The following is a 115,033-nucleotide window of genomic DNA, read 5'->3' on the forward strand; positions in this document are numbered from 1 at the left end:
CTCGACACAATTAATGTAGTGGGACTTGGGGTGACTGGCAAGTCTTTTTTTATGCACTCATTAAATAAAGTGCAGGACTCTGCATTTTTTCGTTGCAAAGCTCTGCACTTTTATTTTGCAATAAACAGGTGTGGATATTCCAAAAAAAATGGTTTAGTTTTATGGCTGAGTTTTATTTTTTTCTTAAATAAATTTTTTTGTTCAAGTATCAAATATCACCATTTAAAATGTGCTGAAATAGATAGGAAATGCAGTCTAAAAAATCACTAAAAATCAAATTCGTCACCAATCCGCCACCAACAGCTAATTTTTTTCTATATCAATAATATCCCATAAAAAAGACCATAAAATCCTCGAATCATCAAGATTTATGGTCAATCTTCTTAGCGTCCCAGATTGGAATCGAACCAACGACCTACAGCTTAGGAGGCTGTCGCTCTATCCTACTGAGCTACTGGGACATAAAAATATTCTACAGAATATAATTATAGAATTAATTGGTATGAACGGTCAAGACATATGAATGCCAAATAAAAAATCCATCCCCCTGTTGGAAAATGGATTGGCATTAAAATGGAAAAGCCACAATTGCCGTAATACCCTAAGAAAGTTTAAAACCACCACTCCTCAAAGTGGGTGTTTGCAGAAACGTTCCTGTATGTCCTTCATGTCGCCATGGACGAAGACCTGCCATTCCAGTTTCAATGTTAAACTCCCTATTTCAGCTCAAAGGTTAAACTTTATTATGATTACGAACAATGTAGCTTGTATTTGTATACTACATGATTGAATCGAGGAAATCAAATGTAAAAATCATCCAAAATGTTGAACTTTGTCATTTGATTTTTCGGATAAAATGGGGTGTAGCTTCAAACCCCAATGAAACAGCAACCATTCATGTAGATACGAGGGAATAATGTCGAAAAATATTTCGAAAGGCTAGATTCTTGAATACATCCGCTCATCTTGCAAAATACTAGATAAAAAAGTAATGAGGAGATAGGAAATGAAACCCAACAACGAACAACTAACTTCAGCTGAAATGGGAAAGCTTTGGGCGGTTTATATGGGGAACACAATGGCTATTTGCGTGTTAACCTATTTTCAAAAACATTGTCAGGATCCTGACATCATGGAAATCTTAAAAAAAGCAAAAAGCATTAGTCAAAAAATTATCGAGGACATTACGAAGATATATTATAAAGAAAACTTCCCAATTCCCATTGGATTTGATATCAAAAAAGATGTAAACATGGAAGCCCCTAGGTTGTTCGCTGACGAATTTTATCTTCATTATCTAAAGTATACGGCGAAAGCAGGGCTAAGTCTTTACTCTACAGCGATCCCAATGATGATCCGACCAGACATAAGGGATGCGGTAATCAAATTCGATCTGGACACGGTCAATTTTTTAGTTGATTTAAATGAAACATTAGAAAAAAAGGGCTTTTTAACGAAACCACCGGTTATACCAATCCCGAAAGAAGTAACTTTTGTAGAAAAACAGAGCTATTTAGCTGGATTTTTTGGTGACGTTAGACCTCTCCATGCTTTAGAAATTGCACATCTTCAAGATAATCTTGAAAACAATGTAGCAAGTAAAGGACTATTGATGGGATTCAGCCAAGTGGCAGAGCGTAAAAAAGTGAAGGAATTTATGCTCCGTGGTAAAGAGATTACCATGGACCATATTAAAGATTGTTTGGCAAAACTTCATGAAGAAAATTTGCCAGGGCATCCCTTACTTGATGATTTAGTCGAGGCTTCGACGATTCCACCATTCTCAGATAAGCTAATGACATTCCATAAAATCGATATGTTCTCGATGAAGATTCGATCCTATGCGAATGCAATGTCACTAAACGGCAGAAGAGACCTTGGAATAATGTTTAGTAAATTCATTTTGGATATTGGGCGTTATGTTGAAGATGGCGCTAATATTATGATTGATGAGGGATGGTTTGAAAAACCGCCACATGCTGTTGACAGAAAAGCACTTGCGGATAATGAATAACAAAAAAGTCAGGCACAGGGCCTGACTTTTCCGTTTAAGGTAATGTAATTTCAAAAGGTTCGAACGTAATTGGTTTAGGGATTTTAGTAGCCTTAAATTTGACATCTTTAGTCTTTGTCGCTTCAAATTCCTGCGTGAAAAGATTCCCTTTAATTCGTTTCGCAAAAGGATTGTCTTGGAACGATAAATCCTTACCATCCTTTGATTCTAACCATGTTCGATTCATCGTTAAGTTATCGTCAAATGGGAACTCACTATGCAATTCAAAATATACAACGGTTTTATCATCAAGAAACTCAACATCCGTTACTGTTATTTTTCCTACCTCGCCTTGGTCGAGCGTTAATGGAAGTGTTTCATTTAATGAAACAGATACATCATCAACAGCTCCCATACCCATAGGAATCTTGTAAGGTAGAATCGTCAGCCTTTTCACTCCATCTTTAATTGGCGTATAAAGATAATCAAGGTTTGCAACCTCAACTCCGTCGATCTTATCGCCATGCCCACTGCTAGAAAGACTTCGTAGCACTCTACCCTGCTCATCGATCATAGCAAAATTTAAATCCAAATATGGGTCAATTTTTGTATTATTTGGATCCGATTTTATTTGAATCGCTAAATCTGTCCCTGCTGGACCGAGCTTTATAGTCTCAACAGTCACTTCTGCATCATAAATAACATTTGTTTTGTTAAGTTGAATAACTGTCACTTCATTTGATTGCTTCACCGGAAATTCAAATTCCCAATTCCCCGGTATTAGCCCAACAGCATCAATGATGACCTTCATATCAAACTCTTCCGGCAGATCTTCAGTCGGCTTAATATCCATGACTATTTCATATTTAGATGGGTTAATAAATTTTCCAGAGGTACCTGCACTAAAATTAATCTCTTGCCCATTTACCAAAATGGTCGGTCGCTCGAAATCTCCAATTGCAAAGAGGGACTCATGGGTCATGCCAAATGTTAGCCGAGTCCCATCATAAAAAATTTCATTCATGGTTAGTTTCACACCATTATCTTTTGCTTTCTGGTTAACGACTTGAGTAAGCCCACTTTTTCCTGCGATTTGCAGCCCTTCATCACTGGACTCATTGAAAAACGTTCCGACTAAAGGAATTTCAGACGCAACCTTGGCTAATGTCGGTGAAAAAGTAGCCGACCCTAAAAACAGGATAAAGGCTGCAGCAACTGATCCGATGGTTGTTAAGATTATTTTTTTGCGTCGTGGTTTCTGCTTATTGTTTTCATTTATTGTTTGTAGAATAATGCGATCAAGCTTCTCAACGGGCACATGAATCTTTTCGAGTTCTTTATTAAATTCAGGGTAATGTTTACTCATTCACAATGACCTCCTTTAATTGATCTCGCAATAGGGCAATCCCACGGTGTATATTTGTTTTCACAGTTCCTTCTGGACAATCAAGAAATTCAGCGATTTGCTTGATTGTGAAATCCCTGTAAAATCGTAAAACTAAAACGGTTTTATATTTTTCATCTAATCCTTTTATGGCGTTCAATAAGTCGGAATCGGCTTCCTTATCTGTGTACGAAGGAGCCTTGCTTTCAAGGAAATCTCGTTCCATAGGAATCACTCTTTTTTTCCTGCGAAGCTGATCAATCGCAGTATTAATTAAAATTCGAGTAATCCAAGTTGAAAAATATGTATCATTTTTTAAATCCTTAAGCGAGGTGAGGGCCTTATAAACTGTTTCCTGGAACACCTCAAGTGCATCATCCTCATTTTTCATATACAAATAGGCCATTTTATAAAGCTTCGTTTTTTCGGTATCAATTAATTCCTGAAATGCACGGTTATTTCCCTTTTTTGCCTTTGCAACCAGTTTACTGATATTCAAAACTCTTCCTCCTTTCATCTATTAGTTAGAGAATTGAGTCATACAAAACGTTTCAAATTTAAAAAGGATTTTAGTCGTTATTATCGAAATACATATAAATCTTATCATTTTCAAAAAAGGGCGGAAGATAAAAATGACAGAAACACATCTATTTTTGTTTGGGGGAGGACCTCCTTTTACTGATAAATTAGGGGAACAGTTTGCGAACCTTTCTGGAAATCAGACTGCTAAGATTGCGATTTTATATCTTGAGCGACCAGGCTGGCAAGAATATATGCCGAGCTACACGAAGGTTTTAGAAGAAAATGGAGTGCGTGATTTTTATTATTTTGCACTTTCGGAAAAACCAACTCATGACCAACTGGCTCAGCTTGAAACATGCAGCGGGATCATTATTGGCGGCGGGGTAACCGAGCTTTACCATACTTATATTGTCGATACTCCCGTAGGTGATATCATTCGAAAAATGTTTGATGAAGGCGTTCCTGTTGCTGGATTTTCAGCGGGAACTTTAGTCTCCTGTGAACATTGTGTTATCTCACCAGAAGATGCGCTGCAACAAGAACAGCTATATTTACTAGGCTTAGGCTTGTTAAAAAACTGTGTCATATCCGTCCACTTTTCAGAATGGAACGAAGAGAAGAACCTGATTGAGGCGGTTTCAAAAATGAATGTTCCTGGCTACGGAATCGATGAAAACTCTGGGATTTATTTTAAAAATGGACAGTTGGTCGAACACGAGGGAGGTGAGCCTCATCTCTATGATTAGACAAGCGGTGGGGGCAATTGTCTATAAGGATGATCAAATTCTCCTCGTTCAAAAAATAAAAATCGGTTCGGAAAAGATACCAGGTGAGTGGGATTTCATTAAGGGTGGAATTGAAGATAGTGATGAATCACCTCGACATGCGATGCTCCGTGAACTTAAAGAAGAAACCGGTTCAACTGATTTTTTAATTGCAAAGGAGTTTGAAGAGAAAATTTGTTTTGCTTTTCCGGAAAAAATGAAACTGAAAATTGGGTTTGAGCGCCAAGAGACAACGATGTTCTTGGTTGAATACACAGGTGTTTTAGAGAATTTGTCCCCGATGGATGAAGAAATCGCGGAACTTCAATTTCTAACGAAAAATGTGGTGTTGGACAAACTCACTCACGATGATACCCGAAGTTTTTTTATCAAATATCTGTCCTCACTTAGCACAAAATGACAGGATGGAAAAACGATTGGCAGATAGAATTGAGGTAAGGAGTGAGGGAGAATGAGTTGGCTAGAATCATTACAAAATGCAATTGATTTTATGGAGGACCATTTGCTTGAGGATGTGACAATCGAGGAAATCGCAGGGCATGCGAATGCATCACCGTTTCACTTTCAACGCACGTTTTCGATTTTAACAGACATCACAGTGGGCGATTACCTCCGTCGCCGCCGGTTAACACTTGCAGCTGAGGAATTAACAAAAACTGAAACAAAGATTATTGATCTAGCCTACAAATATGGCTACGACACTCCCGAGGCTTTTACAAAAGCTTTTCGGAAGCAGCATGGTGTAACGCCAAGCGACGTTCGAAAGGGGATTGGAAAGCTGCAATCTTATAGCCGCCTGGTCATCCAGGTGAGTTTGAAAGGAGCAGATCCAGTGAAGTATCGTATTGTTGAGAAGGAAGGATTTAAAGCAGTAGGTGTTAAGCGACATTTTTCATGTGTGAATGATGAACATCTCAGTAGGATTCCGAAGTTATGGGACGAAGTGAATACAGACGGTACCTGTGATGCCTTGATTCCACTGAATAACGGCGAAATAAATGGGATTTTGGGAGTCTGTGTGAGTGAGCCAAACGTCAGAGCAATCGATTATTGGGTTGCGGTGGAAAATGTAGATGGCGAATCAGGAAAGTTTGACGTATTAGACATTCCAGCATCAAAATGGGCTGTATTCGAGGTTCATGGCGCAATGCCAAACGCAATGCAGGATGCGTGGAAAAAAATCTACTCAGAATGGTTCCCATCAAGTGGCTATGAGTATGCCGGGACAGCTGAGTTCGAACTGTACCCAGCTGGAAACGCATATGAACCTAATTATTACTCGGAAATTTGGATACCGGTGAAGTAATGTGAGAGCCCCAAGGAGATTCCTTGGGGCTCTTGTTATTGGGCTATTTGAGATAGTGGCAGTAACTAAAAAGTTGATTCTAAAATTTGGGTAATGTATGTAAAAAAAATAGTCGTCAGGACAATTTTTGGCTGATAATCCAAAAATATAGCTAATAAATGCGATATATAGCTAATAAAAAAGATTTTCAGACAATAATTTGACTTTCTGGTTAGTAGCTGAAAGTTTAATCCAACCCACGAACATTACGATTAGACAGAAATTTTTGAAAAACATATAATAGAAACAGAAACTGAGGTGACTCTTATGAATCTACTTTATCAAGAATACGGCGATACGAGTGCGCCTCTAATGGTCTTTCTGCATGGTGGTGGGGTGAGTGGCTGGATGTGGGATAAACAGGTACAGTATTTTTCCCAATACCATTGCCTCGTTCCAGACTTACCTAGTCACGGGAAAAGCATTGAGATTCCTTTTTCAATCAAAGACAGTGCAGAAAGAGTTATATCTTTAATTGAAGAGAAATCAAATGGTAAGAAAGTAATCCTGATAGGATTTTCCCTAGGTGCTCAAATTATCGTTCAGCTTCTAAGTATGAAACCTGACTTAATTGATATTGCAATCATTAATAGTGCCCTAGTAAGACCGATGTATTATGCGAAAAAGTGGATTCGTCCGACTATCAAACTATCTGTTCCGCTCATTAAAAAAAGATGGTTTTCCAAACTCCAAGCAAAAACATTATATGTCGGTGACGATTATTTCGAAAGATACTATGAAGAAAGCTGCCAAATCACTGCCGACGCTCTAACAAGTGTCTTAGAGGAGAACATGTCGTTCACAATCCCAGCTGATTTTGAAAAAGCAACCACTAACATATTGGTAACTGTTGGTGATCAAGAAAAGTCTATTATGAAAAAATCAGCCAATGACATCGTAAAAGCAAACCAAAATACTAAAGGTGTCCTTATTCCAAACATGGGTCACGGGGTTTCGATGGCGATGCCGGACTTTTTCAATAAAATGATTGAAACATGGACCAATGAAGGTGAAGTACCTGTAGAATGTAAACCAATAAGCTGAGGAGGACCAAATGAATTTAACACATATCCGTCTGTTAGTAGATAACTATAAAGAATGTTTTATATTCTACCGAGACATACTAGGTTTTGAGGTTTCATGGGGAGACGAAAATTCCCGATATGCCGATTTTACCGGTATCGGTGGGGTAAAGCTTGGTCTTTTTGAAAGAAAACAACTGGTGGAAGCGATTGGTGCTGAATATGTACCATTAGTAGAGAATCAAGATAAAACAACATTGATTTTTAAAGTGGAAAGTGTTGAGGATACATATGAAAAAATGAAAGAGAAACTTGAGTTTATTACACAGCCGCATGAGCAAGTGGACTGGATGCTAAAGGTTGCACATTTCCGAGACCCAGCCGGCAACCTCATTGAAATCTACGAAAATCTTTAAATACAAGAAGGAGAGCTGACCATGCATTATGGCTGGGTTGTGGTTTGGATTACGTTTGTTGCAGTGTTAATTGCAGCGGGGATACGCTCCATAACAGGAGTTATTTTGATTCCGCTCGAACAGGAATTTGATTGGAGCCGTTCTTCCATTTCATTTGCATTTGCCATTAACCTTATACTATATGGTATATCAGGACCGTTCATTGCTGCAGGACTTGAGAGATTAGGTGTTCGCAAAATCATGTCCTATTCGATGGTCCTGTTAGTTATCGGGTTAATCACTAGCCTCCTTATGACACATATTTGGCAGCTTCATCTCATCTGGGGAGTCGTTATTGGCATCGGTTCGGGCGTGTTTTTATCCGTACTTTCCGCAAATATCGCAACGATTTGGTTTGAAGAAAAGCGTGGAATGGTGCTAGGCTTGCTTATGGCTGCAACCGCGGCGGGGCAAATGATCTTTCTACCGCTCCTATCATTTTTAACGGAGGAATATTCCTGGCGGGTGGGAATGACTGTGTTTATAGGACTTGGTCTCCTGATCACTCCGATCATTTTAATCTGGATGAAGGATCATCCGCGGGATAAAGGACTTCTTCCGTACGGTGCCACTAAGGAGGAGACAAAAACTGAAAATAAAAAGAACCCCATTCTATCAGCCTTTGAGGTGCTTTGGATTGGAGTGCGATCTGGCCCTTTTTGGTTATTATCGGGCAGTTTCTTCATCTGTGGCTTATCCACGGCAGGACTTTTAGGTACACATTTTATTCCAGCCTCAACCCATCATGGAATTCCCGAGGTACATGCAGCGAGTATATTCGCATTCATGGGTATCTTTAATATTATTGGAACGATGATCGCCGGGTGGCTATCTGATCGATTCGACAACAGGTGGCTGTTATTCTGGTTTTATGGACTTCGTGGTCTATCATTACTCGTGTTGCCTTACGCACTCCAGATGCAATCCTATGTAATGCTCATCGCATTTGCCGTATTCTACGGACTGGACTGGATTGCTACTGTGCCACCAACAGTAAGACTTGCAGCCGACTTTTTCGGGAAGGAAAATGGACCCATTGTATATGGATGGGTATTTGCAGCACACCAAATCGGATCAGGTGTTGCAGCGTATTTAGGTGGCTACTTCTATGATGTCTTCCATAGTTACACCATCACGTTTCTATCGGCAGGAGTCCTTTGCATTGTCGCAACATTATTCGTTATAATTATAAAAAAACAAGCTACCCTCATCGCTCAGAGTCCTCAGATGACAGTAGATAAATAAGGAGAGACTCTATGAAACTTTGTCTGCATTGTGAATCAGATATGCTAGTGAAAAAGAACTTTTTTATGTTCAAAATTCCAGCTGCTGTTTTATTGCTTTTAGTTCCATACGGATTCGTTATTTGTTGGCTACCATTTTTAATACCACCAAACTACGCATGTAAAAAATGCGGAAGAGAGTTTCGAAAAGTAAAAGAGGTAGACTGGCTTGAATACGAAAAAATGAAGCAGGAAAAAGAAGAAGGTAAATGACATGATGTATGTTGGGGTTGTCTTTGCTCTAGCACTCATACGTTGGGAACAAAATGAATTAAATCTTTAAACCTTTCTAGTAGAAGTAATTATTGTATGTATCTTCATTTTTCTTTTCAAGTTAATCGTCTTTTATTAATAGATGGTTTGGAATGAATCAATTGGGAATGTTGAATTAACAAGGTTTAAAGTTCAAGAAAATAGTAACAAAACAACGGAAGCCATCTACCCCCGTTGTTTTTTGTTTTCCGCAATCGATTGTTTAATCAAAGCCTTGCTGCACATAACAATCCCAGTCAAAAACGCTGCAAGGGTGTAACCAAAGGGCAAGTAAAAAAAGCAAATCAGGGTTGAGACAAACAACCAAATCAACCAAAAGAGTAGCTCTTTATTCATGAGAGGCGTTCACTTTTTCTGCATCGATAATGTGTTCACTTATCACTTTCGCAAGTGCCTCAACCGTATTTTTTAATTCCTTCATATCATTATCGACTCCACCGATTTCAATGAGAATGGAGTTCTCCGCTAGATCTTGATTATATACTCCATTTCCTTGATTCAGTCCCTTCGCAACCACACCCCGACTAATTCCAGGAAACTGCGATTCGATTGCCTTGTCTAGAGATTCAGCTAATGCATAACTTTGTTCAAAATGACTACTTGCTTTTCCGACAACAAAAAAGACTTTTGCATATGGTTTATTGTTGATTGAAACAGTTGTCACATCTTTTCGCATACTATCACGGTGTAGATCGATTAAAAAGTCAATATCAGAGTTACTTGCCATTGCCGATTGAACGATTCCTCGTGAGATTGCATAAGATTGGGTGGTATCCCAGCCTTTTTTCTTCAATTCCTGTCCAATATTCGTAGTATCAACAACAGAACCAATTCCGTATTTTTCTAGCTCCTTACCAAGTAGGTCGCCAACAAGTGTAATGTTTGTTTTAGAGTCCACCGCTTTATTCATATCAGGGTCGCCTGTAAGCCCAAGAAGCGGAAGGTAGGATTCATAACTATGTGAGTGATAAATAAGCACCTTTCTATCGGTTGCTAGATTGACTGGTGGTGTTTTCGGATCTTCCTTATTTAGTTCTTCCAATTCCTTCTGCGCCATTTCCCTTTCCTGCAGTAAATCATCTAAAGGAGGTGCTGATTCGTATGGAAGATTGGTATAATTTGTGCCATCCCTAGAAATCAGAATTTCGGTATGGTACATCGATAATCCAGGGAGTTCATTACCGAAAAAACTTCGTAAATCCCCATACTTAAATTGAAGGGTTGATTCTACCAACATTTTGGTGATAGATTCTGGTTCTTCACTTAAGGTTTGTCCGAAATAAGCATTCTCAAATCCAAGCAGTTTAACAAAAGCATCGGTCGGAAGAGTTCGAATGTTACTATCAAATTGACGAAAATTAATCCATTCTTTTTTAACAGAGGATATGCTTGAAGCAGCTACGAAACATATGAATACCGTTAAGATAAACATAAAGGCAATTCTTGAAATAAAAATTGGCCCATATTCAGTACTTTTCATGATATCCGTCCTTTATGTCTTTTGGACATATATATGAGGAAGAGGACCAAAATAGAATCTTTCAAATGAAAAAAGCATGGTGCACCCATGCTTTGTCTATGTATCTTATTTATCTTCTCTTAACAAATACTCATTTCCATCTTGATCATAGAAGGAGAACATCGTGCCGAACGGCAATCTCAGCATTTCCCCGACCTTTACGTCATTTTGCTTCATTTTTTCATAAGCTGCATCAATGTCAGTAGTGCTGAAAAGAACGGATGGATGTGAAACCTTTGATGGGTCATGCTGTTCCATAGCCGCCTTTGAATATAGAACCAATGTTGTGAACTCATCTTCACCACTAGGTCCAACCTCAATCCAGAAAAAGTCAGGCCCCATTGGTTGTTCCAACTTTAAAACAAAACCAAGTTTGTTGACCCAGAAGTCTTTAGCTTGTTCTTGGTCTTCGACATAAACCGTAATTTTTCCAATTTTATTAATCAATGTTATCACCCATTATCTTTAGATTGTAAAGATTTACTCTTTAATGTCCCTCACCGTTACCGAAATTACTACCCGTTACATCTGCCATATTTTCGATTGCAATTAATGCACTTGGGTCAATTTCATGTGCAATTTCCCTTAGTGTAGAGAGTTCAATCCGGCTGACGATTGTATAAATAATTTTTCTGGGTTCATTTGTGTAGGCCCCTTCACCATGAATAAAGGTAATTCCACGACCTAGAACCTTGTTCAATTCAGTAGCAAGCACATCAGGCGTGTCTGAAATAATCGTTACTGATTTTAATTCCTCGATACCTTCAACCACAATATCAATCATTTTAAACGCGATGTAATAAGTAATAATGGAGTACATGGCTGTTTCCCAACTGAATACGAGTAAGGCAGCAAGGATAAAAATAAACACATTCATGATCATAACCGTTTGTCCAACAGACACTGGGCGCTTCTTACTCACAATGATGGCCAAAATTTCAGTACCATCCAATGCCCCACCAGTCCGAATGACTAACCCGACACCTGTACCTAAAATAACCGCGCCAATCACTGTTGCTAAAAATAAATCATTTGTTACAGGTTCAAAATGATGTAAATACGCAGTAAATGCTGATAAAACTAAAACTCCAAATAACGTATGTAAAGTAAACTTTGTTCCCATTTTTCGATATCCAAGAAACAGGAACGGGATATTTAAAACAATCAGAAAGATACTCATCGGAACACCAAATATCTTTGATGCTATGATGGAAAGACCAATTACCCCACCATCCAAAATATTATTTGGTACTAAAAAAAGTTCCAACCCAAAGCCCGCGATAAGAGCCCCGATGGTAATCATAATAAGCTGTTTAATCTCTGTTAACACCCGTTTTTTCTTTGTTTTTACCACAAAAACCAAGCCTTTCAATTTCAAGATAGAATTTCCTTTTTAATATTACCATAAATCATAGGTTTGCTTACAATTTTAGAAGGAAATTACTACCTTTATGTGGAAAATAGTATAAAGATTAGTTGTGCAAGGGGTGGGGTATGGGAGATTACACTAGAGAAATTAGAAAATGAATTGGAAATAGACTTTTCATTTTGGTTGGTTCTACAATAATCGTAAAAGACCATGAAGATAAAATCCTTTTACAGCATCGGTCAGATACTCACGAATGGGGTTTGCCAGGTGGTGCAATGGATCCTGGAGAAAGCCTTGAGGAGACAGCGAAAAGAGAATTATTCGAAGAAACTGGACTAGTTGCCAAAAAATATAAACACATTGATACGTTATCTGGTAAGGAACTTTACTTTAAATATCCAAATGGTGATGAAGTCTATAATGTGATCGCGTTATTTATAGCAAGTGAAATAAGTGGTGAGTTAAAAGCAAACGATGGAGAAAGCTTAGACCTTCGATTCTTTTCAACAGAAGAAATTCCAAACAATTTGGATGAGAGGGCAAGGATCATTATAGAGAAGCATTTGAAACAAGGAGCAGAATAAATGAACCAAATTGACAACTTTGAGGAGTACGAGGATCCGTTTCTTTATGACAAAGAAAACGATTCTTTCCAAGACGACGTTAACTTTTTACAAAAATGGGCTACAAAAGTGAGCGGCCCAATCATTGATTTAGCGTGTGGAACAGGTCGAGCAACCATACCCCTGGCACAAGCGGGACACTCCCTTATTGGGGTAGATATACATAATGGCATGCTTACTCAAGCAAAAAGAAAAACAGAAACGACGACCCTAAACATCGAGTGGGTTGAACAGGATTGCACAAAGCTTCAATTAGGTGTAAAAAGTCCGTTCATTTATATGGTAGGAAACTCTTTTCAGCATTTTCTTACGAACGAAGCTCAAGACCAATTGCTTCAATCCGTGTATAACCACCTTGAAAAAGGGGGGATATTCATCTTCGGTACGAGGTTTCCAAGTCCAGATGAATTGCTTCAACCTTCTACTGAAGAGTATTGGCGAAGTTACAAGAATGAAAACGGAAAATTAGTAGATGTGTACACGATTAGTAACTATAACACGATTCAACAGGTTCAACACTACATAACCATTAGAAGACAAAGAGATGCCTGTGGCAAAATGATGGATGAAAAGAAAACCAATATCAAATTGCGATATGTATTCCCACAAGAAATGGATAGACTTCTAAAAGGAAACGGATTTGAGATAGTAGGAGTTTACAAGGATTGGAACGAAACACCGCTGACAGAAGACAGCCAGCAAATAATCTATGTATGTAGAAAGGCTTACGAGTAATAAATAGAAATATAGTGGGTTATTCAACAAGTTCTTTTTTGATTAGGTATCTTATTAAGCCCACTTCGATAGATTTTAAAACTATTTTTTGACACAACATTCCTCAATATTAGAAATTTTATAAGACCATCAAAAAGGAAGTGGCATAGTGGTCATTACGAAAAAGTTAGCACAAGCCTTAGAAACATCTGAAATTGAGGTGTTGAAATCAAGACTAACGGCGATCCAAGCAATCGAAGGAAATCCAATGGGCGTCGAAATTAAACAGTTTGGAAGGGCAACAGTCTTTTCAGTTAAGAACATTCCAGGGCCTTCTTTCAATACGGTAAAGGGGCTATCAGATGGAGATGAAAAATTCATAGAACCAATCCTACACTTTTACAAACAAAAGGACATTCCGGTTCGATTTGAACTTACACCCGGTCATGTTTCTTCAGAATTACTTACGCACCTGAGTAACAAAGGACTGTATCAACATGACTTTCATACAACTCTCTATTCAGAGCTTTATCCATTACCTGAGTCTGAAAACCTTTCCAAAGTCACAATCCGTGAATTAAAAAAGGATGAGTTCGCTTTGTATGCCGAAATGTATACAAAGGGTTTTGGGATGCCTTCATTCTTAAAAGATGGTGTCGCTCAAAATAATCAAGTTCTATACAACGATGAAAATTGGACTTTCTTTCTTGCATGCATTGAGGATGAACCTGCTGGAATTGGGGTTTTATTTTCAAAAAATGGCATTGGTACTCTCGCATCCGCGACGACCTTACCAGAATTTCGTAATCAAGGTATACAAACAGCACTAATTAAGCAGCGCATGCAAAAAGCGCTGGAACAGGATTGTAGGTTATTTGTGGGTCAGGCAAAATTTGGCTCAGTCAGCCAAAACAACATGGAACGAGCAGGCATGAGAATAGGGTATACAAAAGCAATTTGGAAAATGAACTAAAGGAGAGATAAAAATGGCAAGAGTTGTAGGTTTTGAAATTAGCAGTCAAGATCCTGAAAAAGCAGTTCAATTCTATTCAACCGTTTTTGGATGGGAAATGGGAGAGCCGAATTGGGGGTTTTGGCCCGTTAAAAGTACTGGTCCAGCAGAAATTCAAGGCGGAATAAGCAAAGGTCCCCATGATTATCCGCACGGCACCAGAATTCAGATTGAAGTTGATTCGATTGAAGATACAATCACAAAAGCTGTCGATAGTGGAGCGCTGATTGTTCGTGAAAAAATGGAATTTGATAAGTTTTATTTAGCGTATTTAGTCGATCCAACTGGAGTAGGTTTTGGTCTTGTTGAGAGAAAATAAAAAGAAAAGTTGGCGTGCAATTTTCAGAGAAAAGGCAGAGGCATTGAGGCTAAAGGAATACATCGTGAATCTGATTTTAGGAATCGGAATTCTTTTGGTCATACATTTTATTTATGAAGGGGATGTGTATTGGCAACCGGTTCTACCGGTAGTTATAGTCGCGACAATCGTACATTCTATTTTTCTCTTTTTTAAATGGAATTGGAAAATCTAATAGTTCATAATTAGAAAATGCCGCAATACATTAGAGCTTACTAGTGTATTGCGGCATTTTTAGTTTTTTTCAATCCTACTAAAATAGGGACCGCATAAACCTGTTTCGTGCGTAACGACGAAAGTCCACTGAAAATGTTTATCAACAACATAAACATCAACTTCGTCCCCTAAATCACTTGTGTTCATTTTTGCTGCATGTTCAACAAGAAGCGCATAATCCCAATGCTGGTAGAAAATATAGCATTCACTCTTTGGTTCATTGTTAAAAGCGTCTTCAGCAACTGCTCCATCAAAATACTCCTTTTTTTCGTAACTAAACAAATGCCACAAATAACCGTTGCTGGAATTTAAATGAATGGCTTTTTTTTCATACTCTTTAAGATGCCCAGCAAAATGGGATTCCCACTCGCTCCGTAAGTAGGAGCCCCATTTTGGAAGTTCCCGTACCTTCATATTTTTATTTCTTAATCTATTGAAAATGTCCATTAAACGTATCACTCCAATTATTAAGCCCCTCATGCTTATGCAACTTCCATAATAGGACTAGAAACATAATCTCCATGATAAGACCTACAGGAATCGTGAAAAATAAATACCCTGCCATAATGTTAGTAGAAAGATTCATTGCAAAGGTATGTGAAAGTGTGATGAGCAGCATGACTGTCATATAAATTTTAAATGTTTGCGCGCTTCGTCGGGCTAAAAAATCATCATTGGTTGCTTTGACAACCTCCATGATCAATTGAAAGACAAAGAAAACAAGTATCAATTTTAAAATTTCAAGTAAAGATGTATAGTAATCCAAAAGAGAAGTACCAACAGATGATCCAAATTCGTTTCCAGTCGCATTCTGCTGGATAAACACAGTCGGAATGCTGATAATAATTAGACCAATTAACAGCTTTTTAAGTTTGTTACCAATGCGGTTTTCAACCGGTACCGCAGCTATTCCTGAAAAAATAAGATAATATCCGATCGGTTCTGGTAAAATATCAACAACAAACAAATGAATTTCTAGTAAAATAAAAATATAACCCCAAAATATTCGCTTAAAATTCATTGGTCTCACCGCTCTCTTTTGTCTTGATGATTCGATTAATTGCCTCCTGGTCTAGATCGGGATAATCATTAATCGGAAGCTCCCTCACGAATTTTTCACCTGATTCTGTAGTTCCAAAAAGTTTGATACTAAATTGGAAATAGCTATCCCGTTCAGGGTTAAACTGCATCAAGAAACGAATCCATTCATTTTGTTTGAGATTAAGCGGGAGTAGGTCCTCATTTAGTAAAACACCAGGCAAGTCACTCCATTCCTTATCTCGTTCCTCCTCAAACCAAGTTGGTGGATTAGCACCAGTCATGAGTTTTTCAAGTTCACCCAATCTTTTTTGTTCAAGATCAACCTTTATCAGAATGTCATCAGATAATTCGTCCGCAAATGGAATCTCAACTTTCTCAATACTTATTGGCTGTAAAACAACCATTGATTCCTCTTCACGATGCTGGTTACTGCTCGAACCTATTCGGGTCTCTAACACATTTGGGTTCTCCATTCTTTTATGAAGAATGACCTTGCCGATATTCGCTTGTACAGTTTTACCATCCGAAAAATGAACCTCCATTTCTGAAAACGATAGTGGACCGTCACCCTCAAATTCAGATGGTATTGAAACATAAACTGATTTTAAATAATGGTGAATATATTCCTGTTCAAATTGAGGTGCTTGCGACTCCCACATAAAATCAACATTTGAATCAGCATAGGCTTCTACTCCATCAATTCGTACAAAATTGACATAGGATGGGTCCGATTTATTCGTTAAATAATAGAAAGCAAGTGCCGTCTCATCTTCTTCATTCATAGTGAGTTCATAAAAATGCTCCAAAAATATGGGTGCGTCCAACTGCTTGGTATGAAAATAAATATAATTTCCGATATAGCTAAGGATGATGACAAAAATACTCGCCCAGAATATTTTCTCCTTCAAATAAAAACCCCCAATTCTAAAAACCTCTAACTCTATTTTACCATCTGACAATGGAATATTTTTTACGAATTTCAAGTTTTTTGAAAATGTGAGATAATGGAATAAAAATACAGACCGTCTTATTTGATCTAGGGGGAAAAGGGGGAGTTGGGACATTGTTTTACGATAGTTTCAGTACTGTCATTTATATGTTGCTAATTTGGTGGGGCGTGTTTTTGGTTTTTCAACGGATCAATAACCGCTATCCAAAAAGCAATCCGTGGAAGAAGGATATTATTCTAACTTTCATACAATCTGTAGTCGTCACGCTTTTACTCCCAGTTATTGTGATGTTAGTTAGACAATTCTAGCCTAGCGTAGGAGTCATTTTCTTCGGAAAGCGACTCCTTTTTCATATTAATTCTAAATAAGTGCGATAACTTCGAAGCGAGAACGTCTAATGGTATAGAAGGCAAAATAAATTGGGGAGAAAATTTGGATATGAGAGAGAAAGAGATCATCTCAGATTGGTTCCATCAATATAGCGATGACATTTACAATTTCCTGTTGTATCGAGTAGGAAAAGCAGATGTGGATGATTTGGTCCAGGAGGTTTTTATAAGGGCGATGAAAGGTCTTCATGCTTTTAAAGGGAACTCAAATCCAAGAACCTGGCTTTACAGTATTGCCAGGAACATTGCAATTGATGAAATCAGAAGGAGAAATCGAATCAAATGGATAACGATGCTGTCTTTTGATTCCAGTCACGAACCCAGGACGGATCAATCACCAGAGCAGCTTCTTCAATTATCAGAAGAAAACAAAGCGATATTTGAGGCCATTCAATCCTTAAAATCTAGCTATCGTGATGTGATTGTATTAAGAGGAGTAAAGGGGTTTTCCGTTCAGGAAACGGCTGAAATATTACAATGGAGCGAAAACAAAACGCGGTCAACCTATCATCGAGCCAAAATGGCCCTGCAGCAACGGGTGGGAGGTGCTACACATGAATGATCATTTGGAAAATCAATTACGATCCATGCCAACAGCAACACTTGGGTTTGAAAACAAGAGAAGGATACATGATAGATTAATGAACTACGAGGAACATCCCGTACAAAAGACATGGAAAAAGATGAAATGGGCGTTACCCACAATTGGGAGTCTAGTAGTAGTTGCTATATTAGCCTTTTTCATTTCGACCTTGCCACAAAACCCATTCTCACAACAAGCTTTTTTAGCTGAAGAACAAATCGCGGAAATACAGGAACTTCAAGAGATTGAAAGAAAGATTAAACTTCCAACATATGCACCTTTTGATGTACATGAGGTTGAGTTTATGGAACAATACTTAGGACCTCAATCTATAGAAGATGGTGAACTTAAAAAATTAGAACCAGATAATCCAAAGTTTCATGTTCAAAATATTAGCTACCTATCATTTAATAAACCTTTTAAGAGTATACATCTAATACTTGCAGATAGCACAGTAGAGAGTGTAAATACAAAAGGATATGAAACCATTCAATTAAATAATGGCATTACTGCTTTTTATATGTTTAACGGAAATGCCCAAATGCTTTTTTGGATTGATGATGGCGTCAATTATACCCTAAATATATTTGTTGAAAATAAAGAAAAAACAAGCTTAAGAAAAGAACCGTTCGCAAAAGAAGAAATAATCAAAATCGCTGAGTCATTCAGAGTTTATAAAAAGTAAATCTGTTAAAAAGGGGGATGATTTTTTGTACTTACTTTTAATAGCCTTGTATGCCGTTGGTATTGGGGCGGTAGGCTGTGCAATCTATATGTTCATGGTGCAGAAAGACAAAAAGAAGGCATTTGTAATTGGAATCATCGGGCTTCTTATCATTATAGGTGCCATGGTATCGAATAAACTACGTCCGTCCTATGAAAAAGAAAGTTCTATTTTGGTTGAGGAAACAGCTGTTACAAATGAAAAAAATAATAAAGGACTATTCGCGTGCAACGTGAATGACCCATATACAATGTTCCAGTATTTTGACGAAAGTAAAGACGAAACTGAGAAATTTTGTTCGCAGTTTAAAGTGGGTGAAAGGTACGAGATAAAATACCGCTTTAAATCAGGGACATATACAATACTAGAGGTAAAATAACGGTCCAGTCAAAAGGCATTTGGTAAACTCCCAAATGCCTTGAAAATTTTACAACCTCCACGAAAACCATCTTCCATGTCCTTCGGTTTCACCAACGACATGTTTATACTCTTTTCCATTCAAATAATAATCCAGATGAAGGTCGCGGTCTTGAATATTATTATACAGATGAAAGATCTCGCGTTCAGCTCCAATACGTTGAACCTGATCAAGCAATTTCGTTCTCACATCCGAGGGCATTTGGTTAGCCACATGCGTGTGAAATACACATATTGCATACTCCTTTGGAATTTCTCCTGAAAGGTCCCGGAGCAATTCAACTCCATTTCCTTCAATCAACCGTAACTCATTTACCCTCACACATTCGGCTGCTTTTTCAAATAGTTCACGTCTTTCATGGTGTTCTGGCCAAATGAGAGCTTTCAGCCAAAGTGCATTGTCATCATCTCTTACATCAATTGGATGAAGATCGATGCCAATACGAGCAGCCACTGGAGGAATAAAATCCTGTAGATGTGGCGTTTTTGCTCCCTTAATCTTTGCTGAAATATGTAGCGCAGAATCCTTATTACCGTAAACTTTATTTGTTCCATAGGAGTAGCTGTAGTGATCCCATAACAGTTGCACCCCAGCACTCGTCCCAATTTCAATTAAAGCTAAGGGTTTCTTTACAATATCGTAAATAAATTGAAAGGTCGGAAAGAGATAGGAACAACGTCTAACCTCATTTGTTTGAACCAATTTTTCCTGCAAAAGCCGAATAATTTCATCAGAAAATTGAACACAAAACTCCTTAAAAGGTAAAAAGGACTCCTCCACTTTTCGAGGATTGGTTACAATGCTAGGATAAAACTCTTTAAGATGATGGTCTTTTCCTTTTAATAAAAGATAATGAACGGCACCAAATAAAAGATTGGATGAGGGCTGACCTTTCCTTGCATGAGTAGCTAACTCAAGAATGGCGTCATCCTCTGCAATTTTTAAGGAAAGAAATTCATATAATCTGCTTGAGCCCTTACATTCGGTGATGGCAAAGTTTCTAAATTTAATAGACTGCGTGTTTTTCATCTGTTTTCCTCCAAAATTTTTTATGAACTTGACCCTCAAACCAAGATAAGCCCAGCCGAATTATGTAGGGAAAGGTTTGGTGGGATACATGAACGAACATGCTATTAAGTTTAGTTATGATGAAATCGACCAACTCATTGAAGCGATGGATAAAGATGTATGGAAAGATATAAATTGGAAATTTGTAACTGAAGAAGAAATGGAATCTTTATTGAGTACCCCTTAGCTTAGAAGCCTAGGGGATTTTATTTTTTAAAAGGCTGATTCGCAAACTTTGGTGTTTTTGATATAGCCATTAATAAAGTATTATTGACACATAGGTGTTTCCTCTAGTGATTGGAGCGTATGGCACGAGATCCTTGAAAATGCAGGCATTTTCTTCGTGCGGTGTAGTTTCAAGGAAGCAGACTCAACGTCCTGCGGGAAATGCGAGCCAAGCGAGACCCCGCAGTGAGGCACGAGCGAGGAGGCTTGCGGATCGCCCGCGGAAAGCGAGTGCAAGAAGCGGAAATCACCCAAGTTTCATCAATATACTTTAAGTTAATTACAACAATCTTTTTAAAAAGAGCCTTTTAAAAAGATGCTGGTCCCCACTCCAATTCTTCACCCTCAATTAAATGGATCAGTTCATTTTCATCAAGGATAAAATACTTTCCATCCTCTATTCGGATATCTTCCTCTGAAAAGGTCAGGGTATGCTGCCTATCATTTGTGTAAATCATCATAATGAAATCAATACCTGGGGTTGCTGAATTTGATTTTTTCAATAACATTCCTGAAGGCAAGCTTAAAAATTTTTCTATAAGTTGTTGTTCCATTATGGTCGCTTGTTCCCGTGAAAGTTCCTGATTTTCATCATTTACAGCCCGCAAAATTTCAATTTTAGAAACTTCCTCCACATCTAGTATTTCATTTAATTCCTCACCAAAAGTCGTTTGTGTAAGTTTTTCGTCAATAAATAAGATTCCCCAAGTAAAAACGACACCGACAATCATTAGCAGTAAGGACAACCGATACTTCTTTCCCTCTACATACTTCCATTCCATGAAAGCTTGAAATCCCCAATGCAGGGTGATCACTGCAATTAAAAACCATTTTAAGATAGCTGTATCAGTATAATCGATCATAAAAATGCCGATAATAGCCGGGATCAAAATGATCAAACTACCTACTCGATATTTCACACTTCCATCTGACTCCATCACGTCATAACCCGGTTCTACTTTTTTTCCTATTAATCTATCAAGAACTCCAAGAAGGCTTAACAAAAGTGCCAATATGATAACCATTCAATTCAACTCTCCTCCTGATAAAAGCAGGTTCTTTAGTCCATTATATGAATGTATGGGTAAATATTCCAGAAAAAGTTAAGCGTAAATTTTGTACAAATCATCCTAACATGTCAAAATAATATGGAATAGAAAAGACTGTGAAGATCATGAATGAGGAGTGGACGACATGAGTTCCCTTTTTAAAAGAGACATAAACAATCATTGGTACGTAAAATACAACAATAATGGCTATCCACATGTACAACAAGGTTTTGTGTTGCCACCGAATCGGTTTGAGGAATTTGATCCGTTTTTAATTATGGCGGAGGATTGGTTTAAACGTGGGACATTTTCGGACCATCCACATCGTGGTTTCCAAACAATCACATATGTTATCGACGGTAGATTGGAACATATCGACAACCATGGCGGCCATTCGGTGTTAGAGGCTGGTGATGTTCAGTATATGAATGCGGGCAGTGGGGCTAGACATGCCGAGGAAGCTGTTGACAATGACATCGCACATACACTTCAGCTTTGGTTGAACTTGCCACAATCAATAAAAAACACGAAGACATCTTATCAAAATGTTTACCTAGAAGATGTTCCATGTGTTAAAGTCGAAGGTGGAGAATTGAAGGTATACTCTGGGGAAATCGCAGGTGTTAAAGGACCGATGAATAGTTTGGTGCCCATTACTATGACAGAGATTTCGCTAACAAAAGGAGCAACCTATAAACATATTTTACCTGAAAATCATAATGCCTTTGTTTACGTGCTTTCTGGTGAGGTAGAGCTTGGTGAAAGTAAGACAAGCTTGAAAAAAACAGGGGCAGCTACACTTACCTTCAACGAAAATGGTAAAAATGAAAGCGAATTTAACATACACGCAAACAGTCGCGCCAAAATCCTTGTTTACTCAGGTGTCCCATTAAGGGAAGAGATTGTGGCATATGGTCCATTTGTATTGAACTCAATGGAAGAAGTCCAACAAGCCTATCGCGACTTCCATGCAGGAAAATTTGGCCCGCCGGCAGAATAAAGGAGATTACCAATAATGGCGAATGAAGTAATAGTCTACACGACAAATGATTGTGTCGAATGTACGTTTGTAAAAAAGGTTCTTACTGAAAATGGGATTCCATTTGACGTTCGAAACATTGCAGAAAATGAAGTTTACCAAAAGGAAGTGGAACGCTACGGATTCCTAGGTGTACCTGTAACAGTCGTGGGCGATCGTGCTGTAAAAGGGTTCACTCCTGAACTGATTGAATTGTTGGAACCGTTGAAACAGGATTGAAATGGTAATAGTAGGGAAAACTATAAAGTAAATCACATCTCAAAGCTAAAAGGAATAAAATATTGAATCAAAATCAATAGGTGAACCAATGAAAAAAATTTTAAGCTGGGCAAAGAACTTAAAAAAACAAATATATGTCCTATACTTTGCATACAAGGATGCGCGAGTTCCTTGGTATGCAAAGCTTTTTACAGCCGGGGTCGTGGCCTATACATTCAGTCCCATCGACCTCATTCCAGATTTCATACCCATCCTTGGATACCTGGATGAAGTCATTCTTGTCCCAATTGGAATCATGTTTGCCATGAAAATGATCCCAAAGGCTGTTATTGTGGACTGTGAAATAAAAGCAGAAGAATTAATGAAAAATGGCAAGCCGAAAAATTGGGTTGCAGGTGCGCTAATTCTCCTACTCTGGGCACTCTTGTTCATATGGATTACCATAAAAGCATATCAATATTTTCAGTGAACCTGCATTTTTACTATAAATGCAGGTTTTGTTTTTTGAAAAAGGATAGAAAAGATTTATTGCTGATAAAACAAATATAAAGACGACCAAAGAGAATAATTGACGATGGGACATCTGCGAACTGCCAAAAAAGCGCTCCCACTTATCAAATTATTATGATTAATTTTACTCTTACCTGATGTTTATGCTGTTTTTACGTGGTATAATGATAAAAGTGAAGAATTAGAGTTTAATAAGTATGAGTTCTTCCTTTGAGCTTAATAAAAGAGGCAAGATGGATTGTCGGATTCCTGTGATCCTCTGGATGAACTTCTCACTTTTACTCAGCATTTAAATAGCCTATAATTATCATATAATATTGAATTATTAATCTAAAAAATTGTCATTCTATATGGCGAAGATTAAAATGAAAAAAGAAGTTGTCCGACAATGGCGTGTCTGATTTTGTGACCGCATTCATCTTTTTTGTCTAAATTTTATGAAGAAAAGGTTGATAAACATGAGCAACATAGAAACTAAAACAGATGTCATTTTAATTGGCGCTGGGATCATGAGTGCGACATTAGGAACACTCTTGAAGGAATTAGCGCCTGAATGGAACATTACCGTTTTTGAAAAGCTCGACAAACCAGGAGAGGAAAGCTCTCACGAAATGAATAATGCTGGGACAGGGCATGCTGCACTGTGCGAGCTCAACTACACCGTTGAAAAACCAGACGGAACATTAGATATTAAAAAGGCAATTAATGTGAATGAACAATTCCAAGTTTCCAAGCAATTTTGGGCATATCTTGTGAAGAACAATCTCATTCGCAACCCGCAAGATTTTATCATGCCACTACCACATATAAGTATGGTGCAAGGTGAAAAGGACGTCGCTTTTTTAAAGAAACGTTTTGAAGCGCTATCAAAAGTTTCGTTGTTTAAGGGAATGGAATATTCCGATGATCCTTCAACATTAATGGAATGGATACCACTTATTGTGAATGATCGCACATCCACTGAGCCAATCGCAGCTACTAAAGCAGACGCAGGAACGGATGTTAACTTCGGGAATTTAACTCGCATGTTATTTGACCATTTGAAAAATAAAGATGTAAAAATTAATTACAACCACAGTGTCAAAGATGTAAGACGTACAAGTGATGGCTTATGGGATTTAAAGGTGAAAAAACAAGGTACTGGTGCGGTTGAACACCATAAGGCAAAATTTGTCTTTATTGGAGGTGGAGGTGGAAGTCTTCATTTACTCCAAAAATCAGGCATCCCTGAAGGAAGACATATTGGTGGATTCCCAGTAAGCGGAATTTTCATGGTATGTAATAATCCTGACGTGATTGAAAAGCATCACGCAAAAGTATACGGAAAAGCAAAGGTCGGTGCGCCACCTATGTCTGTTCCGCATCTTGATACAAGATACATCAACAATGAGAAATCATTGCTGTTTGGACCATTTGCCGGCTTCTCTCCGAAATTCTTAAAAACAGGTTCAAACCTAGATTTAATCACATCTGTAAAACCTGATAATTTGTTAACGATGTTGGCTGCAGGTGTAAAAGAAATGGCATTAACTAAATACTTGATCCAGCAAGTCATGTTAACGAAGGAACAGCGTATGGAAGAATTACGTGAATTCATCCCGAACGCAAAGAGCGAAGATTGGGATTTAGTGGTGGCTGGTCAACGTGTTCAGGTAATCAAAGATACTGAAGCTGGCGGCAAAGGAACGCTCCAATTTGGTACTGAAGTCATAACTGCGGCTGACGGCTCAATTGCAGCTTTACTAGGTGCATCACCAGGTGCATCAACCGCTGTTCATGTTATGCTCGAAGTCATCAAAAAGTGCTTCCCAGAGCATATGTTAGAATGGGAGCCAAAAATCAAAGACATGATTCCTTCATTTGGGCTATCCCTCATGGAGCACCCAGAACTTCTTGAGAAGATCAACGCTTCAACAGGAGAAGCTCTAGGCTTAATCGAAAAAAAAGCAAAAGCAGAAAAGGAACTTGTCCTAAATTAATCATTAAAAAATAAGAACCTTCAATCTCGAATGAGATTGGAGGTTTTTTTCTGCAGATAATTAATTTCCTTATCCAGAGTTAATTTTTCCTTTTAATATAGATCTTCGGTGTGTGAAATTTTAAAATGTGTATAAGTTGTTCAGCCATGTAGGATGAGGATTGTTCAAAATCATTTTCAATCCATTCAAGAATCAATCCAATAATTCCGTGGATACGATAGGTACTAAAAAGCTTTATATCAATATCTGGGTCTACGTCCGTAACGAGGAATTCAAATTCGTTTCTAAAAATTTTATCCAACCTTTTTAATAACTTCTCATGAAAATTGTAGTTCGTTGTTGGACGTAACATCAGTTTATAGAAGTTTTTGTTTTCTAAAAAATGATCAAATAAGACGATTGAGTTTGGCTGAATTTTATTAAAATCTACAACTGATAAATCAAGATATGGTTTTCGATATGCGTCCGTCATTTCTTCAAACATCTCTTCGATAATTTCGTCTAATAGATCTTCCTTTGTTTCGTAGTGTGCATAAAAGGTACCTCGATTGAAATCTGCAGCCCTTACTATTTCTGTAATTGTAATCTCATGAAAGCTTTTTTCTTCCAGTAAAGATAATAATACTTGTCTAAACGTTTCTTTTGTTCTTTTTACACGTTTGTCTGGATATTGAATAGACATTTGAAAGCTCCTTCTTCCACTTTTAACGTACAAAACCAAGAAATCTGTTGGTTATCGTACACTTCTACTATTATTGCATATTGAAGCCCTTTCAGACATGTTTTAAGCTTAATGTATTGGAGATATCTTGAACTCAAGATAATTCCAATTCAATAGAAGGGAGAAGATAAATATGGCAAGATTAGAAGGTAAGGTAGCGATTGTAACAGGTGCAGGTTCAGGAATGGGTCGTGCGACTGCAAAATTATATGCAAAAGAAGGAGCTAAAGTTGTTTTAGTTGAATTTAACGAAGCTTCAATGAATGAGACACTTGAAGAAATTAAAGCCGCAGGGGGTACAGCGGTAGCAATTAAAACAGATGTTTCAAAAGAAGCCGATATCGATGCAATGATTCAAAAGGCTTTAGATGAATATGGAAAATTAGATATCCTAGCTAACATTGCTGGAATCTTTGATAACATGGCATCAGTAGAAAATACGACAAATGAATTGTTTGAACGTGTTATGGGTGTTAACTTAAACGGACAATTCTATGCAAGCCGTGCAGCAATCAAGGTTTTCAAAGAGCAAGAAACGGGTGGAACAATTGTAAACGTTGCATCCATTGCTGGTTACCTTGGAGCACGTGGTGGAGCAGCATATACTATGTCAAAACATGCTGTAATCGGTTTAACAAAAAATATTGCAGCATTTTATGGTCGTGAGAATGGTAAAATTCGTGCTAATGTCATTGCACCAGGATCAATTGCAACAGGAATGACAGCAAACTTAACAGGTTTAGATCCACTAGGTGCTGTAACATTCGGAGATCTAGGACCGTTTAATGGTGGACAAGCTGAAGATATTGCAGCTACAGCATTATTCCTTGGTTCAGATGAATCAAAATTCATCAATGGTGAAGTTGTAACTGTTGATGGAGCATGGACTGCTCGATAAAAAAGTAAGATCCGTTTGGACATTGATTTGTTTATTCTAATAAGAAACCGGACCCTCTATGAGTCCGGTTTTATAACCTTTATTCCAACTCAATCTTTAACGTACCCAAATCAATTTTTTCGTTGCCAATTTTATACGAAGGTTTCACCTGTATGAATTTTGGAGGATTTTTACTATCAATTTCAAATATTATTTTAGAATTTGAAACAGTATTTAAGGATAATTTTTCACCCTGATTAGAAAGAACTTCAAAATATAAGTTCTCACCTTCAATTCCAGCTGTTTTTACCTCTTCATAAGTTAAAATTGCGTTGGTTTTACCAATGTTAATATCATTGAAATGGATGCTATATTCTTTGTTTGAAGAGAACAGGGTTTGATTTAATTCAATTTCTCGAGATGGCAATTTATCGACAGTGAGGTTAAAAGACCACTCCCCTTGAACTCCGGCCATATGTGTAAATGTAATCGGGAGCGTTAACTCGTCGGGATTTTTCTCGTTTCGGTTTTCCAAAATCATGGCACCAACATACGCATTACCTTGCCTTGTTAATGTCCCCATAACACCACCCCAGGCGGATGTATCTTTCCCATCAAACATATTAAAGCTATAACCGGGCTCAGGTCCTGTTTCTCCTCCAAATGTATCGGATAAGTTTTCACCAGTTGCTTTAAAGGTAATTCCAACAAAGGATTCATCATAAAAAATCGAAGTAATACTCATTTTAACCCCATTATTTTCAACGGTTTCATTGATTTCCGAAATCAATTGCTCAGCTGCCAAATTCTGACCGATTGGCATTTGATAATTTTCGTAAATACCTCCTATAATCGGAACCTGCGCTAGAACCTGATTAACAGGTGAAAAAATAAATCCTGACACAAGGAGTACAGCAGCAGCCCCAGATGTAATAAAGGAAGTGCGTTTTAAAGGCTTTATGTATTTTCTGTTTCGGCGGAGTCTTTCCCCTCGTTCGATCCCTTTTTCAATTGCTGAATGCAGTTCTTGTGTTGGAATTTCCATCTCGTTAAATAAATCTTTTTCCATAATAATCAGCCCCTAACGTTTTTCTTAATTCAACCTTTGCTCGACGTAAATACGTTTTAATCGTAGATTGTGGTTTATCAAGAACTGTAGAAATCGTTCGAATCGGTAAATCATAATAATAGAAAAGTAGGATTGCATTTCGATAGTTCGTATTTAGCGACTCAAGTGCCTCTGATAAATCGATTGACAGATTCAACTCAGGTGCTTGAATCGATTCAATGAGATAATCTAACGCCTCATCCGGTAGCTGTACCACCTTCTTTTTCCGTGCAAGTTCTTTGTAGGCTGTGCGCATTAAGATTTTTACTAGCCAAGTACTGAAAAAAGCGGGTGATTTTAACTGGTGTATGGAAATATAGGCCTTATAGGTAGCTTCTTGTATGATATCCAGTGCATCTTCTTTATTCCGCATATGAAGATAGGCAATTTTATATAATTTTTCACTTTCAAATGTAATGAGTTGTTCAAATGCTAGTTTGTCACCATCAATGGCCAACTCAACTAATTTCGTGGAATCCGACATTAGCTAACCTCCTTTCAACTATTAGAGGCATGGAATGTAATAAAAGGTTTCAAAAAATTATCTGTTCCTAGTAATATAACATTTTGTCGAGAAATAAACTTTTCAATAACTGTCATTATGTGAAGGAAGAGCTCTTTAATTGTTGAATTTAATAGGATGGTAAAACATTTTCAACTAAAAAGGGGAACTCACATGAAGATTAAATTAGTTGATGTTACAGGGGATAATTTTTTTGATGTTATTAAGTTAAAGTCTGATGAAAATCAAGAAAAATACTTTCAAATCTATGAAAGATGGGTGGGATCAAATGCCTATTTTCTGGCAGTATGCCAAACATTCGGTTTTACCCCAAAAGCAATCTATGATGATAAAACACTAATTGGCTTTACTTCCCATGGATTTCAAAAAGAAACTGAGCGGTATGAATTAATAAGTATCATGTTAGGACATCAGTTTCAAGGGAAAGGGTATGGCACTCCTGTCTTACAAGCAATTATTGAGGATATGGTCAATACCTATCAATGCAATGAAATCTATTTATCTGTCATCTATAACAATGAACGTGCAATACGAATTTATGAAAAAGCTGGTTTTACTCCAACTGGAGAGGTGGAACAAGGCCATCATCCAGAGCCTATCTACTGTTTAAAAGTATAATAATAAAAATGGGGCTGTCCAATGAGCTGATTTCTTGGACACCCCTTTTTTTATAAATCAAATGCTTTCGAATATTGCACGACACCTTGGACGGTTTCCAGTGATCCTTCAGCTAATTCTAAAGCCATAAACACCTCATTTGGTACATCAAACGGAGCCTTTATATTCCACAGATTCGCTTGCTTGAAGCCAAATCGTGGATAATAATCTTTATGTCCTAGGACAATAACAGATTGATAACCAAGTTCTTTGGCCTTTTCAAGTGCAGCCCAGATCAATTGGCTTCCAATTCCTCGGTGCTGATATTCTGGTGTGATCGAAACAGGTGCAAGTGCCAAAGAATTAACTGAAAAGTCTCCATCTACGATCTGAATCTTTGAAAGGAGTACATGCCCTACAATCTCATCATCTTGCTTTACGGCAACCAATGAAAGCTCTGGTATAAAAGCTCCTGACTTTCGAATCCGGTTTACCAGAAACTGCTCCGTCTTATCACTGTATTCTTCATTTAAAAAAGCATTTCTAACAACATCCTCAGTTTCGTGATAATCCTCAGGTGTTTCTTGTCGTATTAAAATTTCCATTTATAGTCTCCTATTCAAGTTTATTTTTTTGCTTAGGATCTTTTTTAAAAGATTGTTGCTATTGGATAAAAGGATACTATTGATTGAAGCGAAAGGTGGCGACTCCTCGAAAATGCATTCGCATTTTCTTCGTGCGTGGGTTATTTCTAGGAAGAAATTCAAAGTCCTGCGGGAAAAGCGTGAGACTTGAGACCCCACAGGAGCGATTAGCGACGAGGAGGCTCATGCCACGCCCGCGGAAAGCGTCCACCTGCAGCGGAAATCATTTGTGTCCAAAAACTACAAAGTTTGCAAAAACGGCCTTTACTTATAAAGGGTACTTCATCAGTTCTGAAGAAATGTAACAATCAAAAACCACTAATCGTACTATTTTTATTTTAAAAAGCGGAGTAAAGTCGGTCAACAAATTTCCTATTACTCAGAAAAATATAAAGGGAATATGATTATTAAAGGTGAATAGAAAGATTATAGTTATATGTGGAAAGGATGATTTTTAAGGTGGAAGTTATTTCTGGATTAGTAGGAATCCTCATCGCTCTCGCCATAATAAATGATTTTGTAGGAATTCGAAAAGAGGTAAAGAAACTTAATGATACAAATGAAAGGATTGTGGAGTTGTTAGAAGAGATAAAGAAAGGGGCTGAAAGATAATGAATCAACATTTAAAACAACACTTACAAGAATTAGAGAAAATGCACATAAGCATTGATGTTCGGAAAAGTCGTGAAGAGTTAGATAGATTACTAGCAGATGCTTTTTTTGAGATTGGTAGTTCGGGTTATATGCTTGATAAAAATAAATGCCTTGAATCCGGGGTAGGATTAACGGAAATGTCCCTCCATAACTATGAAATTTATCCGCTGGCATCTGACGTTGTGTTAACTACTTATTTCATTGTGGATAAGATGAGGAACCGAAATACCCTGCGAAGCTCCATATGGAAACGTATAGATGGAAGATGGCAACTTTATTTCCATCAAGGGACAATCACGCCATTGAAGTTGAATGAAGTACTTAAAGGATAAGTTTAAAGATATAAGCTATCTTCGGAGGTGTATATGCTGCTCTTGGGGGAGTATTTTATCGTCATTCATAAAAAAACACCCGATCAATACGATTTGCTAAGTGCAGGCATCTGTATCATTGGGGTGTCGGTCATGTTATTTTGCAGCGGCAATAACGCAAGACGTTGACCTATGGGAGGATCAACGCCTTTTTTCTTTTGTTTTCCTTTTGCAATTTGTTCTTTTTCGAGAGAGTCTTAATGAAAAATAGACCTGCGATTAGTGCCAGAAAATTTAATGAATCGCCAAGATTGATATTGAAATTAATATTGTTATTAACTCTAATATAATTCCTGTTGTCGGACTTCGCTTGTGCATCTTTTTCATGGTTATCCAAAATGATCCCTCCAATTTTAAAGACTGGTTGTCCTAATCCATTATATGGTGGAGTAGGTTCCAATATGCACTTGTATAAAGTAGGAGGGGAAGAGATATTTGTAGGAATTTAATCAGAATCATGTAAAATGAATTTAACTAAAAGTATAGGAATCAGGGCGGTTATTTATGGACGTATTTATACTAAAAAAGCAGTTTAGAGGATATGAAAAAGGAACCCAATTTTACCTAATTGCAGAATCAGAGTTTATAGGGGTCAAGGAGTTTGTCATGAGAACGAAAGATTTAACAAAAAGTATTTCCCTTACTGAAAGTGAACTTCGTCACTATTTTTCGTTGATAAAAATTCCATAAGCTCCTTTTAAAAAAACAAGAACATATTGCGTTGAATATGTCCTTGTTTTTGTGTGGTGTTTTTTAGAAGAAGTACTTTTAATTAGCATCTAGGAAAGTAGCAAGCACCTATAATGATCAATAAAATAAACAACACAACCACTAATACAAAAGTATTGTGACAAGGTTGTGGACAAGCGTACCCATAACCATAACTAGGTTCAATGTATTCATAGGTTGGTGCCACATAAGTCGGCTGAGGTGCTACGTGAATTGGATGTGGTGCCGTGTAAACACTTTGTAATGCATTTACGTTAGAAATATTTAGATGATCCATCTTCATTCTCCTTTTCTTTATTGTGTAAATTCCCTACATTATACTCACCTAGTTTCAAATTGCCACGTTCAACTAAGAAAATGGGTAATTGTCCCGAAGCAATTGGGCACATATTGGAATGTTCTTTTTTAGAGAAAGGAAAGGTCGAAAATAATATAATATTTTGGGATTGTGGTGTGTTAAAATTAAAATGAAGAAAAATCAGTTTTTTCGCTAGTTTTAAAGTGCTGGTTAGTATGGGGGATTATTTTGTGAAGGAAGATAAAAAGGTTTCATACATAAGCATGTTTTTGGGTGGTATGGGAACCATTTTAGTGTTATTAGGAGCTATTCATCTATATGACAGCAGTGGGAATCAACCTGCGTTTTATCTTGTGTTTTTTGGCTTCCTATTCACCATTAATTACATCAATTATTTAGAATCAAAAGTAGGTGTAAGTAAAAAAGTAACGTGGAGTAGGGCGATCCTTTCTATATTGATTTTTTTAAGCATTTCATATTTCATGTACTATTAATCTCAATATTATTGATTAATCAACTAAGAAAAATAATAGATAGGTATATAAAGTCCACTGGGTATTGACTCAACTGTATGTAGTCGAGGTGCTGCTATGAAAGTGTATTGGTTAACAGTGATATTTTTCTATTGTATTTGGATTGTAGTTTCACACCTATTTCCAGATCCAAGCTGGTGGTCCATTTTTTCATCGGATCGCGCAACACATACTCCACTCATAGAGCAAACGTCTATCGTCAAAGTCACACTTAGCATCTTAATTTTTCTAGGATTAGCGCACCTACTACAACGTAAAATTCAAAAGTAAAGTGGGAGAACAGGATTATGATAAAGGTTAAAAAGAGATATATCCTTGGCGCGTTACTCATTCTTTTTCTAATACTTTCCTTAGTTAAAAACCCAACTCAACAGGACTATATTGATTATGCAAACTTTAGTGAAAAACAAGCAGAATCTTTCAATGAAAATGTGGACTTTGAAATAGAACTAATCAATTTCTATTTATTTTCAACTTATGCCCCAAAAGAGAAAACACTTGATCATTATGGCAATGTTCATCTTGGATTCATGGGACATTTTTTCCAAGTTTCTGAAGGACAATACGATTACCCGTGGTGGTTAGAGTTCTTTAATTAGGACTATGGGTAACAAATATGAATATACTTGCCCCTATAAAAGACAGAATAATTTGAAACTAATATTAGTTTGGAACGTATTATTTAGAAAAGGTCATTTCAAGGGGGGACTGCTTTGGCAGATGCCATTATGTTTTTTATTTTTATGATCCCTATATATGCAGTACTGATTTGGACTTATTTTTATCCTGAGGAAAGTATGTTACTGGGGCAAAGATGGATGTACAAAGAAGAACCGGAATTTACAGATGATGCGATCCGTTATACGAAATTTGGGGCGGTATCGGGTATTTTTCTTATGACGATGGTATTCGCACTCTATGTGATTGATCACTTCGTCATTCGACTTTTCATCATTTTAGGTTTCATTTCTTTTGTAATAATCGGTGGCTATAGACTGCTAAAAAAATATCTGGAATCCTAAAAGAATTGAATTGGAAATGAATGAAAAAATAAACATTTTTTGTAATAGATTTTTGTATAATGGATTTATGCACGATTGGGTAACCAGGTGCTTCCTTTTTTAGAACAAAGTGGAGGGGACATAGTAATGGAGAATGAGATTTTTGTGGATAAAGAAAAACAAGAAAAGCCGAAAGTGAAAATAGAGCGGAAAGAAGGGGAGCCGACTGCAGCCTTTAAAGGGGCTTCGTGGGGAGCGTTGTTGGTTGGTGTTTCTGCTTATCTCATCGGCTTGTTTAACGCAGCAATGGAACTAAATGAAAAAGGCTACTATTTTGCTATATTAATCTTCGGTCTTTATTCAGCTGTATCTTTGCAAAAAGCGGTAAGAGATAAAGAAGAGGGAATTCCTGTGACAAGTATCTATTATGGGATTAGCTGGGTTGCCTTGATTGTGTCCATTTCATTGATGGCGATTGGTTTATACAATGCAGGAAGTATTGTTTTAAGTGAAAAAGGATTTTACGGAATGGCATTTGTTCTAAGTGTATTTGCAGCTATTACCGTTCAAAAGAACATTCGGGATACACAAAAAGCTAGAGAAAGAGAGTAAAAGTAAAAAAGGGCCATCCAAGTCTAAAATGGATGGTCCTTTTGTGATTTGCGATGCCTCTGTTTCCATAACAGGAACGGGATTGAACTTAATAGGACGATTAGAATAATGGATAACAATGTAAGAAACACAGTTTCTGTCATAAGGATATCGAGATAGTCTGCAATATCCATTTCTTTGGCATAGACCTGATAAGGATTATTAACATTATAAACGATTGGCATTTTCTCCTTGTATTTATTATACGTGTGCCATGTCACGCCTTTAACAATAAAAATACTGTCCTGATTTTCGGGTTTATACATCATAGAGATGTAATAATCGTTTCTATTGTAAGTTGATGTTCTTCGATCAAACCCATGTTCCATAATAAGAGCAGTTGTTTCAGCATGATTTTTTCCAAAATATTTTTCATATACATTTTCAATCGCTGATTTTGTATCTGTCGAAAGAAAGAAAAGGAGTGTTCCAATCAAGCCACCAAATATCAAAAATGAGATAACAAAACCTGCAATTTTATCTAGGCATAAACGACTGGAAATGGTAGCGAACCAGTTCCATATTATTTTAATTTTGAAAAGCCAATACAACATATAGCCGATTGGATACAAACTAAAGACGGTTAACAAGATATAAAACCATTTAACTTCCTCTTTCAAAAGGGTCTCCGTGTAAAATTTTCCGTCTACTTTATAGCCGGGAATCGTATCTCCAACGTCCACCTTTTCAAATAATTCCTGACTGATTATAACCATCGCATCATTATGTTTTGTAGGAATACTGCTTTCAGGCAACGTTCCAATTTGAACGGAAAACCTTGGTCCTATCAACAAATCGTTCACGACGAATTTACGCCAAACCCTTTCTTCAACCTGATTTTGCTCTGCTTTTTCAAGAAAGACCTGATGCTCCTGAACGTTATCATAAATTGTATAAATGATAAATAAAAATGCTGCGAAGGCAAATACCTTCGGCCAATTTAGTACATTCATTCATAACTCCCTTAAATTTCCTTTTGTTTCAAGTATATGAAACTATTTTACTGAATAAAAAGGGTCTAAAGTCATAGTTCTTTTGTTCTGATTTGGCGACAGATTGAAATGAAATCATTAAGAATGGAAGTGTTGTGTTAGAATTGGTTCAAAATGGAATAAATAACGCAAATGTGGGGCTGACGAAGCAAAAAAGCACTGCATCTGGTTTTGAGGTGTGTGATGAGGAAAATATTAATCTTATTCTTGGTGATTGGATTATTAATATCATTTTTTGGGATCTTACCTTTTGTTTTTGATTATCCGTTTAGTGAAGATGCTAATTCGGGTCCAAGAAACTACTGGGAACTAATAGTAATGATTTCCTATGAGGGAAAAGGAAAATATTTAGTTGTCGGGGTTTTGTTACTCGTACTAACGATACCAGCTATTTTTAAACAGAAAGGGAAGGAGAGGTCCTCATGAGATGTGGAGCTAAATGCTTCCTTGTCGAAATAGAGGTAGGCGGGGAAACACAAGTTGAGTCAGTCAACGCAAGGACCCCAGCGGAGGCTCGGAAAAACATCCGGAAAAAACATGGAACAGAAACTCAAATTCTTGCAGTTAAAGAAGAGAAAAAGAAATTGTAATGATATTGATAAAGTTACCTGGAGGTAGATCATGGGGGAATTGATAGAAGGGTTCTTATTTTACATGGTAGTCTTAAGTCCAGCAGTCGTTGGAATACCATTACAAATTAGGGCTACCAAAAAGAGTCAAAGATTAGATAAGTTTTTTGCAATCAATTGTATGTTAGCATCCGGAGTCCAGATTATCGTCATTATCAGCTATGTGTATTATGTAGCTAACAAAGGCGGGCAGCAAGCTGAAGCGGTTGGGTGGCTATTAGTTGCCTATGTTCTGTTCTCCATCGTCATCATAGGTCTCAATACATTAATGGTGCTTGTTACTCACTTTATAACAAAGTGGATTCTGAAAATCAGAGCCAATAAGGTAACAAAGAAGATGTAGTTTACATAAACCTAAAGTTCAGCATTATGCAAAAACGCATAGGAATTGTTAAGAACAACGAAACAAAAAAGGCATTGCATTTGCAATGCCTTTAATATTGAATCCTTCACATAAATAAGTTAACTCTTTTTCGATTCATGTTTAATTTCTTCAATTCTCCACTTTTCAGTAGGATCATTTCTGCCCATACCTTTTATTAATACGAACTCGTAATCACCAATATCATTAACGGTGTTATAGGTTAATATGATCTTATCTTTTTCTGTTCTAACTTTTACAAGTTCAAGTACTGCATTTGGTATCCATTCAACCGACTTACTGTTAAATGCGAAAAGACATGGGCAAGTGAGAGAACTGTCTTGAGCCATTAAACCAAAACCGTTTTGTAAAGCAATAAACTCACTCGCTTCCTTAAAGGTTTTAGCTTCCTTATAAGATTCAACTAATTTTATCGCTTCAAGAAAATCCTGATAATGAACAGGTGTTTTTAATGCTTCAACTGCCTCTTCTAGTTTGACAATTTCTTCTGTTAATTGTTTGTTCCCTGTCTCTAAATCATTTGATGACCTAGAAAGACTCTCCACTTCCTTTTCTAGGGTATCTATCTGTTCTACTAATTTTTCATTATTATCTTGTAGTTCATGATAATCATCTTTTATCTCTTGTTCTCTCATAACAGCTAGAATTGTAATAGCTATCAATAAGACAAAACCAGCTAAGACAACATTTTTTCCTCTAAAATTTTTCAATCTAACCCCCCATTTCTTATCTATACAACTTATACGATTGGAAACCGATAAGGTGACAAGGTTTTTATAGATTCTGGAGTAAGTTAGCGCGAAGTGTCAAAAATCCAGGTGTAAAATATGGAAAAACATGCTAATTTAGAGAGAGATACTAGGTGAACTTAATTTAATTAAAAAGGAGAACACTTACTTTGAGCCAATACAAAAGAGACCAATACCCACTAAAAGGTAGAAAAGTACTGATTACTGGAGTTAGTCGTCGCCAAGGAATTGGATATGCGATTGCCAGTCAAGTAGCAGCATGGGGAGCATCTGTGATTATTCATCATTTTCAGCCTCATGATAAAGAACAATTCTGGGGAGCGGATGATTTAGATGAAGTAATCAAAGGGATTAAAGCTGAACTAATAGATGGTGCATTCCTTTATGATGTAAGCGGAGACTTTTTAAACCCTGAAGAACCACAAAGGGTGATGGATGAAATCAGGAGGACTTGTGGTCATCTGGATGCACTTGTTTGTAACCATGCAATGAGTGGAAGTGATGGTGCACTTGGTGAACTAACAGTTGAAATGTTGGATAAACATTGGGCAGTTAATGCACGATCATCTATTTTACTGGCACAATCTTTTGCGAAACAACATGATCCTACTTTAGGTAGAGGTAGAATCATTTTCATGAGCTCGGGTCAAAGGTTAGGGCCAATGCAAGGAGAAATTGCCTATGCTGCATCTAAGGGAGCGCTCGCTGACCTTACGTTAACAATATCAGATCAATTGGCTGATCAAAACATAACCGTCAATACCGTGAACCCGGGACCTGTAGATACGGGGTATATGACCAAGGAACTGTGGGAAAATCTGAAACCAATGTTTCCATTTGGGCGAATGGGACAACCTGAAGATCCAGCACGACTTATTGCCTGGTTATTAACAGAAGAAGCGTCGTGGATTACTGGGCAAATCATTAATACAGAAGGTGGATTTGGACGTTGGCGTCCGCATTCCTAAAATATAATCGTCTAATTAAAAAGTAGACTCATGGAACCACAGGAGGACCTTTTTATGAGAATACCATTAATATTTAACGGAGTCGCTGTAATTCTTTTATACATAACCTTATGGGTTCTTTATTATTTTGATTTTATAAATGCCTTTTGGTTAATTGGGGTCTTATTAGTCGAACTCCTTTTTCTTTTAATTTTGTTAATCCTTTTTCGAAATAAGAAATCCGATTCAATGATCATTCAAATCACAGTAGTTTTCTTAATATGTATTTTCGTTTTTGATTGGAAATTAGTAAACTATGAATCCCTTACCTATCGTGTCAGCTTAGAGGCGGATCCTATTGAAGTGGTTAACCAGTCTGGTATACATTTAATGGTTGTTAAATCATTTGATATTGATTACCTACAAGATGAGGAACTCATCGCTGAAATTTTTATAAATGAAAAGCAAGAAGTCATTAATTTGCAAAAAATCAATAATGAGAGTCGCTATAAAAGTAAAAATGTACAGCTTTTGAATTGGTTAATGAATAGGGATAATGATTTTTCAGTAATGAGGAAAAACGTACAAAAATATCTCTCAGGGGACACCGAAAGTATTGATCGTTTTTTAAAGCGGGATGATATTTCAGGTGATAGTGTCGGGTTAGGGTTGGCGATATCCGCAAAAATTGCAGAAGGAAAGTTAAAAAACAACAACACAATTGGTATAACAGGTGCACTGGATGCAACAGGAAATGTTTTACCGATTGGAATGGTTGAAGAGAAGATAAGGATTGCAGAGAATGAATCATATCCCTTTATCATTGTTCCTAGCGGAAATGCTAAAGAAGCTAGGGAAGTTAAACAATCCATGAATCTGAAAATCGAAATATTTGATGTGAACCATATTGACCAAGCATTCTCGCTTATAAAAAGGCTAAATACGGAAAGTAAAAACTAGAGCCTTCTTTATAGCACTTTGATAATGATTGTTTTAGGAATATTAAATAACGAATAAGCGTTTGTAGATTGGAGGTAATTATGGCATTCCTATTTTGGCCATTTATGATTGGTTCCCTTATTCTATCCATTTTTGCGATACGGTTAAAAAAGCCATCGTTGCTTGTGATTTCTTCCATTTTAATATTACCAATGGCACTATATCTAGCAGCCACACCACGGTTTGAAATCTGGGGGCTCATCTTTCCATTGTTTTATGTAGGAGCTGCAGTATCCCTTGCCAAAAGAATAAAATGGTTATCCATCTTGCTGATTGCACCAAATTTCATCTTAATTGGTTGGATCGGTTTTTCTGTAATGAATCAATAGTATGAAAGGAGTGTTATATTCATGGATATAAAGTTAGTCATTTTACAAACAGATCGAATCAATGAAATGAAGAAGTTCTATGTGGACCGTTTTGGATTTCCTTTACTAAAAGAGGACACAAAAAGTTTTCGCATTGCTGTCGGTTCCAGTGAGTTAGAATTTACATCGGAGAAAGTCAAAGGAAATCCCTATTACCACTTTGCATTTAATATTCCTTCGAACCAATTTCATGAAGCGAAGTTATGGGTAAAAGAAAGAGTCGAATTAAATGTCGAAGATGGAGAGGATGAAGCCTATTTTTCCTTCTTCTCCGCACATGCTTTATATTTCTATGACCCTGCTGGGAATATTGTCGAGTTTATTTCTAGAAATACTTCCGAAGAGAGAACAAAGCCATTCTCGATCGAAAATGTGTTAAATATTAGTGAAATCGGTCTAACTGTAGATGATACTGTAGGTGTTGGAAATAAGTTGATTGAGATCGGTATACATGAGCGAAACAACGAATCATTGAGCCAAACATCGCTTAATTTCATGGGAGAGAAAACTAAAGGAGTATTCATTATCCTTAATCAGCCAGGGAGAAGATGGATTTTCTCTGATAAGAAATCAACTGTCTATCCTATTAAAATTCGTACAGATGACGATAGTAGAATTACGGTTAATTCCGATAATCTAGTAGAAATATATAAGGGTTGATGGAAGATGAGTAAAAAAGGAAAGTTAATTTTTCGCATTTCTATTGCGTTAAATATTATCCTAATTGCTGTTGTTGCGTGGAATTATATGAAAATGAATTTCGTAATGGACCAGGTAGTTCTGACAGAGGTTCAAATTAACCTTGTAGAATTAGAAGGTTTAATCAAATATCAAATGGAAGACAATTGGTCTAACCCTAATGTAGTTACAGCTGAGTTAAGGGATATCTTGGATGGAATTTCGCTTGGCATAACAACAGGGGAACAATTGGGAACCATTTCAGAAAGGGATAAGGTCATTCTGACCAAATTATATCACCGACTATACCAATACCCTACAGATGAATTATATCGTCTCGCAACTGTTACCGAGATTGATCAAAAGAACTTTGAAGAATTGCGTGAAATCCTCCGAGATGCAGGATTTGGGTTGAATCTTCAGGTTGGGGTTGAGTTTGAATACTTTATCGAAAAAGCGGAAAAACTGGAGAAAAATATTGAAGTACCTTTAAATAACTAGGTATTAAGTAATGATGTAGAGAGGAGGATTGTTATGATTTATATTGCTCTGTTACGGGGGATTAATGTTGGTGGAAAAAATAAAATAGATATGAAGTTGCTTAAACAATCTTTTGAACGAGTCGGAATGAATGACGTGGTGACATATATCAATACAGGTAATATTATTTTTACACACAAAGGCAAATCAAAAATAGAACTTTCACGTCTTTTGGAGGAAGCGATACATCATGATTTTGGATTGCAAATTAAAGTAGTCGTTCGTAGTCTGGATGATGTCACAGGAATCATTCACGCAATACCTGACTCGTGGAAAAATGACAAAGATATGAAAAGTGATGTCATGTTTTTATGGGATGAAATTGATGATGAATCTGTCCTGGAGAATTTGCTCATCAAGCCAACCATTGACACGGTGATTTATGTCCCAGGTGCAATTCTATGGTCCGTTGACAAGAAAAATGTAACCAAAAGCGGAATGACAAAGATCATTGGAACTAAGATATACAAACAAATTACGGTAAGAAACGTCAATACAGCCCGCAAGATATATGAATTAATGCAGGCTAATAATGGGGAGTAATCGAAACGAAGAAGAGTTATTGAATGACAAAGAAACTGTATTTTTTACTACATAAAGGGAAATTTAATTGTAGCGTTTATTATTGTTAAAATTGAGGGATAAAATGAATTACATTTGGGAAGCTTTAGCAATCTTATTTACTGGTTTTTGCTTATTTCGGATTGCAGGTAAAAAAACTGTGGCTGAAATGACAGCATTGGAAACGATAACTATTTTGGCAATGGCCTCAACTATAGGTCACGCTATTTCAGAGAATGACTTAGTAAAAACAATCTTTGCCTTATGTGCCCTTGTAACTCTTCTAATGTTTATCCAGTTTTTAGCTATTAAATTTAATATCATTGAAAAGTTATTTATAGGGAAGCCAACCACGGTTATTCAGGATGGGATCATTATAACCAACAATCTTAAAAAGCTACGCATGACTAGTGAACAGCTGGAAGCAATGATACGGCAAAAAGGAATTTCTTCGGTCACCGATGTTAAAACTGCTTCGGTTGAGATTACTGGGCAACTTGGGTATGAATTAATCAAAAACGCTAAGCCAGTAACTCACGGAGAATTAGAGAAAATGTTAAACCAACTGCAATCGAATATACTCCAACAGATTTCTGGTCATGACCAGCCCATCCAGAACGACAAAAAAATAAATGATTAGTGTTATTTTTGTTATTTTTGTGCCATCATATCTGCCTGAAATCAGTTAACACTTTAAACGTAGTGAAAAAAACTCTTGACTATAGGAAAAAAATTTTGGTAAAGTTACAAACAGACCGGTTGGTATGGTGGGGGTGTGCTACGGGAATGGATACAAAAACGCGAATTATTGAGATCGCGACAAAGCTTTTCCAACAAAAAGGATATATAGGTGTAGGCTTAAGTGAAATTTTAAAAGCATGCAATATTTCAAAAGGGTCTTTATATCATCACTTTCCGAATGGAAAAGAAGAATTACTTATTGCTTGTCTGGAATCCTTGAATGAAGTGATTACACAGGATATAGAAAACATATTTAATCAGTACCCGAATACTAAAGAAGCTATAAATGCTATGATCAATCAATTAATCGTTCATTTTGAAACGGAAGGAACAATTGCTGGATATACGTTTAGCAGCATTGTTAGTGAAATGGCTTCACTTAGCGAACCAGTCCGTCATGCTTGTTCTCTTTTATATGCAAAAATGCAGAGTATCTATACAAACAAGTTAGAAGCGGATGGATTTTCGAAAGAATTAGCTGAATCACTTGCTCTTACCATGGTAGCCACTGTCGAGGGTGGAATGATGCTTTGTTTAACACAAAAATCAAGTTCTCCACTCAAAACAATTTCCCAAGTACTACAAAATTTATTACAGGCGTTTCATAAGTGAATAATATGGTTTTTGAAAAAACGGCTAATTCCCATTTTTCATGAGCAAAGCTCAGAAGAAGTGGGGATTGGCCTTTATTATGCAAAAAAACAGACCGAAATCGGTCAGGACAAAGAAAAAGGAGATTTTTATGAACACACAATTACAAGTCAAAAGTCCAAAAATAATGGCCTTCATTTTAATGTTTGGTACCTTTATAGGGTTATTTGGTGAAACAGCATTAAACATGGCATTAACAAATATTATGGGTGAGTTTTCAGTTAAACCTGCTATTGCCCAATGGCTGACAACAGGATATTTATTAGTATTAGCGATTTTAGTCCCAATTTCTGCCCTGTTGATGAAATGGTTCACTACAAGACAACTAGTTATCGGGGGACTAGTAATTTCATTATTAGGCGCAGTACTAGCTGCTCTCTCTCCTAATTTTGCAATACTATTAGCCGGTCGTATCGTGCAGGCAATTGGAACGGGTGTTTTAATACCGGTTATGACGAGTGTTCTTTTAATTATTTTCCCTGTTCATAAACGTGGAGTTGTAATGGGGATCATGGGACTTGTTATTACTTTAGGACCTGCTTTAGGTCCAACACTTTCAGGGGTTATTATTAGTACGTTAGGTTGGCCATATATTTTCTGGATTAGCTCTATTTTATATGTATTATTAACGTTTATTGCTGTGGTTAAAATTGAAAATGTTTCAGAAATTACGAAACCACAAATTGATTTTTCATCGGTTGCATTATCAACAATCGGTTTTGGCGGATTAATTTACGCATTGGCGTCGATGGCCGAAGCAGCAATGTCCTCGCCTATAGTTTGGGCACCTCTGCTAGTTGGAATAATCGCACTTGTATTATTTGGCGTGCGCCAAATGAAAATGGCACAGCCTATGGTTAATTTGCGTGTATTTAAGTACCCTATGTTTACGTTAGGAACAGCGACGATGTTCCTCGGTATTTTAATGATTTTGTCAGCCGGTATTCTTTTGCCCATGTATCTAAAGGATGCTTTATTGTATAGTGCAGCAGTAGCTGGTTTATTATTACTTCCTGGTAATGCAGTCAATGTGGTTATGTCCCCCATTGTTGGTACTTTATTTGACAAATTCGGGCCACGTGTTTTCGTCATTATAGGTTCTATTGTTATTCTGATTGCAAATTTCATGTTTGCCTCTGTCATAACGGCAACAACACCTGGTTGGCAAATCATTGTAGCGTTTATGTTATTCTTCTTTGGAATAACGATGGTCATGATGCCATCACAAACAAATGCCCTGAATCAATTGCCACGTGAATTATATGCTGATGGCTCAGCTGCCATGAATACGTTGAATCAAGTAGCTGGAGCAGCGGGTACAGCGATCGCCATTACGTTATTTACAGCTGGTCAAAACAGTTATATTGCTGATTTTTCAAGCGCAACAAAGCCAGAAACTTTAGCGGCTGGTGTAAAATATTCATTTTATTTTGTTACTGGAATTTCAGTTGTGACATTCATTTTATCTTTATTGGTAAAAAAGGGATCCAGTGTAAAGGAAAAATCAGCATCAACAATAAAATCAGCAGAACCTGTACAAAACTAGTTGCACAGGAAAGCATTTAAGTTCAGAAGGAGATAATGGCAAATGGGAAATCAGTATAAAAATATTCTAGTAGCTGTAGACGGTTCCAAAGAAGCAGAATACGCATTCCACAAATCAATCGATCTTGCAAAAAGTAATAAGGGTTCAAAACTAACCATTGTAAATGTAATCAATACTCATTCATACAAAGGTTTTGATCGTTCAATGCTTGATCGTGCCCAGCAGCTAGCGGATGAGTTAGTTAATGATTATAAGGCAGAAGCGCTAACAAAATGCCTCTCAGATGTGAAGGCAGTCATCGAATATGGCTCCCCAAAAACAATGATTACAAATGAAGTTGCAGACTTTATCGATGCGGATTTGATTATTTGTGGTGCTACAGGGATGAATGCCGTTGAACGTTTCATTACCGGGTCCGTATCTGGAGCTATCGTACGTTCGGCAAAATGTGATGTTTTAGTAACACGAAAACCAGAGCAACTGTAGGAGCAAATGAAAGGATAATTTACTCTTTTTATTCAAGAAACCATTCGTAAAGCTGTTTTCGAATGGTTTCCTTTTTAAGATATAAGAATATTATTCGTGATATTATTGATAATGTCACCTCTACTTATTACACCTATAACCCGACCAGCCCCATTGACTACGGGCAATTTTTTGAAACGATGCTTGGATAATAAACGCATGGTACTTTCAAAATCATCGTCAGGTGATACGAAGAGAAGATTTCTCTTGGTCATTATTTCTTTTACAGGTGTATCTAGCTTTTCCCGTACAACATCTTCCAATTCCCCATCCTCTATTAAATAAACAATTCCAGCAATCCCAATAGGTTTTGGAGTCAGATAGCGTAGTACATCCCCATCTGTTACGATTCCGACTAAATGTCCTTTGTCATCAACAACTGGCACACCGCCAATTCGATTTGTTTTAAGAATAAGTAACAATTCTTTGATAGTATTGGAAGGCTTTACGGTAAATACATTTGTAATCATGAAATCTCTTACCTTCATTGTCAATCGCTCCCTTTATTTTGTAACCGTATACATTTGGGTGTATTAATATTCTAGCACAATTTTTAATCAGCTTGTCATTTAGGAATTTGACAAATTTGTAAAAGGTTTTATCTATTTTCTTACCCAGTCTCTCGTGTTCACTTCAAACTCCGCATGGTCTCCAAGCGCATGTGGAACTTGAATGCTTATGACGACTGTATGATTAAGAAAGTAAGAAAAGATTCCATAAGGATTTTCATTTGGGTCTGGGTGATCAGCCTTATGAAAAGCCTTAATAAGATCTTGGTTATTAAACGTGTTCAAATATTCAATGATAGCATCTTGTTTTTCCTTATTTGGATCAGGTGGATTCTCCCAATCGATATATTTTGCCTTTTTTAATGTTTCAATAAAAGGTTCATCAATTACAAATAGATCAGGTAATCTAATTTTCTCTCCTTTTTTGAAATCAATATTGGTGGTGAACAGAAGATGGGTCGGATACATACCACCGTTATAATTACCAGTATATTGAACACTGAAAGTATCCGATTCTGGAAGTATGACCTCGTAATCCATTTTGAGTGGAGCATCCCCATCCTGATATTGGTTCAGAAAAAGAATGGCATCCTCTTTAATACGGTTATTGATGCGTTGTTCCAATTCTTCATTTTGCATGTTTACTAACTGTGGATAGTGAATCGTTAACTTTCCGTTCTGATATGATGTTGTATCAACTTCAAAAGGCTCAGCATTTTCTTCATCTGCCGCTTGTTGTGGTGGTTTATTGTCAACGTCATCTGTATGTTGCACTGGTGCAGTTTGTTGGCTTTGACATCCTGCTAAGATAATGGCTAAAGCAAAAGCAACGAGAATTTGCTTCATTTAACTCACTCCTTCTAAAAATTTATTGTTCCTTCTATTTTATTTCAACCAAGATTGGAAATGAAAATTAGTTGACCTATTAATACGTGGTTGATATCATTTAATTATTGTTAAGGTAAACTTTGTTTCTTATTAGAAAACTTTTTTGCATCTTACGATTACTATAGAAGGTGAAAACATGAATCTACAGACAGATGTTTGTATTGTGGGTGGAGGTCCGGCAGGTGCTTTGCTTGGCTATCTTTTAGCTGAGAAAGGAATATCTACAATCGTTGTTGAGCGCACTTCAGGAAACGAACGTGAATTTAGAGGTGAGCACATTAACGCAGAAACGGAAGCCATTTTAACAGAACATCATCTTTTCGATAAAATAGAGGCACTTGGATTATTAAAAATGAAAAAAGTTGAATATTATTATGGAAGAAATATTGTAAAATCAATCACTCCAACAGTCGAGGATCACGTTGGTATTCATATTCCGCAGCCACATTTTTTAACTGCAGTTTCTAAAGAAGCAACGCGGTTTCCAAATTATCAATTGCTTTTAAATACCAGTGTCACGGAGTTAGTTCAGGACGAAAAAGGAAACTATACAGGTGTGAAAGCAAAACAGAATGGACAAGAAATCAATATCTCAAGTTCAATCGTGGTAGGCACGGATGGCCGATATTCAACTGTTCGAAGACTTGCGGGTATTGCAGCATCGGAAGAAACACATGGTTATGATGTGCTATGGGCTAAAATTCCTGCACCTGCTGGTTGGGAGCCGTCAACCAAAATGGTTCTTGTCAATGGTCATCAACTTGCATTGTTCACGCAAACAGGTGGAATGATTCAAATCGGCTGGAACATTGAAGAAGGCACCTTTAATACTTTACGGAAGCAACCGCTAGAACCATTCTTGGAACCACTTTTAATAAGTTTTCCAGAATTAGAACCAATCGTTCGTGAGCATATCCAATCCTGGAAAAATTTTGTTTGTTTAAAAGTGTTCAGTTCAACAGCAGACACGTGGGTGAAAAATGGTCTTGTCATCCTAGGAGATGCCGCTCACACGATGACGCCAACGGCTGCGATCGGAATTAACTGTGCGATTAAAGATGCACACGTTTTGGCACCTATTCTCGAGCAAGCCTTACTCGATGGAGACTTTAGCGAATCACGATTAAAAGAATTCGAGATCGCAAGACGAGATGAAATTGAACAACAACAAGAAATGCAATTCCAAAAAGAAGAGTCATTCCAAACCAATTTTTTAGAAGTGGTTGGTCATTAAAAGTATGCAGATTAGCGCTGCATGCTTTTTTTGCGTGATGCAAAATGGCTAAAAATAGTATTTAGAAATTAAGAACAGTATTTTGAGATTAAAAACAGTATTTCAGAATTAAAAACAAGAAAGTGCGTTTTAACAAGTGGACGTTAAAGAAAAGAAAGGAATTTTCCTGTTTCTACCGAATTAAAACTATAGCTATCATTAAAACAGGGGGAACACAAATACAATGAATCTAGTCAAAATAAAGGGAGAAAAAGTAACCTTACGTCAAGTAGAAAAAGAAGATTTACCAACGCTTTGGGAGATGCGCTATGGTGACCTTAATCCAGAATGGAAAAAGTGGGATGCGCCCTATTTTAGCCATAAGTTCATTGATAAAGAAACGTATTTAAAAAAAGTCGAACACCAACTCACCATGCAACACCATCCACTAGATCAAATGATTATTGAAGCGGATGGTCAAATCATTGGGACGGTCATTTTTTACTGGGAAAGTGAGGCAACCAGATGGCTTGAAATGGGAATTGTCATCTATCTTCCTGAATATTGGGGCAATGGATACGGAACGGAGACAATAAAGTTATGGATTGATTATTTATTTGAAACAATCCCATACATCGAAAGGGTTGGGTACACGACATGGTCTGGAAATCATCGGATGATCAAGGTTGGCCAAAAGCTAGGAATGACACTCGAAGCACGGATGAGAAAATGCCGCTATTATAATGGCGTCTACTATGATTCGATTCGAATGGGGTTACTTAGGGAAGAATGGGAACAAATGAAATAATATGTTAGACCTGCATTTCAGGCGAAATGCAGGTTTTTTAGATGCTATTTGATTACTCCCTTTCCAGGTCCATTCTTGTTACTTTTAGGTCAGCTTGCTTAAAATGTGGAAGCTTCTCGATGTTTCGGTATGGCATATAGGGCGGAATATCCACATTATTCATGGATAACGGAACCTCAATTTGATCCCCAATATCAGCGCGATAGGGTGGCATCATTTTATTGGCCCTTGCCAATTGTTCAAGGGTATAGCCATTTTTAGATGCGATTTCCGGTAAAGATATCTGGTCCGTTATGGTTACTGTTTTTCGTAGTTTTTCAATCCGACAGGAGGATTGTTTAAATGTGGGTTGCCTTGACAAAGGGTCGGTATAATCAGCGGTTAATTCGTTGGCAGCTTGGTTATTCTCCCAGGTTCCATAATGAAAGGGAACGAATACTAAGCCTGGCTGGACTGTATCTACAATTCGGGTTGGAACCTGAATGGAACCACGAGGTGAGACAATTTTCACCATTTCTCCAGGAAGAAGCCCTAGCTTTTTGGCATCCACCATATTGATTTCTACATAACCCTGTGGCGCGATCATCTGTAGATAGGGGGAACGGGCTGTTTTTGTTCGGGTATGCCAGTGCCAAACAAGCCTACCAGTCGTTAACCAAAATGGATATTCAGCGCGTGGAACTTCCACGGGTGGTACATAGTAAGTTGGATACAATATCGCTCTTCCATTTGGATTCAGATCCTCATATTCTCTTTTCGTTCTCGGGCGCCCGGTAAATAAATCTTTCCCGTAGGACTGTGTGTAATCACTTGCGGTATGAAAAGTGAAATCCGAATATAGTCGTGGTGTTCCTATTGGATTCTCTTCATTGACAGGCCAGCGCAAGCCATTATATTTTTCAAGTTTCTCATAGGTTATTCCTGTCATGTCAGGTGGCCGACCTTTTGAAACCTTTTTCCATTCTTCAAAGCATTCCTCTGGGGTTGTATAGGTAATCAATGGGTTTCCATCCTTGTCTGTAAATCCCATTCGTTTCGAAAAATCAAGCAAGATCTCAAAATCAGAGCGAACCCCATTCGGTGGATCGACGGCTTTTCTCAACAGATTTATTCGTCGGTCTGCGTTCTCCATTGTTCCTTCGATTTCTCCCCACATGGCAGGAGGTAGGACGATGTCTGCAACCTCTGTTGTTTCAGTTAAAAAGGGGTCCTGGACAACAACAAATGTGTTTTCAAATGCTTTTCGGGCTTGATTCCGATTAGGTAAGGAAACCATTGGATTCGTGAAAATATTCCAAAATAAACCAATTTTTCTTTGTTCCATTAAATTAACAATTTCTTCAATCCCCTTTTCGGGACCAATTTCAAGCATTGACGGGTCTACATTCCACAGTCGTGCCATTTCATCGATATGTTTTGGGTTACTAGGATTCCGCTGGCCGGGGTATGTTCCCACTCCGCCAACGGTTCGATTAGCTGACGAACTTGGCTGACCTGCCATATGAAGTGGTCCACATCCAGGTTTTCCAATCAGGCCCCGAATGAGATGGAGGTTATTAACCGCAACACATGCGCTTGTTGCATCAGCACTTTGAAAAGCACCTTGAAGGGTCGTGGATACGAGTGTCGTCGTTTTACCAAGATGACTAGCTGCCAGTTTTATTTTTTCAACAGGGATTCCGGTAATTTGCGATGTTATTTCAGGAGTCCAAGGTTCAACAGCTTTCCTTAATTTTTCGTATCCAATGGTATGTTTAGAAATAAAGGACTGATCCACATGTCCATTTTTTATAATCAAATGAAGAATGCCATGCATAAGGGCAAGGTTGGTTCCTGGGGTTATATGAAGGAATAAATCTGCTTCTTTGGCGGTTAGCGTTTTTCGTGGGTCAGCTACAATTATATAAGGATTTCCCGTTCTATTTTTTCGTGCTATGATTCTTTCGAAAAAAACAGTCCCAGTTTCAGCAGGATTATGCCCAAGCATGAACACTGTATCCGCTAGATCGAGGTCATCGTATGAAGTGGGGACACCGTCAGAGCCAAACGATTCAATTAAGCACCATTCGATGGTTGCGGTGCAAAGACGGGTGTTTGCATCAAGCAAATGTGAACGTAAACCGGCACGTCCGATTTTTGCAATTGTATAATAGGTTTCAAGAGTGGATTGTCCAGTCGAATATATAGCGACTCCATTAGGGCCAATCGTTCGCAATGTTTCTTTTGCTTTTTCAACGAAGAGACCCATAGCTTCATCCCAAGAAGAAGTCACGAGCTTGCCAGACTTATTGCGAATGAGAGGAGATAATATTCGATCAGGGCTATTGTTTGCATACCACTGATTTTCCCCTTTCGGGTCAAGTCTTCCGCGGTTGACAGGATGATCTGAATTTCCCTTGATTCCAACAATTTTATTGTCTTTTGTTGCGATATAGCATCCGCAGCCAATCGAACAAATATTGCATGTACTATATACCCATTTTTCAACTTCACCTTGTGTGTACACATTCATATCGGTTCGACTTTCGAACCCTGCCATCATCATTCCCCCTTTGAAACGGTTATAGGCTCTGATCTGTATAATGGTGGAATTATATAACGTGATTCTAACTTACCGTAGATTTTTTGAATCGTCGGAACAGCCTTTTCTAATTGGTCATGCAGGCTTTTAGCTAGTATTTCTTTCTTGTTTAAGACATCAGCTGGTGCAGTGTTCATCCACCTTGAAGCCCGTATCCATGCCCGATAGGTGGGATCAAACGTTTCATTGCTTCTATATAAAATAGAAATCACTTCACGAAAATCCATTTTTTGAAGAGAAGATTGTTGTAAGAGGTACATTGCTTCCCAAAGCTTTACCTGTTGCTCATGGAATAAAGGGGCTAGAATCATTTCGAGAGGGTTTTGATTAACGGGAAAATCCTTAAGCAATTCCTGAATTAGCTGATAGCTCTTATAAAAGTGGTTATAAAGCTCTGAATGCACATCATCCTCTCCTTTCTATTCATGTCAATCTATGCAGGAAGGGCTGGATTTATGTGCTGGTTAGATACATTATATCTACCCGGGACTATGTAACTATCCTTACCCACGAAAAATTTCCAATTCTAATTGACACCCTTTATATGGCATTGTAATATTGTATATGAACATATGCTCATATACTTTATTTGGGAGTGTGGATTAGTATGTATGATGTCGTGGTTATCGGGGCTGGTCAAGCGGGTTTAGCCATGGGCTTTTATTTAAAAAAGACAAATCAATCTTTTCTCCTTTTAGATAAGGCAAAGGAAATCGGTGAAGTGTGGCGAAACCGGTATGATTCGCTGACTCTTTTTACACCAAGAACTTATAGTGAACTTCCCTACTTTCAGATGCAAGGCCCAAGACATGGTTATCCAACAAAGGACGAGGTTGCCGATTATTTAACACAATACGCGTCCCACCATTCTTTACCCATCCAGCTAGATACAACGATAACTAAAGTAACGAGGGCAGATACTGGTTTTGTAATCGAAACGACAAACAGCGTGATTCATACTAAAAATGTGGTAGTCGCAACAGGTCCGTTTCAGGAACCTCTCCTTCCAAGTTTTGCAGCTTCCATACCGGATACAGTGTTTCAGGTTCATTCCTCGCAATATAAAAATCCATACCAACTCCAAAATGGACCTGTATTAGTAGTGGGTGGAGGGAATTCTGGGGCGCAAATTGCAGTTGAGCTAGCGAAGGAGCGGGATGTGTACCTATCGGTTAGTCAAAAACTTACTTTTATCCCTCAGGACCTAGCTGGCAGGAGCATTTTTTGGTGGTTTGATAAATTTGGTATACTCAAAGCAAATGTAACATCGAAATTAGGACAAATAATAAAAAATCGCCCGGACCCGATTTTTGGATTTGAATTACGAAAGGCTATACAATCTCAAAAGATCATCATGAAGCCAAGAACGACGGACGTAAAAGAAGATACATTCGTTTTCCAAGATAACAGCGATTTAAAGGTCGCTAATGTTGTATGGGCAACAGGATTTAGTGCAAATTATCAATGGCTCCAAATCCCAGAAGCATTAAAACAAAATGGTCAACCTCTACATAAAAGGGGTATCACGAATATAGAGGGTCTTTATTTTTTAGGTCTACCTTGGCAATCCCGAAGAGGCTCAGCCTTGCTGCAAGGAGTTGCAGATGATGCAGAATATATCGTGCAGCATATCCGGGATGCCAAGCATATTTAAGAAAGAAGGTTGTAAAAAGTGGAACAAAAGGATCATTCTTTTTTATCGCAAACAACAATTGACGAAGCATCACGGATTTTTAAAGCACTCGCGGATCCAACACGAATCAAGATTCTGTACTTATTATCTCAAGAGGAATGCTCAGTCAACCATATCGCAGAGGTTCTCGAAATGTCACAATCAGCTGTATCCCATCAGCTTAGCCTGCTACGAAATCTACGCTTGGTGACATACCGACGCGAAGGTAACACATTCCTTTATACATATGATGATGAACATGTCATTACCTTGCTACACCAGGTTATTCATCATATTGAACACGAATAGGAGGGAGAATGATGGGACATCACCACCATCATCACGGACACGACCATCATGGTCACCATCATCACCATCATTTTGATGATGTGAGAGAAGGAAATAAAAAAGGTTTACTCATTGCGTTGATTATTACTACGGGTATTATGCTGCTCGAATTTTTCGGAGGATTATTTACAAATAGTTTAGCCCTATTATCTGACTCAGGTCATATGCTAAGTGACGCAAGTTCTCTATTTTTAAGTTTAGTAGCGTTTTGGTTTGCAACTAGACCTGCCTCACCGAAAAAAACCTACGGATTTTACCGATTTGAAATATTGGCGGCGCTTTTTAATGCAGTTACGTTGTTTGTCATTGCAGGCTTTATCGTATATGAAGCATTTCAGCGCTTTTTTGATCCACCCACAGTTGCAAGCGGGACCATGATGATTATTGCTGGAATTGGCCTATTAGCCAATTTACTGAGTGCTTGGTCATTGATAAGTAAAGGCGATGTGAAAAATAACGTCAACCTACGCAGCGCGTACTTACATGTTTTAGGAGATGCTCTAGGATCGGTTGGGGCAATTATCGCCGGCGTGCTGATGCTACTCTTTGAATGGTATATTGCGGACCCCATCATATCAGTTGTAGTAGCTCTCCTTATTTTAAAAAGTGCCTGGGGTGTTTTAACCACTTCCATTCATATCCTTATGGAAGGCACACCGATTACGATTGACCAAAAAGAAGTCAAAGCAACACTCGAGGAAATTGACGGAGTGATTGATGTACATGACCTCCATATTTGGACAATTACATCTGGCATGGATTCACTCACTTGTCATATTTTAATCAAGGATGACCATGATAGTCAGGACATTTTACAACAAGCAATTGATAAAATACGTGATAAATTCAATATTGAACACACCACGATTCAGATCGAAAAGTCAGCAATTGAGCATGTAGAAATGAAGGTTTAACACTTACGGGGCTACGCTTGTTTAGCCCCTTCATACATAGGAGGAATTTATGGGTCAGAATCTGCATACCTATATGAAATCTCTAGCAGATCAATGCTATTTTAATGGGGCTGTCCTTGTGGCGAAAAAAGGTGAAATCTTGCTATCCGAGGGTTATGGATCTGCAAGTTTTCAATATAAGGTGCCCACAGCCTCAAAAACAAAATATAGAATCGGTTCGCTTTCGAAGGCATTCACGGCAGCGGCTATTTTAAAGCTTGTAGAAAATGGGCAACTAACAGTAACCGATACAATTGATCAATTTTTTCCGGATATGGAGTTTGGTAATCAAATAACGGTTCACCAATTATTATCCCATACCTCAGGAATCCCTGATTTTACTTCATCACCCGACTATTGGACTAAGTCAATGAGGCTTCCTTCCACACTTGAACAAGTGTTAGACTCCATCAAAGGTGTACCACATGAGTTCGGGCCGGGGGAGAAAATGGAATATTGTAATACCGGATATCTAGTACTAACGGCACTTATTGAAAGGATTTCGGGAAAATCCTATTCGGATTTTTTAGCTGAAACGATATTTCAGCCTATTGGCATGATGGATACAGGTGTAGATGACGGGAGAACGATTATTCCACATTTGGCAACAGGTCACACGCTTAATCAAACGATCATACATACAGAATTTATAGACATGTCATTTCCTCTCGGAGCATACGGTTTATATTCTACAGTTGAGGATTTATTCAAATGGGGACAGGCATTGCGGAATGGAAACTTTTTAAACAAGGAACTCGTCGACCAAATGTTTACACCTAACCTTGATGGATATGGTTATGGTTGGTTTATACTAGAGGAACCTGAAAAGGTAGCATGTCATTCCGGGGATATTAACGGCTTTGTAAGTGATTTTTATTTGTACGTAGAAAAAGATGTAACCATCATCGTATTATCAAATCTAAATATGACACCAGTCGAAAAAATAAGTCAGGATCTTTCAAAAATGGTATTTGGCAAGGAGGTAGAACCCATTGAAATCCTTCCGAAACTAAAACAGGAGATCGACAGTAAGCCGCTAATAGGCGAGTATGAAAATAAACATACAATGCTAACGATTCAACAAAACAATGGAAACTCTTTACTTTTAACGGTTCCTAAAAAATATGGGGTTCCGTATACGTATCCTATTAATCTTGTAAAAGTAGAACATGACCGAATTAGTTTTCAGGCTGAATTTTTATATGAAACATTAACATTTGAATTGGGCGATGACGGTATAAGTTTGCATTATATAGACAGTTATGGGCGTGAACAAGCGTTTGTAAAAAAATGAGCATGACTTTTTTAAATGTGATTTTCTATAGTAAAATGGAAGTATCAATGGTTCTATATTAGGAGTTGGAAACATGAGAGTTCTCGTAATAGAAGATAATGAAAGTGTTTGTTCCATGATTGAAATGTTTTTTTCAAAGGAAGGCATTGAAGGAGAGTTTGTCCATGATGGCCTAAAGGGCTATAACCGCTTTAAAGAGGAAAACTGGGATTTACTCATTGTAGACTGGATGCTGCCAGGCATGGATGGGGTAACCATCTGCCGAAAAATTCGTGAGGAGAAAATCTCCATTCCGATTATCATGCTCACAGCGAAGGACAGTGAATCTGATCAAGTATTGGGACTTGAGATGGGGGCGGATGATTACGTCACAAAGCCATTTAGCCCACTTGCCTTGATGGCACGGATTAAGGCGGTCACAAGACGCTACAATAGTAAGCCATCAGAAGAAATGGAAACAGGAACACTTCGAACCGAACATTTTCAAATCAACAAGAATACAAGAGAAGTCATTCTTAATGGGACGCCAATCACGAATTTAACCCCTAAGGAATTTGATTTATTATATTATTTTGCACAGCATCCGAAGCAGGTGTTTTCAAGGGAACAGTTATTGGATCGTGTATGGGGTTATCAATTTTATGGAGATGAGCGCACGGTTGATGTACATATAAAGCGGCTCCGTAAAAAACTAGGTACAGCCAACCAACCCTTTTTCCATACCGTTTGGGGTGTAGGCTACAAATTCGATGAGTCCATTGAGGGAGAAAAATGAAATTTCGGTATATGTTTCAGCAGCTTGTAAGTCACATAAGCGTGATTGTGGTTGCATTTGTTATTTTAAGTATTGTGTTCGCACATTACGTTGGGAATCTTGTCTTTGAAGAAAAAGTTCAAGAATTGACGACATATGGGGAGAATATCATTACCGATATTAGTCGTACCTCGAATGTCGACGGATTAATTCGTCAATATTCAAACATGTTAGGTGAGAGAAATATATTATTTACGGTGTTTGATGAAAATGGTGTAAGCCTAAGTACTGTCGGTGGATTTGTACCACAAGTCGAGTTGAAAAAGAAGGAATGGGACAAGGTCCGAAGCGGGCATATCGTATCCGTCAAACAGGATTATAAGCGTTTTGAGCAGGAAGTAACGTTTATTGTCATGCCATATATGGTTGGTCAAACCTTTGTCGGTGGTGTCCTTCTAGCGTCACCCATCAGTGGAACACAAGAAATGATTCATGATATTAACCAATATTTGTTTTACACGATGTTTTTGGCACTAGCAGTTGCTATTTTAATGAGTTGGCTTTTGTCGACGATTCATGTAAAGCGCATCAAACGCTTAAGGAAAGCAACCTCGATGATTTCGGATGGTGATTATTCAGTGGAATTGCCTTCATCTGATTTTGATGAAATAGGTGAGCTATCAAAGGATTTTAACAAAATGGCGCAACGTTTGCAGAAATCGATGGAGGAAATCGAAAGCCTTGAGAGCAGGAGACGGAAATTCATGGCCGATGTCTCTCATGAAATGAGGACACCTCTCACAACGATTAGTGGTGTAATTGAAGGATTAAAAAACGATCTGATTCCTGAAGAAGAAAAGGAAAAGGGAGTTCAATTAGTAAGTCAGGAAACAAAGCGCCTTATCCGTCTGGTGAATGAAAACTTGGACTATGAAAAAATTCGCTCCAATCAAGTAACGCTTCACAAGGAAACGATTGAATTAGTCGAAGTGCTAGAAGTTGTAAAAGATACACTTGAGCCACAGGCAGATGAGAAAAATGATCAAATTATCGTTGAGGTTCCTGAAGGTTTGATGATAACAGCCGATTACGATCGCTTGATTCAGATTTTAATTAATATTATAAAAAACAGTATTCAGTTTACAGAAAACGGCACTATTTGGATTCGAGGAAGAGCAGGAGAGCACGAAACGGTCATCGAAATCGATGATACTGGAGTGGGAATTGATTCGTCAGAAATCGAGAACATCTGGCATCGTTTTTACAAAGCTGATGTTTCACGAACCGGAACGCCATTCGGTCAATTCGGTCTAGGACTTTCGATTGTGAAACAGCTCGTCCAACTTCATAATGGGAAAATTGAAGTGTCTAGTGAAATAGGAAAAGGAACTAAGTTTGTCATTCGAATACCATCAGAGTAAATCCATCATTTTTTTGATGGATTTTCTTCAATTTTTTCCATGTCTTTTCAAGGTTTGTTAATATTTTGTTCATAATTTTTGTCTATGATAAATACATGGAGTTAGTTAAGGAGGAATTCATAATGGAAAACGATAAACGTTTTGATGAATTTAATCATACAGAAGATCAACCAAACAACTTAGAGAATAGTGAAAATCGTATGGAAGAGAATCAATCTGAACAACCAGAGATGAAAGTAGATCCTGTAGCAGAGCAAGAGTCTTCTGTTCCGGTCGAAGCAGAAACGGTTCAACAATCGGCGGTTACTGAAGAAACAACACTTCGCTCATCAAAGCCAAAAGAAAAAAAGTCAAATGGAAAAATGAAAGGCTTTCTATCCATGGTATCTGCTGGTGTCCTTGGTTCGGCATTAACGCTGGGTGTCGCACCACATATTGACGGGTTACAAGGGTATTTCAATTCAGGTGATTCTGCGACCGAGCCACAATCTGAAGTAATAGAAGCTTCTGGACCTGTAAAAATTCAACCAACGGCAGTCAATGATTCAACGTCATCTGTTGCGGATATGGTTGAGGATGCATCAAAAGGGATCGTTGGAATTACAAGCATGCAAGCTCAACAAAACCCGTTTGGCAGAAGTAACTCACAAAGTGTTCCAAGTGGAACAGGTTCCGGAGTTATTTTCCAAAAGGATGGCGATAAAGCCTATATTGTGACGAATAACCACGTTATCGAAAATGCAAATGAAGTGGAAATCTCCCTTTATAATGGTGAAAAAACAATGGCTAAGTTGATTGGAACAGATCCATTAACCGATTTAGCTGTTTTAGAAATAGATTCTAAGAATGTAGAGGCGGTTCTACAATTTGGTGATTCTGAATCTCTACGCCCTGGTGACCAAGTATTTGCAATTGGAAACCCACTTGGACTTGATTTGTCAAGAACGGTTACTTCAGGGATTGTAAGTGCGAAGGACCGTAGCATTTCAGTTGATACCTCTGCAGGTAGCTGGGAATTAAACGTTATTCAGACAGATGCTGCGATTAACCCTGGTAACAGTGGTGGTGCACTTTTAAATACACAAGGGCAAGTTATTGGAATTAACAGCTTAAAGATTGCGAATAGTGGTGTGGAAGGATTAGGATTTGCCATCCCTAGTAATGATGTCGTACCGATTATTAACAGTTTAATTGAAAGTGGTAAAATTGAGCGTCCATTTATCGGTATTGGATTGGCGGATCTCGCGGAAATACCAAGAATGTACTATGCCGACCTACCTGAAGATATAAAGGAAGGAGTTATCGTAACAAGTGTTGCACAGAACTCTGCTGCTGAGAAGGCTGGGTTAAAAATGACCGACGTGATTGTGAAAATCAATGATACTGAGGTTAAGAGTTCAATGGAACTTCGAAAATACTTATATTCAAAAGTTAAAATTGGTGATGAAATTGAATTAAGCTTTTACCGCGGCGGTAAACTTGAAACAGCAAAACTAACCTTAACAAGTAATAATACTGGAATTGAATAACGCATAGCGGTGAAGGGAAATAAAAAATGGGGAAAACAAAACTTGCCTGGGTCGTTGGGTCAATACTATGTATTGCACTCATAGCGATCATTGGATTCACATATGTAAAAAAGGATGTAGTTGCAAGTGTAAATGGCGTAGAAATTGAGCGCAATGAACTGCATACATCATTAGAAAAATTTCACGGTTCACAGGTTTTAGAAACATTGATCACAAATAAAATAATTGAACTAGAAGCAGAGAAAGAAAACATAACGGTCTCTGATAAAGAGTTAGATGAGGAGTTACAGGCATTAATTGACTCCTATGGAGGAGAGGAAACCTTTACGAGTGCCATTGAAGCGAGTGGAGTAACCCGTAAATAGGTCGAGGACGATATCAAACAGTTTATCCAAACGAAAAAACTACTCGAACCAAGAATTGAGATTACTGATGACGAGGTAAAAACTTATTTTGAAGAAAACAAGGATTCCTTTGCTCAGCCTGAGCAGGTTCAAGCAAGTCATATCTTAGTTGATGATGAAGGCACTGCAAATGAAGTTGCTACAAAGCTTGCAGATGGTGCAGATTTTGCTGAATTAGCGAAAGAGTATTCAAAGGATACGGCTAATGCAGGGGCTGGTGGAGAGCTTGGCTATTTCGGAAAAGGTGAAATGGTTGCTGATTTTGAAAATGCTGCATTCTCGTTGGGGATCGATGAAATTAGTGACCCAGTAAAAACAGAATACGGATACCATATCATCAAAGTGACCGATAAAAAAGAAGCGAAAGAAGCTACCTTTGAAGAAAACAAAGACTCCATTTACAAAGTCCTGTTTGATCAAAAAATCTCAGAAGAATACAGTGCTTGGTTGACTGAAAAAACAGAGGAATACAAGATTGAGCGAAGTCTATCATAATATGTTTTAAGACCCAAACCTAAATATGGTTTGGGTCTTTTAATGTTTAATTGGTTCTTTTAGGAAATACCTCCGACAAATTTTTCTATTGGCGACAACATTTCCCGGGAAACGACAGCATGCATTTGTTACTGACAGTATTTTAATAAAGAGCAATTTTATTCACCAAATGGTTAAGTGTGGTATTATTTCCATAAATAACAAATGTTGATAAAAGGGGTGAATTATGAAATTTATAGTTCTATGTCTTTTTATCCTATTTATTGTGATTGGTATCGTAAAAAACAAAGTTAAGAATTATGCCAAACAAGTGGGTGTGTCACTGATGCTTCTGGGGACTTTAAATGCATTAGCCTTATACAACGTCGACAGTTTTTCAGGCGACGATCCTGTTCAATACTTAGATATTTTTTTCATTAATCCAAAACAAATGGACCTTTATGGGAATCTATCAATTGGAGTAGCACTATTTGGGCTTATCATATATCTCTTTTCAGAGATTAAAAGATAGGAGGACTTGTCATGGGCTATATCGAAGAGTTAAGAAAAGTTGTTGGCCACAGACCGCTTAATTTAGTTGGTACGGCAGTTGGAGTAATTAATGAAAAAGGTGAAATCTTGCTTCAGCAACGAAGAGAGGGTGTTTGGGGTGTTCCTGGAGGATTTTTAGAATTAGGAGAATCTACAGAAGATGCGGGTAGGAGAGAAGTACTAGAAGAAACAGGACTGCAAATCGGAAAAATGAATCTAGTTGGCGTGTTTTCCGGAAAAGACCACTTTGTCAAACTTCCAAATGGAGATGAATTTTATCCTATTACCATCGCTTATATCACAAGAGAGATTGTTGGGGGACAGCTTGAAGTGAATCGTGAAGAAGGGTTGGATGTACAGTTCTTTAGTCTCTATTCACTTCCGGAAAACATTAATCCGCTTATTCCCAATTTACTTCACACATACCTGCAAACTAGAAAAGTATAAAAAGCACTTGACAATCTTCAAAAAAATAAAATTACCAATGTTTTTTTAGTCCAATAGTATGATATGATAGTGGTATGTCATCAAAAGGCCTTTCATTCTTAGTGCGATTAAGAATGAAAAGGGGAATTTTGATTTGAAGAAAAGAACATGGACGTATGAGGAAATAGAGTTTCTCAAGGATAATGTAGGTCGAATGAAAATCTCTACGATTGCAAGTCACCTACATAGAACGGAAACGGCCGTTGAATTAAAGATTAAGAGATTAGGGATTTCCAATACGAAGTCCTTCACCGGTCAGTTAACGATGCATGAATTGGCAACTCTATTAAAAATTGACCCAAAGTCTGTAAAGCTTTGGATTGACAACCATGGATTAAAGTACACAAAAAAGGCAACACGAAATACACGGAAATTTTACTTTATTAAACCTGAAGATTTTTGGGATTGGGCAAAGAACAATAAGGACCGAATTGACTTCTCCAAAATTGAAAAAAATGCAATCGTACCTGAACCTAGCTGGGTTGACGGGGAACGTTGCAAGCAGAAGAGAGTTAATTATAGGTCATGGACTACCGTTGAAATTCATTCCATGATTGAGCTTGTCGCAATGGGTAAGCCATTTTCAGACATTGGGAAAAGATTAAACCGTAGCCCAATTAGCATTCAACGTAAATATCAGCGTATGCGTAACGCCATTAGATAAGCAGAATACCAAACTATACAAAAGGCAAAATTGTTGAAAAACAATGACGCAAAGCCACGGGCCTAAGGAGAATTCTCTACGGCGGCCGGGTTGCTATAGAATGGAAGGGTACCTTTATTTGATGACGAAAAAGTGGGAGAGACTAGTTGGTAACTAGCCTCTCCCGTTTTCTTTTTGCTAGCTTATTGGTCGAGTGACTTTCTATCTAACTCTTTAACGCCATTCATAATTTGTACTGCAAAACCGACACAAGTAAGAATAATACCTAAAGTAAGAAAATATGCTACAAACATGTAACCTTCACCTCATTACAGTATTTTTTCTATTTCTACTTTTAGTATAGTGTGAACCTGTATAGTAGGCTGTGATGTGTATCACAGAATAGCCTCTTTTTTTGATATTCCTCGTCAAAATTGGAATCAATTCACGTTGTAGTTCTTTTTTTAATATGATATATTTTTTTAGATAGAAACTGGAATAACGGAAGGATAATTTACATGAGTTATATAGATGAAGTTCAAAAACGAAGAACATTTGCCATCATCTCACACCCGGACGCTGGGAAAACGACGATGACTGAAAAATTGCTTTTGTTTGGTAACGTGATTCGTGAAGCGGGAACAGTAAAAGGAAAAAAATCCGGAAAGTTCGCTGCATCGGACTGGATGGAAATCGAAAAGCAACGTGGAATCTCGGTTACATCAAGTGTGATGAGTTTTCCTTATGAAGACTTTTACGTCAATATTTTAGATACACCAGGACACGAGGATTTCAGTGAGGACACGTATCGGACATTAACGGCTGTTGACAGTGTTGTGATGATCATTGACTCCACAAAGGGCGTTGAGCCACAAACGATTAAGCTTTTCAAAGTTTGTCGAATGAGAGGAATTCCGATTTTTACATTCATTAATAAGCTTGACCGTGAAGGTAAGGATCCTCTTGATCTTTTAGCGGAAATTGAAGAGGTGCTTGGGATTGAGTCCTATCCAATGAACTGGCCAGTTGGTATGGGAAAACGATTTTTGGGGATTGTCGACCGCTATAACAATCGCTTCGTTCATTTTACTGGGAACGAAGATGAAAAAATTATTCCTTTAGAGGAGCTAGAGGACGGCAAGTATCCAGCCATTACTGATACACCGGTTTATGACAGTACACAAGATGAGTTACTCTTATTAGATGAAGCTGGAAACAATTTTGATGTGGAGCGTGTCGTTAACGGAGAGCTTACTCCTGTATTCTTTGGTAGTGCACTCGCAAATTTTGGTGTGGAAACATTTTTTAATACATTTTTACGATTCGCATCAGCACCGAAGCCTCGTAAAACAAATCTTGGCTTAGTTCCTCCAGAGGACGAAACGTTCTCAGGGTATATTTTTAAAATCCAAGCAAACATGAATACGAAGCACCGGGATCGAATTGCGTTCCTACGTGTCTGCTCTGGAAAGTTTGAACGCGGCATGAGCGTTAACATCACTCGTACCGGTAAATCCATCAAGTTGAATCAGACCCAACAATTTATGGCGGCAAGCCGTGAAACTGTTGATGAGGCATATCCTGGGGATATTATTGGAATTTATGACCCGAACGTATATCAAATCGGTGATACATTAACTGCTGGTAAAGAAGATATGCATTATCAAGAGTTACCTGTGTTCCCACCAGAAATGTATCGTAAGGTCCGCGTAAAGAACGTCATGAAGGCGAAGCAGTTTAGAAAAGGAATTGAGCAGCTCGTTCAAGAAGGTGCGATTCAATTATTCAGACAAGAAACAAATGATGATTTCATCCTTGGTGCGGTTGGTCAGCTTCAATATGATGTGTTTGAATATCGACTAGAGGCAGAATACAATGTTTCAGTTGAATTCACTTCCCTTGGGAACCGGATCCCAAGATGGATTGCAAACAAGAATGTCGATACACGTCTGTTCGATTCAAGAAGTTTACTTGTTCGTGACCGGAATGAACGCTATGTCGTTTTATTTGAAAATGACTTTACGTATCGCTATTTCCAGGATAAAAACAAGGACATCGAGCTCATTGACTTATATGAAAGTAATGACTATAAAGGTGTTTAAATTAAATCGCCCAGAAACTTTTCTGGGCGTTTAGTTTATGATAGAAAGGATTAGCTATGAGCAGAAATTTGTTTCGAAAAATCTTCAATCAGGACCATCCGAATATAAAAGTTATTACAGTGCTGCTACTTGTTGTTAGCATTGTTTCCATTCTCTTGGCGATTGGAATTGGACCTGTTTCTGTTAATCCATATATAGTTATTAAGATTCTTCTAGCAAAACTTCCTTTTCTCACGATTGAATCTAGCTGGACACAGGTTGAGTATAATATCGTCTGGGGTTTGCGATTGCCAAGGGTTTTATTAGGAATGATTGTCGGTGCCTCATTAGCGATAACAGGAGTTGTCATGCAGGCATTGGTTCGTAACCATTTGGCTGATCCTTTCATACTTGGGGTCTCATCAGGTGCATCTGCAACGGCAACATTAGGGATGCTATTTGGTGCCTTTTCAATTTTTGGGACATACTCACTATCGATCAGCGCGTTTATTGGTGCTGCTGTGACGATTATAGTAGTTTATTTACTCTCAAGAGTGAACGGTCGAATTAATGTCACTCATCTTTTACTATCGGGTGTAGCAATTGCCCTCATGACGGATGCTTTGACTAGATTTATTACGCTTAGTGCACCAAATGCTTTGGGATTACATAATGCTACTTTTTGGATGTCGGGTAGTTTAGCTGGGGCGAAATGGGGATATTTAACGCTACCACTGATTGTGGCTGTTATTTGTATGGTCGTTTTGATGAGCCAATACCGGGCATTAAATGCCTTGCTTTTTGGAGATGATACAGCTGGTACATTAGGCTTTAATGTGGCAAGATTGCATAAAATGCTAATTCTCGTCGCTTCTCTTTTAGCTGGGGTTACAATTGCAGTGAGTGGTTCAATTGGGTTTATTGGGTTAATGGTTCCACATATTGCAAGGTTGCTCGTTGGATCCGACCATAAGCGCGTCCTTCCTGTAAGTGCTTTGCTCGGAGGGATTTTTGTGATTTGGACTGATGTTGCTGCCCGCATGGTGATTGCGCCGGAGGAATTACCAATTGGAATTTTAACCGCATTAGTCGGAGGACCCTTTTTTATTTGGTTATTAAAATCAAAGAAGAAATGAGGTGAAGAATTGAAGCTACAGGTAGAGAATTTATATTTTTCATTGGATGAGAAACAAATTATTGAAGATATGAATCTACATGTCTCAGAAGGCGAGTTTGTTGGAATAATAGGACCCAACGGAAGCGGAAAATCAACCCTTTTAAAAAATATCTACCGTGCATTAAAACCAGATTCCGGGGTTTTATTTTTGGACGGGAAGAATATAAATAAAATGAATCCAAAGACGGCTGCGAAAAAGATGGGGGTAGTCGGGCAGGTAAATGAAGTTCCGTTTGATTTTAAAGTGGAAGAGATCGTTGCCATGGGTAGAAGCCCCTATAAAGGCTTTTTTGAAGGTGACAGTCTGCAAGATCAAGAGATTGTTGCGGAAGCGATTAAGCAAATTGGTATGTCCGATATGAATAAACGGAATTTTAGCGATCTGTCAGGCGGAGAAAGGCAACGTGTACTGCTTGGAAGAATGTTAGCACAGCAAACCGATTTGCTGCTTTTAGATGAGCCGACAAACCACCTCGATATCCAGCATCAGCTACAAATTTTTGACTTGATTAAGGTGCTGGGGGTTACCGTTTTATCAGCCATCCATGATTTAAATCTAGCCGCTCTTTATTGTGACCGACTATATGCCGTCAAGGATGGACGAATGTTGTTGGCAGGTACAACCGAAGAGGTGTTAACTTCAGAATCGATTTACAAGATTTACGGTGTTCGGGCAGATGTAACGGTTCACCCAGTTACTAATAAGGTGTCAATTACCTTTTTACCGCAAAGTTTACTAGAAGGAGAAAATAAATGAAAAAACTAGTATTTGTTATAACAGGGATGCTCGTGTTGATGTTAGCAGGATGTGGCGGGCAAAAAGAGGATACGGCTGCAAAACAATCTGAGGACTCTCTTATTATTGATAATTATGGTAGAGAAGTAGAAATGACTGAAAAGCCTTCTAAGGTGTTAACATTGGGGCCGAATGCAACAGAATTATTTATTGCGTTAGGACTATCTGATTATGTTGTAGGGAATAGCTTAGATAATCATAGCCGTGGTGCTCTTCCAGAATATGCGAAGGAATATGATAAAATCCCTGAGCTTACATATGGTTCTGCTACAAGAGAAGCTGTACTAACAAGTGGAGCGGATTTTATTTATGGTATCGACTGGGAATTCGGCAGTGAAGGTCTGGATGTCGATGAGCTTGAAAGCTATGGTGTCAAGGTGTATATGAACAAGGCAACTACAATGGAAGAAATCTATCAAGAAATCCTTGATCTCGGTAAAATTTTTAAAATTGAGGAGCGAGCGGAAGCATTTGTTGCTGAGCAGAAGGAAAGAATTGCGGACGTGCAGGAGAAATTGGTCGGCCAGGAACCAGTCGATGTACTCGTTTATGATAGTGGTGGAAATGGTGTTTTTACAGCAGGCGGGACAAACTTTGAAACATTGTTGATTGAGCTTGCTGGGGGACGGAATGTTTTTGAAGATATTACGGACAAGCAATGGGCCACTGTCAGCTATGAGGAGGTTCTTGCTAGAAAGCCTGATGTGATTTTGATACACGATTATGACGCACCTTCAATCGAGCAAAAAATAAAGGACATCAAAAATGACCCTGCCCTTTCACAGTTAGAAAGTGTCAAAAACGAAAACTTTCTTGTTATTTCATTAGAGAGCGTATTACCTGGAAATCGTATGGCATATGCGGTGGAAAGTTTAGCGGAAGGGTTTTATCCAGAGGTGTTTGAATAGCAAGGGTAAATTATGTGTTTTACTTTCGTTGTTTTGGTATAGTAAATTTATGAAATTGTTGAAAGGACACGAATTTGATGCTATTGAAACTTTTGCTGGCGCTCATCCTTCCGGGTGTACTCGTCGTTTTCTTTACAAGGGTGACCTATAATTATTATGTAGGCTTTTTACTAGCGGTTGCTCTAATTGCTGCATCCATATATAAAGGATATGCAGATTCCATTTATATCATCATTGCGGATTTCATCTCGCTCGGAGCGGGATTTCTGTATGCTAGGAACATGGGGAAAAGGGCAAAAAAATAAAAGGGTATGTCGGAGTTTTTGTTAAGGACTCTTTGCTATGCAGATGAAGCGAAACGTCCTTCATCAAGCTTATAAAGGATTGATTGCCAATGATGTTGCTTCGGACAGTCCTTCATTGAGGAAATGAAGGACCGTTTTCCCTTAATGTTGTGTCGCAAAGTCCTTCAATTCTCCTCCATCTTCTCCAACTCTGAAACGATCACTTTTTTAATTTCATCATCACCGATTGCCCCATTATGAAAGGTGTTTGAATCCATCCAATAAAGCTGCCGAAAGCTAACCCCGTTATTTAGCTCGATTTCTAAAAAAACACGTTCACCTTCAAATTTTCCAGTTAAGTGTAGACCATACGGGTCATCTAGTCCAATCCGATACCATGCCTGGATAAATTGTTCCTTTGATTTGTCTGAAAATGTATGTAGACGACTACCATCCTCGGTACTTTCAATGTGAATATGTTTTGCCAACCCATCAAGTGGATAAAGCTCACCGGCTGTTTTTGCTTTCTTATTTTCATCAACAACATATACTTTATCATCGGCCACTACGATGAAAGTGGACGGGTATCCTTTTACCTCATAAATCGAAGTTCCTTTGGGCAAATAAGCGGCATCTCCATTCTCCATCTTGTGATCACTGCATGCGTGCTCATTCATCATGAAGGTCACTTTTCCTAGTTCTTCTCCCTTTTCAATTGAAAGTAAGCTTTGTTCATCCGTAGAATCTGGAAAATGATGTTGGTACTTTACATCGTTAATCATCAAAGCATCAACCCACTCAATTACTTCTCCATTGGGGCAACCTGATCCGACATTGTTATTGCATGAAACTAAAAAGCCCAATACGAAAACCAGAAGAAGGACTCCACATCCTTTTTTCATAAAACACCTCACCATTACATGGCTTTTTCCAAATTATAACATGTTTTACAACAGATATTTCAAATAAAAAATCGAATATCAGTTCGTATTTTTGTTTGTTTTAGGTTGGTTTGTGGTACAATGTTTCTATCTAGAAAAAGTCAGTGAAAAAACACATAAAACAGTTCAGAAAAAAAGGATTGGAGGATTGCATGTGAAAGATCAATTTGAATTAGTATCTAAATATTCCCCACAAGGTGACCAACCAAAAGCAATTGAAGAGCTAGTGGAAGGGATCAAAGCGGGGAAAAAGTATCAGACTTTGTTAGGTGCAACTGGAACAGGGAAAACATTTACGATTTCAAATGTAATTAAAGAAGTAAACCGACCAACCCTGATTATTGCCCATAATAAAACATTAGCTGGACAGCTTTACAGTGAGTTTAAAGAATTCTTTCCTAATAATGCTGTTGAATATTTTGTCAGCTATTATGATTACTTCCAGCCCGAGGCGTATGTTCCCTCATCTGATACATATATCGAAAAAGATTCAAGCGTGAATGATGAAATCGATAAGTTGCGTCACTCTGCAACATCTTCCCTTTTTGAACGACGTGATGTCATCATCATTGCTAGTGTATCATGCATCTATGGTTTAGGTTCTCCAGAGGAGTATCGGGAACTCGTTGTGTCCCTACGTACTGGGATGGAAATCGAGCGTAATGAACTTTTGCATAAACTGGTGGATGTTCAGTATGAACGAAATGATATTGACTTCCGTCGCGGAACTTTCCGTGTAAGAGGAGATGTAGTCGAAATATTCCCAGCCTCACGTGATGAGCACTGTATTCGCGTGGAGTTTTTTGGTGATGAAATTGATCGGATCCGCGAGGTTGATGCTTTAACGGGTGAAATTCTTGGCGAACGTGAACATGTCGCCATTTTCCCGGCATCCCACTTCGTAACCCGTGAAGAAAAAATGCAAATCGCGATTAAAAATATTGAAGCGGAGCTTGAGGAACGGTTAGCTGAGCTTCGTGAAAATGGTCAGCTTCTTCAGGCGCAACGACTTGAGCAACGAACCAATTATGACCTGGAAATGATGCGTGAAATGGGCTTTTGTTCAGGAATCGAAAACTATTCACGTCATCTAACATTACGACCACCTGGTTCAACACCCTATACATTATTGGATTATTTTCCAGAAGATTTGCTAATTGTCGTAGATGAGTCGCATGTTACATTGCCTCAGATTCGAGGAATGTTCAATGGTGACCAAGCGAGAAAACAAGTATTGGTGGATCACGGATTCCGACTTCCATCGGCATTGGATAACCGTCCATTACGTTTTGAGGAATTCGAAAAACATGTCAATCAAATCATCAATGTCTCAGCAACACCTGGACCTTATGAAATTGAACACACCGATGAAATGGTTGAACAAATCATTCGTCCAACTGGATTGCTTGACCCTATCATTGATGTACGGCCAATTCAAGGTCAAATTGATGACCTATTAGGTGAAATTCAAGTTCGCGTAAATAAAAATGAGCGTGTCCTTGTGACAACTTTAACGAAAAAAATGTCTGAGGATTTAACGGATTACTTAAAGGATATTGGAATCAAGGTAAACTATTTGCACTCAGAAATTAAAACGCTTGAGCGGATTGAAATTATCCGTGATCTACGTATGGGGAAATATGATGTTCTTGTAGGAATTAACTTACTTCGTGAAGGATTAGATATCCCAGAGGTTTCACTTGTTGCCATCCTTGATGCCGATAAGGAAGGGTTCCTCCGTTCAGAACGTTCGCTTATTCAGACCATTGGTCGGGCAGCCAGAAATGCAAACGGAAGAGTCATTATGTATGCAGATAAAATCACGAATTCAATGGAAATTGCGATTAATGAAACAAAGCGACGTCGTGAGATTCAAGAGGAATACAACAAAAAACATGGAATTACACCACAGACCATCCAAAAAGAAATTCGAGATGTCATACGAGCAACGGTGGCAGCAGAGGAAACGGAAAATTACGAAGCAGCACCTAAACTAACAGGACTATCGAAAAAAGAACGCGATAAAGTGATAGCTGACATGGAAAAAGAAATGAAGGAAGCCGCAAAAGCACTTAATTTCGAACGAGCAGCTGAATTACGTGATTTAATTTTGGAGTTAAAAGCGGAAGGATGACAGACACATGGCATTAGATAAAATCGTTGTGAAAGGCGCAAGGGCGAATAATCTAAAAAATATAGACATTACGATTCCAAGAGATAAATTGGTTGTCGTTACTGGTTTATCTGGTTCAGGTAAGTCTTCCCTTGCGTTTGACACTATTTATGCAGAAGGGCAACGACGATATGTCGAGTCCCTTTCAGCTTACGCACGTCAATTCTTAGGACAAATGGATAAACCAGATGTCGATTCAATCGAAGGTCTTTCCCCTGCGATTTCAATTGACCAAAAGACAACAAGCCGTAACCCAAGGTCAACCGTTGGAACGGTTACGGAGATTTATGATTATTTGCGTTTATTATATGCGCGTGTTGGTAAACCAATTTGTCCCAATCATGGTATCGAAATTACCTCTCAAACCATTGAGCAAATGGTTGATCGGATTTTAGAGTACCCTGAACGAACAAGGCTCCAAGTCCTTGCTCCTGTTGTATCAGGTCGTAAGGGTGCTCACGTCAAGGTCTTAGAAGATATTAAAAAACAAGGCTATGTGAGAGTTCGCGTCGATGGAGAGATGCTTGAGCTTTCTGATGATATCGAGCTTGAAAAAAACAAAAAGCATTCAATCGAGGTTGTTGTTGACCGTATTGTGATAAAAGAGGGTGTAACATCGAGACTAGCTGACTCAGTTGAAGCAGCACTTCGTCTTGGTGAAGGAAGGGTCATCATTGATGTAATGGGGGAAGAAGAGCTTTTGTTTAGTGAACTCCATTCCTGCCCTATTTGTGGTTTTTCAATTGGTGAGCTTGAGCCAAGAATGTTCTCTTTCAATAGTCCTTTCGGGGCCTGCCCTGATTGTGATGGTTTAGGAAGTAAGCTTGAAGTCGATCCTGCTCTCGTTATTCCAAACTGGGATTTATCACTTCGAAAGCATGCAATAGCCCCGTGGGAGCCAACAAGTTCACAATATTATCCGCAATTGCTTGAAGCAGTTTGTAACCATTATGGTATCGACATGGATATGCCAGTTAAGGATATACCGAAGCATTTAATGGATAAGGTTTTATATGGAAGTGATGGCGAGGAAATCTTTTTCCATTATGAAAATGATTGGGGCCAGGTTCGTGAAAATTATATTCAGTTTGAAGGCGTTCTTCGAAATGTAGAAAGACGTTACAAAGAAACAAGCTCTGATTATATTCGTGAGCAAATGGAAAAATACATGGGTGAAAAGGCTTGCCCTTCCTGTAAAGGTCATCGTTTGAAAAAGGAAAGCCTTGCTGTTCAAATATCTGGAAAGCATATTTCACATGTTACTGATTTTTCTATTAATGAGTCTTTAGAGTTTTTCTCTAATGTTGAGCTTTCTGAAAAGGATAAGCAAATTGCCAACCTTATTTTTCGAGAAATCAAGGAACGACTTGGGTTCCTAGTCAATGTAGGACTTGATTATTTGACGTTAAGTCGCGCAGCAGGGACGTTGTCAGGTGGAGAAGCACAGCGAATTCGTCTTGCTACCCAAATTGGTTCACGGTTAACAGGTGTTCTCTATATTCTAGACGAGCCCTCAATTGGTCTACACCAACGAGACAATGATCGACTCATTGATACGTTAAAAGCAATGAGGGATATTGGAAACACGCTAATTGTGGTAGAGCATGATGAGGATACCATGCTTGCGGCAGATTACCTAATTGATATTGGCCCAGGGGCTGGTACCCATGGTGGAGAAATTATATCAGCAGGAACTCCGAAAGAAGTGATGGAGGATCCGAAATCCTTAACAGGTCAATACTTATCAGGTAAAAAGTTCATACCACTTCCGATTGAAAGAAGAAAACCGGATGGTCGCTTTATCGAAGTTGTTGGAGCGAAGGAGAACAATTTAAAGAACGTAACAGTGAAGTTTCCTCTTGGTATGTTCGTAGCCGTTACAGGAGTATCTGGTTCAGGTAAAAGTACATTAGTAAACGAGATTCTTCATAAATCTCTTGCTCAAAAGCTAAATCGTGCTAAAAGTAAGCCAGGTGAGCACAAAACCATAAAGGGACTTGAACATTTAGAGAAGGTAATTGATATCGACCAATCTCCAATTGGACGAACACCACGTTCAAACCCGGCCACCTACACTGGGGTATTTGACGATATTCGTGATTTGTTTGCAAATACAAATGAAGCGAAAGTCAGAGGCTACAAAAAAGGTCGCTTTAGCTTTAATGTGAAAGGTGGACGCTGTGAAGCTTGCCGTGGAGATGGAATTATCAAAATTGAAATGCACTTCCTTCCAGACGTTTACGTTCCATGTGAGGTTTGTCATGGGAAACGCTATAACCGTGAAACATTGGAAGTTAAATATAAGGACAAGAATATCTCAGATATATTAGATATGACGGTTGAAGAGGCAGTTTCATTCTTCGAAAACCTTCCTAAAATTAAGCGGAAAATACAAACGCTGTTTGATGTAGGGTTAGGATATGTTAAATTGGGACAACCAGCTACAACTTTATCTGGTGGAGAAGCACAACGTGTGAAGCTCGCTTCTGAATTACATCGCCGCTCAAACGGAAAAACTTTCTATATTTTAGATGAGCCTACAACTGGACTACATGTCGATGACATCTCAAGACTCTTAAAAGTATTGCAGAGACTTGTGGAAAGTGGCGATACAGTCCTTGTGATCGAACATAATATTGATGTGATCAAAACAGCAGATTATATCATTGACCTTGGACCTGAAGGAGGAGACAAAGGTGGTACCATCGTGGGAACAGGCACACCAGAAGAAATCGCAAAAATCGAAGCCTCCCACACCGGCCACTACCTAAAACCGGTCCTAGAACGTGACCGAGAGCGAATGAGAGAACTCATTAAAGAAAAAGAAACCGTGTAGGAACCAGAGGCAGGAGCCAAAGGGACGGTTCTTGTGGCTCTCTTAATAGGAAAATCCCGATTTGCTTCATAGCAAGTTGGGATTTTTTTAAATGCATATTTCTCTCCTAACTGTAAAACTATGGTATCCTGTTAAGAGAATGAACGGATAGGTGATACCCATGCGAGATATGGCACAGAAAAAGCTTTATAGACTTTGGACAGGAGAATTGGCTGCGGCCATTTTATTCCCAATCCTATGGTTGTTCTATATTCCAACATTTGAATGGTCTATCGAGTATTTAACTACTTTTCCACATATATTTGCTTTCTGCATTTTAGAGTTTATTTTGTTCCAAGGAAGTTATTATTGGTATGTAAAGTGGAAACGACTCAAAAAGGGGAAACAGTCGTCTCTGACAAACAAACAACTGGCACTTTTTCGTATTTTCAAAATCAGTAATCTTGTATTACTAGTAATTGGAATACCTGTACTTGTCTATCAAGCTACGTTTTCAAAAGGGCTATTTTGGTACCTTTTCTTATATGGTTTTGCCATGATTGAATATATCAATTATTATCATATACGCCTTTCCTATATGAGTGTGGAGGAAATAAAAGAATTTATCCGACAGAAAGGATTTCGCCACTCCATTTTAGCGAGGGAAATGAGGAAACTACGTAATTAATTATTACTCGAACAAGGATTTTACCGTTAATACGATTTCCTTTGGTCTTACGTTGAGGGAAGCAAGTCTATTAAGTTCAATCCAGACTGGAGTATAAGAGCCTCGGTTTTTATTTTTAGAGAATTCCTCTCCCATCTAGAATAACAGAAAAGGACTTTATTTTGAATTTGCTTCATACAGATAAAAATATAGCGTTAACCCATTTTAAGACGTTTCATATGCAAGAATCTCAAGAAAATTACCTCGAAATCAACGACAAACAAAAACTCACAGACAATAAAGCGACTGAAATCATCAGGAATATCTGCAATGTAGACCACTGCTTAGACCTTCAAAAGATAACAAATCCAACCACACGAGAAATACATATCTAAAACCTAAAATCAGAGGGACTATCAACTAGACAAATAGCAAGACTCACCGGCATAAGCCGCAAAGTAATATCAAAAGTATAAGATGGCCAAGGAGAAGAAAGGAGTACCAAGGGGCCACGGGGACGGTTCTCTCGGCTCTAAAGTACAGAAAATTGACAAAATTAATCCATGGATCACAGGAACCGTCCCTCTGGTCCCAAAAGGAGCTCAAAAATGAAAATGACGATCAGGGTTATTGAGGTTTTGTTAGGACTCATCTTTTTAGGAGCTGGATTAAATGGCTATGTTGTCTTATTTGGATTTGAACCGTTTGCTCCAACTAGTCCAGCTGCTATGGAATTCTTGGGAGACGGCTATTTATTGGCATTGGAAAAGGGTGTCGAAATTATTGCCGGCATCTTACTGATCATTCGTAGGTATGTACCATTGGCCTTAGTTGTTTTAGGAGGATTAATCGTCAATATATTAGCGTTTCATATTTTTGTAGATTCAGAGTTGCTATTATTAGCTATTGTGATAACCATTTTTGAAGCCATTTTAACTTGGCACTATCGTGAAAACTTTAAAGGCTTGTTAGAAAGCAAGCCAAAGCAATGAATCCAGTAGGGTGACCTCTGGATTTTTTTGAAAAAGTGGGGATGTTTCTCCTTTTACCCCTGATCACTCTATTAAGAAGAATAACCAAAGGAGCCACGAGAACCGTCCCTATGGTCCCTAAGCCTCGAGGCGTATTTTTGTAAAATGTTGAAACCATTGATGTGTAGGTTTCGTATATAGAGGTATGAAGGGGAGATGTTGAGTGAATACGGATAAATTAATTGCAGCGTTGTGTTACTTTAGTATTTTTTTTGCAGGATTTATTTTACCAATCGTAGTTTATATTCTAGTTCAAAATCCAGAGGTTAAAAAGCATGCCCTCCATGCGTTGATTTCACATATTATTCCAGCAGCTACAGTCGTTTTTGTCATTATACCATTTTTCTTTATGTGGTCAGTGGAGGCATTTGCAGCAGCCATGGTGCTGATTTTCATTCTGTTAGCCATCATTAACATTGGAATCGTGATTTGGAACATCGTAAAGGGAATTCAAGTATTAGCTCACGATGAATTTTAACTTTATTCAGCGGAAGTCCACTACTTTATTAATTTGGATTAGTGCAAAAAGCGTATCTCATTTCAGTTGGGGTTCAAACCTCGACTGAATAAAGTTAAAGCCTCCGGCGGATGCCTCGATTTTTAAAATGAAATTTTTCGAGCTTGCTCGAAAAAAAATCGGGCGCAAATACGCCAAGGCGCATTTGATAGGAGGAATTTACTGATGAAAGAGGAACAAAAACGTATTTTAAAGCTTGTCGAGGAAGGAAAACTTACAGCAGAGGAAGCAATCATTCTTATTGAAAAACTTCATACGGCTGAAGAAACCGGGGACCCAGCACAAGAAATCAAGACGGAGCTTTCAACTCAGGTTCAGTTCGAGCAATCCCAAAATCAACACCAGAACACGTATGAAAATAAAGGTTCAGCAAAACACAAATTTATGGACTTTATCGACACTGCACTGAAAAAAATCAAGGACCTTGACCTCGACTTTAATTTTGGTACCGCAGTAGACGTGAAACATATTTTTCAGCATAAGGACGTATACATTACGAAGCTTGACCTAGATGTTTCAAACGGAAGTATCACGATTATTCCATGGGAAGAGCGGGATGTTCGGGTTGAATGTGAAGCAAAAGTATACAACATTGAAAACCAGGAAAGAGCGCGAAAAGCATTTTTAGAGGATGTCCTTTTCTCAATTGAAAATGGTGCGCTTCGTTTATCGATTCAGAAAAAGCAAATGAAGGTTCATGCGAAAATCTATGTTCCACAGGAAAACTATGAAAGTATAAAGGCTCGCATGTTTAACGGACCGATTACAGGGGAAAATTTACGAGTAAAGGAATTCCGTGCAAAGACAGCAAATGGCGCCATTACTATCACAAACTTCGACACCGATTCAGTAGAAGTAGAAACTGCAAATGGTCACATTAAAGCGGATCAAATCACTAGCAAGGACTTTGAAGCTGAAACGATTAATGGTACAGTAACAGCAACAGGTCTTTTTGAAAAAATAGACCTCCAAAGCTTTAACGGAAATATTACGTGTGATCTTCAAGGTGATGTCTGCCACACCGCATTTGTAAAAACGACAACGGGTGGCATTGATATGTTTATTGCAAATGAATACCAGGTTGATGGAGAATTAAAATCAAACCTTGGGAATTTTAAGTCAGAGCTTCCGATGATGTCGATTATTGAAGAGAAAAACGAAGTTGTTCAGAAGTCACTTCGCTTTAAGGCGAATGAAGAAAAAGCGCAAAAGCTACATCTATTTGCCGAAACGAAAACAGGCTCGATAACTATAAAGTGAAACTTCATTCAGTGGGGGACTTCATCCACCCACTGAATGTTAGTTGAACCAATCGGGCTTTTACTGGCAGTTTGATCCCTAAAAAAATTATTGGTTGTCCCTATGAACTGCAGTCGGGGTCTTACTGCCAGTTAATGCGGGATAAAACCACTTTGAGGTGTTAAATATGAAAAAGAAATTATACCGCTCTACCCGAAATAGAATGCTAGGAGGAGTGCTCGGAGGTCTAGCTGATTACACGGGAATCGATGCGTCCCTATTACGTATTCTTGCGGTAGTTGGGTTTATATTAGGTGTGGGATCTCTTGGTCTCATTTATCTCGTTTGGATTTTTATTGTACCGAATGAAGGAGATGTCTTATAGATAATGAAATGGCTTGCTAGCATAATTGTCAACAGCATCGTACTCATGGTTGTCGCAGGCTACGTCGATACCTTTCACTTAGAGGGTGTCGGCGCAGCAATCACGGCAAGCATCATCCTGTCGATTTTAAATGTAATCGTCAAACCTATTCTCATACTTTTAACCTTACCTGTCACGGTTCTATCATTAGGTTTATTTTTATTCGTGATCAATGCTATTACCTTAATGTTGACACAGTCCATAATGGGAGACTCCTTCGTCATCGAAGGCTTTGGAACGGCGGTACTAGCAGCAGTCATCATTTCTATTCTAAACCTACTGATTCAAAAGGTAATCGTAGAACCGCTTCAGGAGAAAAAGAAATAATTTCTCAAAACAGCGTTGTCCAGAAGGAATAACGCTGTTTTTTATTGAATTAATAGTAAAAAATGTTAAGGAGCCTAGCCATGTTTCCAAAACTAGAAACCGAAAGACTTAGAATAAGAGAAATTGTACATAGTGATGCTCAAGGGATTTTTGACTGCTTTTCAAACCATGATGTAACACGCTATTACGGACAGGACCCTATAACCGAATTAAAACAAGCAGAACAGTTTGTTGAATTCTTTGAAAAAAGTTATATAGAAAAGCGTGGGATTAGATGGGGAATTGAATTAAAGGAAAGAGAGGGGCTTATCGGCACCATTGGGTTTAATGCCTGGTCTCCTAAACATAAGCGAGCAGAGATAGGCTATGAACTTCATCCCCAATACTGGCGAAAGGGATATATATCCGAGGCTGCTTCAGAAGTGATAAGATATGGTTTTAACGAACTTGGATTAACACGTATTGGGGCAGTTGTGTTTCTTGAAAATGAAGCATCCAACGATTTATTAAAAAAACTCGGTTTTGAGAAAGAGGGAGTCTTAAGAAACTATATGTACCAAAACGGTGTCCCGCACGATACGAATGTTTACTCGTTGTTAAAATAAAGTCGCTCAAAGACATTCCATGCTGGAATGTCTTTATAACGTTTATCAAGAATATGTTCCTAACCATCTCACCCCAAACCACTTCCAAACATTCTTCACCAATTTTAATCAGAAAAGTTTTGGCGTTACACAGAAAAATGCTAAAATGGAGAATGAGTTTAACTTTGCTAGTAAACAAGCCCTAAGCATAAGAATTACCAGGGCTATTTAAAAGATGCAGAAATCAAATCAAACATAAATCTACACGAATCACAATCGAGGAGGTACGGATGTGCCAAAAGTTAGTACAAAGGATTTAATTGAGAAATTTAAGTTAGAATTGGTAAGTGGGGAAGAGGGGATCAATCGTCCAATCACCACAAGTGATATATCAAGACCAGGTATCGAGCTTGCTGGATTTTTTGATTATTATCCAGCGGAGAGGATTCAGCTTTTAGGAAAAACGGAGCTTACCTTTTTTGATAAATTATCACATGATGAGAAAATGTACCGAATGGAGAAGCTTTGTACAGACATTACGCCTGCGATTATAATTTCTCGCGATATGGAAGTGCCTCCAGAGTTAATTGAGGCTTCTGAGCGTGAATCTGTTCCGGTGATTAAGTCTTCTATAAAAACGACAAGACTATCGAGTAGAATTACGAACTTCTTGGAAAGCAAGCTTGCACCAACAACTGCAGTACATGGTGTTCTCGTGGACATATACGGGGTTGGGGTTCTAATCATCGGTAAAAGTGGTGTTGGTAAAAGTGAAACAGCCTTGGAGCTCGTGAAACGAGGGCACCGTCTTGTTGCGGATGACTGTGTAGAAATTCGTCAGGAAGATGATGATACGCTTATTGGAAGCGCACCGGAATTAATCGAGCATCTCCTTGAAATCCGTGGTCTAGGAATTATCAACGTGATGACCCTATTTGGTGCAGGAGCCATCCGTAATTTCAAACGAATTACGTTAGTCGTCAACCTTGAGCTCTGGGATCAAACGAAACAATATGATCGACTTGGGCTTGAAGAAGAAAAAATGAAAATCATTGATACTGAATTAACAAAATACACAATCCCAGTTCGACCAGGGCGAAACCTTGCAGTTATTATCGAGGTGGCAGCAATGAATTACCGTCTAAAACGAATGGGCTTAAACGCAGCAGAGGATTTTACAAATCGGCTCTCAAGTGCGATTGAATATGGGGAACATGACGACATGTAACAAAAGTTGAAAAAAGGGAGTGGAGAAAGTGGATCGAAATATACAACCATTAGACCCGACATTTTTAGAACTGGGCGCACTACGGATTCAATGGTATGGACTTATTATCGGGCTGGGAACCATGCTTGCCCTGTATCTTGCCATCAAGGAATCAGAACGCAGAGGCATGCATAAGGATACATTTATGGACCTTATGCTGTTTGCAGTTCCAATTGCCATAATCTGTGCAAGAATCTACTATGTTATTTTTAAATGGGATTATTACTCACAAAATCCTTCTAAAATCATTGCGATTTGGGAAGGGGGAATTGCGATTCACGGTGCCTTGATCGGTTCCGTTGTGACAGCGATTGTGTTTGCAAAAGTAAAAGGATTGTCATTCTGGAAAATTGCTGACATTGCCGCACCAAGTATTATTTTGGGTCAAGCGATTGGTCGTTGGGGAAACTTTATGAACCAAGAAGCACATGGTGGACCGATTGCAGAAGCAAACATCCAAACCTTTTATAACGTATTGCCTGACTTTATTATGGACCAAATGTATATAGAAGGCGTGTACTATCACCCAACCTTTTTATATGAGTCTATTTGGAGTTTAGTTGGATTTGTTATATTGCTTATGCTTCGAAAAGTCAATTTAAGACGCGGGGAAATGTTCCTCACATATGTGATCTGGTATTCTATTGGTCGTCTTTTCGTCGAAGGGCTGCGTACAGACAGCTTAATGCTAGGGGATATTCGAGTAGCTCAGTTGGTTTCAGTTGTGTCCATTATAGGAGCTTTAGTCGTACTTATTTATCGCAGAAAAAAAGGGCATTCAAACGAACGTTATTTAGAGAACTAATTCATTAAAAGGGAGAGGGAAAACTTGCTAGACATGATCAAGAGAGGCTTCATAGTAGGACTAAAAACTACTTGGACATTGGGGAAAGTAATTTTTCCTGTTACCCTTCTCGTTACATTGCTTCAGCATACGCCAGTGCTAGATTGGGTGATTACGTGGATTGCACCTATAATGGGCTGGTTTGGTTTATCAGGTGATGCGGCAATTCCACTTGTATTAGGAAACTTTTTAAACCTTTATGCGGGAATTGGAGCGATTTTAACATTGGATTTGACCGTGAAAGAAGTGTTTATTTTAGCGGTCATGCTATCATTCTCACATAATATGATTATCGAATCCACTGTTGCTGCAAAAGTTGGAATGAAAATTTGGATCATTGTACTGGTTAGACTTGGTCTTGCGTTTATCTCTGCCTTTGTTATCAATCTAGTTTGGAATGGCGGTAGTGAGCTAGCAAAATATGGACTTGTGTCAGGTACAGAAGAACAAATTTCAGGCTGGGGCAGTATCCTTTTAAATGGGATTGAAAAAGCATCTTTTGGGATTCTGCAATTAGCCATCATTGTCATTCCACTTATGGTTGTGATTCAAATATTGAAAGAATTAAAATGGTTAGATGTGTTCTCCAGTTGGATGAAACCAGTCACAAAAGCACTGGGGATGAAGGAAAATACATCAACAACCTTGGCATCAGGGATTTTGTTCGGCTTAGCTTTCGGAGCGGGTGTAATGATTCAGGCGGTAAAAGAGGATAATGTAGATAAGAAGGATTTAACATTGGCGTTTATTTTCCTAGTGTCCTGCCACGCAGTCGTTGAGGATACGCTTATCTTTGTCCCACTCGGAATTCCGGTTTTACCGTTGTTGTTAATCCGTCTCATCACAGCAACGATTTTAACAATGGTCGTCGCTTTTATCTGGAAACGTGTCGAGCAGAATAATAGAAAGGAAATTATTTATGGCAATTAAAACACTTTTATTTGATTTAGATGGAACGTTAATTGATACAAACGAACTGATTTTACAATCTTTTTTACACACTTTTGAAACATACTTTCCGGACCGTCAATTTACCCGGGAGGAGATCCTGCCGTTCAATGGTCCAACCTTGCATGAATCATTTTCTTCAGTGGATCCGGATCGGGCAGAAGAAATGATTGCGGAATATCGTAAATTCAATCATGAAAAGCATGATGAACTGGTAACTGAGTTTCCTGGAGTGTTCGACACCATCAAAACCTTGAAGGAACAAGGTTATAAAATTGGTGTCGTTACGACAAAGATAAGAAATACAGTGAATATGGGATTAAAACTAACAAAACTCGATCAATTCTTTGATGTAGTGGTGACATTGGATGATGTTAAAAATCCAAAACCAGACCCAGAACCAGTACTGCTGGCATTAAAACTGTTGGGTTCAACACCTGAAGAAGCAATCATGATTGGTGACAATTATCAGGACATCGTAGCTGGTCAAAATGCAGGAACAAAGACTGCTGGAGTCGCTTGGTCTCATAAAGGAAAAGACTTCTTATTAGAATACAAACCTGATTTTATGCTTGAGAATATGAGTGATCTGTTGGATATTGTTTCGGTAAAAGGATGAAAAAATAGTGAAACGACGAACCACGCGTTATAATGTTTCAGGTCCCAATTCGCTTTGGCAAATCTATAAAACCGTATCTTTTTGGAAGGTTGTCAAAAACTTTATTATCATTCAGATAGCACGATACACACCGTTTTTAGGCGTGAAAAATTGGTTATATCGCACCTTTTTAAAAATGAAGGTTGGCGAAAAAACAGCATTTGCACTCATGGTAGTGCCAGATACTATGTTCCCGGAAAAAATCAGTGTCGGAAGCAATACGGTCATTGGCTTTAATACAACGATTTTAGCGCATGAATATTTGATCAAGGAATATAGACTTGGAGACGTTAAAATTGGTAGTGAAGTTATGATTGGTGCTAATACAACAATTTTACCTGGCGTGGAAATTGGAGACGGGGCAATTGTGTCGGCTGGCACTTTAGTCCATAGGGACGTTCCAGCCGGAAGCTTTGTCGGGGGAAATCCGATGCAGGTGATATATACAAAAGAACAACGGGAACAGCGTGAACAAGGGGAATCAGACCATTGATAATGGTTTGGTTCCTTTTTTTTGTTTCACCCATACCTAGTCTCATTCCTCACTCCCCTTTCCGCGACTCTCTTTTTCCAACATCTGTCTCCTTTCTTCCTCTCTTGCTTACAAATTCCTAACCTACTTATCAACAATATTCACACAATACAGAAACCTCCTTGGAAGTTATCAACAATACCCACAATATCCACAGGTCCGCTTTATCCACAATCCACAACAACCCCAAAAACCGAATCAACTAAATTCTGACTTTTTCGTTGACGTTTGGTAGGGATAGGTGTAATATATACTTTATCTTGGTAGTATGTTAGCGAACTAAAGTAAAAATAATTTAGTGAAATATATGGAAACATAATTAAATACAAACTTTGGTGGTGACGAAAATCGTGTTTATGTTTGAAAAACCCCTGGGGATGAGAGATACATTGCCAGCTTTATATGAAGCGAAAAAGAAAATTCGAAATGCTATGTCGTCTCAAATTGAAAGCTGGGGCTATCAATTTATTGAAACTCCAACACTTGAATATTATGAAACAATCGGTGAGGCATCAGCGATCCTCGACCGTCAACTATTTAAATTATTGGATTCACAGGGACATACACTTGTCCTTCGACCTGATATGACGGCGCCAATTGCCAGAGTTGCAGCGTCCCGATTATATAAAGGAGAATACCCACTACGTATCGCATACTCAGCAAATGTGTTCCGCGCTCAACAACATGAAGGTGGAAGACCTGCCGAATTCGAGCAAATCGGGGTTGAGTATATTGGTGATACGACAACCAGTGCAGATGCAGAGGTTATTTCTCTTATGATTTCGGCACTTAAGCAAGCGGGACTTACCAATTTTACCGTGCCAATTGGTCATATTGGCTACGTAAAATCATTGTTCATGGAGATTGTCGGAAACGAAGCAAGAGCTGATGTTCTTCAACGTTATTTATATGAAAAAAATTATGTTGGCTATAGAGAGCATGTGAAAAACTTGCCGCTCTCTTCTATTGATAAACAACGATTGCTAACTCTTTTACAATTAAGAGGAAATGACGCAAAAATTGCTAAAGCAAAAGAATTAGTCGAATGTGAAGAAGGAAAAAAGGCAGCCGAAGAACTTGAAATGCTGTGGAAAAAGTTAGAGGCATTCGGTGTGACAGAGCATATTAAAATTGATTTTAATCTTGTCAGTCATATGAGCTACTATACAGGAATCCTTTTCGAAATTTACGCTGAGAATGTTGGCTTTTTAGTTGGTAACGGCGGTCGCTATGATCATTTATTTGAAAAATTTGATCGTCCAGCACCGGCGACAGGCTTTGGAATTCGGATTGATCGACTTCTGGAAGCACTTGATCTACCACAGGATGAGCCCGAAATTCATTGTGTGATATTTAGTGCAGAACAACGAGACGAAGCCATTCGCTTTGCGATGAATAAAAGAGAACAGGGTGAGCGCGTCATCCTTCAAGATATTGCTGGAATCAAGGATGTGGATGCGTGCACAAGCGCATTTGCGAAAAATACCTTTTTCTTAGGAACGACAAAGAAGGAGGAAGAGTAAATGAACGACAAACTAACGATAGCGATGCCGAAAGGACGAATTTTTGAAGAAGCGGCACAGCTTTTACAAAAAGCAGGCTACAAGCTTCCTCCTGAATTTGAGGATTCCCGAAAATTAATTATCGACGTGCCTGACGAGCCATTTCGATTCATGCTTGCAAAGCCAATGGATGTCACCACGTATGTGGAGCATGGCGTTGCAGACCTTGGAATTGCCGGGAAGGACGTTATGCTTGAGGAAGAGCGCGACGTTTATGAAGTGCTTGATTTACAAATTAGCAAATGCTATCTCGCGGTTGCAGGGTTACCTGATGTGAAAGTGAAAGGTGTTGCACCTAAAATTGCCACGAAATATCCAAACGTCGCCTCTGGTTATTTTCGTGAAAATGGGGAACAGGTGGAAATCATTAAATTGAACGGTTCCATTGAACTTGCTCCTTTAATTGGATTGGCCGACCGAATTGTGGATATTGTATCAACAGGACGCACCTTAAAGGAAAATGGATTGGTTGAGCTTGAGCACATAGCGGACATCACTTCACGTCTTATCGTCAATCCAGTGAGCTATCGCTTAAGAGATCAGCAAATCGACGATATTGTAGAGAGATTATCCAAAGTCGTATCTCAATAGTTAGAAAGGACCGACACAGCATGCGAATAGAACGTGTAACCAACACTGTTTCACTGAAGCGGACAATTGATAGTGGGACTGAGGAACAGAGAAAAGCAGTATTAGAAATACTTACCGAAGTACAAAAAGAAGGGGATAACGCCCTTCGATCTTATACGGAAAAATTTGATGGAGTTTTACTTCGTGAGTTTAAAGTCACGGATTCAGACATCAAAGAAGCTTATTATAAATTAGATGAGAATATGGTTCAAATCATTAAAGAAGCCGCGGAAAATATTCGAGATTACCATAGTCGACAAACCAAGCAGTCATGGATGACGATGAAGGATAATGGTACGATTCTTGGTCAAAAAATCACCCCACTTGATGCTGTAGGTGTGTATGTACCAGGTGGGAAAGCAGCCTATCCATCATCCGTCCTCATGAATGTCATCCCAGCACAGGTTGCAGGTGTCAAGCGAATCGTGATGGTATCCCCACCTGGGAAGGACGGTACAATTCCAGCAGGTGTAATCGTTGCAGCTGATATATTGGGTGTTAAAGAAATCTACAAGGTAGGCGGTGCTCAGGCAGTTGGCGCCTTGGCATATGGTACTGAATCGATCAAGCCTGTTGATAAAATTGTCGGACCTGGAAATATATTTGTGGCGTTGGCCAAGCGTGAGGTATATGGAAATGTGGATATCGACATGATCGCAGGACCAAGCGAAATCGTTGTGTTGGCGGATGAAACAGCTCTTCCAAACGAAGTAGCAGCTGACCTTTTATCCCAGGCTGAGCATGATGAGCGGGCATCAAGTATTCTTGTAACGCCCTCTATGGAGCTAGCCGAATTAGTTGCTGAAGAAGTTGAAAAACAATTATCGCTCCTACCTCGTGAGGCGATCGCGAGAGCTTCCATCAATGACTTCGGGGCGATTTATGTCACAAATGATGGAGATGAAGCCATTCAGGTTGTAAATGAGCTTGCACCTGAGCATCTAGAAATCATGACAAAGGAACCTATGGAACAGGTAGGTAAAATCAAGCACGCTGGTGCAATATTTATCGGTCGTTATAGTTCAGAGCCTGTTGGCGACTATTTCGCTGGTCCAAACCATGTTCTTCCAACAAACGGAACAGCACGTTTTTCAAGTCCATTAAGTGTGGATGATTTTACGAAAAAATCCAGCATCATTTCATACAGCAAACAAGCAATTGTAGATAACGGTCCAAAGATTGCGGCTTTCGCAAGACTAGAAGGACTGGAAGCACACGCGAGAGCAGTTGAAGAACGATTAAAATAGGAGGTTCAAAAGTCCGGTGAAAATGACACAGCGAATAGAGGAACTTCGACTAAATGCCGACAAGTCCTGTGTCGAACGTCGAAGTCACCACATCCTGTGGAAGAGCGTTGGCTTGCTTTTTCGTTCCTCACGTATTAACTACATACGTTCCGGTTCCGGTACTCAAAGCTGCGCCGCCTTGAACTTTCGACGCACAGGATGTGCTAGTGCCGGCGACGCCACAGGACGTGGCGATATTAGCCGGCGAGGTCCTTTTCATCCTCCTTTTGAACATTTATTTAAATAATTCACAAAATTGAGGATTTATCTGTGGATTATGTGGGTAATAATCCACCAAAACGAGTAATACCAAGCATTCATTAAGTATTATAAAATTGTGGATAACGGTAGGTGTAATCATGACAAGACAAGCAAAAGTTGAACGTAAAACAAATGAAACAGATATAAAACTAGATTTTACAGTAGATGGGGAAGGAACCTCAAAGCTAGATACGGGAGTTCCATTTATGTCACACATGCTCGACCTTTTCACAAAGCACGGGCATTTTAACCTGACAGTTGATGCAAAGGGTGATACTGAAATTGATGATCACCACACAACAGAGGACATTGGAATTTGTTTAGGACAGGCATTACGCGAAGCGCTAGGTGATAAAAAAGGAATCAAGCGCTACGGAAATGCATTTGTGCCAATGGATGAAGCACTTGCCCAGGTTGTTATTGATCTTGGAAACCGTCCACACTTTGAATTAAAGGCGGAATTTCCAAGCTCCCGTGTTGGTACGTTTGACACGGAACTCGTACATGAGTTTTTATGGAAGCTTGCATTAGAAGCAAGAATCAATCTCCATGTTATTGTTCACTATGGTCACAATACACATCACATGATTGAGGCGATTTTTAAAGCATTAGGTCGTGCATTAGATGAAGCAACTATAGTTGACCCACGAGTTAAGGGGGTCCCATCAACGAAAGGGATGTTGTAGATGATCGGCATAATTGATTACGGCATGGGGAATTTATACAGCGTTTCTAAGGCGCTTGAACGGATGAACCACGAATACTTCATTTCAAGTTCACCTGAAGAGCTCAGCAAAGCTGACGGCTTGATTTTACCAGGTGTGGGTTCCTTCAAGGATGCGATGGGAATTTTACATGAAAAAGGATTAGTGGCCTTTATAAAAGAATCCGTGGCAAAAGGAACACCAATTCTAGGAATTTGTTTAGGGATGCAGCTATTATTTGAAGAAAGCGAAGAAAATGGACTCACCCAGGGTCTTGGCTTTTTAACAGGAAGAATTACAAAATTTCCTGGAGTAACAACAAGTGGAGAATCCTACAAGGTGCCACATATGGGCTGGAATGACCTTAACCTGATCAATCCTTCTCCGCTTTTACAGAATATCGAGGGTGGACATGTCTATTTCGTTCACTCCTATTATGCGAAAACTGATAATGAAAATGTGATCGCAAGTAGTACCTATGATGTGGAGGTTCCAGCTGTTGTCGGGAAAGGAAATGTATTTGGAACCCAGTTTCATCCGGAAAAAAGCAGTGAGTTAGGTTTGAAAATTCTCCAAAACTACGCTGCAATCGTGGAAAAGAAGGTGTCAATATGAGTACATTTACAATTTACCCTGCAATCGATATGCGTGGTGGGAAATGCGTTCGCTTGCTTCAAGGGGATTATAATAAGGAAACCGTGTACGGTGATTCTCCTTTTGATATGGCAAAAGCTTTTGCTGATGCTGGCGCAGAGTGGATTCATATGGTGGACTTAGATGGAGCAAAAGTCGGAAAGCGCGTGAATGATCAATATGTGCTTGAGGTTGCAAATAAACTTGACGCAAAGGTTCAAATCGGGGGTGGCATTCGAACAGAAGAGGATGTGGCCTATTATATTGAAAATGGCGTTGATCGTGTAATTTTAGGAAGTGCTGCCATTTCTAATCCTGATTTTGTAAAGGAAATGCTTAAAAAATACAAAGAAAAAATTGCAATCGGTATTGATGCAAAAGACGGTTATGTTGCAACGGAAGGATGGCTAAACACTTCTTCCGTAAAAGCGACTGATTTAGGTATCGAGCTTGCGAATGCGGGGGCTGAAGTGTTTATTTTTACAGATATCGCAACCGATGGCATGCTCAGTGGACCTAACATCGATGCGGTTGCAACACTTGCTGCTGCAACAGGTAAAAAAGTCATTGCTTCAGGTGGGGTTAGCTCAATCGATGACCTTAAAGCACTTAGTAAGCTTGTGGAGCAAGGTGTTTCTGGAGCAATTGTCGGAAAAGCGATTTACACCAACCAATTTACTGTCCAAGAGGCGTTAGAAGAGGTGAAAGGTTCATGATAACGAAACGAATCATTCCATGCCTAGATGTAAAGGACGGCCGAGTCGTAAAAGGAATTCAATTTGTTGGGCTTCGAGATGCAGGTGATCCTGTTGAACTCGCGAAGTTTTACGATTCCGAAGGTGCAGATGAATTGGTATTTTTAGATATTTCAGCTTCTCATGAGGGTCGAAAAACGATGGTTGAGGTTGTTGAAAAAGTTGCTGCAGAGCTTGCAATTCCTTTTACAGTAGGAGGAGGAATCAATTCCTTAGAGGATATGAAAAAAATCCTTCGTGCTGGCGCTGACAAGGTTTCACTGAATACGGCAGCTGTAACAAATCCAGACCTCATTAAAGAAGGAGCAGATTTCTTCGGCTCTCAATGTATTGTTGTGGCGATCGATGCAAAATATGATGAGGGACTTGGCAGCTGGCGAGTATATACACATGGTGGTCGTAATGCAACCGAATGGGAGGTTGTTGCGTGGGCACAGGAAGTGGTACAGCGTGGTGCAGGAGAGATCTTGTTAACGAGCATGGACGATGATGGAAGCAAGGATGGCTTCAATCTAGAATTAACTAGACGAGTCAGTGAAGCTGTTTCCGTTCCTGTCATCGCTTCAGGGGGTGCTGGAAATGCTGGGCATTTTGTGGAAGCCTTCACTGAAGGTAAGGCAGACGCAGCACTTGCAGCGAGTATTTTTCACTACAAAGAAACATCTGTAAAAGAGGTTAAACAAGTTTTAAAAGAGAAAGGGGTCAATGTCCGATGAACACACCAGACATTAAATTCGATGAAAAGGGACTTGCTCCTGCCATTGTTCAGGATGCTGTGAGCAAAGAGGTTTTAACACTTGCATATATGAATGAAGAATCACTACGCAAATCCATTGAAACACGTGAAACGTGGTTTTATAGCCGCTCTCGTCAAGAGCTTTGGCACAAAGGTGAAACGTCCGGAAACACCCAAAAGATTGTCGATATAAAATACGATTGTGACAAGGATGCTATTCTAGTTTTAGTTGAACCAGCAGGACCTGCATGCCACACTGGTAACTATACATGCTTTAATGACTCTTTACTGGGAGAAGCAAAAGAAGTGACTTCTGACCGCTTTGCCATCCTTAATGAGCTTGAAAAAGTAATAGCTGAGCGCGAAGCAGAAATGCCAGAGGGAGCGTATACGACATACCTATTTGATAAAGGGGTTGATAAGATCCTGAAAAAAGTAGGAGAAGAAGCTTCCGAGGTGATCATTGCAGCCAAGAATCGCAGCCACGAAGAATTAAAATGGGAAGCGGCAGATCTCATTTATCACTTGCTTGTCTTACTTCGTGAACAAAAGCTCCCACTTGATGACGTATTGTCTGTTTTACAAAAAAGAAGATGATGAATTTATAGGGTACTTATCCACAGCAAGTACCCTTTTTCAACCCTTTATTTTACTAGAATGCGAATCACTTATCCCCGTTATCCTCAATATCCACAATCCGACCAGAGTTTTAGTGTATATCTTACCTCAATCCAGTAAATACGTCAGATTATTCACATAAAGGGAAGGAACTGTCCACATTATTCACATTGTCCACAAAATACCATGGCAAAGTTTTCGTTTTTAGCCAAGCACCTCTATGTTCCAATTGCCTTTATATGTTATACTACCTTGGGAAATAATTTTATTCGGATTTATTTTTTGGAGGACCCTGATGGAAAAACAAAACGTAAAAGAAAGACAACATGCATCAAAGATTATTCCGTTTATCCAGACGGGAGAATATTATTTTAAAAAAGGACTAAAGGCGTATCGCCAGCATGATATATATAAATCGATTAAACATTTTAAGCGAGCGATTGAGCTTGAGCCGAATGAGCCGATGTTTTTATGCCAACTATCGGTTGCACTGACTGAAATCGGCGACTATGTCGTATCAAATCAATATCTTACTAAAATAATAGATGAGCCAAAATTCGATATGCCTGAGTGTTTTTATTTTATGGCTAACAATTATGCACATTTAGGCTTGTTCCAAGAGGCTGCAAAACATGCAGATTGGTATTTAGAGCGTGAACCTGATGGGGATTTTGCTGAAGACGCCGAGGATTTGCTTGACCTATTACGTCTTGAGGAAGGCGACGATGAGGTTTCCGCAAACCATCAGGATGAACTCATTGTGAAACAGGAACATGCACGTGAATTCCTTGAAACAGGGAAATTGGACGAAGCGGTGACCCTTTTAAAGGAAATTATTCGTGAGTACCCTGAATTTTGGTCAGCTTATAATAATTTGGCGCTTGCCTATTTTTATTCAGGAGATGTGGAAAATGCATCCGAGATCCTAGATGAGGTATTGAGTAAGAACCCTGGAAATCTGCACGCACTCTGCAATTCTCTTGTCTTTTTATATTATCAACGTAAAAATCAACAGGTAAAAGAGTTAACGAGACGATTATCATTTATTCATCCGATTTTGTTTGAACACCGATATAAACTAGGTGCAACCTTTGGGTTAATCGGAAGACATGATCTTGCTTATCAATGGTTACGTAATTTGCAGCGTAGCGGTTTTGAAGGGGATGAAACCTTTTATTATTGGCTTTCCTATTCAGCCTATTTCACAGAGCATTTTGATGTTGCCAAAAACGCGTGGAAGCGAGTGCTCGAAGAAAATCCAAGTAAAAAGGGTTCAGCACCTTGGGAATCTGACTCTACAAAGCCAATAAGTGATGTGCTTGATCGTTGGTTGACCGGTGATTTTATTGAGGAACGCTTATATGGTTTATTTTTAGCAAGCAAAACAAATTCGTCCTTGGCACGTAAGGATTTAAAGCATATTCAGTTTCATGCGACACTTGAACAAGAATTTGCAAATTATGTTTTAGCTAAAAAGAAAAAAACGGAAAAAATACCATCTTACATTGTTGATGGATACAATATTGCGGACACTTTATTTACAAAAAATAAACATGATGATACAGCAAATGAAGAACTGTATTTAACTTGGTTAATGATCTACGATGAGGCGGTTAAGCGTCAGTTCAATGTTTCAAACTGGCAGGCTTGGGCTGCTGCAACAGAATACATTTGGCGTAATCATGTGTCACGAACAATTACACAAAAACAGGTTGCGGATAAGTATAAGATTTCGAAGGCAACCGTCATGAAATATGTAAAATTTGTAAAAGAACTCCTACAATGAGCATATTAATAGCGGATTTTGTCAGGATTTTATAGGATAGGAATAGGAGATACTAAACGATATACTAAATTTTACTCACAGAAGTTAGGAGAGACGTAAAAATGACGGAAGAAAAAATTTATGATGTCATTATTATCGGTGCCGGACCAGCAGGCATGACTGCTGCCGTTTATACATCTCGTGCAAACCTATCAACATTAATGCTTGAGCGTGGGATTCCGGGTGGTCAAATGGCAAACACAGAGGAAGTTGAAAACTACCCAGGCTTTGACCATATTTTAGGTCCTGAGCTATCCACAAAAATGTTTGAGCACGCGAAAAAATTCGGTGCAGAATATGCGTATGGGGATATTAAAGAAGTCATCGATGGTGAAGAATATAAAACTGTAATTGCAGGAAGTAAAGAATATAAAACTCGTGCAGTGATCATTTCAACTGGTGCGGAGTATAAGAAAATTGGAGTACCAGGTGAGAAAGAACTTGGTGGGCGTGGCGTTTCTTATTGTGCAGTATGTGATGGTGCATTCTTTAAAAACAGAGAACTTGTTGTAGTAGGAGGCGGAGATTCTGCAGTAGAAGAAGGCGTGTACTTAACTCGTTTCGCTTCTAAGGTAACAATCATTCACCGCCGTGATGAGCTACGTGCCCAAAAGATCCTTCAACAACGTGCATTTGATAACCCAAAAGTGGAGTTTATCTGGAATCATACAGTTAAAGAAATTCACGAAAAAGATGGCAAGGTTGGTAGCTTAACTCTTGTTAATACACAAACAGGTGAGGAAACGGAGTTTGGCGCCGATGGCGTATTCGTATACGTTGGAATGCTACCACTTTCAAAACCTTTTGAAGGCTTAGGCATTACAAACGAAAATGGCTATATTGAAACAAACGAAAATATGGAAACAAAAGTGCCAGGCATTTTCGCAGCAGGTGACATCCGTGAAAAACAACTTCGCCAAATCGTAACCGCAACAGGCGACGGAAGCATCGCTGCCCAAGCAGCACAGCATTATGTTGAAGAATTAATGGAAAAAATAAAAGCATAATATACAGAAAAAGCGTCATCCCTGAGGATGGCGCTTTTTTGTGTTTATGGCCAATTTTGGCACGGTATTTGCATATTTAATTAACGATGATTTTAGTCTTTTAAAGGAGGAGAGTACAACAAACGTAAATAAATGATTACGTGCCATTTTTCGAGGGGGGATTGCGGCTTGTACGCAGATATCATTATTAAGGGGAATGCAATTTTTACCGGGAATGAGTCTAATCCAATAAATGGAGCAGTCGTCATCAAAAACGATAGAATCCTGTGTGTGGGGGAGATTGAAAACGTAAACGATTATATAGGTCCACAGACAAAGATTATTCACGCAGAGGATAAGCTTGTTTTACCTGGTTTTCATGACTTTCATCTTCACCTTGTATTAGGGAGTATGTTTAGCGAGTTCACCACACTTACAGAATGCACGTCAGAATTAGAGGCTGTTCAAAAAATTTATCAATATGCAGAGAAGAATCCCAATGAACCTTGGGTGTTAGGATTTGGCTGGCATCATGTACGTTGGCCAGGGAAAAAAACACCAACTCGCCATTCGCTTGATCAACTTATCCCAAATCGTCCAGTATTCCTGTTAAATGAGGAAGCACATAGTGCTTGGGTAAACTCAGAAGCTCTTACCGTTTTAAATATAACAAAAGATACTCAAGATCCTCCATTTGGTTTAATTGAAAGAGATCAAAACGGAGAACCCACTGGTTTTTTGTATGAAACAGCTGTAAAGCTGGTTGCAGAAAAAGCCTATCAATTCTCAGAGGAAAAACAGCGAAAATTAATGGATGCTTTTTTGAAAAAGGCCGCTTCCCATGGAATTACATCGGTAAGTGATATGCTTCCATTGCCTGGCTTTGAACTGGGGTCTCCATCCTTTTATGCGAACTATGAAAGAGAAGGTAAATTAACAACAAGAATACACTTCTTATCCGCTCTCGATGGGGATTTATCAAAAGCGAAATCCTACCGTGAACTTTACAAATCTGATAAATTACAGTTTTCCGGATTAAAACAATTTATTGACGGCGTTCCAAATACGTATACGGGTTATTTAATTGAGCCGTATTCAGACCGACCTGAAACAAAAGGTGGCATTTTGTTTGAAGAAGAAACCTATATGAGTTGGATTAAGGAAGCTGACAAGGAAGGCTTTCGTATCCGACTACATGCCTGTGGCGATGGCGCAGTTAGGTTTGGACTTGACTGCTATGAAGCTGCACAAAAGCAAAATGGAAAGCGAGATTCTAGACATACGATTGAGCACATTGAGGTTATTCACCCGGACGATATAAACCGTTTTGAGGAACTTCAGGTCATTGCCTCGATACAACCTGAGCATATGAGTGCAGAATCAATGGAGGGACATACATATCTTGAACGATTGGGTCCAGAACGATCTCGATATACTTGGCCAATTGGATCCCTAAAAAGGAGTGGTGCATCCATTGCTTTTAGTAGTGACTATCCGGTCGTTGATATGAATCCGATGATTGAAATCTACCGCGCTGTAACAAGAAGAAATGCAGATGGAACGCCAGAAGAGGGGTGGAATCCACAAGAAAAAGTATCCCTTGCAGAGGCACTAAAGTTTTACACGAAGGCTCCTGCCTATGGAAATTTCCGCGAGAATGATTTAGGTACGGTTGAGGCTGGAAAAAAGGCTGATGTAATCATCTTAGATCGAAATCTTTTTTCGGTAGATGTGAAAGAGATTCTAGAAGCAAAGGTTGAAATGACAATAATGGATGGAAATATCGTGTATTCGCGAGGACAAACAAAAAGGCTGGAAGGGGCCATGTAAATGTATAAGAAAACGAGAATCATCGCCATTTCTTTTATATTAATAGCTTTAACATTTTTATCTGCTTGCGGCGGAAAGGAAACAGGAGGAACTAAGCAATCGAATGAAAAGGTATTAAATTTATTCAACTGGGCGGAATATTTACCACAAGAAGTGATCCAACAATTTGAAGAGGAAACAGGAATAAAAGTAAATTACGATGCGTACTCAAGCAACGAGGAAATGATGGCGAAATTACAAGCGGGAAATACACAGTATGACATTGCTGTTGCTACAACATTTTTCGTTGATATCCTACTGAAACAAGATTTAATCCAGAAAATAAATAAAGAAAATATCCCGAATGTTAAAAACCTAGATTCAACGTTTACGACTGCCGAATTTGATAAAGAGGGTGACTATTTCATTCCTTATCTCTGGGGTTCGGGGGTTTTATTTCAAAATACGGAACTCGTAGATTTTGAAATAAAAGGCTATGAGGATCTATTCAGGCCAGAGCTTAAGGATAAAGTCGTTTTACCAGATGACCAACGAGGTGTAATTGGGCTTGCTCTGCAAATGCTAGGATATTCAATGAATACGACTGACGAAAAAGAGTTAGAAGAAGCAAAAGAAAAGCTTTTAGAGCTTCGTCCAAATATTAGGGCATTTAACACGGAGCCAAAAACAATGATGATTTCTGGGGATGTTGCAGCAGGAATGGCATGGACAGCTGAAGTATTTAATGCACAAAAAGAAAATCCAGCTATTGTTCCAATTATTCCTGAAGAAGGCTTAATGGTTTTCCATGACAATTTTGTTATTCCAAAAGACGCACCGCATCTTGAAAATGCAGAAAAATTTATAGACTTCTTGCTACAACCTGAAATCAGTAAACTAATTTCTACAACATATCCGTACGGGAACCCTAATGTGGAAGCTTATAAATTGCTTCCAGAGGATTTAAAGAATAATAAAGTTGTGTATCCAGATCTTGATCAAGTTACAAATGTACAACAAGCGCTTGATATTGGAGAAGCAACACAATTATATGATCGGATTTACAGTGAGTTAAAGGCAGGAAATTAGTGGATAAATGGTAGATTCCGTCTTGGGATCTACCATTTTTTCATAAATCCTTCAATCGCTAGCAAATTGGCATGTTTTTTGCATTTAATTTCTAAAAAGGGTTCTAACAAGGGGGAAGATAATGGCATGTCAGTAAACATGGTCGAACTACAAAATATTAACAAACAATTCGGGGAAACGAAGGTTGTCCAAAATGTGTCATTGAATGTAAAAGAGGGGGAGTTTTTAACATTACTAGGACCAAGTGGATGTGGGAAAACAACGACTCTCCGTATGATTGCCGGCTTCGAACAACCTACCTCAGGCAGCATTCTTTTAGATGGTAAGCATGTGGAAGGAATACCTGCCAATAGACGAAATGTGAATACAGTCTTTCAAAGCTATGCCCTTTTTCCACATATGAATATTTTTGATAATGTGGCATTCGGACTGAAAATGAAGGGCGTTGATAGAGGAATTATTAAGGAAAAGGTCATGAAAATGTTAGAACTTGTTCGATTACAAGGCTACGAAAAAAGAACTCCGGGACAGCTAAGTGGCGGTCAAAAGCAACGGATTGCGATTGCACGAGCTTTAATTAACAATCCAAAGGTGATTTTATTAGATGAACCCCTGGGAGCCTTAGATTTAAAGCTTCGTAAACAAATGCAGGTTGAATTGAAGCATCTTCAACAACAGCTTAAAATCACATTTATTTATGTTACTCATGATCAGGAAGAGGCACTTACGATGTCGGACCGGATTGCCGTTATGAATAATGGATTCATTGAACAGCTAGGGTCTCCGATTGAAATCTATGAAAAACCACAAACCAAGTTTGTTGCCGATTTTATCGGTGAAACGAATCTATTTGAAGGGAACATTTCAAGGTTGGATAACCGCTCTGCGTATTTAGATTTCGGTGGTAAAGAAATTGAAGTAAAGAACGAAGGACTACGGGTTGGAGAAAAAGTATTTGTTACCATTCGTCCAGAACGTATTAAAATCGTTGAGGACCAATCTCCTAAAACGAATTCTGTAACATTAAAGGGAAGATTTAAGGAACTAATCTATGTGGGATCTGTTTCAAAAATGGTAGTTTTACTTGAAAATGGGAAGGAAGTTGTTGTGAATGAACAAGCAGCAGGCTCCCAACCAATCGACTACATCAATAAGGATATTTATTTAACGTGGGGAGTCGACCATGGGGTTGTGATGAAGGAATAGTTCAGGCTGTCGACAGATAATGAGCTGACGAATGAGGTAAACAATGATTTCAGCGGATGGTACGAGATCCTCGAAAATGCATGCATTTTCTTCGTGCGGTGTAGCCTCAAGGAAGCAAACTCAACGTCCTGCGGGAATAGCGAGCCAAGCGAGACCCCGCAGTGAAGCGAGGAGGCTTGCGGATCGCCCGCGGAAAGCGAGTGCCAGGAGCGGAAATCACATTATGTTTTTAAAAGCAACAATCTTTTAGAAATGAGCCTTTCGTTTTTTTTAGACGATCTTGATACCAAATGTTAGACAAGATGTGAAAAGAAATTACCTTCTCACTGGAAGGAGAATAATTACTAATTCCCTTCGTAGAATGATATTAAAAAACAACAAAGTTAACGAAAACAGCCAAACGAAAAGAGCTTGGATCGGTACTGCACCCCAGAAGTTAGAGTTAAAAATCTAACTTCTGGGGTGTTTTTTTATGGCAAAGTATGGTGGGAAATTTAAATTAAATATTACTACAATAATGAACGTATTAAAGTAAAACTGGCTGGTTTAAGTCCAATACAATTCCGAACTCAAACCAGCCAATTAGCAGCATAATAAAAACTCTAACTTTGTGGGGTCACCATCATCATTCCAAGCTCTTTTCAATTTCTATCCATTTTTCCTCATCAACAACCGTTCGCCAATAATAACGGCACCCAGTGTAACGAGAAGCATTAATGTTGATAATGCGTTAATTTCCGGGGTTACCCCATACCGAACCATTGAGAATATTTGTAATGGAAGTGTTGTACTTCCTGGACCAGCTACAAAGAAGCTCACGATTACATCATCAAGAGAGATGGTAAATGAAAGCAATGCACTTGCTACAATCGCGGGTCCTATAATTGGTAAGGTAATAAGTCGGAAGGTTTGCCATTCACTAGCACCTAAATCCATGGCTGCCTCTTCCACAGAACGATCAAATCCTTTCAAACGAGCCCTTACAACGACAACAACATATGGAATACAAAATGTAATGTGAGAAATGATAAGTGTCCAAATACCTAAAGGCATTTTTACCATTGAGAAGAAGGCTAGTAATGAAATCCCCATTACAATCTCTGACATGACAAGGGGAATATAAAGCATTCCATCAAGCATCGATTTTCCCTTGAAATGATATTTGTACATCCCAACTGATACGAGGGTTCCTAAAATCGTTGATGCAATCGTAGAGACAATTGCCACGATAATCGTAATTTTAGCTGCCTCTAAAACTTCAGTATTTGACCAAAGCTTTGCATACCATTCAAATGTAAATCCTGTCCACACAGCGTTAAGTTTTGATTTATTAAATGAAAACAGGATTAAAATTAGTATTGGTAAATACAAAAAAGAATAAATAAGAGCGCCATATATGACAGACGACCATTTTGTAAACCTTGAATTCACCTTACATCACCCCCAAGTCATCTTTGTTTCCTTTAGAAATACGTAGATAAACGAAGATTAAGATCATGGTTAAAATGACTAAAATAACCGATGATGCCGCTCCAAATGGCCAATCCCTTGCAGTAAGGAACTGATTTTTAATTAGATTTCCTATCATCATTGTCTTTGCTCCGCCCATAAGGTCAGGAATGAAAAACAGTCCCAAGGTTGGAATAAATACAAGTAAGGAGCCAGCGACGATACCGGGCATCGTTAGAGGTAGTGTAATTTTCATAAAGGTTTGCCAGCCTTTTGCTCCTAGATCACTAGCAGCCTCCAAATAGGATTTATCAAGCTTTTCGATTGAAGCATATAACGGAAGTACCATAAATGGAAATAGAGTATACACAAGCCCTACTAATATGGCGCCATTATTATAAAGCAATGCAAGTGGTTCTGATATAATTCCAATACTCATTAGAAGATGATTGATTACTCCTTCGGTGCGAAGCAAAATAATCCAAGCATATGTACGGATAAGTGAATTCGTCCAAAAAGGAATGATAACCAGAAACAATAAGAATGTTCGATACTTTGGGGAAGAACGAGCAATTATATACGCAAAAGGATATCCAAATATAATGCAAATAACGGTGGTGACTGTTGCCATCAAAATAGACATGAGCAATATATTCAAATATAAAGAATCAAAGAATCGGGCGTAGTTCTGCCATGTAAAAATATATTCAATTCCACCATACGTACCCCTAGTCATAAAACTTACAACAAGAATCAGGACAATCGGGATAAATAGAAATGCAATCATCCAGAATGTGACTGGGGATAACATCCATATTGGACCGGCACTCTTTATCCTCCTCTTTTTCGGTCGTTTATCGAGCAACGTAACCGGTTGATTTGTAGAAAGCTCCTCTTTATTCATCTTTGACCCCTCCTGCATTAAAACGATTACCTTTTATATATGCAAGATTCATTCCAATCTTAGGTTTTCCTACTCTTTTTTTATTTCAAAACTTTTAAAGAGGGTAGTTATGCACATGTGAATAACTTATTCATTTTTGCATAGTGCTTATCCACTGTAAAATTAGATTTCCACATTTAACTTCTGTGAAAATTCTAACTTGGTACGTTACTTGCATAAATCTATTTTAGATACAAACGGAAAATGTAGGAGAGTGGACTTTTTGAAACAACTTTCAATGTGGGAGGCAACTTCAAATACGAAAAAACAACGTTCATCTTTATCCGGAAACGAAGAGTGTGATGTAGTCATTATTGGAGGAGGCTTTACGGGGTTATCAACGGCTTATCATTTGCAAAAGAAAAACGTCAAAACAATTGTACTTGAAAAAAGCTATCTCGGAAGCGGCGCAAGTGGTCGAAATGGCGGTCAAATTTTAACAGGCTTTATTGACTCGATGAGCTCACTTGCGAAGAAAAAAAGCTTGGAAACGGCAAAGCAAATGCTCCAAATGTCTCTTGATTCCATTGATTTAATTGAACGGATTAGTAAGGATCATCATATTGCCTGTTCCTTCAAACGTTCAGGCCACATATACGCTGCCTATAAGCTAACGCATATCGACTGGTTAAAGGAGGAGCAAAAGATCCTAGAAAAGGACTTTAACTACAAGGTTCGGGTACTTGATAAGCAGGATTTACAAGCAGAATTAAAAACAGATTTTTATCATGGTGGGTGTATTGATGAAAATAGTGCAACCTATCATCCATTTAATTATGTGCTGGGGTTAGCAGAGACGGTAGAAAAACTCGGAGGCACAATCTTTGAAAATTCAGAGGCGCTTGAAATCATAAAAACGTCAAATGGGAAAGTCACCATTATGACTGAAGATGGGAGGGTGACAGCGGATCATTTAGTCATTGTCACGAACGCCTATTCAGGAAATTTACATAAAACGATTTCTCGAAGCGTCATACCAGTTGAAAGCATTATGATTGCTACCGAACAATTACCGGAAGAGCTAGTTTCTAAGTTAATCCCAAAAGATAGAGCCGTTTTTGATACAAAACACATGCTTTATTACTTCAGAAGAACACCTGACAATCGAATTGCTTTTGGAGGATCGGGTCGGTCATTAAGTGGTGATACAGCTCCACTCTACTTAAAGTTAAAAGAGGGAATGAACAACGTTTTTCCAGAGTTAAAAAAATATAGCGCTGAATTTTGCTGGAGCGGGAAGGTTGGGTTTACAAAGGAAATGCTTCCGTACATTGGTCAGCTAGAGGATGGTACCCATTTTGCTTTCGGATATGCCGGGCATGGCGCGGCAATGTCGACTTTAATGGGGAAACTGCTTGCTGGCAATATCCTTTCCGAAAACAATGGAAAAAATCCATTTGAAAAAAATGATTTACGCCCCATTCCGTTTTATAGTCAGCATGGAAAAGTAGTTGGCCTAATGAAGTACTATTTTAAGGTTAAAGACGCCATCTCATAAGATAAACAGATACCAGCATACAATTATAAAAAAGGTATTTTGGCTAAAAAGGGATAGATAAAAAGAAAGGAATGTCGACATGATAAAAAAACTCCAGCTGTCAGGTACACCTAGGCAAATTGGTGAAAAACATGGCAGCGAAGGGAAAAGTGAGGTCCATCAAAGTCTTGAAACCTATGAATCTCTCTTTTATGGATATAGCAAAATCAGTTGGAATCAGGCTATTCAAGTAGCATTGGAACATTTACCAGCGATAAATGCTTATAATGAAGACTTTATTGAGGAAATGGAAGGTGTGGCGAAGGGGGCTGGGGTTAGATTTGAGGATATTTTAGTATTAAACACTCGAAGTGAAATTGCATTAGCAGGAAGAAAAACATTTTCAGATGGTTGTACCGCTATTGCCCTGACTCCACCACTAACTAAGGAAACAATCATTGGTCAAAACTGGGATTGGAAATCCGAACAAACAAATAGCTTACTCTTGCTTGAGATTGAGCAAAAGAATATGCCCGCCATAAAAATGATTACCGAGGGTGGATTAATTGGGAAAATTGGCTTAAATAGTAGCGGAATTGCTGTCTGTTTAAATGCACTACATACAAACAAAAAGTCCAATCAAATCCCGATTCATTTAGGCCTGCGCAGTGTCCTTAATTCCCATACCCTTCATGAAGCAATTTCAAAAATTAAACACACTCAAATGGCTTCTGCAGCTAATTTCCTTATTGCAAGTGAAGATGATAGCGGGCAGGCAATGGCAGCTAATTTTGAGGTTTCCCCATTTGGAATGGATATGATCTCAAACAACGAAGGAATGGTTGTTCACACGAACCATATTTGTTCACCCGAGGTTCAAAAACATCTTACAGATATGAATGAATACAAATTTGAGGATTCCATGATCCGTAAAAATAGAGCAGAGCAACTGATTTTTTCGTGCATAAGAACGGGAACTGAAATGAATGAAAATCGCTTTAAGGAATGGTTTTCTGATACCTTCAACTATCCAAATTCCATTAACCATTATGTGAATACGAGTGCACCTGAGCATCGTCAAATGGAGACGGTCTTCTCTGTCATTATGAATCTATCAAAACGAACCATGCAAGTATGTATTGGTAAACCATCGTTGGATGGGTATATCGAGGTTTAATCAAAAGTAAAAAGGAGTGGAACAATGCTATATATAAACGGAGAATGGAAGGAATCAAAGTCAGGAAAAACTCTTGAGGTAATCAATCCTGCAACATCTGAACGAATTCAGGAGGTTGCTTTCGGAGGAACTGAAGAAACAAAAGAAGCAATAGCTGCTGCTACTGAGGCTTTTCCTATTTGGAAAAAGACAACGGGGAAGGAACGCGGTCAGTATCTTGAAAAAGTTGCGGCTTTATTACGAGAGAAAACAGACGAAATTGCTGTCGTGATGACATCTGAAATGGGTAAGCCCATTCCAGAGGCTATCCGTGAAATCGGCATTGCTATTGACTATGTGGATTGGTATGCCGAAGAGGCAAAACGAATTTATGGTGAAACACTTACTCCTTCCCATCCGGATAAACATTTAATGGTGTTGCGTGAACCTGTAGGTGTCACAGCAGCAATTACACCTTGGAATTTTCCAATTGCGATGATTACTCGTAAGTTAGCTCCAGCATTAGCGGCTGGATGTTCGGTGATCTTAAAACCGGCATCAGCAACCCCACTTACGGCGATAAAGGTTTTTGAATGTTTTCATGAGGCTGAGATACCTAAAGGTGTCGTTAATTTAGTCATTGGTTCCGCTTCTGAAATTGCGGGAGAAATGACAAGCAATCCCGACGTGAAGAAAATTACCTTTACCGGTTCAACGGAGGTTGGGAAAAAGTTAATCCAAGACTCGGCCGCACAACTGAAAAAGGTATCGATGGAATTAGGTGGTCATGCTCCTTTTATCGTATTTGAGGATGCAGATTTGGATTTAGCTGTGGAAGGAATTATGCTAACCAAGTTTAAAAACTGTGGGCAAACATGTATCAGCACAAATCGTATTTATGTTGCAGAAAAAATTGCGGAACAGTTTGGTCAAAAACTTGCTAATCGAGTAAGTACACTTACGATTGGGAATGGGCTAGAGGAAGGCATAGATGTGGGCCCTCTAATTGATAGGAAAGCATTAGAAAAGGTTGAGGAGCATGTGCAGGATGCACTTTCTCATAATGGAAAACTCCTTTGTGGAGGTAAACAGGCTGTTAAGGAGGGATTAAAGGGTAGTTTCTATGAGCCAACAGTAATTGCAGGGGCTAATGAAAATATGAAAATCCTAACCGAAGAAACATTTGGACCAGTCGCTCCAATTATTTCTTTTACGTCTGAGGAAGAGGTAATTGGGAAGGTGAATCATGAGCAATATGGGTTGGCTTCATACTGCTACACAAAGGATTTAAGTCGAGCAATGAGGGTCATGCGGGAACTTGACTATGGAATTGTAGGAATAAACGATCCAACTCCGATTGTGGCACAGGCTCCTTTTGGTGGAATGAAGGAAAGTGGAATCGGTAGGGAAGGTGGTAAATACGGATTAGAAGAATATTTGGAGGAAAAATTTGTTTCCATACAAATATAATTAACCACTAAAGACAACTGGACAGTACTTGTTAAATTTTGGACAAAAATAAAATCTGTATCATTAAGAAAGGGTAGATATTTGTGTCAACCATCGATCTTTCGAAATTTGAGAAGAAGATCATTTTAAGGAATATCAAACATGAGGATATTGATGAAATTATTAGTCTGTCAAAAATTTGTTTCCCCAATATGGAGCATTGGGAACGTGATGAATTAGAAAGTCATCTGTCTATTTTTCCTGAAGGTCAGTTTTGCGTAGAGTTTGACGGGAAGATAATTGGTTCCTGCTCAAGTTTAATTGTTGATTTTGATGAATATGACGATAAGCATACCTTTAATGAAATTAGTGGTAATTCCTATATTCGTAACCATGATCCGGATGGGAAAAATCTATATGGTATTGATGTGATGGTTCATCCAGATTACCGGAGGATGAAAATAGGACGTCGTCTTTATGAGGCACGAAGGAAACTTGCTCAAGCACTTAATTTAGAGAGTATTATCATTGGTGGGAGAATCTCAAACTATCACAAGTATGCAGATAAAATGTCTGCTAGAGAATATGTAGAACAAGTCTTGCAGCAAAACCTATATGACCCTGCACTTACGTTTCAAAAGATGAACGGGTTTGTCTTAAAACGTGTCAATGCCAATTATTTAACTGACAAAGATTCTTTAGGATATGCAACACTTATGGAATGGAATAATCCAGATTATCTACCTAGAAAAACGAGACGCATATATACAAGGGCCCTTCCTGTTCGAATTTCTGTTATTCAATACATGATGAAGAAAATTAAGTCCTTTGAAGAGTTTGAAACGCAATGTGAATACTTTATCGATGCAAGCTCTAATTTTCATTCGGATTTTGCGGTATTCCCAGAAACGTTTACAATGCAACTTTTATCCTTTATAAAAGAACAGGTTCCAAGTAAACAGATTAAAAAGGTTTCAGAGTATACGGAAAAGTATATCAACCTATTCTCGATGCTTGCAGTGAAATACAATATCAATATTGTGGGTGGCTCTCATTTTGTAGAAGAAGGTAATTGTATTTATAATGTTGCCTATTTATTTAGACGCGATGGAACGATTGATAAACAATATAAACTTCATATAACCCCTGATGAACGAAGATGGTGGGGGGTACAGCCTGGAAATGGTGTTCACGTATTTGATACCGATTGTGGAAAGATCTCAATTTTAATCAGCTATGACATTCAATTTCCTGAACTTGCACGGATTGTAGTCGATAAGGGAGCTCAAATTATTTTTACCCCATTTAGCTCAGAAGACCAGCAAGGTTATTTAAGAGTGCGCTATTGTTCTCAAGCGCGAGCTGTTGAAAACCAGGTGTATACTGTGATAGCCGGAACAGTTGGGAACCTGTCTCATGTTCCGCATATGGATGTTCAATATGCACAGTCTGGTATTTTTTCGCCGTCAGATTTTACATTCTCTAGTAATGGAATTGTGGGCGAATGTAATCCAAATATCGAGACAATCGTTGTTGGTGAGGTTGACCTTGAAAGCCTACGTCGAAACCGCAACAATGGTACGGAAACACCACTTAAGGATCGCCGTACTGACTACTATCAAATCATTACAAAACATACGAAGTCCCAGAAAAAGGTAATACCTGTCGATTGAAAAAGAGGATTGGCATATAACTTGCAAGCCTTATTAATAGAAGTTCTTCTATTTTATTAAAAAGGGGAGAGTGTTATATGCCATTCAAAAGGAAATTTGGTTTGTCCGTTTTTGTGATTCTATTTCTTGCTTCCATGTTGCTGACAGCGTGTGGTGGAGATAAAACGGGTGGAACCTCCGACGAAAAGGTTCTAAATGTTTTTAACTGGTCAGAATATTTGCCGACCAGTGTAATTAAGCAATTTGAGGAAGAAACGGGTATAAAGGTAAACTATGACACCTATTCTTCAAATGAGGAAATGCTAGCTAAGCTTCAAGCTGGGAATACTGGCTATGATATTGCGGTTGCCTCGACTTATTTTATTGAGATTATGAGAAACCAAGATATGCTAACAAAATTAAATAAGGAAAACATCCCGAACTTCAAGAATATTGGTGAAAGTTTTCTTGGTACACAGGCAGATCCGGATGATGAATTTTCCGTTCCATATATGTGGGGAAAGGCGGTTATTGCCTATAATGAGGATTTAGTTGATAAAGAGATAAAAGGTTACGCGGATTTGTTTGATCCTGAGTTTAAAGATAATCTGGTTGTTCTAGATGATGTACGAGTACTTATTGGAAATATGCTTGCTTTACTTGGTTACTCGCAAAATAGTACAGACGAAAAAGAACTCGAGGAAGCGAAGGAGAAGCTACTTGAGTTTAAGCCAAATATTAAGGCGTTTGATAGTGATAGTCCAAAGACGCTCCTTGTCAGTGGTGAAGTAAAAGCGGGAATTGTATGGGGAGCAGAAGCTACCCTAGCTGCTAGAGAAAATCCTGCAATCAAGACTGTATTCCCTGAAGAAGGGATGAATCTATGGCAGGACAACTTTGTCATTCCTAAGGATGCTCCGCATAAGGAAAATGCTGAGAAATTCATTGATTTCATTTTACGACCAGAAGTCAGTAAGGAAATCTCTATGGAATACCCATACGGAAACCCAAATGTGGAAGCTCTTAAGCTTTTACCAGATGATATTAGAGAATCGCTTGAGGTTCCTGAGGAGGATCTAGCAAAAGGAGAATACAACATTGATGTAGGTGAGGCTACTCAGCTTTACGATCGAATCTGGTCAGAAATTAAAAATTAATCTTCATTCCCCTATCCATTTTTGGGTAGGGGATTTTTTTCATAGTTTTCAATGTCTAGCGCAAGCAGCCGGCCCCTCTCTGGTCTAGCCAATCCGTCAAGAAGGATAAGAGCATCCTTCTCGCCAGCTTTTCATATGTTTGTCAGACTTGCACAGGACAAGAAAAGCTTCGACAGCATAATCATCGCACGAAGAAAATGCTTTGCATTTTCGAGGAAGTGCTGACATCGACGTTTGCGCCTTTCGTTTTATGCACATGTGAATAACTTATTCAATTTTGCATTCTAGGTTAAAAAAAGTCGTGAAGGCAGAGGAAAAGAGTAACAAGAAACTTGGCACACATTTTGCATAAATACATAGTCGAGAAAAAACCAAGGGGAGGATGGAAATGCAGAAGCTAAAGATGTTTATAAATGGGGAATGGGTTGATGCCCAAAGTAAAAAGACCCGTTCTATTGTAAATCCAGCGAATGGAAATATCATTGCAGAAGCAGCAGAAGGAGATGTTGAGGACGCTCAAATGGCTATTGAGGTAGCACGTCATGCATTTGATTCAGGAATTTGGTCCGATTTATCTGCTGCGGAACGGGCATCCTACCTATTTAAAATTGCAGATAAACTTGAGGAACATGCCGATGAGATAAGTAAACTTGAAACAGAAGATAATGGAAAACCACTTAGAGAAACGGAATTTGACGTAGGCGATGCTGTGGCCTGTTTTCGCTATTATGCCGGGTTAGCGACAAAGCCAGACGGCCAAACCTACCATGTAGCTGATCCCATGCAGGCAATGGTGGTCCGTGAACCGGTTGGTGTATGTGGCTTAATTGTTCCATGGAATTATCCACTTTTAATGGGGGTATGGAAAATTGCACCTGCACTTGCTGCAGGAAATACGATTGTATTTAAACCTTCTGAAGTTACCCCAGTAACTTCCATTAAACTGTTTGAAATCATTCAAGAAGTCGGTATCCCTGCAGGAGTAGCGAATATGGTCATGGGTCCTGGACCAACAGTTGGAAATGAAATTGCCGAAAGCCATAAAGTAGATAAGGTTTCCTTTACAGGTGGAACGGCTACAGGTCGAAGCATTATGAAGGCGGCTACCGGCAATATTAAGAAGATTTCACTAGAATTAGGTGGAAAATCACCGAATATTGTTTTTGCTGATGCTGATTTTGAAACAGCTGTTGATTATGCTTTATTTGGCATTTTCTCCAATGCGGGACAGGTATGTTCGGCTGGATCGCGATTATTACTAGAGGAAAGCATTCATGACAAGTTTATTGAGAGATTAGTAGAAAGAGCAAAAAAAATTCGGGTGGGTCCTGGAGATGATCCAAATACGGAAATGGGTTCACTTGTAAGCCAGCAGCATATGGAAAAGGTATTATCCTATATTGAAATCGGCAAACAGGAAGGAGCAAAGCTTGTTTGTGGTGGTAACAGAATAACAGAGAACGGATTGGATAATGGGTATTTTGTGGAACCGACTATTTTTATAGATACAACACCTGATATGAGACTTGTTCAGGAGGAAATTTTCGGACCGGTTTTAGTTGTTCAAAAATTTAAAGATGAAGCAGAGGCTATCCAATTAGCAAATAACACAGATTATGGCCTTGCAGCGGGGGTATTTACACAGGATGGTGCAAAAGCACTCCGTGTGATTAAAAAAATTCGGGCAGGGATTACATGGATTAACACGTATCACCCAACGTACAATGAAGCGCCTTGGGGTGGTTATAAGCAAAGTGGAATTGGTCGTGGGTTAGGAACCTTTGGATTTGAGGAATTTACAGAAGTAAAGCAAATTAATATTAATTTACAGGTTGAACCATCGGGTTGGTTCGAAAACTAAACGAAGGAGAGAAAAAATGTCTATAAATACAACGAACAAGGATCTTGAAAAAAAGGATTATTCAGGGGTTACCGATTATATCAAAAAGGTATTGTCCATCATTGAGAAGGACCAAATTACCAAGGAAGAAGCGGAATGGGTAACTCGAGAAACGGTTGATGGGTTTAGGGAAAATGTAAACCCTGGATTTTTAGACTACCGTAAAACGGTCACTAAGGATAAACAATTTGCTGCTGTTGAATGGTCTGATTCCGGTTCCTGCTTTCAGGATGTAAATGGCAAGGAATATATTGATTGCTTAGGTGGTTTTGGAATCTATAATGTGGGTCATAGAAATCCGAAGGTAGTTAAAGCGGTAACGGACCAATTAAATCGTCAGGCACTTCATAGCCAGGATTTACTTGATCCACTTCGGGCGATGCTGGCAAAAATTTTAGGGGAGATTACACCGGGTGACTTAAAATACTCTTTCTTTGTTAATAGTGGAACAGAAAGTGTTGAAGCGGCTATTAAGCTAGCAAAAATGCATAGTGACAGAACGACTTTCATTGCCACTACAAGGGCATTCCACGGAAAAAGCCTTGGTTCCCTTTCTGCGACCGCAAAGGGAGTCTTCAGGAAACCATTCCTTCCTATGATACAAGGTTTCCGCCATGTACCATTTGGTGACATTGAAACGATGAGGAGAACATTTGAGTCATGTGCCTTAGTAGGTGAAGATGTAAATGCAGTGATCCTTGAGCCTATTCAAGGAGAAGGCGGGGTCATTCTTCCACCAGAAGGCTATCTACAGCAGGTTCGTGAACTTTGCGATGAATTTGGTGCGCTGCTTATTTTTGATGAGGTCCAAACAGGGATGGGGCGCACGGGTACAATGTTTGCAGCAGAAGGCTATGGTGTCGTTCCTGATATTCTTTGTTTAGCTAAGGCATTCGGTGGAGGCGTAATGCCAGCGGGTGCAGTTGTAGCAAAAGAAGAAGTATTCAAATGCTTATTCCCTAATCCATTCATGCATACAACCACATTCGGTGGAAATCCATTAGCCTGTGCGGCAGCAATTGCTACAATCGATGTTTTGATTGAGGAAAAGCTTCCACAGCGTGCAGCTGAGGTCGGGGAGTATATGCTTGGAAAACTACGTGAAGTAGGAGATGAATTCCCTGAGTTAGTACTAGAAATTCGTGGAAAAGGGTTGTTAATTGGTGTTGAGTTCCATACAGATGAGATTGGCTATGAGGTTTCAAAAGGACTGTTTGATAATGGAGTGCTAGTAGCAGGAACTTTGGTTAATTCTAAAACCTTCCGCATTGAGCCACCACTAACCATCAGCATTGATGAAGTAGACCAAGTCATTGCCACTTTTAAACAGGTATTAGAAACGTTAAATGAAAAATAGTTTGTGCTGCCCTTGGAGAAAAATCCTTGGGCATTTTTTCTTTGAAGAGTATAAAAACCCGATAAGGTCTTTGCGCCTTATCGGGTTTGGTCCTGACATCATCTCAACACCTTCTTCATTAATTCACCATAGCTATCAGGTCTTCGATCCCGATGGAATTGAAGAATATTTCGGGCCTTGGTGATTTCATGTAAATCAATTTCGGACATGACAATTTCATCCCCTTTTGTTTCCGCTTCTTTTATAACAGTGCCCCAGGGATTGCTAATAAAACTGCGCCCGTAGAAATCCATATGCCCTTCCTTGCTATATTCACGCCCCACCCGATTCACAGCAGCTATGAAAATATTATTGTGAATACCATGGGCTCGAATGGCATCCATCCAAGTTTGAGACGTATCGAGTTCAGGATTATCGGGTTCAGAACCTATTGCTGAAGGATAGAAAATAACATCTGCTCCTTTTAAGGCTAGGATACGTGAAGGCTCAGGAAACCATTCGTCCCAACAGATGAGAACACCGATTGTTCCGTATTTTGTTTCAAAAATGGGATAACCAGAATCCCCTTCTGTGAAATAATATTTTTCAATATATTGAGGGCCTTCCGGGATATGATGTTTTCGGTATTTTCCTAGATTGGTTCCATCTGCATCAAAAACAACGACTGTATTAAAATAAAGACCATCCATTACATACTCGTACAAAGAGGTAATCAGGACGATTTCAAGCTCCTTGGCTAGGTCTTGCATTTGATTGCTTACCAGACCTGGAATGGGTTCTGCCCACTCATATTTATTGACATCAATGGTTTGTGGGAAATAAGTGCCTGTAAAAAGTTCTTGTGTACAAATGACCTGAGCCCCCTGCTTTGCAGCTTTTCGGATCATGGCTATTGTTTTTTCTAAATTAGCATGTCGATCATCCGAACAGCTATGCTGTATTAATGCGATATTCATTTTACCTCGCTTCATGTATACACATCCTTTCATCATTTCGTACTACATTGGTATTTGTTGAGTAATACAATGAATATTTCCGCCGCCTAGTGCAATTTCTCTTGTATTGACTTGAACAACCTTTCGATCTGGAAAAAGGGTTTCGAATTGACGAAGCGCGATTGAGTCACATGGATCCCCAAACCCTGGAATAATAACACCGCCATTGCATAAATAACTATTTACATACGTGCAGGCAAGTTTCGTTCCTGGCTTACGACCATAGCTGTGTCGTGCTATGTCTATTCCCTCACTTTCCTTATCTGTTATTTCAATCTGAGTTGGGATTTGAATTTTATGGATCTTAAACTTTCTTCCTTTCGAATCCTTGGCATCTTTTAGTTGGTTATAACATTCAGCTAAAATGTCGTATTGTGGATTGGATTTATCATCAGTCCAGCTCATGGCAACCTCACCAGGTCGTACGAAAAAGACAACTTCATCGACATGGCCATCCGTTTCATCAAAAAGCATCCCGTTTTTAAGCCAAATAATCGTATCCACATTTACATACTCTTTTAAGCGATACTCGATCTCTTCTTTGGATAAAAGAGGATTTCGATTTTTATTTAGTAGACATTGTTCAGTTGTTATAAGAGTGCCTTCCCCGTCAACTGTAATCGAGCCGCCCTCGAGGATAAAATCCTGCGCATCATAGCGATTGAATCGGTCAATTTCCAACACCTTTTGTTTGACTAAGTTGTCTAAGTTCCATGGAAAATAAAGACCGTGTTCAAGCCCACCCCAGGCATTAAAGCCCCAATCAATTCCGCGGATTTCACCTTCCTCATTTTTAACGTAGGTAGGTCCGATATCCCTCATCCAAGCATCATTAGAGGAAATCTCAACAACACGGATAGAACCTGGAAGTATTTCTCGTACATGCTCATATTGATTTGCAGAAACTCCTATTGTCACAGGCTCAAATTTCGAAATAGCTATTGCAACCTTGGCAAAGGCTTTTTGAGCGGGCTTGGCTCCTAATCTCCAGGTGTCCGTTCTCTCAGGCCAGAGCATCCATGTTCCCAGATGGGGTTCGAATTCTCCAGGCATTCTAAAGCCATCTCGGCGAGGAGTGCCTGTTAATTTTTTTACCATTGTATTTCCTCCAGTAATTGTAAGGTTGCTTGTTTTTTTCAACTAATCTCCTCCATTCGAAGTCGTCATTCTTGAATGATGCAAAAATCATACCAATTTGTCTCATTAAAGAAGATGAAGAAAAAAGAAGAAGCTATGAAGGAATGAATAACCTATGCATACATGAATAAGTACTCTATTTAATGGATGTGGAATGGTGACAAGTAAACATGTGAAGCGACATTCGATTTGGCACATTATTTGCAACATCATAACTAGTTAAATACTGACTAAAGGAGGTGAATAAGTGGAGCATGACGAAATCATTACTAGCCCCTACCATGGAATTATTAAAGAAATTATCATAAAAGAAAATGCCAAGATAGATGAAGGGGAGCCCTTGTTTATTATCCAAACCTTGACTGGTGAGAATAAGGCTATCAAGGTTGGTATTAGAGGGAGTGTTCAATCAATCGAGGTACAAGTAGGGGATGAAGTAATACCGGGAATGGTACTCACTTATGTGAAAGATGAATCATTCATCGTATAGTAACAAGCATTTTGAGAAGATCATGTCTTCTCTCTTTTTTATTTTTAGATTTATTTAAAAATTCTATATAATCAGTGATATAATAGAGTATATGGAAAAAGGGGGATAGTCGTTCATGATTTCAGTTGATCCAAAAAATATTAAACCTTTAGTGGTAATTGACATCGAATCACTTGAAAAAGGTCATGGTCCGTTTCGTATTGGCAAAACTCAAGAACCCTACCTTTTTATACAACATAATCAAAGAATCATCGGGTATGTCCCTATGAAAGTATTTTCGGGGAATGGGGAAGGGGATAAGGAAGTCACGGAAGAAAAAATCAAGAATCATGTAATTCCTATCGAAAAAATCTCACAGTTAAGTAAAAATATTTCCCTACCTATTGTCTTTCAAATTATTGGTGAGCCCTTTGCTTTGGTGAGGGACGATGCCGGAGAAATAAGTGGATACATACCGAGAGAAGAACTATTAGCTGAAATGTTCCGTCAAGGGAATCAGAATATTGATTTATTAAAGGTTATTTTAACCTCGATTCCAATGGGGATATTTGTTGTGGATCGTGAGAGAAATATTGTTTCCTATAATGAATCAGCTTTAAAAATGATAAAAATGTCTCCAGAACATGTACTACATACACCCGCAGAGAAAATCTTCGCAAAAGAACACATCAATAGCGTATTTCAAACAGGATCCACCGTATTAAATCAGCTTCAGATCACGTCAACAATGAGTGTTTTAGTTGATTACAGCCCAATCTATACTCCAGAAAAACAGGTCGATGGAATGGTCATCATCGTACAAGACCTTCCAATGGTTGAAGAAATGGCAAATGAAATTGAATATATTAAGGATTTAAATCATGATATGCAAGCAGTCCTCTCGAGTGTTTACGACGAAATCCTAGTAGTGAACGCAAAGGGAGAATTGATTCGTTTTAGTGACACAGAAATCTCACAGTTTTGGGGAGTTGAATTAAAAAGCCTGCTAGGAAAAAACATTATCGAGCTAGAACAAAAAGGTTTATTTACACCCTCGGTTACGAGATTAGTCCTAGAACAAAAGAAAAAAGTTTCTGTGGTTCAAGAGACGAAAGCAGGAAAAAGGATTCTTGCCGTCGGAAAACCGGTATTTAATGAAAATGGTGAGCTCATTCGAATCATTATTGCCTCTCGTGATATTACAGAAACGACAAAATTGAAGAACGAACTTCGTCATATGAAGGAAATTTCAAATCAGTATAAACGTGAACTCGATGATATGAAGACAAAGGATTTATTTTATAAAAAGCTCATTTATTGTAGCCCGAAAATGGAAGAAATCATGACACAGGTAAAAAAGATTGCTGATTTTTCCTCAACTGTCTTGATAAACGGAGAATCAGGTGTTGGGAAAGAGGTGATTGCTCAAGCGATTCACCAACTTGGAAAACGCTCGAAAAAACCTTTTCTTAAGCTGAATTGTGGAGCAATCCCAGAGAACCTACTCGAAAGCGAGTTGTTTGGCTATAGTAAGGGTGCGTTTACAGGGGCAGACAAAAATGGAAAGGAAGGTTATTTTAAACAAGCGGATGGTGGGGTCCTATTTCTTGATGAAATCGGCGAAATGCCATTACACCTACAAGTTAAGCTACTAAGGGTTCTTCAAGAGCAAGAGGTCATCCCTATTGGAAGCACGAAACCAATAAAAGTGGATGTTCAAATTGTTGCAGCAACCAATAAAAACCTTGAAAAAATGGTGGAAAAACGCGAATTTCGGGAGGATTTATTTTATCGGTTAAATGTGATTCCCATCCATATTCCGCCATTGAGAGAAAGACCAGAGGATATACCGTTACTTGCGTTTCACTTCGTCCAACAAATGAATGACCGATATGATAAGAACTATCATCTAACTCCTGATGCCCTAAATCTATTAGAGGTCCATTCATGGCCAGGAAATATTCGAGAACTTCAAAATATGATTGAGCGGCTTGTTGTATCAGCTGATGATGAGGCAATCGATGCAGAGTTTGTGAATCGGTTCCTTGTTCTTGGGAAGGACGTGAAAAGTTCAAAGCCGATTGTAACGAGAATACTACCACTTCAAGAAGCTTTAGAATCGGTAGAGGAACAGCTAATATTACTAGCTATAAAGCAATATAAAACGACAACGAAAGCTGCAAAAGTGCTAGGAATCAGTCAATCCTCTGTTAGTAGGAAATATCAAAAAATAGTAGCTGAACAGCATGGCAATATAGAAAATGTGTACTAAGAAAAAAACTATTGGTTCTTATATGAATCAATAGTTTTTTTCTTTAATTTTTGGCATAGTTTTTGCATTGATTAAAATGACATAGACGAGAAAGGATGATGTAGGATGGGTTATGCTTCAATTAAAACAAATCTACCTGGAGATAGATCAAGAGAATTAGTAGAACGAAGACAGCAGGCTGTTCCAAAAGGAGTTAGCTTTGGAGCACCACTTTTTGCACAATCGGCAGAAGGAGCTCTAATACAAGATGTCGATGGAAACACGTTTATTGATTTCGTTGGCGCAATTGGAACGATTAATGTCGGGCATTGTCATCCAAAAGTAAAGCAGGCTCTTCACGAACAGGTCGATCAATTCATTCATACTGGATTTAATATTATGATGTATGAGGCATATATTGAACTTGCTGAGAGGCTTGCTCGTATTGCTCCTGGAAAACACGATAAAAAAGTGCTGCTTCAAAATAGTGGTGCAGAAGCCGTCGAAAATGCCGTTAAGATTGCACGGAAATATACGAAAAGACAAGGCATTGTTTCGTTTTCAAAGGGCTTCCATGGTAGAACCTTATTGACGATGACAATGACGAGTAAGGTAAAGCCTTATAAATATGAATTTGGTCCGTTTGCACCAGAAATTTATAAAGCGCCATATCCATACCATTTCCGTCGACCTCAAGGATTAACGATAGAGCAGTATGAGGAGTATATGGTGGAGGAATTCCGAAACTTCCTTATTACCGAAGTAGCCCCAGAAACAATTGCCGCGGTAGTCATGGAGCCAGTCCAAGGGGAAGGTGGCTTTATCATACCTGGTAAACGTTTCGTTCAAGGAGTCTATGAAGCTTGCAAAGAATACGGAATTCTTTTTATAGCTGATGAAATTCAAACAGGTTTTGCGAGGACGGGAAGCTATTTTGCGATTGAACATTTTGATGTCGTTCCTGACATCATCACGGTTTCGAAGTCAATGGGTGCAGGTGTCCCAATTAGTGGAGTGATTGGTCGCAAGGAAATTATGGATCAATCAGAGCCGGGAGAACTAGGAGGTACATATAGTGGAAGTCCGCTTGGATGTAGGGCAGCCATAGCAGTTCTTGATATTATTGAAGAAGAGCAGCTTAATGAAAAAGCACAAAAAATTGGATTTAGGGTTATGGAAAAGTTTGAACAGTTGTATGATAAATATGAGTGCATCGGTGACATACGTGGACTTGGTGCGATGTGTGCCATGGAGATTGTCGAAGACCGCCTAACAAACACTCCGTCTAAGAAACTAACAAATGAAATTATTCAGGAAGCAAACAAACGTGGGCTCCTATTATTAAGTGCAGGTGTCTATGGAAATGTCATTCGCCTTCTGATGCCAATTGTCATCACCGATGAACAGTTAGACGAAGGACTGAAGATTTTAGAACAATCCATTGAAACAATCGAACAACGCAGACATATTTTTTCTAATTAACATGGGGATTTAAAGGGAGGTAGTTTAGATGCCAACACATTTTATGTATATTAATGGGGAACAGGTAGAAAGTGACACGAAGGAAGTCATCGAAGTGACTAATCCTGCTACTAATAAGGCAATAGCTTCCGTTCCAAAGGGAGGGAAGCCAGAAGCAAGAAGAGCAGTTGATGCTGCTCATGCTGCTTTTAAAGAATGGTCTAAAAAAACAGCCGGGGAACGTGGACAGTTACTGATGAATTGGTTCCGACTGATTGATGAACATAAAGAAGAGCTAGGTCGATTAATGACAGAAGAGCAAGGAAAGCCAGTAAAGGAAGCGGTTGGTGAAATTGCTTATGCAAATAGCTTTATTTCCTGGTATGCAGAAGAGGGGAAAAGAATCTATGGAGAAACGATTCCATCATCCCATCCTAATAAACGAATTTTAGTCCACAAACAACCAGTAGGTGTTATCGCCGCAATCACGCCTTGGAATTTTCCGGCTGCCATGATTACCCGGAAGGTAGCACCAGCGCTAGCAGCAGGTTGTACTGCTGTCGTAAAGCCGGCTTCACAAACCCCTCTTACCGCAATAAGACTTGCTGAGCTTGCTGGAGAGGCAGGTATACCTAATGGTGTTATTAATGTCGTTACTGGAAATGCACGTGCAATTGGCGATGCTTGGTTAGAGGATGAACGCGTTCGAAAAATTACCTTTACAGGTTCAACTGAGATCGGAAAGGTGCTAATGAAGGGGGCGGCTGATACAGTCAAGAAAATTTCCCTTGAGCTTGGAGGGCACGCCCCTTTTATTATTATGGATGATGCAGACCTTACTAAAGCAGTTGAAGGTGTAATTGGGTCAAAATTTAGAAATGCCGGTCAAACCTGCATTTGTACAAACCGGATATATGTCCACGAGTCTATTGTCGATGCTTTTCAAGAGAAATTCCAAAAAGCCGTTGCCAATCTCAAGGTGGGGAACGGACTTGAGGAAGGTGTGGATATTGGGCCATTAATCGATGAAGCTGCACTAGAAAAGGTAACAGAACATATTGAGGATGCCGTTTCAAAAGGAGCAACTATCCTTCATGGAGGAAAAAGAATTTACGATAATGATGGTTATTACCATGAGCCGACAGTTCTCGCAAATGTGTCGGATGAAATGATTTGCATGCAAGAGGAGACATTTGGTCCGTTAGCACCTGTCACAACATTCAAAACGGAAGAAGAGGCCATTGAACGTGCGAACA

General features: G+C 38.7%; 127 protein-coding genes, 1 tRNA gene, 1 other RNA gene and 1 riboswitch (1 of these 130 cut by a window edge). Of the genes, 101 read left to right on the forward strand and 28 right to left on the reverse strand.

Translation table 11 applies throughout. The annotated features are described in order from the left end of the window. Positions 1–387: 387 nt before the first annotated feature. A tRNA-Arg gene (locus tag DZB84_RS16015) sits at positions 388–461 on the reverse strand. Positions 462–575: 114 nt separating this feature from the next. Further along, positions 576–770: non-coding RNA, 6S RNA (gene ssrS / locus DZB84_RS16020), on the reverse strand. Positions 771–1,006: 236 nt separating this feature from the next. Between ssrS and DZB84_RS16025 the strand changes: the two genes are divergently transcribed. Continuing rightward, a complete protein-coding gene (locus DZB84_RS16025; RefSeq protein ID WP_116353288.1) occupies positions 1,007–2,014 on the forward strand; it encodes a DUF3231 family protein in 1,008 nt (335 codons plus the stop codon). A gap of 34 nt (positions 2,015–2,048) precedes the next feature. Here DZB84_RS16025 and DZB84_RS16030 read toward each other — a convergent pair whose 3' ends face one another. Both DZB84_RS16030 and DZB84_RS16035 read right to left on the reverse strand, forming a co-directional pair. Further along, positions 2,049–3,359, reverse strand: a complete 1,311-nt coding sequence (locus DZB84_RS16030; RefSeq protein WP_116353289.1) for a DUF4179 domain-containing protein — start codon at positions 3,357–3,359, stop codon at positions 2,049–2,051. Then, positions 3,352–3,894: a sigma-70 family RNA polymerase sigma factor gene (locus DZB84_RS16035; RefSeq protein WP_116353290.1), complete on the reverse strand. Its 543-nt coding sequence runs from the start codon at positions 3,892–3,894 to the stop codon at positions 3,352–3,354. Before DZB84_RS16035 ends, DZB84_RS16030 begins: the two co-directional genes overlap by 8 nt. Positions 3,895–4,009: 115 nt before the next feature. Between DZB84_RS16035 and DZB84_RS16040 the strand changes: the two genes are divergently transcribed. From DZB84_RS16040 to DZB84_RS16070, 7 genes are all read left to right on the forward strand, one after another. Further along, positions 4,010–4,645 (forward strand): Type 1 glutamine amidotransferase-like domain-containing protein, encoded by a 636-nt coding sequence (locus tag DZB84_RS16040; RefSeq protein ID WP_116353291.1) that lies wholly within the window; start codon positions 4,010–4,012, stop codon positions 4,643–4,645. Then, complete coding sequence (locus DZB84_RS16045; RefSeq protein ID WP_116353292.1) at positions 4,638–5,084, forward strand: NUDIX hydrolase; 447 nt, start codon at positions 4,638–4,640, stop codon at positions 5,082–5,084. The genes DZB84_RS16040 and DZB84_RS16045 overlap by 8 nt, the downstream gene beginning before the upstream one ends. 51 nt (positions 5,085–5,135) lie before the next feature. After that, on the forward strand, positions 5,136–5,990 hold the full coding sequence (locus tag DZB84_RS16050) for an AraC family transcriptional regulator (protein ID WP_116353293.1): 855 nt from the start codon (positions 5,136–5,138) through the stop codon (positions 5,988–5,990). A 306-nt stretch (positions 5,991–6,296) separates the two neighbouring features. After that, positions 6,297–7,073, forward strand: coding sequence for an alpha/beta fold hydrolase (locus tag DZB84_RS16055; RefSeq protein WP_116353294.1), 777 nt, complete (start codon positions 6,297–6,299; stop codon positions 7,071–7,073). A 10-nt stretch (positions 7,074–7,083) separates the two neighbouring features. Next, positions 7,084–7,467, forward strand: a complete 384-nt coding sequence (locus tag DZB84_RS16060) for a VOC family protein (protein ID WP_116353295.1) — start codon at positions 7,084–7,086, stop codon at positions 7,465–7,467. A gap of 21 nt (positions 7,468–7,488) precedes the next feature. After that, positions 7,489–8,751, forward strand: a complete 1,263-nt coding sequence (locus tag DZB84_RS16065) for an MFS transporter (protein WP_116353296.1) — start codon at positions 7,489–7,491, stop codon at positions 8,749–8,751. 11 nt (positions 8,752–8,762) lie between these two features. Then, positions 8,763–9,002, forward strand: a complete 240-nt coding sequence (locus DZB84_RS16070; RefSeq protein WP_116353297.1) for a hypothetical protein — start codon at positions 8,763–8,765, stop codon at positions 9,000–9,002. A gap of 388 nt (positions 9,003–9,390) precedes the next feature. Here DZB84_RS16070 and spoIIP read toward each other — a convergent pair whose 3' ends face one another. The 3 genes from spoIIP to DZB84_RS16085 form a co-directional block, all read right to left on the reverse strand. Then, on the reverse strand, positions 9,391–10,542 hold the full coding sequence (spoIIP, locus tag DZB84_RS16075; protein ID WP_116353298.1) for a stage II sporulation protein P: 1,152 nt from the start codon (positions 10,540–10,542) through the stop codon (positions 9,391–9,393). 105 nt (positions 10,543–10,647) lie between these two features. Then, complete coding sequence (locus DZB84_RS16080) at positions 10,648–11,028, reverse strand: VOC family protein (protein WP_116353299.1); 381 nt, start codon at positions 11,026–11,028, stop codon at positions 10,648–10,650. Positions 11,029–11,068: 40 nt separating this feature from the next. Next, on the reverse strand, positions 11,069–11,953 hold the full coding sequence (locus DZB84_RS16085) for a YitT family protein (protein ID WP_411266272.1): 885 nt from the start codon (positions 11,951–11,953) through the stop codon (positions 11,069–11,071). 155 nt (positions 11,954–12,108) lie between these two features. Between DZB84_RS16085 and DZB84_RS16090 the strand changes: the two genes are divergently transcribed. The 5 genes from DZB84_RS16090 (at position 12,109) to DZB84_RS16110 (ending at position 14,832) form a co-directional block, all read left to right on the forward strand. Continuing rightward, complete coding sequence (locus DZB84_RS16090; protein WP_223254484.1) at positions 12,109–12,534, forward strand: NUDIX hydrolase; 426 nt, start codon at positions 12,109–12,111, stop codon at positions 12,532–12,534. Next, complete coding sequence (locus DZB84_RS16095) at positions 12,535–13,308, forward strand: class I SAM-dependent methyltransferase (RefSeq protein WP_189655269.1); 774 nt, start codon at positions 12,535–12,537, stop codon at positions 13,306–13,308. Positions 13,309–13,456: 148 nt separating this feature from the next. Continuing rightward, positions 13,457–14,260 (forward strand): GNAT family N-acetyltransferase, encoded by an 804-nt coding sequence (locus tag DZB84_RS16100; RefSeq protein ID WP_116353300.1) that lies wholly within the window; start codon positions 13,457–13,459, stop codon positions 14,258–14,260. A 13-nt stretch (positions 14,261–14,273) separates the two neighbouring features. Next, complete coding sequence (locus DZB84_RS16105) at positions 14,274–14,618, forward strand: VOC family protein (protein WP_116353301.1); 345 nt, start codon at positions 14,274–14,276, stop codon at positions 14,616–14,618. Beyond that, positions 14,602–14,832: a hypothetical protein gene (locus DZB84_RS16110; protein WP_116353302.1), complete on the forward strand. Its 231-nt coding sequence runs from the start codon at positions 14,602–14,604 to the stop codon at positions 14,830–14,832. Before DZB84_RS16105 ends, DZB84_RS16110 begins: the two co-directional genes overlap by 17 nt. A 59-nt stretch (positions 14,833–14,891) precedes the next feature. Here DZB84_RS16110 and DZB84_RS16115 read toward each other — a convergent pair whose 3' ends face one another. Genes DZB84_RS16115 through DZB84_RS16125 form a run of 3 tightly spaced genes read right to left on the reverse strand, consistent with a single transcriptional unit; the run spans position 14,892 to position 16,822 of the window. Further along, the gene (locus DZB84_RS16115) at positions 14,892–15,320 is read right to left on the reverse strand and encodes a DUF4275 family protein (protein ID WP_116353303.1); all 429 of its coding nucleotides are present in this window, start codon (positions 15,318–15,320) and stop codon (positions 14,892–14,894) included. Further along, a complete protein-coding gene (locus tag DZB84_RS16120; protein ID WP_116353304.1) occupies positions 15,304–15,894 on the reverse strand; it encodes a hypothetical protein in 591 nt (196 codons plus the stop codon). The genes DZB84_RS16115 and DZB84_RS16120 overlap by 17 nt, the downstream gene beginning before the upstream one ends. After that, positions 15,884–16,822: a hypothetical protein gene (locus DZB84_RS16125; protein WP_116353305.1), complete on the reverse strand. Its 939-nt coding sequence runs from the start codon at positions 16,820–16,822 to the stop codon at positions 15,884–15,886. The genes DZB84_RS16120 and DZB84_RS16125 overlap by 11 nt, the downstream gene beginning before the upstream one ends. 480 nt (positions 16,823–17,302) lie before the next feature. Between DZB84_RS16125 and DZB84_RS16135 the strand changes: the two genes are divergently transcribed. The 3 genes from DZB84_RS16135 to DZB84_RS16145 are packed head-to-tail and all read left to right on the forward strand — an operon-like array spanning position 17,303 to position 18,939. Next, positions 17,303–17,815 (forward strand): RNA polymerase sigma factor, encoded by a 513-nt coding sequence (locus DZB84_RS16135; protein ID WP_116353307.1) that lies wholly within the window; start codon positions 17,303–17,305, stop codon positions 17,813–17,815. Next, positions 17,808–18,521: a hypothetical protein gene (locus tag DZB84_RS16140; RefSeq protein WP_116353308.1), complete on the forward strand. Its 714-nt coding sequence runs from the start codon at positions 17,808–17,810 to the stop codon at positions 18,519–18,521. The genes DZB84_RS16135 and DZB84_RS16140 overlap by 8 nt, the downstream gene beginning before the upstream one ends. Before the next feature lie 25 nt (positions 18,522–18,546). Beyond that, positions 18,547–18,939, forward strand: coding sequence for a hypothetical protein (locus DZB84_RS16145; protein WP_116353309.1), 393 nt, complete (start codon positions 18,547–18,549; stop codon positions 18,937–18,939). Between the two features lie 48 nt (positions 18,940–18,987). Here the strand turns inward: DZB84_RS16145 and DZB84_RS16150 are convergent, their stop codons facing one another. After that, positions 18,988–20,007, reverse strand: coding sequence for a DUF2332 domain-containing protein (locus tag DZB84_RS16150; RefSeq protein ID WP_116353310.1), 1,020 nt, complete (start codon positions 20,005–20,007; stop codon positions 18,988–18,990). Positions 20,008–20,095: 88 nt separating this feature from the next. On the opposite strand from DZB84_RS16150, the gene DZB84_RS24975 reads away from it, so the two are divergent. Beyond that, a complete protein-coding gene (locus DZB84_RS24975) occupies positions 20,096–20,233 on the forward strand; it encodes a hypothetical protein (protein ID WP_189655270.1) in 138 nt (45 codons plus the stop codon). 346 nt (positions 20,234–20,579) lie between these two features. Here the strand turns inward: DZB84_RS24975 and DZB84_RS16155 are convergent, their stop codons facing one another. Then, entirely contained in the window at positions 20,580–21,296 is a 717-nt protein-coding gene (locus DZB84_RS16155; RefSeq protein WP_116353311.1) for a DUF4181 domain-containing protein, read from the reverse strand. Positions 21,297–21,465: 169 nt separating this feature from the next. On the opposite strand from DZB84_RS16155, the gene DZB84_RS16160 reads away from it, so the two are divergent. The 4 genes from DZB84_RS16160 to mqo all read left to right on the forward strand — a co-directional run bounded on the left by DZB84_RS16160 (position 21,466) and on the right by mqo (position 25,067). Continuing rightward, a complete protein-coding gene (locus DZB84_RS16160; RefSeq protein ID WP_116353312.1) occupies positions 21,466–22,320 on the forward strand; it encodes a pirin family protein in 855 nt (284 codons plus the stop codon). A 15-nt stretch (positions 22,321–22,335) separates the two neighbouring features. Beyond that, entirely contained in the window at positions 22,336–22,578 is a 243-nt protein-coding gene (locus DZB84_RS16165; RefSeq protein WP_116353313.1) for a glutaredoxin family protein, read from the forward strand. 88 nt (positions 22,579–22,666) lie between these two features. Next, positions 22,667–23,047 carry a YkvA family protein gene (locus DZB84_RS16170; protein ID WP_116353314.1) on the forward strand — a complete coding sequence of 127 codons (381 nt, stop codon included), beginning with the start codon at positions 22,667–22,669 and terminating at the stop codon, positions 23,045–23,047. Positions 23,048–23,525: 478 nt separating this feature from the next. Continuing rightward, complete coding sequence (mqo, locus tag DZB84_RS16175; protein ID WP_189655271.1) at positions 23,526–25,067, forward strand: malate dehydrogenase (quinone); 1,542 nt, start codon at positions 23,526–23,528, stop codon at positions 25,065–25,067. A gap of 79 nt (positions 25,068–25,146) precedes the next feature. Here the strand turns inward: mqo and DZB84_RS16180 are convergent, their stop codons facing one another. Then, positions 25,147–25,749 carry a TetR/AcrR family transcriptional regulator gene (locus DZB84_RS16180; RefSeq protein ID WP_116353316.1) on the reverse strand — a complete coding sequence of 201 codons (603 nt, stop codon included), beginning with the start codon at positions 25,747–25,749 and terminating at the stop codon, positions 25,147–25,149. Positions 25,750–25,921: 172 nt separating this feature from the next. Here DZB84_RS16180 and DZB84_RS16185 point away from each other — a divergent pair, with 172 nt between their 5' ends. Next, positions 25,922–26,686, forward strand: coding sequence for an SDR family NAD(P)-dependent oxidoreductase (locus DZB84_RS16185; RefSeq protein ID WP_116353317.1), 765 nt, complete (start codon positions 25,922–25,924; stop codon positions 26,684–26,686). 79 nt (positions 26,687–26,765) lie between these two features. On the opposite strand, the gene DZB84_RS16190 is transcribed toward DZB84_RS16185, so the two are convergent. Continuing rightward, on the reverse strand, positions 26,766–27,734 hold the full coding sequence (locus DZB84_RS16190) for a DUF4179 domain-containing protein (protein ID WP_116353318.1): 969 nt from the start codon (positions 27,732–27,734) through the stop codon (positions 26,766–26,768). Then, on the reverse strand, positions 27,715–28,257 hold the full coding sequence (locus DZB84_RS16195; protein WP_116353319.1) for a sigma-70 family RNA polymerase sigma factor: 543 nt from the start codon (positions 28,255–28,257) through the stop codon (positions 27,715–27,717). Before DZB84_RS16195 ends, DZB84_RS16190 begins: the two co-directional genes overlap by 20 nt. Positions 28,258–28,449: 192 nt before the next feature. Here DZB84_RS16195 and DZB84_RS16200 point away from each other — a divergent pair, with 192 nt between their 5' ends. After that, positions 28,450–28,914, forward strand: coding sequence for a GNAT family N-acetyltransferase (locus DZB84_RS16200; RefSeq protein WP_116353320.1), 465 nt, complete (start codon positions 28,450–28,452; stop codon positions 28,912–28,914). A 50-nt stretch (positions 28,915–28,964) separates the two neighbouring features. Here the strand turns inward: DZB84_RS16200 and DZB84_RS16205 are convergent, their stop codons facing one another. Continuing rightward, positions 28,965–29,498 carry a GNAT family N-acetyltransferase gene (locus DZB84_RS16205; RefSeq protein WP_116353321.1) on the reverse strand — a complete coding sequence of 178 codons (534 nt, stop codon included), beginning with the start codon at positions 29,496–29,498 and terminating at the stop codon, positions 28,965–28,967. A gap of 498 nt (positions 29,499–29,996) precedes the next feature. On the opposite strand from DZB84_RS16205, the gene DZB84_RS24980 reads away from it, so the two are divergent. The 3 genes from DZB84_RS24980 to DZB84_RS16220 all read left to right on the forward strand — a co-directional run bounded on the left by DZB84_RS24980 (position 29,997) and on the right by DZB84_RS16220 (position 31,252). Then, positions 29,997–30,149 carry a hypothetical protein gene (locus DZB84_RS24980; protein ID WP_189655272.1) on the forward strand — a complete coding sequence of 51 codons (153 nt, stop codon included), beginning with the start codon at positions 29,997–29,999 and terminating at the stop codon, positions 30,147–30,149. Next, complete coding sequence (locus DZB84_RS16210; RefSeq protein WP_116353322.1) at positions 30,149–30,523, forward strand: nuclear transport factor 2 family protein; 375 nt, start codon at positions 30,149–30,151, stop codon at positions 30,521–30,523. Before DZB84_RS24980 ends, DZB84_RS16210 begins: the two co-directional genes overlap by 1 nt. Positions 30,524–31,066: 543 nt before the next feature. Further along, positions 31,067–31,252: a hypothetical protein gene (locus tag DZB84_RS16220; RefSeq protein WP_116353324.1), complete on the forward strand. Its 186-nt coding sequence runs from the start codon at positions 31,067–31,069 to the stop codon at positions 31,250–31,252. An 82-nt stretch (positions 31,253–31,334) separates the two neighbouring features. On the opposite strand, the gene DZB84_RS25560 is transcribed toward DZB84_RS16220, so the two are convergent. Continuing rightward, positions 31,335–31,568, reverse strand: a complete 234-nt coding sequence (locus DZB84_RS25560; RefSeq protein WP_116353325.1) for a YjcZ family sporulation protein — start codon at positions 31,566–31,568, stop codon at positions 31,335–31,337. A gap of 251 nt (positions 31,569–31,819) precedes the next feature. Between DZB84_RS25560 and DZB84_RS16230 the strand changes: the two genes are divergently transcribed. From DZB84_RS16230 to yiaA, 4 genes are all read left to right on the forward strand, one after another. Continuing rightward, complete coding sequence (locus tag DZB84_RS16230; protein WP_116353326.1) at positions 31,820–32,083, forward strand: hypothetical protein; 264 nt, start codon at positions 31,820–31,822, stop codon at positions 32,081–32,083. Between the two features lie 326 nt (positions 32,084–32,409). Beyond that, positions 32,410–32,721, forward strand: a complete 312-nt coding sequence (locus DZB84_RS16240) for a hypothetical protein (RefSeq protein WP_223254476.1) — start codon at positions 32,410–32,412, stop codon at positions 32,719–32,721. A gap of 114 nt (positions 32,722–32,835) precedes the next feature. Further along, positions 32,836–33,144 carry a hypothetical protein gene (locus DZB84_RS24985; protein ID WP_189655273.1) on the forward strand — a complete coding sequence of 103 codons (309 nt, stop codon included), beginning with the start codon at positions 32,836–32,838 and terminating at the stop codon, positions 33,142–33,144. A 126-nt stretch (positions 33,145–33,270) separates the two neighbouring features. Then, a complete protein-coding gene (yiaA, locus tag DZB84_RS16250; protein ID WP_411266270.1) occupies positions 33,271–33,735 on the forward strand; it encodes an inner membrane protein YiaA in 465 nt (154 codons plus the stop codon). 23 nt (positions 33,736–33,758) lie between these two features. Here the strand turns inward: yiaA and DZB84_RS16255 are convergent, their stop codons facing one another. After that, complete coding sequence (locus DZB84_RS16255) at positions 33,759–34,727, reverse strand: hypothetical protein (RefSeq protein ID WP_116353328.1); 969 nt, start codon at positions 34,725–34,727, stop codon at positions 33,759–33,761. A gap of 222 nt (positions 34,728–34,949) precedes the next feature. Between DZB84_RS16255 and DZB84_RS16260 the strand changes: the two genes are divergently transcribed. The 3 genes from DZB84_RS16260 to DZB84_RS16265 are packed head-to-tail and all read left to right on the forward strand — an operon-like array spanning position 34,950 to position 35,738. Further along, on the forward strand, positions 34,950–35,192 hold the full coding sequence (locus DZB84_RS16260; protein ID WP_116353329.1) for a hypothetical protein: 243 nt from the start codon (positions 34,950–34,952) through the stop codon (positions 35,190–35,192). Next, entirely contained in the window at positions 35,189–35,356 is a 168-nt protein-coding gene (locus tag DZB84_RS24990) for a hypothetical protein (RefSeq protein WP_189655274.1), read from the forward strand. The genes DZB84_RS16260 and DZB84_RS24990 overlap by 4 nt, the downstream gene beginning before the upstream one ends. Before the next feature lie 31 nt (positions 35,357–35,387). Next, positions 35,388–35,738, forward strand: a complete 351-nt coding sequence (locus DZB84_RS16265) for a hypothetical protein (protein ID WP_116353330.1) — start codon at positions 35,388–35,390, stop codon at positions 35,736–35,738. A gap of 119 nt (positions 35,739–35,857) precedes the next feature. Here DZB84_RS16265 and DZB84_RS16270 read toward each other — a convergent pair whose 3' ends face one another. Continuing rightward, positions 35,858–36,487: a coiled-coil domain-containing protein gene (locus tag DZB84_RS16270; RefSeq protein ID WP_116353331.1), complete on the reverse strand. Its 630-nt coding sequence runs from the start codon at positions 36,485–36,487 to the stop codon at positions 35,858–35,860. Between the two features lie 188 nt (positions 36,488–36,675). On the opposite strand from DZB84_RS16270, the gene DZB84_RS16275 reads away from it, so the two are divergent. The 10 genes from DZB84_RS16275 to DZB84_RS16320 all read left to right on the forward strand — a co-directional run bounded on the left by DZB84_RS16275 (position 36,676) and on the right by DZB84_RS16320 (position 44,043). Then, entirely contained in the window at positions 36,676–37,494 is an 819-nt protein-coding gene (locus DZB84_RS16275; protein ID WP_116353332.1) for an SDR family oxidoreductase, read from the forward strand. A gap of 54 nt (positions 37,495–37,548) precedes the next feature. Then, positions 37,549–38,433, forward strand: coding sequence for a S16 family serine protease (locus tag DZB84_RS16280; protein ID WP_189655275.1), 885 nt, complete (start codon positions 37,549–37,551; stop codon positions 38,431–38,433). 80 nt (positions 38,434–38,513) lie between these two features. Then, positions 38,514–38,801: a hypothetical protein gene (locus tag DZB84_RS16285; RefSeq protein ID WP_116353334.1), complete on the forward strand. Its 288-nt coding sequence runs from the start codon at positions 38,514–38,516 to the stop codon at positions 38,799–38,801. A gap of 21 nt (positions 38,802–38,822) precedes the next feature. Next, positions 38,823–39,500 (forward strand): VOC family protein, encoded by a 678-nt coding sequence (locus DZB84_RS16290; RefSeq protein WP_116353335.1) that lies wholly within the window; start codon positions 38,823–38,825, stop codon positions 39,498–39,500. A gap of 6 nt (positions 39,501–39,506) precedes the next feature. Then, on the forward strand, positions 39,507–40,019 hold the full coding sequence (locus tag DZB84_RS16295) for a hypothetical protein (protein WP_116353336.1): 513 nt from the start codon (positions 39,507–39,509) through the stop codon (positions 40,017–40,019). Between the two features lie 33 nt (positions 40,020–40,052). Then, a complete protein-coding gene (locus DZB84_RS16300; RefSeq protein WP_116353337.1) occupies positions 40,053–40,601 on the forward strand; it encodes a DUF1697 domain-containing protein in 549 nt (182 codons plus the stop codon). Positions 40,602–40,704: 103 nt separating this feature from the next. Then, positions 40,705–41,259, forward strand: coding sequence for a DUF421 domain-containing protein (locus tag DZB84_RS16305; RefSeq protein WP_116353338.1), 555 nt, complete (start codon positions 40,705–40,707; stop codon positions 41,257–41,259). A 146-nt stretch (positions 41,260–41,405) separates the two neighbouring features. Next, on the forward strand, positions 41,406–41,972 hold the full coding sequence (locus DZB84_RS16310) for a TetR/AcrR family transcriptional regulator (RefSeq protein WP_116353339.1): 567 nt from the start codon (positions 41,406–41,408) through the stop codon (positions 41,970–41,972). A gap of 130 nt (positions 41,973–42,102) precedes the next feature. After that, positions 42,103–43,557 carry a DHA2 family efflux MFS transporter permease subunit gene (locus DZB84_RS16315; RefSeq protein WP_116353340.1) on the forward strand — a complete coding sequence of 485 codons (1,455 nt, stop codon included), beginning with the start codon at positions 42,103–42,105 and terminating at the stop codon, positions 43,555–43,557. Positions 43,558–43,599: 42 nt separating this feature from the next. Then, positions 43,600–44,043 (forward strand): universal stress protein, encoded by a 444-nt coding sequence (locus tag DZB84_RS16320; RefSeq protein WP_116353341.1) that lies wholly within the window; start codon positions 43,600–43,602, stop codon positions 44,041–44,043. Between the two features lie 74 nt (positions 44,044–44,117). Here DZB84_RS16320 and DZB84_RS16325 read toward each other — a convergent pair whose 3' ends face one another. Both DZB84_RS16325 and DZB84_RS16330 read right to left on the reverse strand, forming a co-directional pair. Next, the gene (locus DZB84_RS16325) at positions 44,118–44,570 is read right to left on the reverse strand and encodes a CBS domain-containing protein (protein WP_116353342.1); all 453 of its coding nucleotides are present in this window, start codon (positions 44,568–44,570) and stop codon (positions 44,118–44,120) included. A gap of 114 nt (positions 44,571–44,684) precedes the next feature. Continuing rightward, positions 44,685–45,437 (reverse strand): hypothetical protein, encoded by a 753-nt coding sequence (locus DZB84_RS16330; RefSeq protein WP_116353343.1) that lies wholly within the window; start codon positions 45,435–45,437, stop codon positions 44,685–44,687. A 178-nt stretch (positions 45,438–45,615) separates the two neighbouring features. On the opposite strand from DZB84_RS16330, the gene DZB84_RS16335 reads away from it, so the two are divergent. Then, positions 45,616–46,713 (forward strand): FAD-dependent monooxygenase, encoded by a 1,098-nt coding sequence (locus DZB84_RS16335; RefSeq protein ID WP_116353344.1) that lies wholly within the window; start codon positions 45,616–45,618, stop codon positions 46,711–46,713. 223 nt (positions 46,714–46,936) lie between these two features. Continuing rightward, positions 46,937–47,500, forward strand: a complete 564-nt coding sequence (locus DZB84_RS16340; RefSeq protein ID WP_116353345.1) for a GNAT family N-acetyltransferase — start codon at positions 46,937–46,939, stop codon at positions 47,498–47,500. A 52-nt stretch (positions 47,501–47,552) separates the two neighbouring features. Here the strand turns inward: DZB84_RS16340 and DZB84_RS16345 are convergent, their stop codons facing one another. Together DZB84_RS16345 and DZB84_RS16350 are read right to left on the reverse strand one after the other, a co-directional pair. Further along, positions 47,553–50,039: a molybdopterin oxidoreductase family protein gene (locus tag DZB84_RS16345; protein ID WP_116353346.1), complete on the reverse strand. Its 2,487-nt coding sequence runs from the start codon at positions 50,037–50,039 to the stop codon at positions 47,553–47,555. A gap of 2 nt (positions 50,040–50,041) precedes the next feature. Beyond that, positions 50,042–50,485 (reverse strand): hypothetical protein, encoded by a 444-nt coding sequence (locus tag DZB84_RS16350; RefSeq protein WP_116353347.1) that lies wholly within the window; start codon positions 50,483–50,485, stop codon positions 50,042–50,044. A 203-nt stretch (positions 50,486–50,688) separates the two neighbouring features. Between DZB84_RS16350 and DZB84_RS16355 the strand changes: the two genes are divergently transcribed. The 17 genes from DZB84_RS16355 (at position 50,689) to DZB84_RS16430 (ending at position 65,878) form a co-directional block, all read left to right on the forward strand. Beyond that, on the forward strand, positions 50,689–51,735 hold the full coding sequence (locus tag DZB84_RS16355; protein ID WP_116353348.1) for a flavin-containing monooxygenase: 1,047 nt from the start codon (positions 50,689–50,691) through the stop codon (positions 51,733–51,735). A gap of 18 nt (positions 51,736–51,753) precedes the next feature. Then, entirely contained in the window at positions 51,754–52,062 is a 309-nt protein-coding gene (locus tag DZB84_RS16360; protein ID WP_116353349.1) for an ArsR/SmtB family transcription factor, read from the forward strand. 11 nt (positions 52,063–52,073) lie between these two features. Next, positions 52,074–53,015 carry a cation diffusion facilitator family transporter gene (locus DZB84_RS16365; RefSeq protein WP_116353350.1) on the forward strand — a complete coding sequence of 314 codons (942 nt, stop codon included), beginning with the start codon at positions 52,074–52,076 and terminating at the stop codon, positions 53,013–53,015. Positions 53,016–53,064: 49 nt separating this feature from the next. Further along, a complete protein-coding gene (locus tag DZB84_RS16370) occupies positions 53,065–54,348 on the forward strand; it encodes a serine hydrolase domain-containing protein (protein ID WP_116353351.1) in 1,284 nt (427 codons plus the stop codon). 73 nt (positions 54,349–54,421) lie between these two features. After that, the gene (locus DZB84_RS16375; protein ID WP_116353352.1) at positions 54,422–55,123 is read left to right on the forward strand and encodes a response regulator transcription factor; all 702 of its coding nucleotides are present in this window, start codon (positions 54,422–54,424) and stop codon (positions 55,121–55,123) included. Beyond that, positions 55,120–56,523, forward strand: a complete 1,404-nt coding sequence (locus tag DZB84_RS16380) for a sensor histidine kinase (RefSeq protein WP_116353353.1) — start codon at positions 55,120–55,122, stop codon at positions 56,521–56,523. Before DZB84_RS16375 ends, DZB84_RS16380 begins: the two co-directional genes overlap by 4 nt. Before the next feature lie 122 nt (positions 56,524–56,645). Continuing rightward, a complete protein-coding gene (locus tag DZB84_RS16385; protein ID WP_189655276.1) occupies positions 56,646–58,052 on the forward strand; it encodes a S1C family serine protease in 1,407 nt (468 codons plus the stop codon). A 26-nt stretch (positions 58,053–58,078) separates the two neighbouring features. Then, a complete protein-coding gene (locus tag DZB84_RS25325) occupies positions 58,079–58,417 on the forward strand; it encodes a SurA N-terminal domain-containing protein (protein WP_223254477.1) in 339 nt (112 codons plus the stop codon). 60 nt (positions 58,418–58,477) lie between these two features. After that, complete coding sequence (locus DZB84_RS25330; RefSeq protein ID WP_223254486.1) at positions 58,478–58,951, forward strand: peptidylprolyl isomerase; 474 nt, start codon at positions 58,478–58,480, stop codon at positions 58,949–58,951. A 226-nt stretch (positions 58,952–59,177) separates the two neighbouring features. Next, on the forward strand, positions 59,178–59,462 hold the full coding sequence (locus DZB84_RS16395) for a hypothetical protein (protein WP_116353354.1): 285 nt from the start codon (positions 59,178–59,180) through the stop codon (positions 59,460–59,462). Between the two features lie 11 nt (positions 59,463–59,473). After that, positions 59,474–59,929 carry an NUDIX hydrolase gene (locus tag DZB84_RS16400; protein ID WP_116353355.1) on the forward strand — a complete coding sequence of 152 codons (456 nt, stop codon included), beginning with the start codon at positions 59,474–59,476 and terminating at the stop codon, positions 59,927–59,929. A gap of 133 nt (positions 59,930–60,062) precedes the next feature. Further along, positions 60,063–60,632, forward strand: coding sequence for a DNA-binding protein (locus tag DZB84_RS16405; protein ID WP_116353356.1), 570 nt, complete (start codon positions 60,063–60,065; stop codon positions 60,630–60,632). Positions 60,633–60,645: 13 nt separating this feature from the next. Then, a riboswitch (cyclic di-GMP riboswitch) is annotated at positions 60,646–60,730 on the forward strand. Between the two features lie 399 nt (positions 60,731–61,129). Then, complete coding sequence (locus DZB84_RS16410; protein WP_116353357.1) at positions 61,130–62,713, forward strand: peptide chain release factor 3; 1,584 nt, start codon at positions 61,130–61,132, stop codon at positions 62,711–62,713. Positions 62,714–62,769: 56 nt separating this feature from the next. Beyond that, the gene (locus DZB84_RS16415; protein ID WP_116353358.1) at positions 62,770–63,828 is read left to right on the forward strand and encodes a FecCD family ABC transporter permease; all 1,059 of its coding nucleotides are present in this window, start codon (positions 62,770–62,772) and stop codon (positions 63,826–63,828) included. Positions 63,829–63,837: 9 nt separating this feature from the next. Next, a complete protein-coding gene (locus DZB84_RS16420; protein ID WP_116353359.1) occupies positions 63,838–64,626 on the forward strand; it encodes an ABC transporter ATP-binding protein in 789 nt (262 codons plus the stop codon). Further along, positions 64,623–65,573, forward strand: coding sequence for an ABC transporter substrate-binding protein (locus DZB84_RS16425; protein ID WP_116353360.1), 951 nt, complete (start codon positions 64,623–64,625; stop codon positions 65,571–65,573). The genes DZB84_RS16420 and DZB84_RS16425 overlap by 4 nt, the downstream gene beginning before the upstream one ends. Before the next feature lie 77 nt (positions 65,574–65,650). Beyond that, positions 65,651–65,878: a CsbA family protein gene (locus DZB84_RS16430; protein WP_189655277.1), complete on the forward strand. Its 228-nt coding sequence runs from the start codon at positions 65,651–65,653 to the stop codon at positions 65,876–65,878. Positions 65,879–66,042: 164 nt separating this feature from the next. Here the strand turns inward: DZB84_RS16430 and DZB84_RS16435 are convergent, their stop codons facing one another. Beyond that, the gene (locus tag DZB84_RS16435) at positions 66,043–66,759 is read right to left on the reverse strand and encodes a hypothetical protein (RefSeq protein WP_116353361.1); all 717 of its coding nucleotides are present in this window, start codon (positions 66,757–66,759) and stop codon (positions 66,043–66,045) included. Between the two features lie 193 nt (positions 66,760–66,952). Here DZB84_RS16435 and uvrB point away from each other — a divergent pair, with 193 nt between their 5' ends. From uvrB to DZB84_RS16580, 28 genes are all read left to right on the forward strand, one after another. After that, positions 66,953–68,932, forward strand: coding sequence for an excinuclease ABC subunit UvrB (uvrB, locus tag DZB84_RS16440; RefSeq protein ID WP_116353362.1), 1,980 nt, complete (start codon positions 66,953–66,955; stop codon positions 68,930–68,932). A gap of 7 nt (positions 68,933–68,939) precedes the next feature. Then, positions 68,940–71,807, forward strand: a complete 2,868-nt coding sequence (uvrA, locus tag DZB84_RS16445; RefSeq protein ID WP_116353363.1) for an excinuclease ABC subunit UvrA — start codon at positions 68,940–68,942, stop codon at positions 71,805–71,807. A gap of 160 nt (positions 71,808–71,967) precedes the next feature. Next, on the forward strand, positions 71,968–72,474 hold the full coding sequence (locus DZB84_RS16450) for a hypothetical protein (protein ID WP_116353364.1): 507 nt from the start codon (positions 71,968–71,970) through the stop codon (positions 72,472–72,474). A 587-nt stretch (positions 72,475–73,061) separates the two neighbouring features. Then, complete coding sequence (locus tag DZB84_RS16455) at positions 73,062–73,445, forward strand: hypothetical protein (RefSeq protein ID WP_189655278.1); 384 nt, start codon at positions 73,062–73,064, stop codon at positions 73,443–73,445. 202 nt (positions 73,446–73,647) lie between these two features. Next, complete coding sequence (locus DZB84_RS16460; protein ID WP_116353365.1) at positions 73,648–73,962, forward strand: magnetosome magnetite crystal formation protein family; 315 nt, start codon at positions 73,648–73,650, stop codon at positions 73,960–73,962. Positions 73,963–74,166: 204 nt separating this feature from the next. Next, positions 74,167–75,261 carry a DUF4097 family beta strand repeat-containing protein gene (locus DZB84_RS16465; RefSeq protein WP_116353366.1) on the forward strand — a complete coding sequence of 365 codons (1,095 nt, stop codon included), beginning with the start codon at positions 74,167–74,169 and terminating at the stop codon, positions 75,259–75,261. Positions 75,262–75,427: 166 nt separating this feature from the next. Further along, a complete protein-coding gene (locus DZB84_RS16470; RefSeq protein ID WP_116353367.1) occupies positions 75,428–75,625 on the forward strand; it encodes a PspC domain-containing protein in 198 nt (65 codons plus the stop codon). Continuing rightward, entirely contained in the window at positions 75,626–75,991 is a 366-nt protein-coding gene (locus DZB84_RS16475) for a phage holin family protein (protein WP_223254487.1), read from the forward strand. Positions 75,992–76,071: 80 nt separating this feature from the next. Beyond that, positions 76,072–76,596, forward strand: coding sequence for a GNAT family N-acetyltransferase (locus DZB84_RS16480; protein WP_116353369.1), 525 nt, complete (start codon positions 76,072–76,074; stop codon positions 76,594–76,596). Positions 76,597–76,867: 271 nt separating this feature from the next. Continuing rightward, positions 76,868–77,803 carry an HPr(Ser) kinase/phosphatase gene (hprK, locus tag DZB84_RS16485; protein WP_116353370.1) on the forward strand — a complete coding sequence of 312 codons (936 nt, stop codon included), beginning with the start codon at positions 76,868–76,870 and terminating at the stop codon, positions 77,801–77,803. 28 nt (positions 77,804–77,831) lie between these two features. Then, positions 77,832–78,647 carry a prolipoprotein diacylglyceryl transferase gene (gene lgt, locus DZB84_RS16490; protein ID WP_116353371.1) on the forward strand — a complete coding sequence of 272 codons (816 nt, stop codon included), beginning with the start codon at positions 77,832–77,834 and terminating at the stop codon, positions 78,645–78,647. Between the two features lie 33 nt (positions 78,648–78,680). After that, complete coding sequence (locus DZB84_RS16495; RefSeq protein ID WP_116353466.1) at positions 78,681–79,616, forward strand: nucleoside recognition domain-containing protein; 936 nt, start codon at positions 78,681–78,683, stop codon at positions 79,614–79,616. Next, complete coding sequence (gene ppaX / locus DZB84_RS16500) at positions 79,606–80,253, forward strand: pyrophosphatase PpaX (protein ID WP_116353372.1); 648 nt, start codon at positions 79,606–79,608, stop codon at positions 80,251–80,253. The genes DZB84_RS16495 and ppaX overlap by 11 nt, the downstream gene beginning before the upstream one ends. 7 nt (positions 80,254–80,260) lie before the next feature. Then, positions 80,261–80,785, forward strand: a complete 525-nt coding sequence (locus DZB84_RS16505; protein ID WP_116353373.1) for an acyltransferase — start codon at positions 80,261–80,263, stop codon at positions 80,783–80,785. 389 nt (positions 80,786–81,174) lie between these two features. Continuing rightward, positions 81,175–82,347 (forward strand): ATP phosphoribosyltransferase regulatory subunit, encoded by a 1,173-nt coding sequence (locus DZB84_RS16510; RefSeq protein WP_189655279.1) that lies wholly within the window; start codon positions 81,175–81,177, stop codon positions 82,345–82,347. Beyond that, positions 82,348–82,977 (forward strand): ATP phosphoribosyltransferase, encoded by a 630-nt coding sequence (hisG, locus tag DZB84_RS16515; protein WP_116353374.1) that lies wholly within the window; start codon positions 82,348–82,350, stop codon positions 82,975–82,977. It abuts the gene before it with no gap. A gap of 20 nt (positions 82,978–82,997) precedes the next feature. Further along, positions 82,998–84,263: a histidinol dehydrogenase gene (hisD, locus tag DZB84_RS16520; RefSeq protein ID WP_116353375.1), complete on the forward strand. Its 1,266-nt coding sequence runs from the start codon at positions 82,998–83,000 to the stop codon at positions 84,261–84,263. 398 nt (positions 84,264–84,661) lie between these two features. Then, positions 84,662–85,249 carry an imidazoleglycerol-phosphate dehydratase HisB gene (gene hisB, locus DZB84_RS16525; RefSeq protein WP_116353376.1) on the forward strand — a complete coding sequence of 196 codons (588 nt, stop codon included), beginning with the start codon at positions 84,662–84,664 and terminating at the stop codon, positions 85,247–85,249. Continuing rightward, positions 85,250–85,882 carry an imidazole glycerol phosphate synthase subunit HisH gene (gene hisH, locus DZB84_RS16530; RefSeq protein ID WP_116353377.1) on the forward strand — a complete coding sequence of 211 codons (633 nt, stop codon included), beginning with the start codon at positions 85,250–85,252 and terminating at the stop codon, positions 85,880–85,882. Then, positions 85,879–86,616 (forward strand): 1-(5-phosphoribosyl)-5-[(5-phosphoribosylamino)methylideneamino]imidazole-4-carboxamide isomerase, encoded by a 738-nt coding sequence (gene hisA, locus DZB84_RS16535; RefSeq protein WP_116353378.1) that lies wholly within the window; start codon positions 85,879–85,881, stop codon positions 86,614–86,616. Before hisH ends, hisA begins: the two co-directional genes overlap by 4 nt. Next, a complete protein-coding gene (gene hisF / locus DZB84_RS16540; RefSeq protein ID WP_116353379.1) occupies positions 86,613–87,371 on the forward strand; it encodes an imidazole glycerol phosphate synthase subunit HisF in 759 nt (252 codons plus the stop codon). The genes hisA and hisF overlap by 4 nt, the downstream gene beginning before the upstream one ends. Continuing rightward, a complete protein-coding gene (hisIE, locus tag DZB84_RS16545) occupies positions 87,368–87,988 on the forward strand; it encodes a bifunctional phosphoribosyl-AMP cyclohydrolase/phosphoribosyl-ATP diphosphatase HisIE (RefSeq protein WP_116353380.1) in 621 nt (206 codons plus the stop codon). The genes hisF and hisIE overlap by 4 nt, the downstream gene beginning before the upstream one ends. A 316-nt stretch (positions 87,989–88,304) precedes the next feature. Continuing rightward, a complete protein-coding gene (locus DZB84_RS16550; protein ID WP_116353381.1) occupies positions 88,305–89,795 on the forward strand; it encodes a tetratricopeptide repeat protein in 1,491 nt (496 codons plus the stop codon). A 101-nt stretch (positions 89,796–89,896) separates the two neighbouring features. Further along, positions 89,897–90,841: a thioredoxin-disulfide reductase gene (gene trxB / locus DZB84_RS16555; RefSeq protein WP_116353382.1), complete on the forward strand. Its 945-nt coding sequence runs from the start codon at positions 89,897–89,899 to the stop codon at positions 90,839–90,841. Positions 90,842–91,009: 168 nt separating this feature from the next. After that, positions 91,010–92,650 (forward strand): amidohydrolase, encoded by a 1,641-nt coding sequence (locus tag DZB84_RS16560; protein WP_223254478.1) that lies wholly within the window; start codon positions 91,010–91,012, stop codon positions 92,648–92,650. After that, positions 92,651–93,718 carry an ABC transporter substrate-binding protein gene (locus DZB84_RS16565; RefSeq protein WP_116353384.1) on the forward strand — a complete coding sequence of 356 codons (1,068 nt, stop codon included), beginning with the start codon at positions 92,651–92,653 and terminating at the stop codon, positions 93,716–93,718. Positions 93,719–93,844: 126 nt separating this feature from the next. Further along, entirely contained in the window at positions 93,845–94,924 is a 1,080-nt protein-coding gene (locus DZB84_RS16570) for an ABC transporter ATP-binding protein (protein ID WP_116353385.1), read from the forward strand. A 498-nt stretch (positions 94,925–95,422) separates the two neighbouring features. Beyond that, complete coding sequence (locus DZB84_RS16580) at positions 95,423–95,518, forward strand: IS3 family transposase (RefSeq protein ID WP_411266273.1); 96 nt, start codon at positions 95,423–95,425, stop codon at positions 95,516–95,518. Positions 95,519–95,572: 54 nt separating this feature from the next. Here the strand turns inward: DZB84_RS16580 and DZB84_RS16585 are convergent, their stop codons facing one another. Further along, positions 95,573–96,355, reverse strand: coding sequence for an ABC transporter permease (locus DZB84_RS16585; RefSeq protein ID WP_116353387.1), 783 nt, complete (start codon positions 96,353–96,355; stop codon positions 95,573–95,575). A gap of 1 nt (position 96,356) precedes the next feature. After that, complete coding sequence (potB, locus tag DZB84_RS16590; protein WP_223254488.1) at positions 96,357–97,184, reverse strand: spermidine/putrescine ABC transporter permease PotB; 828 nt, start codon at positions 97,182–97,184, stop codon at positions 96,357–96,359. A 346-nt stretch (positions 97,185–97,530) separates the two neighbouring features. Here potB and DZB84_RS16595 point away from each other — a divergent pair, with 346 nt between their 5' ends. The 7 genes from DZB84_RS16595 to DZB84_RS16625 all read left to right on the forward strand — a co-directional run bounded on the left by DZB84_RS16595 (position 97,531) and on the right by DZB84_RS16625 (position 107,464). Beyond that, a complete protein-coding gene (locus DZB84_RS16595) occupies positions 97,531–98,814 on the forward strand; it encodes an NAD(P)/FAD-dependent oxidoreductase (RefSeq protein ID WP_223254479.1) in 1,284 nt (427 codons plus the stop codon). Positions 98,815–98,893: 79 nt separating this feature from the next. After that, positions 98,894–99,970, forward strand: a complete 1,077-nt coding sequence (locus DZB84_RS16600; RefSeq protein ID WP_116353390.1) for a C45 family autoproteolytic acyltransferase/hydrolase — start codon at positions 98,894–98,896, stop codon at positions 99,968–99,970. Between the two features lie 24 nt (positions 99,971–99,994). Further along, positions 99,995–101,419, forward strand: a complete 1,425-nt coding sequence (locus tag DZB84_RS16605; protein ID WP_116353391.1) for an NAD-dependent succinate-semialdehyde dehydrogenase — start codon at positions 99,995–99,997, stop codon at positions 101,417–101,419. Between the two features lie 83 nt (positions 101,420–101,502). Then, positions 101,503–103,071, forward strand: a complete 1,569-nt coding sequence (locus DZB84_RS16610; RefSeq protein WP_116353392.1) for a bifunctional GNAT family N-acetyltransferase/carbon-nitrogen hydrolase family protein — start codon at positions 101,503–101,505, stop codon at positions 103,069–103,071. Between the two features lie 77 nt (positions 103,072–103,148). Further along, entirely contained in the window at positions 103,149–104,207 is a 1,059-nt protein-coding gene (locus DZB84_RS16615) for an ABC transporter substrate-binding protein (protein ID WP_116353393.1), read from the forward strand. A 388-nt stretch (positions 104,208–104,595) separates the two neighbouring features. Beyond that, positions 104,596–106,068 carry an aldehyde dehydrogenase family protein gene (locus DZB84_RS16620; protein ID WP_116353394.1) on the forward strand — a complete coding sequence of 491 codons (1,473 nt, stop codon included), beginning with the start codon at positions 104,596–104,598 and terminating at the stop codon, positions 106,066–106,068. Positions 106,069–106,084: 16 nt separating this feature from the next. Further along, complete coding sequence (locus DZB84_RS16625) at positions 106,085–107,464, forward strand: putrescine aminotransferase (protein WP_116353395.1); 1,380 nt, start codon at positions 106,085–106,087, stop codon at positions 107,462–107,464. A 98-nt stretch (positions 107,465–107,562) separates the two neighbouring features. Here DZB84_RS16625 and DZB84_RS16630 read toward each other — a convergent pair whose 3' ends face one another. After that, the gene (locus DZB84_RS16630) at positions 107,563–108,435 is read right to left on the reverse strand and encodes a carbon-nitrogen hydrolase (protein WP_116353396.1); all 873 of its coding nucleotides are present in this window, start codon (positions 108,433–108,435) and stop codon (positions 107,563–107,565) included. A gap of 27 nt (positions 108,436–108,462) precedes the next feature. Beyond that, on the reverse strand, positions 108,463–109,557 hold the full coding sequence (aguA, locus tag DZB84_RS16635) for an agmatine deiminase (protein ID WP_116353468.1): 1,095 nt from the start codon (positions 109,555–109,557) through the stop codon (positions 108,463–108,465). A gap of 286 nt (positions 109,558–109,843) precedes the next feature. Here aguA and DZB84_RS16640 point away from each other — a divergent pair, with 286 nt between their 5' ends. From DZB84_RS16640 to DZB84_RS16655, 4 genes are all read left to right on the forward strand, one after another. After that, entirely contained in the window at positions 109,844–110,086 is a 243-nt protein-coding gene (locus DZB84_RS16640) for a biotin/lipoyl-containing protein (RefSeq protein WP_116353397.1), read from the forward strand. Between the two features lie 115 nt (positions 110,087–110,201). Next, positions 110,202–112,337, forward strand: a complete 2,136-nt coding sequence (locus tag DZB84_RS16645) for a sigma 54-interacting transcriptional regulator (RefSeq protein WP_116353398.1) — start codon at positions 110,202–110,204, stop codon at positions 112,335–112,337. Between the two features lie 105 nt (positions 112,338–112,442). After that, the gene (gene gabT / locus DZB84_RS16650) at positions 112,443–113,798 is read left to right on the forward strand and encodes a 4-aminobutyrate--2-oxoglutarate transaminase (protein ID WP_116353399.1); all 1,356 of its coding nucleotides are present in this window, start codon (positions 112,443–112,445) and stop codon (positions 113,796–113,798) included. Between the two features lie 43 nt (positions 113,799–113,841). Beyond that, a protein-coding gene (locus DZB84_RS16655; RefSeq protein WP_116353469.1) for an NAD-dependent succinate-semialdehyde dehydrogenase crosses the window boundary here: on the forward strand, positions 113,842–115,033 show its 5' portion. The gene runs 224 nt beyond the window's last position; 1,192 of the gene's 1,416 nt are visible here — the first part of the coding sequence; its start codon is at positions 113,842–113,844; its stop codon lies off the right edge, out of view.

Source organism: Bacillus sp. HNG, assembly GCF_003400205.1.
Taxonomy (GTDB): Bacteria; Bacillota; Bacilli; order Bacillales; family Bacillaceae_L; genus Ferdinandcohnia.

Coding starts and splice junctions, on each gene's coding strand:
- DZB84_RS16025 (WP_116353288.1), top strand. CDS start 1,007: ATGAAACCCAACAACGAACAACTAACTTCAGCTGAAATGGGAAAGCTT.
- DZB84_RS16030 (WP_116353289.1), bottom strand. CDS start 3,359: ATGAGTAAACATTACCCTGAATTTAATAAAGAACTCGAAAAGATTCAT.
- DZB84_RS16035 (WP_116353290.1), bottom strand. CDS start 3,894: ATGAAAGGAGGAAGAGTTTTGAATATCAGTAAACTGGTTGCAAAGGCA.
- DZB84_RS16040 (WP_116353291.1), top strand. CDS start 4,010: ATGACAGAAACACATCTATTTTTGTTTGGGGGAGGACCTCCTTTTACT.
- DZB84_RS16045 (WP_116353292.1), top strand. CDS start 4,638: ATGATTAGACAAGCGGTGGGGGCAATTGTCTATAAGGATGATCAAATT.
- DZB84_RS16050 (WP_116353293.1), top strand. CDS start 5,136: ATGAGTTGGCTAGAATCATTACAAAATGCAATTGATTTTATGGAGGAC.
- DZB84_RS16055 (WP_116353294.1), top strand. CDS start 6,297: ATGAATCTACTTTATCAAGAATACGGCGATACGAGTGCGCCTCTAATG.
- DZB84_RS16060 (WP_116353295.1), top strand. CDS start 7,084: ATGAATTTAACACATATCCGTCTGTTAGTAGATAACTATAAAGAATGT.
- DZB84_RS16065 (WP_116353296.1), top strand. CDS start 7,489: ATGCATTATGGCTGGGTTGTGGTTTGGATTACGTTTGTTGCAGTGTTA.
- DZB84_RS16070 (WP_116353297.1), top strand. CDS start 8,763: ATGAAACTTTGTCTGCATTGTGAATCAGATATGCTAGTGAAAAAGAAC.
- spoIIP (WP_116353298.1), bottom strand. CDS start 10,542: ATGAAAAGTACTGAATATGGGCCAATTTTTATTTCAAGAATTGCCTTT.
- DZB84_RS16095 (WP_189655269.1), top strand. CDS start 12,535: ATGAACCAAATTGACAACTTTGAGGAGTACGAGGATCCGTTTCTTTAT.
- DZB84_RS16105 (WP_116353301.1), top strand. CDS start 14,274: ATGGCAAGAGTTGTAGGTTTTGAAATTAGCAGTCAAGATCCTGAAAAA.
- DZB84_RS16115 (WP_116353303.1), bottom strand. CDS start 15,320: ATGGACATTTTCAATAGATTAAGAAATAAAAATATGAAGGTACGGGAA.
- DZB84_RS16120 (WP_116353304.1), bottom strand. CDS start 15,894: ATGAATTTTAAGCGAATATTTTGGGGTTATATTTTTATTTTACTAGAA.
- DZB84_RS16135 (WP_116353307.1), top strand. CDS start 17,303: ATGAGAGAGAAAGAGATCATCTCAGATTGGTTCCATCAATATAGCGAT.
- DZB84_RS16140 (WP_116353308.1), top strand. CDS start 17,808: ATGAATGATCATTTGGAAAATCAATTACGATCCATGCCAACAGCAACA.
- DZB84_RS16150 (WP_116353310.1), bottom strand. CDS start 20,007: ATGAAAAACACGCAGTCTATTAAATTTAGAAACTTTGCCATCACCGAA.
- DZB84_RS24975 (WP_189655270.1), top strand. CDS start 20,096: ATGAACGAACATGCTATTAAGTTTAGTTATGATGAAATCGACCAACTC.
- DZB84_RS16155 (WP_116353311.1), bottom strand. CDS start 21,296: ATGGTTATCATATTGGCACTTTTGTTAAGCCTTCTTGGAGTTCTTGAT.
- DZB84_RS16160 (WP_116353312.1), top strand. CDS start 21,466: ATGAGTTCCCTTTTTAAAAGAGACATAAACAATCATTGGTACGTAAAA.
- DZB84_RS16165 (WP_116353313.1), top strand. CDS start 22,336: ATGGCGAATGAAGTAATAGTCTACACGACAAATGATTGTGTCGAATGT.
- DZB84_RS16170 (WP_116353314.1), top strand. CDS start 22,667: ATGAAAAAAATTTTAAGCTGGGCAAAGAACTTAAAAAAACAAATATAT.
- mqo (WP_189655271.1), top strand. CDS start 23,526: ATGAAGAAAAGGTTGATAAACATGAGCAACATAGAAACTAAAACAGAT.
- DZB84_RS16180 (WP_116353316.1), bottom strand. CDS start 25,749: ATGTCTATTCAATATCCAGACAAACGTGTAAAAAGAACAAAAGAAACG.
- DZB84_RS16185 (WP_116353317.1), top strand. CDS start 25,922: ATGGCAAGATTAGAAGGTAAGGTAGCGATTGTAACAGGTGCAGGTTCA.
- DZB84_RS16190 (WP_116353318.1), bottom strand. CDS start 27,734: ATGGAAAAAGATTTATTTAACGAGATGGAAATTCCAACACAAGAACTG.
- DZB84_RS16195 (WP_116353319.1), bottom strand. CDS start 28,257: ATGTCGGATTCCACGAAATTAGTTGAGTTGGCCATTGATGGTGACAAA.
- DZB84_RS16200 (WP_116353320.1), top strand. CDS start 28,450: ATGAAGATTAAATTAGTTGATGTTACAGGGGATAATTTTTTTGATGTT.
- DZB84_RS16205 (WP_116353321.1), bottom strand. CDS start 29,498: ATGGAAATTTTAATACGACAAGAAACACCTGAGGATTATCACGAAACT.
- DZB84_RS16210 (WP_116353322.1), top strand. CDS start 30,149: ATGAATCAACATTTAAAACAACACTTACAAGAATTAGAGAAAATGCAC.
- DZB84_RS16220 (WP_116353324.1), top strand. CDS start 31,067: ATGGACGTATTTATACTAAAAAAGCAGTTTAGAGGATATGAAAAAGGA.
- DZB84_RS25560 (WP_116353325.1), bottom strand. CDS start 31,568: ATGGATCATCTAAATATTTCTAACGTAAATGCATTACAAAGTGTTTAC.
- DZB84_RS16240 (WP_223254476.1), top strand. CDS start 32,410: ATGATAAAGGTTAAAAAGAGATATATCCTTGGCGCGTTACTCATTCTT.
- yiaA (WP_411266270.1), top strand. CDS start 33,271: ATGGAGAATGAGATTTTTGTGGATAAAGAAAAACAAGAAAAGCCGAAA.
- DZB84_RS16255 (WP_116353328.1), bottom strand. CDS start 34,727: ATGAATGTACTAAATTGGCCGAAGGTATTTGCCTTCGCAGCATTTTTA.
- DZB84_RS16260 (WP_116353329.1), top strand. CDS start 34,950: ATGAGGAAAATATTAATCTTATTCTTGGTGATTGGATTATTAATATCA.
- DZB84_RS24990 (WP_189655274.1), top strand. CDS start 35,189: ATGAGATGTGGAGCTAAATGCTTCCTTGTCGAAATAGAGGTAGGCGGG.
- DZB84_RS16265 (WP_116353330.1), top strand. CDS start 35,388: ATGGGGGAATTGATAGAAGGGTTCTTATTTTACATGGTAGTCTTAAGT.
- DZB84_RS16280 (WP_189655275.1), top strand. CDS start 37,549: ATGAGAATACCATTAATATTTAACGGAGTCGCTGTAATTCTTTTATAC.
- DZB84_RS16285 (WP_116353334.1), top strand. CDS start 38,514: ATGGCATTCCTATTTTGGCCATTTATGATTGGTTCCCTTATTCTATCC.
- DZB84_RS16290 (WP_116353335.1), top strand. CDS start 38,823: ATGGATATAAAGTTAGTCATTTTACAAACAGATCGAATCAATGAAATG.
- DZB84_RS16295 (WP_116353336.1), top strand. CDS start 39,507: ATGAGTAAAAAAGGAAAGTTAATTTTTCGCATTTCTATTGCGTTAAAT.
- DZB84_RS16300 (WP_116353337.1), top strand. CDS start 40,053: ATGATTTATATTGCTCTGTTACGGGGGATTAATGTTGGTGGAAAAAAT.
- DZB84_RS16305 (WP_116353338.1), top strand. CDS start 40,705: ATGAATTACATTTGGGAAGCTTTAGCAATCTTATTTACTGGTTTTTGC.
- DZB84_RS16310 (WP_116353339.1), top strand. CDS start 41,406: ATGGATACAAAAACGCGAATTATTGAGATCGCGACAAAGCTTTTCCAA.
- DZB84_RS16315 (WP_116353340.1), top strand. CDS start 42,103: ATGAACACACAATTACAAGTCAAAAGTCCAAAAATAATGGCCTTCATT.
- DZB84_RS16320 (WP_116353341.1), top strand. CDS start 43,600: ATGGGAAATCAGTATAAAAATATTCTAGTAGCTGTAGACGGTTCCAAA.
- DZB84_RS16325 (WP_116353342.1), bottom strand. CDS start 44,570: ATGAAGGTAAGAGATTTCATGATTACAAATGTATTTACCGTAAAGCCT.
- DZB84_RS16330 (WP_116353343.1), bottom strand. CDS start 45,437: ATGAAGCAAATTCTCGTTGCTTTTGCTTTAGCCATTATCTTAGCAGGA.
- DZB84_RS16335 (WP_116353344.1), top strand. CDS start 45,616: ATGAATCTACAGACAGATGTTTGTATTGTGGGTGGAGGTCCGGCAGGT.
- DZB84_RS16340 (WP_116353345.1), top strand. CDS start 46,937: ATGAATCTAGTCAAAATAAAGGGAGAAAAAGTAACCTTACGTCAAGTA.
- DZB84_RS16345 (WP_116353346.1), bottom strand. CDS start 50,039: ATGGCAGGGTTCGAAAGTCGAACCGATATGAATGTGTACACACAAGGT.
- DZB84_RS16355 (WP_116353348.1), top strand. CDS start 50,689: ATGTATGATGTCGTGGTTATCGGGGCTGGTCAAGCGGGTTTAGCCATG.
- DZB84_RS16365 (WP_116353350.1), top strand. CDS start 52,074: ATGGGACATCACCACCATCATCACGGACACGACCATCATGGTCACCAT.
- DZB84_RS16370 (WP_116353351.1), top strand. CDS start 53,065: ATGGGTCAGAATCTGCATACCTATATGAAATCTCTAGCAGATCAATGC.
- DZB84_RS16375 (WP_116353352.1), top strand. CDS start 54,422: ATGAGAGTTCTCGTAATAGAAGATAATGAAAGTGTTTGTTCCATGATT.
- DZB84_RS16380 (WP_116353353.1), top strand. CDS start 55,120: ATGAAATTTCGGTATATGTTTCAGCAGCTTGTAAGTCACATAAGCGTG.
- DZB84_RS16385 (WP_189655276.1), top strand. CDS start 56,646: ATGGAAAACGATAAACGTTTTGATGAATTTAATCATACAGAAGATCAA.
- DZB84_RS25325 (WP_223254477.1), top strand. CDS start 58,079: ATGGGGAAAACAAAACTTGCCTGGGTCGTTGGGTCAATACTATGTATT.
- DZB84_RS16395 (WP_116353354.1), top strand. CDS start 59,178: ATGAAATTTATAGTTCTATGTCTTTTTATCCTATTTATTGTGATTGGT.
- DZB84_RS16400 (WP_116353355.1), top strand. CDS start 59,474: ATGGGCTATATCGAAGAGTTAAGAAAAGTTGTTGGCCACAGACCGCTT.
- DZB84_RS16410 (WP_116353357.1), top strand. CDS start 61,130: ATGAGTTATATAGATGAAGTTCAAAAACGAAGAACATTTGCCATCATC.
- DZB84_RS16415 (WP_116353358.1), top strand. CDS start 62,770: ATGAGCAGAAATTTGTTTCGAAAAATCTTCAATCAGGACCATCCGAAT.
- DZB84_RS16425 (WP_116353360.1), top strand. CDS start 64,623: ATGAAAAAACTAGTATTTGTTATAACAGGGATGCTCGTGTTGATGTTA.
- DZB84_RS16430 (WP_189655277.1), top strand. CDS start 65,651: ATGCTATTGAAACTTTTGCTGGCGCTCATCCTTCCGGGTGTACTCGTC.
- DZB84_RS16435 (WP_116353361.1), bottom strand. CDS start 66,759: ATGAAAAAAGGATGTGGAGTCCTTCTTCTGGTTTTCGTATTGGGCTTT.
- uvrA (WP_116353363.1), top strand. CDS start 68,940: ATGGCATTAGATAAAATCGTTGTGAAAGGCGCAAGGGCGAATAATCTA.
- DZB84_RS16450 (WP_116353364.1), top strand. CDS start 71,968: ATGCGAGATATGGCACAGAAAAAGCTTTATAGACTTTGGACAGGAGAA.
- DZB84_RS16455 (WP_189655278.1), top strand. CDS start 73,062: ATGAAAATGACGATCAGGGTTATTGAGGTTTTGTTAGGACTCATCTTT.
- DZB84_RS16465 (WP_116353366.1), top strand. CDS start 74,167: ATGAAAGAGGAACAAAAACGTATTTTAAAGCTTGTCGAGGAAGGAAAA.
- DZB84_RS16470 (WP_116353367.1), top strand. CDS start 75,428: ATGAAAAAGAAATTATACCGCTCTACCCGAAATAGAATGCTAGGAGGA.
- DZB84_RS16480 (WP_116353369.1), top strand. CDS start 76,072: ATGTTTCCAAAACTAGAAACCGAAAGACTTAGAATAAGAGAAATTGTA.
- DZB84_RS16495 (WP_116353466.1), top strand. CDS start 78,681: ATGATCAAGAGAGGCTTCATAGTAGGACTAAAAACTACTTGGACATTG.
- ppaX (WP_116353372.1), top strand. CDS start 79,606: ATGGCAATTAAAACACTTTTATTTGATTTAGATGGAACGTTAATTGAT.
- hisG (WP_116353374.1), top strand. CDS start 82,348: ATGAACGACAAACTAACGATAGCGATGCCGAAAGGACGAATTTTTGAA.
- hisD (WP_116353375.1), top strand. CDS start 82,998: ATGCGAATAGAACGTGTAACCAACACTGTTTCACTGAAGCGGACAATT.
- hisB (WP_116353376.1), top strand. CDS start 84,662: ATGACAAGACAAGCAAAAGTTGAACGTAAAACAAATGAAACAGATATA.
- hisH (WP_116353377.1), top strand. CDS start 85,250: ATGATCGGCATAATTGATTACGGCATGGGGAATTTATACAGCGTTTCT.
- hisA (WP_116353378.1), top strand. CDS start 85,879: ATGAGTACATTTACAATTTACCCTGCAATCGATATGCGTGGTGGGAAA.
- hisF (WP_116353379.1), top strand. CDS start 86,613: ATGATAACGAAACGAATCATTCCATGCCTAGATGTAAAGGACGGCCGA.
- hisIE (WP_116353380.1), top strand. CDS start 87,368: ATGAACACACCAGACATTAAATTCGATGAAAAGGGACTTGCTCCTGCC.
- DZB84_RS16550 (WP_116353381.1), top strand. CDS start 88,305: ATGGAAAAACAAAACGTAAAAGAAAGACAACATGCATCAAAGATTATT.
- trxB (WP_116353382.1), top strand. CDS start 89,897: ATGACGGAAGAAAAAATTTATGATGTCATTATTATCGGTGCCGGACCA.
- DZB84_RS16565 (WP_116353384.1), top strand. CDS start 92,651: ATGTATAAGAAAACGAGAATCATCGCCATTTCTTTTATATTAATAGCT.
- DZB84_RS16570 (WP_116353385.1), top strand. CDS start 93,845: ATGTCAGTAAACATGGTCGAACTACAAAATATTAACAAACAATTCGGG.
- potB (WP_223254488.1), bottom strand. CDS start 97,184: ATGTTATCCCCAGTCACATTCTGGATGATTGCATTTCTATTTATCCCG.
- DZB84_RS16600 (WP_116353390.1), top strand. CDS start 98,894: ATGATAAAAAAACTCCAGCTGTCAGGTACACCTAGGCAAATTGGTGAA.
- DZB84_RS16605 (WP_116353391.1), top strand. CDS start 99,995: ATGCTATATATAAACGGAGAATGGAAGGAATCAAAGTCAGGAAAAACT.
- DZB84_RS16615 (WP_116353393.1), top strand. CDS start 103,149: ATGCCATTCAAAAGGAAATTTGGTTTGTCCGTTTTTGTGATTCTATTT.
- DZB84_RS16620 (WP_116353394.1), top strand. CDS start 104,596: ATGCAGAAGCTAAAGATGTTTATAAATGGGGAATGGGTTGATGCCCAA.
- DZB84_RS16625 (WP_116353395.1), top strand. CDS start 106,085: ATGTCTATAAATACAACGAACAAGGATCTTGAAAAAAAGGATTATTCA.
- DZB84_RS16630 (WP_116353396.1), bottom strand. CDS start 108,435: ATGAAGCGAGGTAAAATGAATATCGCATTAATACAGCATAGCTGTTCG.
- aguA (WP_116353468.1), bottom strand. CDS start 109,557: ATGGTAAAAAAATTAACAGGCACTCCTCGCCGAGATGGCTTTAGAATG.
- DZB84_RS16645 (WP_116353398.1), top strand. CDS start 110,202: ATGATTTCAGTTGATCCAAAAAATATTAAACCTTTAGTGGTAATTGAC.
- gabT (WP_116353399.1), top strand. CDS start 112,443: ATGGGTTATGCTTCAATTAAAACAAATCTACCTGGAGATAGATCAAGA.